The organism is Saccharopolyspora dendranthemae, assembly GCF_007829955.1.
Classification (GTDB): domain Bacteria; phylum Actinomycetota; class Actinomycetes; order Mycobacteriales; family Pseudonocardiaceae; genus Saccharopolyspora; species Saccharopolyspora dendranthemae.
This window is the reverse complement of sequence record NZ_VIWX01000006.1, coordinates 227,919-343,261: the sequence shown is the minus strand read 5'-3', so window position 1 is coordinate 343,261 and position 115,343 is coordinate 227,919. Positions and strand designations below refer to the sequence as shown.

96 protein-coding genes and 1 tRNA gene (2 of these 97 cut by a window edge) are annotated in these 115,343 nt (G+C 71.0%); 49 read left to right on the top strand and 48 right to left on the bottom strand.

What is annotated here, in order from left to right:
* Window positions 1-75 carry the beginning of a SanA/YdcF family protein gene (locus FHU35_RS26040; RefSeq protein WP_145744413.1) on the bottom strand. Its footprint begins 498 nt before the window's first position, so only the first 75 of its 573 coding nucleotides appear in the window; the start codon lies at window positions 73-75; the stop codon falls past the left edge of the window.
* A gap of 114 nt (window positions 76-189) precedes the next feature.
* On the bottom strand, window positions 190-1,764 hold the full coding sequence (locus tag FHU35_RS26035) for an alkaline phosphatase D family protein (RefSeq protein ID WP_145744411.1): 1,575 nt from the start codon (window positions 1,762-1,764) through the stop codon (window positions 190-192).
* Between the two features lie 719 nt (window positions 1,765-2,483).
* On the opposite strand from FHU35_RS26035, the gene groES reads away from it, so the two are divergent.
* A complete protein-coding gene (gene groES / locus FHU35_RS26030; RefSeq protein ID WP_145744409.1) occupies window positions 2,484-2,774 on the top strand; it encodes a co-chaperone GroES in 291 nt (96 codons plus the stop codon).
* A 120-nt stretch (window positions 2,775-2,894) separates the two neighbouring features.
* Window positions 2,895-4,514 carry a chaperonin GroEL gene (gene groL, locus FHU35_RS26025; RefSeq protein ID WP_145744408.1) on the top strand — a complete coding sequence of 540 codons (1,620 nt, stop codon included), beginning with the start codon at window positions 2,895-2,897 and terminating at the stop codon, window positions 4,512-4,514.
* A gap of 238 nt (window positions 4,515-4,752) precedes the next feature.
* On the opposite strand, the gene FHU35_RS26020 is transcribed toward groL, so the two are convergent.
* The gene (locus FHU35_RS26020) at window positions 4,753-5,058 is read right to left on the bottom strand and encodes a WhiB family transcriptional regulator (protein ID WP_093414062.1); all 306 of its coding nucleotides are present in this window, start codon (window positions 5,056-5,058) and stop codon (window positions 4,753-4,755) included.
* Window positions 5,059-5,257: 199 nt separating this feature from the next.
* Here FHU35_RS26020 and FHU35_RS26015 point away from each other — a divergent pair, with 199 nt between their 5' ends.
* From FHU35_RS26015 to FHU35_RS26000, 4 genes are all read left to right on the top strand, one after another.
* Window positions 5,258-6,391 (top strand): MerR family transcriptional regulator, encoded by a 1,134-nt coding sequence (locus tag FHU35_RS26015; protein WP_145744406.1) that lies wholly within the window; start codon window positions 5,258-5,260, stop codon window positions 6,389-6,391.
* 296 nt (window positions 6,392-6,687) lie between these two features.
* Window positions 6,688-7,284, top strand: a complete 597-nt coding sequence (locus tag FHU35_RS26010; protein WP_029536209.1) for a response regulator transcription factor — start codon at window positions 6,688-6,690, stop codon at window positions 7,282-7,284.
* Window positions 7,285-7,780: 496 nt separating this feature from the next.
* Window positions 7,781-8,353: a sigma-70 family RNA polymerase sigma factor gene (locus tag FHU35_RS26005; RefSeq protein ID WP_145744404.1), complete on the top strand. Its 573-nt coding sequence runs from the start codon at window positions 7,781-7,783 to the stop codon at window positions 8,351-8,353.
* Complete coding sequence (locus tag FHU35_RS26000; RefSeq protein ID WP_145744402.1) at window positions 8,354-9,424, top strand: anti-sigma-D factor RsdA; 1,071 nt, start codon at window positions 8,354-8,356, stop codon at window positions 9,422-9,424. It abuts the gene before it with no gap.
* A 240-nt stretch (window positions 9,425-9,664) separates the two neighbouring features.
* Here the strand turns inward: FHU35_RS26000 and FHU35_RS25995 are convergent, their stop codons facing one another.
* On the bottom strand, window positions 9,665-10,036 hold the full coding sequence (locus tag FHU35_RS25995) for a DUF5319 domain-containing protein (protein WP_132682682.1): 372 nt from the start codon (window positions 10,034-10,036) through the stop codon (window positions 9,665-9,667).
* A 288-nt stretch (window positions 10,037-10,324) separates the two neighbouring features.
* Here FHU35_RS25995 and guaB point away from each other — a divergent pair, with 288 nt between their 5' ends.
* The 4 genes from guaB to guaA all read left to right on the top strand — a co-directional run bounded on the left by guaB (window position 10,325) and on the right by guaA (window position 16,816).
* A complete protein-coding gene (gene guaB, locus FHU35_RS25990; protein ID WP_145744400.1) occupies window positions 10,325-11,836 on the top strand; it encodes an IMP dehydrogenase in 1,512 nt (503 codons plus the stop codon).
* Window positions 11,837-12,145: 309 nt separating this feature from the next.
* Window positions 12,146-13,276: a GuaB3 family IMP dehydrogenase-related protein gene (locus FHU35_RS25985; protein WP_145744398.1), complete on the top strand. Its 1,131-nt coding sequence runs from the start codon at window positions 12,146-12,148 to the stop codon at window positions 13,274-13,276.
* A gap of 101 nt (window positions 13,277-13,377) precedes the next feature.
* A complete protein-coding gene (locus tag FHU35_RS25980; RefSeq protein ID WP_145744396.1) occupies window positions 13,378-15,078 on the top strand; it encodes an FAD-dependent oxidoreductase in 1,701 nt (566 codons plus the stop codon).
* A gap of 151 nt (window positions 15,079-15,229) precedes the next feature.
* Complete coding sequence (guaA, locus tag FHU35_RS25975) at window positions 15,230-16,816, top strand: glutamine-hydrolyzing GMP synthase (protein WP_246110581.1); 1,587 nt, start codon at window positions 15,230-15,232, stop codon at window positions 16,814-16,816.
* A gap of 339 nt (window positions 16,817-17,155) precedes the next feature.
* On the opposite strand, the gene FHU35_RS25970 is transcribed toward guaA, so the two are convergent.
* From FHU35_RS25970 to FHU35_RS25960, 3 genes are all read right to left on the bottom strand, one after another.
* Entirely contained in the window at window positions 17,156-18,070 is a 915-nt protein-coding gene (locus tag FHU35_RS25970; protein ID WP_145744392.1) for a glycoside hydrolase family 16 protein, read from the bottom strand.
* Between the two features lie 193 nt (window positions 18,071-18,263).
* A complete protein-coding gene (locus tag FHU35_RS25965) occupies window positions 18,264-18,452 on the bottom strand; it encodes a hypothetical protein (protein WP_145744389.1) in 189 nt (62 codons plus the stop codon).
* On the bottom strand, window positions 18,445-19,632 hold the full coding sequence (locus FHU35_RS25960) for a PspC domain-containing protein (protein ID WP_145744387.1): 1,188 nt from the start codon (window positions 19,630-19,632) through the stop codon (window positions 18,445-18,447). The genes FHU35_RS25965 and FHU35_RS25960 overlap by 8 nt, the downstream gene beginning before the upstream one ends.
* 122 nt (window positions 19,633-19,754) lie before the next feature.
* Here FHU35_RS25960 and FHU35_RS25955 point away from each other — a divergent pair, with 122 nt between their 5' ends.
* Window positions 19,755-21,086, top strand: a complete 1,332-nt coding sequence (locus FHU35_RS25955; RefSeq protein ID WP_246110580.1) for an ATP-binding protein — start codon at window positions 19,755-19,757, stop codon at window positions 21,084-21,086.
* 41 nt (window positions 21,087-21,127) lie between these two features.
* Entirely contained in the window at window positions 21,128-21,814 is a 687-nt protein-coding gene (locus FHU35_RS25950; protein ID WP_145744385.1) for a response regulator, read from the top strand.
* Window positions 21,815-21,934: 120 nt separating this feature from the next.
* Here FHU35_RS25950 and FHU35_RS25945 read toward each other — a convergent pair whose 3' ends face one another.
* Window positions 21,935-22,894, bottom strand: a complete 960-nt coding sequence (locus FHU35_RS25945; protein ID WP_145744384.1) for a DMT family transporter — start codon at window positions 22,892-22,894, stop codon at window positions 21,935-21,937.
* Window positions 22,895-23,006: 112 nt separating this feature from the next.
* Here FHU35_RS25945 and FHU35_RS25940 point away from each other — a divergent pair, with 112 nt between their 5' ends.
* Complete coding sequence (locus FHU35_RS25940) at window positions 23,007-23,906, top strand: LysR family transcriptional regulator (protein ID WP_186459617.1); 900 nt, start codon at window positions 23,007-23,009, stop codon at window positions 23,904-23,906.
* Here the strand turns inward: FHU35_RS25940 and FHU35_RS25935 are convergent, their stop codons facing one another.
* The 5 genes from FHU35_RS25935 to FHU35_RS25915 all read right to left on the bottom strand — a co-directional run bounded on the left by FHU35_RS25935 (window position 23,907) and on the right by FHU35_RS25915 (window position 29,835).
* The gene (locus FHU35_RS25935; RefSeq protein WP_145744382.1) at window positions 23,907-25,460 is read right to left on the bottom strand and encodes a serine/threonine-protein kinase; all 1,554 of its coding nucleotides are present in this window, start codon (window positions 25,458-25,460) and stop codon (window positions 23,907-23,909) included.
* A gap of 243 nt (window positions 25,461-25,703) precedes the next feature.
* Window positions 25,704-27,098, bottom strand: coding sequence for a serine/threonine-protein kinase (locus tag FHU35_RS25930; protein ID WP_145744380.1), 1,395 nt, complete (start codon window positions 27,096-27,098; stop codon window positions 25,704-25,706).
* A 423-nt stretch (window positions 27,099-27,521) separates the two neighbouring features.
* Window positions 27,522-28,247 carry a hypothetical protein gene (locus tag FHU35_RS25925; protein ID WP_145744378.1) on the bottom strand — a complete coding sequence of 242 codons (726 nt, stop codon included), beginning with the start codon at window positions 28,245-28,247 and terminating at the stop codon, window positions 27,522-27,524.
* A gap of 109 nt (window positions 28,248-28,356) precedes the next feature.
* Window positions 28,357-29,355: a hypothetical protein gene (locus tag FHU35_RS25920; protein ID WP_145744376.1), complete on the bottom strand. Its 999-nt coding sequence runs from the start codon at window positions 29,353-29,355 to the stop codon at window positions 28,357-28,359.
* A gap of 159 nt (window positions 29,356-29,514) precedes the next feature.
* Window positions 29,515-29,835 (bottom strand): hypothetical protein, encoded by a 321-nt coding sequence (locus tag FHU35_RS25915; RefSeq protein ID WP_246110579.1) that lies wholly within the window; start codon window positions 29,833-29,835, stop codon window positions 29,515-29,517.
* Window positions 29,836-29,960: 125 nt separating this feature from the next.
* Between FHU35_RS25915 and FHU35_RS25910 the strand changes: the two genes are divergently transcribed.
* Together FHU35_RS25910 and FHU35_RS25905 are read left to right on the top strand one after the other, a co-directional pair.
* Window positions 29,961-30,722: a 3-hydroxybutyrate dehydrogenase gene (locus tag FHU35_RS25910; protein ID WP_145744374.1), complete on the top strand. Its 762-nt coding sequence runs from the start codon at window positions 29,961-29,963 to the stop codon at window positions 30,720-30,722.
* A 49-nt stretch (window positions 30,723-30,771) separates the two neighbouring features.
* Window positions 30,772-32,088 carry an MFS transporter gene (locus tag FHU35_RS25905; RefSeq protein ID WP_145744372.1) on the top strand — a complete coding sequence of 439 codons (1,317 nt, stop codon included), beginning with the start codon at window positions 30,772-30,774 and terminating at the stop codon, window positions 32,086-32,088.
* 43 nt (window positions 32,089-32,131) lie between these two features.
* On the opposite strand, the gene FHU35_RS25900 is transcribed toward FHU35_RS25905, so the two are convergent.
* Window positions 32,132-32,440: a chorismate mutase gene (locus FHU35_RS25900; protein ID WP_145744369.1), complete on the bottom strand. Its 309-nt coding sequence runs from the start codon at window positions 32,438-32,440 to the stop codon at window positions 32,132-32,134.
* A gap of 446 nt (window positions 32,441-32,886) precedes the next feature.
* Between FHU35_RS25900 and pcrA the strand changes: the two genes are divergently transcribed.
* Complete coding sequence (pcrA, locus tag FHU35_RS25895; RefSeq protein WP_145744366.1) at window positions 32,887-35,349, top strand: DNA helicase PcrA; 2,463 nt, start codon at window positions 32,887-32,889, stop codon at window positions 35,347-35,349.
* A gap of 40 nt (window positions 35,350-35,389) precedes the next feature.
* Here pcrA and kynU read toward each other — a convergent pair whose 3' ends face one another.
* From kynU to paaA, 9 genes are all read right to left on the bottom strand, one after another.
* Window positions 35,390-36,628, bottom strand: a complete 1,239-nt coding sequence (gene kynU / locus FHU35_RS25890) for a kynureninase (RefSeq protein ID WP_145744363.1) — start codon at window positions 36,626-36,628, stop codon at window positions 35,390-35,392.
* Complete coding sequence (locus tag FHU35_RS25885) at window positions 36,628-37,443, bottom strand: alpha/beta fold hydrolase (RefSeq protein WP_145744361.1); 816 nt, start codon at window positions 37,441-37,443, stop codon at window positions 36,628-36,630. Before FHU35_RS25885 ends, kynU begins: the two co-directional genes overlap by 1 nt.
* Window positions 37,433-38,281: a tryptophan 2,3-dioxygenase gene (locus FHU35_RS25880; protein WP_145744359.1), complete on the bottom strand. Its 849-nt coding sequence runs from the start codon at window positions 38,279-38,281 to the stop codon at window positions 37,433-37,435. The genes FHU35_RS25885 and FHU35_RS25880 overlap by 11 nt, the downstream gene beginning before the upstream one ends.
* Before the next feature lie 77 nt (window positions 38,282-38,358).
* On the bottom strand, window positions 38,359-39,126 hold the full coding sequence (locus tag FHU35_RS25875; RefSeq protein ID WP_145744357.1) for an SDR family oxidoreductase: 768 nt from the start codon (window positions 39,124-39,126) through the stop codon (window positions 38,359-38,361).
* A 10-nt stretch (window positions 39,127-39,136) separates the two neighbouring features.
* Window positions 39,137-40,189, bottom strand: coding sequence for a 2Fe-2S iron-sulfur cluster-binding protein (locus FHU35_RS25870; protein ID WP_145744354.1), 1,053 nt, complete (start codon window positions 40,187-40,189; stop codon window positions 39,137-39,139).
* Between the two features lies 1 nt (window position 40,190).
* Window positions 40,191-40,730: a 1,2-phenylacetyl-CoA epoxidase subunit PaaD gene (gene paaD, locus FHU35_RS25865; protein WP_222429499.1), complete on the bottom strand. Its 540-nt coding sequence runs from the start codon at window positions 40,728-40,730 to the stop codon at window positions 40,191-40,193.
* Window positions 40,727-41,512, bottom strand: coding sequence for a 1,2-phenylacetyl-CoA epoxidase subunit PaaC (gene paaC / locus FHU35_RS25860; protein WP_145744349.1), 786 nt, complete (start codon window positions 41,510-41,512; stop codon window positions 40,727-40,729). The genes paaD and paaC overlap by 4 nt, the downstream gene beginning before the upstream one ends.
* Complete coding sequence (gene paaB, locus FHU35_RS25855) at window positions 41,505-41,792, bottom strand: 1,2-phenylacetyl-CoA epoxidase subunit PaaB (protein WP_145744347.1); 288 nt, start codon at window positions 41,790-41,792, stop codon at window positions 41,505-41,507. The genes paaC and paaB overlap by 8 nt, the downstream gene beginning before the upstream one ends.
* Window positions 41,789-42,778, bottom strand: a complete 990-nt coding sequence (paaA, locus tag FHU35_RS25850) for a 1,2-phenylacetyl-CoA epoxidase subunit PaaA (RefSeq protein WP_145744345.1) — start codon at window positions 42,776-42,778, stop codon at window positions 41,789-41,791. Before paaA ends, paaB begins: the two co-directional genes overlap by 4 nt.
* A gap of 236 nt (window positions 42,779-43,014) precedes the next feature.
* Between paaA and FHU35_RS25845 the strand changes: the two genes are divergently transcribed.
* Window positions 43,015-43,257, top strand: a complete 243-nt coding sequence (locus tag FHU35_RS25845; protein ID WP_145744342.1) for an acyl carrier protein — start codon at window positions 43,015-43,017, stop codon at window positions 43,255-43,257.
* Window positions 43,257-44,729, top strand: coding sequence for a class I adenylate-forming enzyme family protein (locus FHU35_RS25840; RefSeq protein ID WP_145744340.1), 1,473 nt, complete (start codon window positions 43,257-43,259; stop codon window positions 44,727-44,729). Before FHU35_RS25845 ends, FHU35_RS25840 begins: the two co-directional genes overlap by 1 nt.
* Window positions 44,730-44,870: 141 nt before the next feature.
* Here FHU35_RS25840 and FHU35_RS25835 read toward each other — a convergent pair whose 3' ends face one another.
* Together FHU35_RS25835 and FHU35_RS25830 are read right to left on the bottom strand one after the other, a co-directional pair.
* A complete protein-coding gene (locus FHU35_RS25835; protein WP_145744338.1) occupies window positions 44,871-48,587 on the bottom strand; it encodes a type I polyketide synthase in 3,717 nt (1,238 codons plus the stop codon).
* The gene (locus FHU35_RS25830; protein ID WP_145744336.1) at window positions 48,580-57,153 is read right to left on the bottom strand and encodes a non-ribosomal peptide synthetase; all 8,574 of its coding nucleotides are present in this window, start codon (window positions 57,151-57,153) and stop codon (window positions 48,580-48,582) included. The genes FHU35_RS25835 and FHU35_RS25830 overlap by 8 nt, the downstream gene beginning before the upstream one ends.
* Before the next feature lie 670 nt (window positions 57,154-57,823).
* On the opposite strand from FHU35_RS25830, the gene FHU35_RS25825 reads away from it, so the two are divergent.
* Together FHU35_RS25825 and FHU35_RS25820 are read left to right on the top strand one after the other, a co-directional pair.
* Window positions 57,824-59,098 (top strand): phthiocerol/phthiodiolone dimycocerosyl transferase family protein, encoded by a 1,275-nt coding sequence (locus FHU35_RS25825; RefSeq protein ID WP_145744334.1) that lies wholly within the window; start codon window positions 57,824-57,826, stop codon window positions 59,096-59,098.
* Between the two features lie 40 nt (window positions 59,099-59,138).
* Window positions 59,139-59,657, top strand: coding sequence for an RNA polymerase sigma factor (locus FHU35_RS25820; RefSeq protein ID WP_145744331.1), 519 nt, complete (start codon window positions 59,139-59,141; stop codon window positions 59,655-59,657).
* Window positions 59,658-59,734: 77 nt separating this feature from the next.
* Here FHU35_RS25820 and FHU35_RS30055 read toward each other — a convergent pair whose 3' ends face one another.
* On the bottom strand, window positions 59,735-61,360 hold the full coding sequence (locus FHU35_RS30055) for a class I SAM-dependent methyltransferase (RefSeq protein ID WP_246110578.1): 1,626 nt from the start codon (window positions 61,358-61,360) through the stop codon (window positions 59,735-59,737).
* A gap of 155 nt (window positions 61,361-61,515) precedes the next feature.
* Window positions 61,516-62,289, bottom strand: a complete 774-nt coding sequence (locus tag FHU35_RS25810) for a M23 family metallopeptidase (RefSeq protein ID WP_145744329.1) — start codon at window positions 62,287-62,289, stop codon at window positions 61,516-61,518.
* Window positions 62,290-62,845: 556 nt separating this feature from the next.
* On the opposite strand from FHU35_RS25810, the gene FHU35_RS25805 reads away from it, so the two are divergent.
* The 7 genes from FHU35_RS25805 to purH all read left to right on the top strand — a co-directional run bounded on the left by FHU35_RS25805 (window position 62,846) and on the right by purH (window position 72,166).
* Window positions 62,846-64,567, top strand: a complete 1,722-nt coding sequence (locus FHU35_RS25805; RefSeq protein WP_186459615.1) for a hypothetical protein — start codon at window positions 62,846-62,848, stop codon at window positions 64,565-64,567.
* A gap of 256 nt (window positions 64,568-64,823) precedes the next feature.
* Entirely contained in the window at window positions 64,824-65,990 is a 1,167-nt protein-coding gene (gene sucC / locus FHU35_RS25800; RefSeq protein WP_145744327.1) for an ADP-forming succinate--CoA ligase subunit beta, read from the top strand.
* 6 nt (window positions 65,991-65,996) lie between these two features.
* Entirely contained in the window at window positions 65,997-66,881 is an 885-nt protein-coding gene (gene sucD / locus FHU35_RS25795; protein ID WP_145744325.1) for a succinate--CoA ligase subunit alpha, read from the top strand.
* A 187-nt stretch (window positions 66,882-67,068) separates the two neighbouring features.
* Entirely contained in the window at window positions 67,069-68,118 is a 1,050-nt protein-coding gene (locus FHU35_RS25790; protein WP_145744322.1) for a DUF5336 domain-containing protein, read from the top strand.
* 317 nt (window positions 68,119-68,435) lie between these two features.
* Entirely contained in the window at window positions 68,436-69,839 is a 1,404-nt protein-coding gene (locus FHU35_RS25785) for a cell division protein PerM (protein WP_145744320.1), read from the top strand.
* Window positions 69,840-70,010: 171 nt separating this feature from the next.
* Complete coding sequence (gene purN / locus FHU35_RS25780; protein ID WP_246110577.1) at window positions 70,011-70,604, top strand: phosphoribosylglycinamide formyltransferase; 594 nt, start codon at window positions 70,011-70,013, stop codon at window positions 70,602-70,604.
* Window positions 70,601-72,166 carry a bifunctional phosphoribosylaminoimidazolecarboxamide formyltransferase/IMP cyclohydrolase gene (gene purH / locus FHU35_RS25775; protein WP_145744315.1) on the top strand — a complete coding sequence of 522 codons (1,566 nt, stop codon included), beginning with the start codon at window positions 70,601-70,603 and terminating at the stop codon, window positions 72,164-72,166. The genes purN and purH overlap by 4 nt, the downstream gene beginning before the upstream one ends.
* A 70-nt stretch (window positions 72,167-72,236) precedes the next feature.
* On the opposite strand, the gene FHU35_RS25770 is transcribed toward purH, so the two are convergent.
* A complete protein-coding gene (locus FHU35_RS25770) occupies window positions 72,237-72,980 on the bottom strand; it encodes a hypothetical protein (protein WP_222429498.1) in 744 nt (247 codons plus the stop codon).
* 38 nt (window positions 72,981-73,018) lie between these two features.
* A complete protein-coding gene (locus tag FHU35_RS25765; protein ID WP_222429497.1) occupies window positions 73,019-74,071 on the bottom strand; it encodes a helix-turn-helix domain-containing protein in 1,053 nt (350 codons plus the stop codon).
* A gap of 398 nt (window positions 74,072-74,469) precedes the next feature.
* Here FHU35_RS25765 and FHU35_RS25760 point away from each other — a divergent pair, with 398 nt between their 5' ends.
* The 3 genes from FHU35_RS25760 (at window position 74,470) to FHU35_RS25750 (ending at window position 80,186) form a co-directional block, all read left to right on the top strand.
* Complete coding sequence (locus tag FHU35_RS25760; RefSeq protein ID WP_145744309.1) at window positions 74,470-75,177, top strand: SAM-dependent methyltransferase; 708 nt, start codon at window positions 74,470-74,472, stop codon at window positions 75,175-75,177.
* A 5-nt stretch (window positions 75,178-75,182) separates the two neighbouring features.
* Complete coding sequence (locus FHU35_RS25755) at window positions 75,183-76,838, top strand: DNA polymerase Y family protein (RefSeq protein WP_186459614.1); 1,656 nt, start codon at window positions 75,183-75,185, stop codon at window positions 76,836-76,838.
* 75 nt (window positions 76,839-76,913) lie between these two features.
* Window positions 76,914-80,186, top strand: a complete 3,273-nt coding sequence (locus FHU35_RS25750; protein WP_145744306.1) for an error-prone DNA polymerase — start codon at window positions 76,914-76,916, stop codon at window positions 80,184-80,186.
* A 266-nt stretch (window positions 80,187-80,452) separates the two neighbouring features.
* Here the strand turns inward: FHU35_RS25750 and FHU35_RS25745 are convergent, their stop codons facing one another.
* Entirely contained in the window at window positions 80,453-81,745 is a 1,293-nt protein-coding gene (locus FHU35_RS25745; RefSeq protein ID WP_145744304.1) for an ArgE/DapE family deacylase, read from the bottom strand.
* A gap of 107 nt (window positions 81,746-81,852) precedes the next feature.
* Between FHU35_RS25745 and FHU35_RS25740 the strand changes: the two genes are divergently transcribed.
* Window positions 81,853-82,314, top strand: coding sequence for a universal stress protein (locus FHU35_RS25740; protein WP_246110576.1), 462 nt, complete (start codon window positions 81,853-81,855; stop codon window positions 82,312-82,314).
* 53 nt (window positions 82,315-82,367) lie between these two features.
* On the opposite strand, the gene FHU35_RS25735 is transcribed toward FHU35_RS25740, so the two are convergent.
* Window positions 82,368-82,718, bottom strand: coding sequence for a VOC family protein (locus FHU35_RS25735; protein WP_145744300.1), 351 nt, complete (start codon window positions 82,716-82,718; stop codon window positions 82,368-82,370).
* A gap of 42 nt (window positions 82,719-82,760) precedes the next feature.
* On the opposite strand from FHU35_RS25735, the gene FHU35_RS25730 reads away from it, so the two are divergent.
* Window positions 82,761-83,351 carry a pentapeptide repeat-containing protein gene (locus FHU35_RS25730; protein ID WP_145744298.1) on the top strand — a complete coding sequence of 197 codons (591 nt, stop codon included), beginning with the start codon at window positions 82,761-82,763 and terminating at the stop codon, window positions 83,349-83,351.
* A gap of 78 nt (window positions 83,352-83,429) precedes the next feature.
* On the opposite strand, the gene FHU35_RS30240 is transcribed toward FHU35_RS25730, so the two are convergent.
* A complete protein-coding gene (locus FHU35_RS30240) occupies window positions 83,430-85,943 on the bottom strand; it encodes a TNT domain-containing protein (protein WP_145744296.1) in 2,514 nt (837 codons plus the stop codon).
* Between the two features lie 328 nt (window positions 85,944-86,271).
* Between FHU35_RS30240 and FHU35_RS25720 the strand changes: the two genes are divergently transcribed.
* The 3 genes from FHU35_RS25720 to FHU35_RS25710 are packed head-to-tail and all read left to right on the top strand — an operon-like array spanning window position 86,272 to window position 88,659.
* Entirely contained in the window at window positions 86,272-87,486 is a 1,215-nt protein-coding gene (locus FHU35_RS25720) for an MFS transporter (RefSeq protein ID WP_186459613.1), read from the top strand.
* Between the two features lie 6 nt (window positions 87,487-87,492).
* Window positions 87,493-88,344 carry a bifunctional methylenetetrahydrofolate dehydrogenase/methenyltetrahydrofolate cyclohydrolase gene (locus FHU35_RS25715; protein WP_145744293.1) on the top strand — a complete coding sequence of 284 codons (852 nt, stop codon included), beginning with the start codon at window positions 87,493-87,495 and terminating at the stop codon, window positions 88,342-88,344.
* A gap of 24 nt (window positions 88,345-88,368) precedes the next feature.
* A complete protein-coding gene (locus FHU35_RS25710) occupies window positions 88,369-88,659 on the top strand; it encodes a DUF3017 domain-containing protein (RefSeq protein WP_145744291.1) in 291 nt (96 codons plus the stop codon).
* A 19-nt stretch (window positions 88,660-88,678) separates the two neighbouring features.
* Here FHU35_RS25710 and FHU35_RS25705 read toward each other — a convergent pair whose 3' ends face one another.
* Window positions 88,679-89,515 (bottom strand): DUF4253 domain-containing protein, encoded by an 837-nt coding sequence (locus tag FHU35_RS25705; protein ID WP_246110575.1) that lies wholly within the window; start codon window positions 89,513-89,515, stop codon window positions 88,679-88,681.
* 97 nt (window positions 89,516-89,612) lie between these two features.
* The gene (locus tag FHU35_RS25700) at window positions 89,613-90,623 is read right to left on the bottom strand and encodes a zinc-binding dehydrogenase (protein WP_145744289.1); all 1,011 of its coding nucleotides are present in this window, start codon (window positions 90,621-90,623) and stop codon (window positions 89,613-89,615) included.
* A 91-nt stretch (window positions 90,624-90,714) separates the two neighbouring features.
* Between FHU35_RS25700 and FHU35_RS25695 the strand changes: the two genes are divergently transcribed.
* A complete protein-coding gene (locus tag FHU35_RS25695) occupies window positions 90,715-91,389 on the top strand; it encodes a TetR/AcrR family transcriptional regulator (protein WP_145744287.1) in 675 nt (224 codons plus the stop codon).
* Between the two features lie 31 nt (window positions 91,390-91,420).
* On the opposite strand, the gene FHU35_RS25690 is transcribed toward FHU35_RS25695, so the two are convergent.
* The 3 genes from FHU35_RS25690 to FHU35_RS25680 form a co-directional block, all read right to left on the bottom strand.
* Entirely contained in the window at window positions 91,421-91,621 is a 201-nt protein-coding gene (locus FHU35_RS25690; protein WP_145744285.1) for a DUF1918 domain-containing protein, read from the bottom strand.
* A gap of 83 nt (window positions 91,622-91,704) precedes the next feature.
* On the bottom strand, window positions 91,705-92,133 hold the full coding sequence (locus FHU35_RS25685; protein WP_246110574.1) for a hypothetical protein: 429 nt from the start codon (window positions 92,131-92,133) through the stop codon (window positions 91,705-91,707).
* Window positions 92,134-92,259: 126 nt separating this feature from the next.
* On the bottom strand, window positions 92,260-93,093 hold the full coding sequence (locus tag FHU35_RS25680) for a metal-dependent hydrolase (protein WP_145744283.1): 834 nt from the start codon (window positions 93,091-93,093) through the stop codon (window positions 92,260-92,262).
* A gap of 238 nt (window positions 93,094-93,331) precedes the next feature.
* Between FHU35_RS25680 and FHU35_RS25675 the strand changes: the two genes are divergently transcribed.
* Entirely contained in the window at window positions 93,332-94,552 is a 1,221-nt protein-coding gene (locus FHU35_RS25675) for an NADP-dependent isocitrate dehydrogenase (RefSeq protein WP_145744281.1), read from the top strand.
* Between the two features lie 233 nt (window positions 94,553-94,785).
* A tRNA-Val gene (locus tag FHU35_RS25670) sits at window positions 94,786-94,860 on the top strand.
* Between the two features lie 264 nt (window positions 94,861-95,124).
* Here the strand turns inward: FHU35_RS25670 and FHU35_RS25665 are convergent.
* The 4 genes from FHU35_RS25665 to FHU35_RS25650 all read right to left on the bottom strand — a co-directional run bounded on the left by FHU35_RS25665 (window position 95,125) and on the right by FHU35_RS25650 (window position 98,998).
* Window positions 95,125-96,306, bottom strand: coding sequence for a Cmx/CmrA family chloramphenicol efflux MFS transporter (locus FHU35_RS25665; protein WP_145744279.1), 1,182 nt, complete (start codon window positions 96,304-96,306; stop codon window positions 95,125-95,127).
* Window positions 96,307-96,363: 57 nt separating this feature from the next.
* Window positions 96,364-96,786, bottom strand: coding sequence for a GlcG/HbpS family heme-binding protein (locus FHU35_RS25660; RefSeq protein ID WP_145744277.1), 423 nt, complete (start codon window positions 96,784-96,786; stop codon window positions 96,364-96,366).
* Window positions 96,787-97,292: 506 nt separating this feature from the next.
* Window positions 97,293-97,781 (bottom strand): MarR family winged helix-turn-helix transcriptional regulator, encoded by a 489-nt coding sequence (locus FHU35_RS25655; RefSeq protein WP_145744275.1) that lies wholly within the window; start codon window positions 97,779-97,781, stop codon window positions 97,293-97,295.
* Window positions 97,782-97,999: 218 nt separating this feature from the next.
* On the bottom strand, window positions 98,000-98,998 hold the full coding sequence (locus FHU35_RS25650; protein ID WP_145744274.1) for a TerC/Alx family metal homeostasis membrane protein: 999 nt from the start codon (window positions 98,996-98,998) through the stop codon (window positions 98,000-98,002).
* Between the two features lie 225 nt (window positions 98,999-99,223).
* Here FHU35_RS25650 and FHU35_RS25645 point away from each other — a divergent pair, with 225 nt between their 5' ends.
* Window positions 99,224-99,826, top strand: coding sequence for a class I SAM-dependent methyltransferase (locus FHU35_RS25645; RefSeq protein WP_145744272.1), 603 nt, complete (start codon window positions 99,224-99,226; stop codon window positions 99,824-99,826).
* A 7-nt stretch (window positions 99,827-99,833) separates the two neighbouring features.
* Here FHU35_RS25645 and FHU35_RS25640 read toward each other — a convergent pair whose 3' ends face one another.
* From FHU35_RS25640 to FHU35_RS25610, 7 genes are all read right to left on the bottom strand, one after another.
* Entirely contained in the window at window positions 99,834-100,742 is a 909-nt protein-coding gene (locus FHU35_RS25640) for an oxidoreductase (RefSeq protein ID WP_145744270.1), read from the bottom strand.
* A gap of 224 nt (window positions 100,743-100,966) precedes the next feature.
* Entirely contained in the window at window positions 100,967-101,725 is a 759-nt protein-coding gene (locus tag FHU35_RS25635; RefSeq protein ID WP_145744268.1) for an anti-sigma factor, read from the bottom strand.
* Window positions 101,722-102,315 (bottom strand): ECF RNA polymerase sigma factor SigK, encoded by a 594-nt coding sequence (gene sigK, locus FHU35_RS25630; RefSeq protein ID WP_145744267.1) that lies wholly within the window; start codon window positions 102,313-102,315, stop codon window positions 101,722-101,724. Before sigK ends, FHU35_RS25635 begins: the two co-directional genes overlap by 4 nt.
* A 39-nt stretch (window positions 102,316-102,354) precedes the next feature.
* Complete coding sequence (locus tag FHU35_RS25625) at window positions 102,355-103,608, bottom strand: SAM-dependent methyltransferase (protein WP_145744265.1); 1,254 nt, start codon at window positions 103,606-103,608, stop codon at window positions 102,355-102,357.
* Window positions 103,605-104,333, bottom strand: coding sequence for a DUF1365 domain-containing protein (locus FHU35_RS25620; protein ID WP_222429496.1), 729 nt, complete (start codon window positions 104,331-104,333; stop codon window positions 103,605-103,607). The genes FHU35_RS25625 and FHU35_RS25620 overlap by 4 nt, the downstream gene beginning before the upstream one ends.
* Complete coding sequence (locus tag FHU35_RS25615; RefSeq protein WP_145744263.1) at window positions 104,327-105,589, bottom strand: NAD(P)/FAD-dependent oxidoreductase; 1,263 nt, start codon at window positions 105,587-105,589, stop codon at window positions 104,327-104,329. The genes FHU35_RS25620 and FHU35_RS25615 overlap by 7 nt, the downstream gene beginning before the upstream one ends.
* The gene (locus FHU35_RS25610; protein ID WP_145744261.1) at window positions 105,586-106,209 is read right to left on the bottom strand and encodes an alpha/beta hydrolase; all 624 of its coding nucleotides are present in this window, start codon (window positions 106,207-106,209) and stop codon (window positions 105,586-105,588) included. Before FHU35_RS25610 ends, FHU35_RS25615 begins: the two co-directional genes overlap by 4 nt.
* A gap of 162 nt (window positions 106,210-106,371) precedes the next feature.
* On the opposite strand from FHU35_RS25610, the gene FHU35_RS25605 reads away from it, so the two are divergent.
* The 10 genes from FHU35_RS25605 to FHU35_RS25560 form a co-directional block, all read left to right on the top strand.
* Window positions 106,372-107,622, top strand: coding sequence for an SAM-dependent methyltransferase (locus FHU35_RS25605; RefSeq protein ID WP_145744680.1), 1,251 nt, complete (start codon window positions 106,372-106,374; stop codon window positions 107,620-107,622).
* A complete protein-coding gene (locus FHU35_RS25600) occupies window positions 107,619-108,374 on the top strand; it encodes a DUF1295 domain-containing protein (RefSeq protein WP_145744259.1) in 756 nt (251 codons plus the stop codon). Before FHU35_RS25605 ends, FHU35_RS25600 begins: the two co-directional genes overlap by 4 nt.
* A 40-nt stretch (window positions 108,375-108,414) precedes the next feature.
* Window positions 108,415-109,908 carry a molybdopterin-dependent oxidoreductase gene (locus tag FHU35_RS25595; protein WP_145744257.1) on the top strand — a complete coding sequence of 498 codons (1,494 nt, stop codon included), beginning with the start codon at window positions 108,415-108,417 and terminating at the stop codon, window positions 109,906-109,908.
* An 83-nt stretch (window positions 109,909-109,991) separates the two neighbouring features.
* Window positions 109,992-110,654 carry a fasciclin domain-containing protein gene (locus FHU35_RS25590; protein ID WP_145744255.1) on the top strand — a complete coding sequence of 221 codons (663 nt, stop codon included), beginning with the start codon at window positions 109,992-109,994 and terminating at the stop codon, window positions 110,652-110,654.
* Window positions 110,655-110,854: 200 nt separating this feature from the next.
* A complete protein-coding gene (gene gdhA, locus FHU35_RS25585; RefSeq protein WP_145744677.1) occupies window positions 110,855-112,189 on the top strand; it encodes an NADP-specific glutamate dehydrogenase in 1,335 nt (444 codons plus the stop codon).
* A gap of 159 nt (window positions 112,190-112,348) precedes the next feature.
* The gene (locus tag FHU35_RS25580; RefSeq protein ID WP_186459612.1) at window positions 112,349-113,281 is read left to right on the top strand and encodes a YihY/virulence factor BrkB family protein; all 933 of its coding nucleotides are present in this window, start codon (window positions 112,349-112,351) and stop codon (window positions 113,279-113,281) included.
* 102 nt (window positions 113,282-113,383) lie between these two features.
* Complete coding sequence (locus FHU35_RS25575) at window positions 113,384-113,950, top strand: RNA polymerase sigma factor (RefSeq protein ID WP_145744251.1); 567 nt, start codon at window positions 113,384-113,386, stop codon at window positions 113,948-113,950.
* Entirely contained in the window at window positions 113,943-114,509 is a 567-nt protein-coding gene (locus tag FHU35_RS25570; RefSeq protein ID WP_145744250.1) for a hypothetical protein, read from the top strand. The genes FHU35_RS25575 and FHU35_RS25570 overlap by 8 nt, the downstream gene beginning before the upstream one ends.
* 143 nt (window positions 114,510-114,652) lie before the next feature.
* Window positions 114,653-115,162: an Asp23/Gls24 family envelope stress response protein gene (locus tag FHU35_RS25565; RefSeq protein WP_145744248.1), complete on the top strand. Its 510-nt coding sequence runs from the start codon at window positions 114,653-114,655 to the stop codon at window positions 115,160-115,162.
* 14 nt (window positions 115,163-115,176) lie between these two features.
* Window positions 115,177-115,343: the 5' portion of a hypothetical protein gene (locus tag FHU35_RS25560; protein WP_145744246.1), read on the top strand. It continues 163 nt past the right edge of the window; 167 of the gene's 330 nt are visible here — the first part of the coding sequence; it begins with the start codon at window positions 115,177-115,179; its stop codon lies beyond the right edge, outside the window.

Here is a 115,343-nt window from a genome sequence, read left to right as displayed (position 1 = left end):
GCGCCCTTGCGCCCACAACAACGGGATCACCAGGAATCCGGCCAGCACGCCGAGGAACACCCACACCACACGCACGCCGCCAGTCTGCCACTGCCCCTCACCCGGCCGCACACGACGACCGCGTTCCGGCACGCGCGAAACCGCAGGAATCGCACCTGCGATTCCTGCGGTTCTCCGGCGGGGTCCGGCTCAGGCGGGGTTGAGGGCGGGGTTGCCGTCCTCGATGACGAAGGACTTCGCGGTCGAGGCGGCGGCGTCCTTTTCGGACACCTTCGACAGGACCCGGTAGTCGGCCGTCAGCTGCGTGCCGGTGAACTTCGTCCGCACGTAGCCCCTGCGGTCGGCGTAGAACTTCACGTGCGGGTTCTCCGACAGGACGTCGTCGTTGGTGTCGTCGCTGCCGTCGCCACCGCTGGTGACCGACGTGGTGACCAGCTCGGTCCCGACCGCGCGCGAGTCGGGGTCGTCGTGGGTGCGCTTGATCTCCGCGGCCCAGTGCCGGTGGACGTCACCGGTCAGCACGACGCCGTTGCGGACCTTGCTGTCGGCCATGGCGTCGGCGATGCGGTCGCGGTTGGCGACGTAGCCGTCCCAGGCGTCCATGTTGTAGCCCTCCTCCGAACCCGGAGTCAGGTCCAGCTTGGAGAAGACCACCTGCTGGCCGAGCACGTCCCAGCGCGCGGAGGTGTTGTTGAAGCCGTCGATGATCCACTGCTCCTGCTCGGCACCGGTCAGCGAGCGCTTCGGGTCCTCGCGGTCGTCGCAGCCGGACTGCACGCCGTCGCCGCACACCTGGTTGCTGCGGTACTGCCGGGTGTCGAGCATGTGGAAGTTCACCAGCGAGCCCCACGAGAGCCGCCGGTAGAGCTGCAGGTCGATCCCGTCGGGCTTGGATCCCGACCGCAGCGGCATGTTCTCGTAGTACGCCTGGAACGCCGCCTTGCGCCGGTCGAGGAAGTCGTCGTCGGGCTTCTCCGGGGTCTCGTCCGCCCAGTTGTTCTCGGTCTCGTGGTCGTCCCAGACCACGACCCACGGCGCCGTCGCGTGCGCGAGCTGCAGGTCGGGGTCGGTCTTGTACTGCGCGTGCCGCTGCCGGTAGTTGGCCAGCGTGCGGGTTTCCGGTCCGAGGACCTTCCGGACGTCGTCGTCGGCCGCTGCGTACTCGTACTGGTAGTCGCCGAGGTGCAGGATCAGGTGCGGTTCGTCCTCGGCCATCCGCTTGTAGGCGGTGAAGTAGCCCGTGCCGTAGTGCGCGCACGAGGCGAAGCACATGGTCAGCTCGCTGAGCGAGCCGGCCGCGGGTGCGGTGCGGGTCCGGCCGACCGGGGAGATCGCGTCCTGCGCCTTGAAGCGGTAGAAGTACTCGGCGCCGGGCCGGAGCCCTTCGAGCTCGACGTGGACGCTGTGCCCCAGATCAGGTGCGGCCTGCGCTTCGCCGGACTGCACGACGTCGCTGAACTTCTCGTCCGTGGCGACCTCCCACTGCACCGGGACGACCTTGTCGGGCATGCCGCCCAGGCCGTCGTCGTTGGAGGGGTCGGTGGCCAGGCGGGTCCAGAGCACCACGCCGTCCGGCAGCGGGTCGCCCGAGGCGACGCCGAGGGTGAAGGGGTCGGCCAGCTTGCGGAGGCCTGCGCCGGGCATCGCCAGCGCGTTGGCCACGGCTGATCCACCCAGCGCGGTCGCGCCGAGGGCAGCGGCGCCGCCCAGCAGCACGGCGCGCCGGGTGAACCGGCCGGGTAACGGAACGTGGGAATCGGACATCTCAAGCCCTCCAGGTCTCCTGCGGACGCATCCGCAGATCGACGGTGTCGTCCGTGGAGGGCGGAAACTACCCAGATACCTGAAGGATTTGGTGAATTCTCGGCAAAATCAGGCGGCCGCACCATCGCGGCCTGGTCTCGACGGAGGCGTCCGCTACTTCGGACGCCAGCCGGATCGGGTCGGGGGACCGGACGGCCCAGGCGGGCGAGCGGGTCGGGGACGTCGTTCCCACGGCCGGTTCGCGGGCTTGGATCGGGCTGGCATGCCGTGCAACCTAGGACACCGAACACCGCTGGTGTGAACCTCCTGGGGCCATTGGTGAGATTCCCCGCATGCCGATCTACCAGGGATGATCACACTGCGCACAGCGGAGGTGACGACGTCGCAGGTGGGCCGCGGTGCGGTGATCGACACCGAGTGCCACCACTTTCAGTGATGCGGTCGACCCGTTGGGTGAATCGACTCCGATCGGCGGTTGCGCGGAGCTCCGCTCGGGTTCAATGAACCCCGCCCTTCGAGCGACCTCGGCGTTGCCGTTGAATGCAGCGAGTCGCGTTCCGGCACTCCGGTGGACGGGTGGTTGTTGAGCGTTGGCACTCTCCTAGGTAGAGTGCCAGCAGCACGGCGCCACCGCGCCCCGGCACCCGCGACGACGGGGAGCAACGGAGCCGTCATTCCCAGCCAACGCTTCGAAGGCCCCAGAAGGTGGAGGTCACACCGTGGCGAGCATCAAGCCGCTAGAGGACAAGATCGTCGTCCAGGCGAGCGAAGCCGAGACGACGACTGCGTCCGGCATCGTGATCCCGGACACCGCCAAGGAGAAGCCCCAGGAGGGCAAGGTCTTGGCCGTCGGTCCGGGTCGCATCGACGACAAGGGCAACCGCATCCCCGTGGATGTGAATGAAGGCGACGTCGTCATCTACTCGAAGTACGGCGGAACCGAGGTCAAGTACAACGGCGAGGAGTACCTGATCCTCTCCGCCCGCGACGTGCTGGCCGTCGTCAACTGACGCCAGATCATCGTGCGCCCACCGAGCGTGGGCACAACCGCCCCGGCGGTCCCGACCGCGGGACCGCCGGGGCGGTTGCATGTCGAGGATCAGGCACTCTTCTGAAGGGCTGTAGCAAACATGGCTAAGCAGATCACCTTCGACGAGCAGGCGCGCCGTGCGCTGGAAAGCGGCGTCAACCAGCTCGCCGACGCGGTGAAGGTCACGCTCGGGCCGCGTGGCCGGCACGTCGTGCTGGACAAGCAGTTCGGCGGACCGCAGATCACCAACGACGGCGTCACCATCGCTCGCGAGATCGAGCTCGAGGACGCCTTCGAGAACCTGGGCGCGCAGCTCGCCAAGAGCGTCGCGACCAAGACCAACGACGTCGCCGGTGACGGAACCACCACCGCCACCGTGCTGGCTCAGTCGCTGGTCAGCGAGGGCCTGCGCAACCTGGCTGCGGGCGCGAACCCGGCGGCGCTGAACAAGGGCGTCACGCTGGCCGCGGACGCCGTGGTCGAGGCGCTGAAGGCCAAGGCGACCCCGGTCAAGGGCCGCGACAACATCGCCCAGATCGCCACCGTCTCCTCGCGCGACGAGACCATCGGCGACCTGGTCGGCGAGGCCATGGAGAAGGTCGGCGAGGACGGCGTGATCAGCATCGAGGAGTCCTCGACGCTGGCCACCGAGCTCGACCTCACCGAGGGCGTCCAGTTCGACAAGGGCTTCGTCTCCCCGCACTTCGTCACCGACGCCGAGCGTCAGGAAGCCGTCCTGGAGGACGTGCAGATCCTGCTGCACCGGGAGAAGATCTCCAACATCCAGGAGCTGCTCCCGCTGCTGGAGAAGGTCGTCGAGGCCGGCAAGCCGCTGCTGATCGTGGCCGAGGACGTCGAGGGCGAGGCGCTGTCGACCCTGGCCGTCAACGCCGTGCGCAAGACCCTCAAGGTCGTCGCGGTCAAGGCGCCGTTCTTCGGCGACCGCCGCAAGGCCTTCATGGACGACCTGGCCATCGTCACCGGCGCTGAGGTCATCGCCCCCGAGGTCGGCCTGAAGCTGTCCGAGGTCGGCCCCGAGGTGCTGGGCTCGGCTCGCCGGGTCACCGTCACCAAGGACGAGACCACGCTGGTCGACGGCCACGGCTCCGCCGACGACGTCAAGGAGCGCGCCTCCCAGCTCCGCAAGGAGATCGAGGCGACCGACTCCGACTGGGACCGCGAGAAGCTGCAGGAGCGGCTGGCCAAGCTGGCCGGCGGCGTCGCGGTGATCAAGGTCGGCGCGGCCACCGAGACCGAGCTCAAGGAGCGCAAGTCCCGGATCGAGGACGCCGTCGCGGCCGCCAAGGCAGCCGCGGAGGAGGGCAGCGTGCCCGGTGGTGGGTCCGCGCTGATCCACGCCGCCAAGTCGCTCGAGGGCAACCTCGGGCTCACCGGTGACGAGGCGACCGGCGTGCAGCTGGTCCGCCGCGCCCTGGACGCTCCGCTGTACTGGATCGCCGCCAACGCCGGGCAGGAGGGCGCCGTCGTGGTGTCCAAGGTCCGCGACCTGGAGTGGGGTTCCGGCTACGACGCCGCCTCCGGCCAGTACGGCGACCTGGTGCAGGCCGGCATCGTCGACCCGCTGAAGGTGACCCGCTCCGCGGTCGCCAACGCGGCCTCCATCGCCCGCATGGTGCTCACCACCGAGAGTGCCGTCGTGGACCAGCCGGAGGAGACCGAGGACGCGGGCCACGGACACGGCCACGGCCACGGTCACTGACCTGCTGAAGAACTGAAGAGCTGAACCTCTCCCCGCCCGGCGCCGCTAGCGCGTCGGTCGGGGAGAGGTCGGCTTCGCCGCTCGAGCGGCACGAAGATCGGGGCGGTACCCAAGCCTGGGTACCGCCCCGATCTCTTTCCTCGTCCTCGCCGGAAGCGAATGACGCCCCTCGTGTCATTCGATCCCGGCCCACCTGACCCGCGGTGCTTTCCCCCACCACCGGGTCATGGGATTCGAGTCAGCTGGCTGCGACGGCCAGCTGCTGGCGCTTGCGCGCCTTGATGATCACTTCGCGTTCGGACTCGGACAGGCCTCCCCAGATGCCGTACGGCTCCTGAACCGCCAGTGCGTGCGTTCTGCACTGGGCTAGCACAGGGCAGTGCTGGCACACCTCCTTCGCCTTCGCCTCACGCCTGGCTCGCGCCGGACCTCGCTCTCCGTCTGGATGAAAGAAGTACGCGCTGTCCATCCCCCTGCACGAGCCCCGTATCTGCCAATCCCAGATATCAGCGTTCGGTCCTGGAAGACGTCGAGTGTCTGCCATTGCGACAACCACCTCCCACCGGTGGATCCCCTCCCTTGCTGCGACGGGACCGCCGCAGCCTCGCATGATCCGACCGTAGAACCGAGTCAAAACTTGTTCAACCCCTTTCGCGCCAAAAGCTGTTCATCATTGGTGTGATCCTTGGAAATGGGGTGATCGAAGTCCGACCGGCTTGCCCTCAGCGGGCGAGAACCGGAATATGTCCCGCGTGACGACGCGGCCTGAACCAATTTCCGGGGTGGACACCTCGGACCCGCTCGGCGACGCGGCCGCGGGTGAGACTGAGGTCACGCCGGAGATGTCAGCGCACGGGCCGGAGGGGATCGCTCTGGACGACGAGCCGAGGCTCAGCGTCGCCGCGGTCGCTCGCAGGCTCGGCGTCGCACCGGCCACGTTGCGAACCTGGGACCGCCGCTACGGGCTCGGTCCCAGCGATCACACCAGCGGCAGGCACCGGCGCTACGGGCCGGACGACGTGGCCCGCTTGGAGCAGATGCAGCGGGCGCTGCTGCGCGGCGCTTCGCCGATGGAGGCCGCCCGCTACGCCCGCACGGTCACCGCGCCGCCCCCGCAGCGCGCCGTGGACGGCTCCTCGCCGGAGGGGTCGGGCGCTGGGGCGCCCGAGGGGCCGCTGCTGCTGTCCGGCGTTCTGGACGGCGATGACGAACAACTCGCGTTGGCCGGGGCCGGCACCGGCGGCGGCGGGCTCAAGCTCTCCGGGGCCGGCCCGCGCGTCCGCGGTCTGGGCCGGGCCGCGCTGTCGCTGGACTCGTGGTCGGTGCAGCAGCTGCTGATCGAGTCGATGGACGGCGACGGCGTCGTCCGCACCTGGCAGGAGATGTTGCTGCCGGTGCTGCGCGCGGTGGGCGAGCGCAGGCAGCGCTCCGGGAGCGGCGTCGAGGTCCTGCAGCTGCTCAACGACTGCGCCTCGACCGCTCTGCGCTCGGTGATCGCGCGGGCCCCGAAGCCGGAGAACCCGCGACCGGTGGTGCTCGCTCCCGTCCCCGGCGAGGTCCAGGAGCTGGAGCTGGTGGCACTGGCCGCGGCGCTGGCCGCGAACCGGGTGGGGCACCGGCTGTTCGGGGCCGCGCTGCCGCGCGAGGGGCTGGCCGCCGCCGTGAAGCGCTCCGCGCCCTCCGCCGTCGTCCTGTGGGCGGATCAGCCGCACTACGCGGCTCCGCGGGTCCTCGACGACATCCCGATCACCCGCCAGCGGGCTCGCGCGTTCGTCGCGGGAGCGGGCTGGTCGCCCGAAGCGCTGCCCGGGCACGTGGAGCTGCTCGGGTCGTTGGAGGCCGCCGTTTCGCGCGTCTCCGAGACCGTGCTGGGCTGAGTTGAGCCCGGTGTGACCCAAATCACAGAACCATTTGCGGGGCCGGAGACGATGTTCGTTCGGACGGGCGAAGTGATCGTCACATTCTCAGCGATCGGGTGAACATCGCAGGTATGGCGCGTGGACGAGATCATTCAAGGGGTGACGGGAAGCGCTTGCTCCGTTCCGGTGAACGTCCCCCGCGAGTGTCAGCCACACGAACTCTGGACGGATTAAGCACCGGATCGTGTCAAGGTTTCGCCGCATGCGTCCGATAGGTGTTGTGGAACGTCACTCGCCTGCAGGAAGGAGTTCCCGTGACGACGGTCTTGATCTGCGATGACCGACGTAGCGTCCGGGAAGGGCTCACTCGTGTGATGTCAGCTGTCCCCGGAGTGAGCCGGATCGATTGCGTCGCGCATGGCGACGAGCTGTTGGCCCGTTTCTCGCGGCAGGCCGTGGACGTCGTGCTGGTGGGAACCCAGCGCGCCGTGCCCAACGGTGTCGAGGCCACGCGCCGGCTCGTTTCCGCGCACCCCCAAGCGAATGTGATCGTCTTCGGTGCCCCCGACGACGCGGCGAGCATCGCCGCGGCCATCGCCGGTGGTGCCCGCGGTTACCTCCGCTGGGACGCCTCCCGGCCCGAGCTCGTCGCGGCGTTGGCCCACACGCTGGCCAGCACCTCGGTGCCCGCACCCCGCCAACCGTCCGACCCCGGCGTGCAGCTCACGGAGCGCGAGCTCCAGGTGCTGCGCGGCATGAGTCAGGGCAAGAGCAACGGCCAGATCGGCCGCGAGCTCTACCTCTCCGAGGACACGGTCAAAACCCACGCTCGCCGGCTGTTCCGCAAGCTCGGCGTCCGCGACCGCGCTCAAGCGGTGGCGCACGGGTTCCGCCGCGGCCTCGTCGCTTGAGTCGATGATCAGACGCCACCGGTACGGAGTTGGGGGACGCCGGTGGCCGTCCGACGAGAGTGCCTTCCGGTGAGCTGACGCTTCGGAAGTGGCTGTGGCTCGCATCGCGCCGCACTCGCCGTGTTTCGCGGCGAACCGCGGAGTTTCGTGATGTGGGCCATAGCCACCTCCGATCGGCCGGGCTTCCAGGTGCCGGCGGCGAGAACCCTCTCCACTCGGCCGTCGCCGCCGCCGCGCACCTTCGGCAGACGTTGTGAAGATCGTCTCCGAACCCCTTCCCATGCACCACAAAGATGTCGGTGGCCTCGGCAAACGTCACCGACCCCAGCTTCTGGTAGATGTGGATGTGTGACGACGACGGCCCCCGATCCCCGGTCCCTGTTCTGCGAACGCCTCCTGCCCGGTACGGTGACCACGGCGCAGCGTGCGGTGCACGCGAAACTCGCCGGGCAAATCCGAATCGCTTGAACGCGTAACACCAGGGCTGCTGTCTGCGATGACCAATGTGGGGGACGGGCTGGACGCTCTTGTAAGCGCCGCCGTCGACGGCGATCGTCAGTCGATAGAGCGCTTGCTGGCTGAAATCCGTCCTTTGGTGGTGCGGTACTGCCGCGCCAGGGTCGGACGAAACGAGAGGTCGTTCGCTTCGGCGGACGACGTTGCCCAGGAAGTGTGCCTGGCGGTACTCACCGCGCTGCCCACTTACAAGGACCAGGGTCGTCCCTTCTTGGCGTTCGTGTACGGCATCGCCGCGCACAAGGTGGCTGATGCCCACCGTGCGTCAGCTCGCAACCGTTCTGAACCGGTCGCGGACATGCCGGACACCCCGGAGTCCGACGCCGGTCCAGAGCAGCGGGCGATGCAGGGTGAGCTCTCGGGCAGGATGGCGCAGTTGCTCCAAATCCTTCCGGCCAAGCAGCGGGAGATCTTGCTGCTCCGGGTGGTAGTCGGGCTGTCGGCAGAGGAAACCGCCGAAGCGGTCGGCTCGACACCGGGTGCTGTGCGCGTGGCACAACATCGCGCACTAGCCCGGTTGCGGAAGACGCTGTCCGCGGAGGAGGTGGTCTGAATGGCTGAGCGGAAAGGGCCCGGAGGGGAGCTGGGAGGCGACCCCGCCGAGGAATCCGCCGTGGAGCAGGACCGTTCGACCCATGCTGACGAGCGGGACTCGGCTCCCCTTGAGGGATCCGCAGGCGAAGGAACGGAACTGAGCGACAACCACCGGGACTCCGGCTCGGACGAGCCCGAGGACTCCCGCGAAGAGGCCGGTGCCGAGGTGCTGACCTTCCGCCCGCGCGGAGACGCGGACGAGGAGCTCGGTGATCTCGACGACTTCAGCGACGAACCGATCGACCTGGCCGCGTTGCAAGAGGACGACGTCCTCCTCGACGCGCTGGGCGGGACGAATCCCGACGTGCCCGCAACGGGCGGCGACGGCCCCAGCCTGGAACAACTGCTGGTGGCCTGGCGTCAGGACGTCGATTCGGCTCCGATCGGTGACCTGGTGGACACGGACACCGCCGTTGCGGCGATCGCCGAGGCCGGCAGGCCGCGCAGCTTCCTGCGGCGCAGGCACCTCGTCCCGGTGGCCACCGCGGCAGCGGTTCTGATGATCACCTTCACCGGTGTCGGCGTGGCCGCCCGGGACGCGCAGCCCGGCGACATGCTGTGGGGCGTCGCCCAGGTGTTCTTCAACGATCACACCACCGCCGTGCAGGCAGCGGCTTCGGCTCGGTTGGACCTCGCCACCGCGGAGAGCGCGGTGAACGACGGCCACTACGCCGATGCCGAGGAGAAGATGCGGTCGGCGAAGGAGTCGATGGAGCACGTCGACGCCGAGCACGGCCTGTCCGAGCTCACGGCCGCGCACGAGTCGCTGACCAAGCGCATCGGTGAGGGCGACGGCGAGTCCTCGCAGTCCTCGACGCCGACCACGACGCTGCCCCCGACGACTCAGCCGTCCCCGTCGCAGCCGCTCCCGCCCGACCCGGGCATCCCGCCGACGGACAGCACGACCCCGCCGTCGAGCACCACCGGTCCGACCTCGCCGACCACGTCGCCGAGCGAGACCAGCAGTTCGGAGACCACGTCGGGCGGATGGTTCTGGCCCCCCAACCAACCGCAAACCTCAACACCCTGATCACAGCGAAGGACCCCTTTTCCCTGAAGAAGGGGTCCTTCTGCTCAGCGGTGCGGGTGGCGGAACCTCAGACGCCGTCTGGCTCCGGGATCCGCGACTTGAGTATGAACGGATACGCGGCGCTGCGGCTGTCCTCGCCAGACGACGTCTGAGAACCCGCGGCGGTGCCGGTTGCGTGCGTGGAATGAGGAGAAAGCGCCTTCGGCGCTTGCCTGACGTGAACAGCTTGGCAGAGCGTGATCAGAGAGCGCTTTCGCTCTCCGTCATGCCGTCCGCGTAGCCGCGGCAGTACTCCCAGGTGACGTACTGGCCGGGGTCCGGGTCGAAGGCCGGTTCGTGCGGGCGCATGCGACCGTCGTGCAGGAGCTGGGAAAGACTGGAACGCAGCAACTCCCAGTCGTGGTAGTGGCACTCGCCGCAGTCCGCGCAGTCCACCACGATGCCCCGCACGCCCCTCGGTTCGAGCAGTGCCTGGTAGACGGCCAGATCGGTCAGATCGGCGAGCAGCTCGGCGCGCTCCTCGTCGCCGAGCGGCGGGCCGTCCTCGGCGTCGTGATCACCGAGTGCCATGCTCGGATCTTCCGGGTCACCCGCGAACGGGTCTGGTGGCATCGGATCGTGCGGCACGGCCCGCACGGTACCGGGCGCATCGCCCGCGCGGGGCTCTCGGGGCTGGTTTCACACGCCTGCGGACGCGGTCCGTGGTCTGGGGCACCTCTGCCGGGACGGGGCAATCGCGTTCTGACCTGTGGTCTCTATCATCTGGGGAATCCCGTATCCCGTCACCGCGTTGCTCATCAGCACAAGCTGACTCCCACGACGCGATCGCCGTGGTAATCCCAGCAAGCCGCACGTTGAAGGTTTGTGGGCCATATCGTGAAGGAAGGCACATCCCTCGCCATGACCAGCGAACTCTCCGCACCCGGCCTCCCCTCGAAGTTCGCGACGCTCGGTCTGACCTTCGATGACGTGCTCCTGCTCCCCGACGAATCGGACGTCATCCCGAGCTCGGTGGACACCTCGACGCAGCTCTCGCGCAACATCCGCCTGCGGGTCCCGCTGCTGTCGGCGGCGATGGACACCGTGACCGAGGCCCGCATGGCGATCGCGATGGCGCGCCAGGGCGGCGTCGGCATCCTGCAGCGCAACCTGTCCGTCGAGGAGCAGGCCTCCCAGGTCGAGGTCGTGAAGCGCTCCGAGGCGGGCATGGTGACCGACCCGGTGACCTGTTCGCCGGAGGACACCCTCGCCGAGGTCGACGCGCTGTGCGCCCGGTTCCGGATCTCCGGTGTCCCGGTGACCGACCCGGACGGCACGCTGGTCGGCATCATCACCAACCGCGACATGCGCTTCGAGGTCGACTACACGCGCAAGGTCCGCGAGGTGATGACCACCGCGCCGCTGATCACGGCCCAGGTCGGGGTCACCGCCGACGCCGCGCTCGGCCTGCTGCGCCGGAACAAGATCGAGAAGCTGCCGATCGTTGATGGCGCGGGCAAGCTGCGCGGCCTGATCACCGTCAAGGACTTCGTCAAGACCGAGCAGTACCCGAGCGCCACCAAGGACCCCGACGGCCGGCTGCTGTGCGGTGCCGCCGTCGGTGTCGGCGCCGACTCGCACGAGCGCGCGATGGCCCTGGTCGACGCCGGTGTGGACGTGCTGATCGTGGACACCGCGCACGGGCACTCCCGCGCGGTGCTGGACACCGTCTCCACGCTGAAGAAGGAACTGGGCAACTCCGTCGACGTCATCGGCGGCAACGTCGCCTCCCGCGCCGGCGCGCAGGCGCTGGTGGACGCGGGCGCGGACGCCGTCAAGGTCGGCGTCGGACCGGGCTCGATCTGCACCACCCGAGTGGTCGCCGGCGTCGGCGTCCCGCAGATCAGCGCGATCTACGAGGCCAGCATGGCCTGCACCCCCGCGGGTGTTCCGATCATCGGCGACGGCGGCATCCAGTACTCCGGTGACATCGGCAAGGCCATCGCCGCCGGTGCCAGCAGCGTCATGCTCGGCAGCCTCCTGGCCGGAACCGCCGAATCGCCCGGCGACCTGGTGCTCGTCAACGGCAAGCAGTTCAAGGTCTACCGGGGCATGGGTTCGCTCGGCGCGATGCAGACGCGCGGGCAGGCCAAGTCCTACTCCAAGGACCGCTACTTCCAGGACGACGTGCTCTCCGAGGACAAGCTGGTCCCCGAAGGCATCGAAGGCCGGGTGCCGTTCCGGGGCCCGCTGTCCCAGGTCGTCGACCAGCTCGTGGGCGGTCTCCGCTCCGGTATGGGCTACACCGGGGCCACCACGATCCCGGAGCTGCAGGACGCGAAGCTCGTGCGGATCACGGCGGCGGGGCTGAAGGAGTCGCACCCCCACGACATCACCATGACGGTCGAAGCTCCTAACTACACGACTCGGTGATCTTTCAGGCTCAGTGTTCCTGTGCGTGGCGGTGCGGGTAGCGGAACCTGACACGCCTTCTGGGGCCGGGATCCGCGACTTGAGTATTTGACGGATACGCGGCGCTGCGGCTGTCCTCCCCAGAAGACGTGTCAGAACCCGCGGCGGTGCCGGTTGCTCGGGTGGGGCAGTGAGAAAGCACCTTCGGCCCGTGCCTGACGGTGCGGGTTCTCTCGGGTGCGGTGCGTGATCGTGGGACCCGCGCGGCGGGGGTGTGGTGGTTGCGGAGAGAATGTCTCGCTGGACATCCGCCGCTAGGAGGGACTCACGGTGCGGGATCAGGTTGAGATCGGCATGGGCCGGACGGCCATGCGCGGCTACGACTTGGAGGACGTCGAGATCGTGCCCTCGCGGCGCACGCGTTCGTCCAAGGACGTGTCGCTGGCCTGGCAGATCGATGCCTACCGCTTCGACATCCCGGCGATCATGCACCCCACCGACGCGGTTGTCTCGCCCGCGTCGGCTGTGCGCATGGGCGAGCTCGGCGGGCTGGGCGTGCTCAACGCCGAAGGCCTGTGGGCCCGGCACAGCGACGTCGAGGACAAGATCGCCGACGTGATCCGCCTCGCCGAGGAGACCAGCGACCTGGAGGCGCCGATCGCGCGGCTGCAGGAGCTGCACGCCGCCCCGATCCGGCTCGACCTGCTCACCGAAGCCCTCAAGCAGGTCAAGGACTCCGGGGTCACGGTCGCCGCTCGGGTCAGCCCGCAGCACGCCGAGGAGCTGACGCCGGACCTGCTGGCCGCGGGCGTCGAGATGCTGTTCGTGCAGGGCACGATCATCTCCGCCGAGCACGTGGCCCGCGACGGCGAGCCGCTGAACCTCAAGCGCTTCATCAACGAGCTCGACGTGCCGGTGGTGGCCGGTGGGGTCGGCGACTACCGGACCGCGATGCACCTGATGCGCACCGGCGCGGCCGGTGTGATCGTCGGATTCGGCCAGTCCCGTGCCGCCACGACCACCCAGGTCCTGGGCATCGGCGTGCCGATGGCCACGGCGATCTCCGACGCGGCCGCGGCCCGCCGCGACTACCTCGACGAGACCGGCGGCCGCTACGTGCACGTCATCGCCGACGGCGCGCTGTCCTACTCCGGTGACATGGCCAAGGCCATCGCCTGCGGCGCCGACGCCGTGATGCTGGGCGAGGCGCTGAGCGAATCCACCGAGTCGCCCGCCCAGGGCTACTACTGGACGTCCGCCGCCGCGCACCCGAACCTGCCGCGCAGCGAGATCGTCGGCTTCGCGGGCACCGACGCGGACCTCGAAACGCTGCTCTTCGGCCCCAGCAGCGACCCGTACGGGACGCTGAACCTCATGGGCGGCCTGCGCCGGGCCATGGCCAAGACCGGCTACCGCGACCTCAAGGAATTCCAGAAGGTCGGCCTGATGCTGCGCGGCTGAGGCCCGACCTCCGGGTGCGGGAGGGCAGCGGTGAACCTGCCCTCCCACCACCCGGAACAGGGGCTAGCTACTGCCGAGTAGCTTCATCTAGTCTGTCGCGCATGGCACAACGTGGTGGTAGTGGTACCGATTTCGACGTGGTGGTCATCGGTTCGGGATTCGGCGGCAGCGTCGCCGCCCTGCGCCTGACCGAGAAGGGCTACCGGGTCGCGGTGCTCGAGGCGGGGCGCCGGTTCTCCGACGAGGAGCTCCCGAAGACCTCCTGGGACCTGCGCAAGTTCCTGTGGGCCCCGCAACTGGGCTGCTACGGCGTGCAGCGGATCCACATGCTCCGCGACGTGCTCATCCTGGCCGGTGCCGGCGTCGGCGGTGGATCGCTCAACTACGCCAACACCCTCTACCGGCCGCTCAAGCCCTTCTACGAGGACTCGCAGTGGGCGCACATCACCGACTGGGAGTCGGAGCTGGCGCCCTACTACGACCAGGCCACCAAGATGCTCGGTGTGATCGAGCAGCCCTCGGAAACCCCGCACGACGTGGTCATGAAGCAGGTCGCCTCGGACATGGGCGTGGCCGACACCTTCCACCGCACCCCGGTCGGCGTGTACTTCAACGAACCGGGCCGCACCGACGCCGACCCCTACTTCGGCGGAGCGGGACCGGCGCGCACCGGCTGCACCGAATGCGGCGCCTGCATGACCGGCTGTCGGGTCGGAGCGAAGAACACGCTGGTCAAGAACTACCTCCACCTCGCGGAGAAGGCGGGCGCCGAGATCTTCCCGCTCACCACGGTCAACCGGCTCGGCAAGGGCCGCGACGGGCGCTGGCGCATCGCCACCTCCCGGACCGGCGCGAAGCTCAACCGCAAGCCGAAGATCTTCAGCGCCGACCAGGTCGTGGTCGCCGCCGGGACCTGGGGCACCCAGAACCTGCTGCACGGCAGCGTCGACAGCGGTGACCTGCCCAAGCTCTCCCCGCGGCTCGGGAAGCTCACCCGCACCAACTCCGAGGCGATCATCGGATCGCAGGTGGCCAAGCTGAACCCCGAGACGGACTTCTCGACCGGTGTCGCGATCACCTCCTCGTTCCACCCCGACCAGGACACCCACATCGAGCCGGTCCGCTACACCAAGGGCGCCAACGCGATGGGACTGCTGCAGATCCCGGCGACCAAGGGCAGCCAGGGCTCGCGGTGGAAGCAGCTGGGGAAGTTCCTCCGGGAGAACCCGCTGCTGTCGCTGCGGATGCTCTCGGTCCGCAACTGGAGCGAGCGCACGGTGATCCTGCTGGTCATGCAGAGCCTCGACAACTCGCTGACCACCAGCGTGAAGCGGTTGTTCGGCAAGCGCTTCCTGACCTCCGCGCAGGGGCACGGCTCGCCGAACCCGAGCTACATCGAGGCCGGTGAGCAGGCCAACGACATGGTCGCCGAGAAGATCGGCGGCATCGCCGGAGGAACCTGGGGCGAGATGTTCGACATCCCGCTGACCGCGCACTTCCTCGGCGGCTGCGCCATCGGCGACAGCCCCGAGACCGGCGTCATCGACCCGTACCACCGCGCGTGGTCCTACCCGACCCTGTCGGTCGTGGACGGCTCGGCGGTCAGCGCCAACCTGGGCGTCAACCCGTCGCTGACCATCACCGCGCAGGCGGAGCGCGCGTTCTCCCTGTGGCCGAACAAGGGCGATGCCGACACCCGGCCGGACCAGTCCGAGGGCTACCGCAAGGTCGTCCCGGTCGAGCCGAAGTCCCCGGCGGTCCCGCCGACGGCCCCCGCCGCCCTCCAGCTCCCCCTCGTCTAAGAGCTGCTGGAGCACCACCGTCCCCCGCGACCGCGGGGGACGGTGGTGGGTGGCGCCGGGCGAGCCATCGCTGGGGCGATGCGGTTGTGGCCCCGGTTACCTGCGACAATGACCGGACCGCACTGCGATGGCCAAGGAGGTCGGCGACCACGTGTCCGGTTCCGCAAGCAACAGCGCCAACGGGCCTGTTCTCGTTGTCGACTACGGCGCCCAGTACGCGCAGCTGATCGCTCGCCGCGTGCGCGAGGCGCAGGTCTACTCCGAGGTCGTTCCGCACGACACCCCGGTGGCCGAGATCGCGGCCCGCAACCCCGCTGCGATCGTGCTGTCCGGCGGCCCCTCCAGCGTCTACGCCGACGGTGCGCCGCAGGTCGACCCGGAGCTGTTCAACGCCGGGATCCCGGTGTTCGGCATCTGCTACGGCTTCCAGGCCATGACGGCCGCGCTCGGCGGAACCGTCGAGCACACCGGCACCCGCGAGTACGGCCGCACCGAGGTCTCCATCAGCGGTGACGGCGGCCGGCTGCACAACGACCTGCCCGGCCACCACCCGGTGTGGATGAGCCACGGCGACTCCGTCAGCAAGGCGCCCGAGGGCTTCCAGGTCACCGCGGGCACCAAGGACACCCCGGTCGCCGCGTTCGAGAGCGTCGAGCGCCGGTTCGCGGGCGTGCAGTACCACCCCGAGGTCGTGCACTCCCCGCACGGCCAGGAGGTGCTGCGCCGGTTCCTGCACGAGATCGCCGGAATCCGCCCGCAGTGGACCACCTCGTCCATCGTGGACGACACCATCACCGCGCTCCGCGAGCAGATCGGCGACCGCCGCGCCATCTGCGGCCTGTCCGGAGGCGTGGACTCCGCCGTCGCCGCCGCGCTCGTGCAGCGCGCCGTCGGTGAGCAGCTGACCTGCGTCTTCGTCGACCACGGACTGCTGCGCGCAGGCGAGCGCGCGCAGGTCGAACGGGACTTCGTCGCCGCCACCGGCGTCCGGCTGGTCACCATCGATGCCGTCGACCGCTTCCTCGCCGCCCTCGCGGGGGTCACCGACCCCGAGGAGAAGCGCAAGATCATCGGCCGCGAGTTCATCCGCGTCTTCGAGCAGGCCGCCCGCGACCTGCAGGCCGAAGCCGGAGCCGCAGGCGAGCAGATCGACTTCCTCGTCCAAGGCACCCTCTACCCCGACGTGGTCGAATCCGGCGGAGGCTCCGGCGCCGCCAACATCAAGAGCCACCACAACGTCGGCGGCCTGCCCGACGACCTCCAGTTCTCGCTCGTCGAACCGCTGCGCGCGCTGTTCAAGGACGAGGTCCGCCGAGTCGGCCTCGAACTCGGCCTCCCCGAAACCATCGTGCACCGGCAGCCGTTCCCCGGCCCCGGCCTCGGCATCCGCATCATCGGCGAAGTCACCGCCGGCCGCCTCGAAACCCTGCGCGCGGCCGACGCCATCGCCCGCGAAGAGCTCACCGCCGCCGGCCTCGACCGCGACATCTGGCAGTGCCCCGTCGTGCTGCTGGCCGACGTCCGCTCAGTCGGCGTGCAAGGCGACGGCCGCACCTACGGGCATCCCGTCGTGCTGCGGCCCGTTTCCAGCGAAGACGCGATGACCGCCGACTGGACCCGGCTGCCCTACGACGTGCTAGAGCAGATCTCGACTCGGATCACCAACGAGGTTTCCGACGTGAACCGGGTGACTCTCGACGTGACGTCCAAGCCGCCGGGGACCATCGAGTGGGAGTGAGGCTTTCGCTTCTCTCTTGTGCGGGTTCACTGACAACTACTCAGTGGTCTTGTTGCTTTGCGGTGCCAGATGCGGAACCTCAGACGCTTTCTGGGTCCGGGATCCGAGACTTGAGTATGAGTGAATACGCGGCGCTACGGCTGTCCTCCCCAGAAGGCGTCTGAGAACCCGCGGCGGTGCCGGTTGCTCAGGTGGGGCAGTGCGAAAGCACCTGCGGTGCTTGCCTGACGTTGGTTGCTCAGGTGGGGCACTGAAAGCACCTTCGGTGCTTGCCTGACGCTCGAGGGCCCTTCTGACCAGGTCAGAAGGGCCCTCTTCGCATCGATTCCTGCTACTGCCTCACTGCTCGACCTTGACCCAGTCGACGAGGTAGCGGGCCGTGCCTGCCTTGACCTTGTCGACGCTCTCCTGCGGGAGGCCCGGGTAGGGCTCGGTGACGCCGTTGACGCCCTGCGGGTACTGGCCGCCGAGGGCGAAGTTCAGGATCATGTACTGCGGGTCGTCGAACACCCAGGTCCAGCCGTTGTCGGAGAACTCCTGCTTGGAGACCGTGTAGGTCTGCGTGTCGTCGACGAAGAAGGTGAAGCCCTCCGGTGTCCAGTCCACCCGGTAGGTGTGCCAGTCGGCCGGGTCCTTGCCCTCGAAGTTCTGCTGGGTGTTGATCGGCGTGTCGCCGTTGTACTCGGGTCCGTGGATGGCCGAGCTCGTCCACGGCTCGCCGACGTGCTCCATCACGTCGACCTCGCCGCACTCCGGCCACGGCTTGCCCTCGTTGATGCTGGTGCCCAGCGACCACCAGGCCGGCCACAGACCGGAAGCCGTGGCGTTCTCCGGCAGCTTGATGCGCGCCGAGTAGGAGCCGTAGGTGAACTCGAACTTGTCCTCGGTCTTGATGCGCCCCGAGACGAAGTCGTAGGTGCCTCCGTCGGGAGCCTGGAAGCCCTCCTTGTAGCGCGGGTGCACCGCCAGGGCGCCGTTCTCGGCGCCGGTGCCGCCGTCGTGGTCGATGTAGAGCGTCTCGGGCGAGTCGACGTAGGCCTGCTGCTCGTTGTTGACGGTGCCGAAGTTCTCGCCGGTCACCTCGACCTGCCACTTCGAGCGGTCGATCTCGTCGCCGGAGAAGTCGTCGAAGAAGACCTCGGCGCGCGGTGTGGCGTCCCTCGGCGTCTCGCCCGGGACCGCCGCCGCGGCGGACGGGAGCGAGAAGAACAGTGCGAGCACGGCACCGCCTGCGAGCACGCGGTTCCTGGTCATAGCAGCTCCTTGCGGGATTGTGGGAGCAACGCTGTTCGGATCGATCAAGACCGCAGTATCGGCAGATCGGTGCCGCGCTCGGGAGGAGTTGGCGAGTTTTGGAAGAGGACAGATGGGCGGACGGGTGAGTGACGGGAAAAATTCCCGGAAAACCTCACGCCGGACCGCGAATTCCCAGGTACAACTGGGAATCTCAGTCGCTGCGCCTGCGCAGCGAGATCACCAGCAGGACGACGCCCACGAGCACCGCGACACCCGCCAGGATCCACTGCAGCTGGCTCTCCAGATCCAGCGCGACGGCCGCCGCGATGATCGCCGAGATGGTGCCCGCGATCAGCAGGATCGGGTCGGGACCGTCGTAGGGCTTGCTCTCGTCAGTCACGGATGACCTCCACGTTTCCGGTGCCCGCAGTAGCGTTGAGCACGATTTCGCCGCCGCCGGGACCGTCCGGGCCCAGATCGGTGATCGACTGATGCACGTCCTGACCGTTGGAGTGGCGGTTCAGGCAGATGCTCTCGCCCATCTCCACCTCGCACTCCGCGCTAACATCCACTGTGGAGGGAACTCGGATCTGGACTCTGCCCGCACCGACGCTGGCGGTGGTGCGCACGACATCGCCGGTGCTGATCCGCAGCGCCGACAGGTCGAGGTCCAAGGTTCCGGCGTCGCGGTCGTAGACCGGCTGGACGTCGGTGATCTCGACCGGGGCGACCTGCACGTCGCCGAGGTCCAGGTCGTCCCCGATCCGGTACTGGTGCGCGACCGAGGACAGCAGGGCGACCAACGCCAGCGGCACCGCGAGCACGATGGGCCACCGGCCCACGCGCAGGAACGCTCCGATCATCATCGCCACGCCCAGCAGGCCGAGCGCGGTCGCCGTGGCGAAGTAGCCGGGCGCGCCCAGCGACGCGACGGCCGTGGCGCCGACGAAGGCGACGAGCAGCGCCAGCGGGTTGTACCAGCGGAAGCGGCGGGCCCGGGGCTCCGGCGGCTCCGGCTCCTGCGGTTCCGGCAGGTCCCAGGCGAACGGAGCGGCGCCCAGCGGGTCCCACGACGGCGGGGTCTGCTGCGCGGTGGTGCCCGGGTACACCCAGGTGTTCTCGCCGGTCGGCGTCGCCTGCGCCGGCGGGTCCGACGTCCCGGTGACCTGGCGATCGCCCTGGTTGCGGTGCAGGAAGTACAAGGAGATCGGTCCCGCGGCCAGTCCCAGCACCGCAATCGAGTTGATCATCCACAGCATCGCGGGGACCAGCAGGAGCACCAGCGTGACGGCCACCCAGGTCCGGGTGGGCTCGCGTCGCGGTGTCGTCTGTCCGGGCAGCGGTGCGGCTTCCTTCGGGAACAGCAGCCAGCCCAGCATGTACAGGACGAGCCCGGCGCCGCCGTAGCAGAAGAGCACCACGAAGCCGACGCGCACGAGGATCGAGTCGACGCCGTAGCGCCGTGCGATCGCCGCCGACACCCCGGCGGCCTTGCTGCCCGTGCTCGGGCGGACGGGCCGGGTGGCCCAGAAGTCGCGCACGGTGGCCTCGAAACCACCGGTCTGCTGCGTGCTGTTCATGACGACCACTATCCGTTCCACCGCCGGTCGCGGGAATCGGGGACGCCCCTGAGTCCGTCCCGGAACCGGGTCGATTCCGGGTTTGTCAGGGCGGTCCCTGATGCCTCTCGGTCCTCGACCGTGTGACCATCGAAAACGTGATGGCCCCCGACGACCAGACCCAGCGCCCGCAGAACAAGGTGGACCCGCTGCGGGAGACCGACCGGCTGGAGCCGACCGGCTCCTCCACCGGCGAGCTGCGCCCGGCCTACCCGCCGCTGCGCCGGACCCGCGACGGGCGGCTGCTGGCCGGTGTGAGCGCCGGCGTGGCCGAACACCTGGGCGTGCGGGTGCTGTGGGTGCGGATGGTCTTCGCGATCCTCTCCGCGATCGGTGGCGCCGGGATCCTCGCGTACGCGCTGCTGTGGGTGTTCGTGCCGCAGGGAGGCGGCTCGCGCCCGGCGACGAAGCAGGAGTGGCAGCAGGGGTTCGGGATCCTGCTGCTGGGCGTCGGCGCGCTGGTCGCTTTCGGTGCCGTGCTGTCGATGCCGACCTGGTTGACCGTTCCGCTGGTGGTGGCCCTGGTGGGCGCGGCGGTCGTGTGGCGGGAGGCCGACGACTCACAACGCCGCAGGTGGCGGCAGGGCGCTCGCTCCGGGGTCGCGGGCGCTCTGCTGGGAACGGGAGCGCGCAGCGCCTGGATCCGGGTCCTCTCCGGCGCGGTGCTGGTCGTGCTCGGCATGGCGCTGCTGGTGGGCAGCACGACGTCGCTGGAATCGCTGCCGACCGGGTTGCTCGCCTCCGGTGCCACGCTGGTCGGCGTCGCCGTGCTGACCGTGCCCTGGTGGGTGCGGATGGTGCGCGACCTCAACGTGGAGCGCGCCAGCCGCATCCGCTCGCAGGAGCGGGCCGAGATCGCCGCGCACCTGCACGATTCGGTGCTGCAGACGCTGGCGCTGATCCAGAAGCAGGCCGATTCCGGGCGCGAGGTCCGCAGGCTGGCGCGCGGGCAGGAGCGCGAGCTGCGCGGGTGGCTCTACGGGCCCGACGGTTACGGCGCCGACGCGAACCCGATCGAGGACAAGCGGACCTTCGCCGCCGAGGTGGCGCGGATCTGCGGTGAGGTGGAGGACCACTTCGCGATCACCGTCCAGCAGGTCGTCGTCGGTGACTGCGAGGTCGACGACCGGCTCACCGCCGCCCTCAACGCGGCGCGGGAAGCACTGGTCAACGCGGCCAAGCACGCCGGGGTCAGCGAGGTCAGCGCCTACGCGGAGATCGAACCGGAACTGGTCTCGGTGTTCGTGCGCGACCGGGGAGCCGGGTTCGACCCGGCGGAGGTCCCCGACGACCGCCACGGGCTGGCCGACTCGATCCGCGGCCGCGTGCAGCGGCACGGCGGAACGGTCAAGGTGCGCACCTCGCCCGGGCAGGGCACCGAGGTGGCGATGGAAATGCCCAGGTCGGCCGCGTGAAGCGTAGTCTGCCAGGGGAAACGACGTGTGCGGAGGATGTTGTGACCGGAGAAGCCAGCGAGGGGAACAGCCCGGTCCGGGTGTTCCTCGTCGACGACCACGCGCTGTTCCGCGCCGGCGTCCGTGCCGAGCTCGCCGCTGACGACGGCGTCGAGGTGGTGGGTGAGGCGGGATCGGTCGGTGAGGCCGTGACCGGCATCGGTCACTTCCAGCCCGAGGTGGTGCTGCTCGACGTCCACATGCCCGACGGAGGTGGCGCCGAGGTCCTCCGCCAGGTGCGGGCCCGGTCCGGTGACGACAAGGGCGAGATCGTCTTCCTCGCGCTGTCGGTCTCCGACGCGGCCGAAGACGTCATCGCGGTGATCCGGGGCGGTGCCCGCGGTTACGTCACCAAGACCATCTCCGGGCGCGAGCTGGTGGACGCGATCACCCGGGTCAAGGCGGGCGACGCGGTGTTCTCGCCGCGCCTGGCGGGCTTCGTGCTGGACGCGTTCTCGGAGGGGCCGAACGCGGCACCGGTCGGGGACCCCGAGCTGGACCTGCTGACCCGGCGGGAGCGGGAGGTCCTGCGGTTGCTGGCGCGCGGCTACGCCTACAAGGAGATCGCCTCCGAGCTGTTCATCTCGGTCAAGACGGTGGAAACCCACGTCTCCAGCGTGCTGCGCAAGACCCAGCTGTCGAACCGCTACGAGCTCTCCCGCTGGGCATCGGACCGCCGCCTGGTCTGACCCCTCGATCTCGCACAAGTCTCAGGTCGGATGTCTGAAGAGGTGGTGAGGGGGAAGTTTTCATGAAAACTCCCTCTGGTCCCCCGGAGTGGGGAGGTTTTCATGAAAACTTCCCTGGGATCACTTCATCGGGTGGTTCGTCGCGAGTTCGGCGTAGAGCTGCGAACCCCGCATGAAGGCTCCGCGGACCCGTCCCCGGAGCATCCCCTGGCCGGAGCCCTTGCGGTGGGTCATCGCGACGCCGACCAGGACCACGGCCATGCCCAGCAGGACCCGGAAGGGGAGCTGCTCGCCGAGCAGGATCCAGCCGAGCAGCACCGAGAAGGCCGGCATGATGTAGGTGACGGTGGAAGCGGTGGTCGCTCCCTCATCGCCGATCAGCCGGTAGTTCAGGGCGAACCCGATGCCCGTGCCGACCACGCCGAGGGCGAGGATCGCCAGCAGCGCCACCGGGTTCCAGTGCACCAGCCGCAGGCCGCCGATGGGCAGCGCGAGCAGCGAGAAGCCGATCGCGGCGGTGAGCTGCATGCCCGCCAGGGCCAGCGGTGGCGTGCCGCGGCCGGTGATGAACCGTCCTGTGTAGACGAACCCGATGCCGTAGCTCGCGGCCGCCGCCACGCAGGAGAGCACGCCCCAGCTGAGCAGCCCGCCGCCTTGCCACGGGGCGAAGATGACCAGCACGCCCAGGAATCCGAGCAGCAGCCCGGCCGCGCGACGCGGTGGCAGCGCCTCGCGCCCCGCGAGCAGCCCGAACAGCACCGTCCACAGTGGCGTGGTGGCGTTGAGCACGCCGGCCAGCCCGGACTCGACGCTCTGCTCGCCCGCGGCCAGCAGCACCCACGGCAGCGCGTTGGAGAGCAGCGCGGCGACCGCCACGTGCTTCCACAGGTTCCGGTCGCCCGGGATGCGCAGGCCCCGCACCGCGCAGATCGCCAGCAAGGTCAGCGCGCCGAGCACGATGCGAGCGAACGCGATCTGCGTCGGTGACATCGCTTCGAGGCCGAGCTTGATCAGCAAGAAGCTCGCTCCCCAGAACAGCGCGAGCGCGCCGAGCCGGAGGTAGCTGGCCGGATTGTTCATCTCCGCTCCCCAGTGTCGTCGTGTGTCCTGGATTCAGACTGCAAGAGCGGAGAAGTAAGGACAAGCGAATTAATCTCAACGAACCTTTAAGCGATCCTGTATCGTCGCGGGCATGCTCGACGTCAGACGGATGCAGGTGCTGCGCGCGGTGGTCACCAGCGGGTCGGTGAGCGCCGCCGCGTCCAACCTCGGTTTCACGCCCTCGGCCATCAGCCAGCAGCTCGCCACGCTGGAGAAGGAAGCGGGAACGCCGCTGCTGGAGAGGGCCGGTCGCGGACTGCGGCCCACCCCGGCGGGCACGCTGCTGGCCGAGCGCGCCGGGCGGATCTCCGAACTGCTCAACGAGACCGAGACCGACCTCGCCGACATCCGGGCGGGCCGCACCGGTGTGCTGCGCGTGCGGTTCTTCACCACCGCGGCCGTCGGGCTGATCCCGCGCGCGGTCGCCAAGTTCCGCGCCGAGCACCCGGAGGTCACCCTGGACCTGCAGCTCCAGGAGGAGGGCCTGCTCGACGAGGTGGTCGCCGGTGACGCGGACCTGGCGGTCATCGTGGTCGGCGACTCGCTGCCCGAGCGGCGCGGTGTGCGGCTGGTGCACCTGGCCGACGACCCGTACCGGGTGGTGCTGCCCCGCTCTCACCCGCAGGTCGAGCAGGAGAGCGTCGACATGGCGAAGCTGGCCGACGATTCCTGGATCAACAGCGCGGTGACCAGCGGCGGGATCTGCTCGCGGCTGCTGCGCGATGCCTACGCCAGCGCCGGTTTCACGCCGCGGGTCGCGCTGGAGACCGACAGCACCTACTCCGCGCAGGGGTTCGTCGCGGCGGGTCTGGGCATCGCCCTCGTGCCGCACCTCGGACTCGACGTGGTGCACCCGGGCGTGGAGATCCGCGCGGTCACCAACCCCGCGCCGACCCGCCACCTCTACGCCGCGGTCCGCGAGTCCGTCGCCGACCTGCCCGCCACCCGGTCCCTGATCGACTGCCTGGCGGAAACGGCGAAGAACGTCTGATCAGCTGCGGTTGTCGGTGTTGATCAGCGCGTCGCCGTCGCTGTTGGCGACCATGCCGAGGACGTGCATCTCCGTGCTCTTCTTGCCGTCCTTGGTGAACTGGAGCGTGACCACCACGGTGGCGCCGGACTGCACCGGTTCGCCGATGACCTTCACGTCGTCGATCTGCTTCCAGAACGCCTGGTAGCGCTCCTTGCCCTGCGACTGCAGGCTCGGGCCGAGCAGCTCCCAGGCGTCGTCGAGGTCCTTGGGCACCAGGGTGTAGTACTTCTTGACCGTGGAGACCAGCTTCTCCTTGGTCACCTGCTTGTTGCTGCTCGTCGCGCTGGACGTCGGCGCCTGGCTGCTGGTGGGCGCCGCGGACGTGGTCTTCGGCGCCGAGGTGGTCGTGGGGGCGGGCGCGGGGGCCGGCTTGGGCGCGGGGGCGGGCGCAGGAGCGCCCTGGTTCTGCGAGCCGGATCCGAACGCGTTCGCGGCCAGCACTCCGACCAGGATCGCCACCGCGATCGCGACGATCCACAGCGCGACCTGCTTGCCGCCGCGGCGCCGTGGTGCGGCGGTTCCCGGACCGACCGAGACCGGGCCCGCGCCACCGACGCGGGTGGGCGGGTTCGCGCCGCCCATGCCGCCCTGGTGGGCCATCATCTGCCCGCCGTGGGGCGGCGTCGGCGCGGGAGGCTGCTGCTGGCGCTGCCAGCCGGCACCGGCCCCCGGCGCCGCGTTGGGCACCGGACGACCGTCGAGCACGGCCTGCAGCAGGTCGCGGGTGTGCGCCATCGTCGGCCGGTCGACCGGGTCCGGGCACAGCATCTGCAGCAGCACCGGCGTCATCGGTCCGGCCTGGCGCGGCGGTTCGAACTGCCCGCGCGCCACCCGGTGCAGCAGGCTGATCGCGTTCTCATCGGTGCCGAACGGCGGACCGCCCTCGATGGCCGCGTACAACGTCGAGCCCAGCGAGAACACGTCCGAAGCCGGCGCGGGGTCGCGGCCCAGCGCGACCTCCGGCGCCAGGTAGGCGGGAGTGCCCGCGAGGATGCCGCTCTTGGTGACCGCGACGTCGCCGATCGCGCGCGAGATGCCGAAGTCGGTGATCTTGGCGAGGTCGTTCTCGCCGAGCAGGATGTTGCCCGGCTTGAGGTCGCGGTGGACGATGCCGGCCATGTGGGCCGCGGCCAGCGCTCCGGCCACCTGCACGCCCATGCGGGCCACCCGCATCGGCGGTTGCACGCCCTGCTCGTCGATGACCGCGGCGAGGCTCGTCGAGGGCAGGTACTCCATGACCAGCACGGGCTGGCCCTCGTCCTCCGCCACGTCGAACACGACGATGGCGTTCTGGTGCTGGAGGCGGGCGGCGATGCGACCTTCGCGCATCGACCGCTGTCGCGCTTCCTCGGTTTCCTCGGGGGTGAAGCCGGGCTGCAGCAGCAGTTGCTTGACGGCGATCGTGCGGTGGAGGCGCTCGTCCACGGCCTTCCACACCACGCCCATGGCGCCGCTGCCGATCTTTTGCTGCAAGCGGTACCGGCCCGCGATCAAACGACCTTCGGCGCTCACCGGTGTCTCCTGGTACTGGCTCACCCCGACGGGGGCTCGCCTGTCTGAGGACTGCCTGTTGTTGTTAGCACTTGAGGGCGGACCGACTCCCCGCTGTCGTCTTCACCCGACGGTGTCACGCCCGCAGCCACGTTACTGGGCCCCGCCTCCCGGGTAGCACCCCGGGGCCGAAATGCGCCTGCGGCCGGGGCGCTCACCTGTCGATGAGCACCCCCGCAGGACTGGAGCTGGATCCGGACTACCTCACTGAGTGGTGAAGCTGCCGCTCGGCTGGGTCGTCTTCGTCGGCTGGCTCGTCGTCGGCTCTTCCTCGGACGTCGTCGGCTCGTCGGACGTCGTCGGCTGCTGCTGGGACGTCGTCGGCTCCTCCGAGGAGGTCTCCGTCTCCCGCGTGGAGGTGCGGGTCTGCTTGGTGGTCGTTTCCTCTTCGCTGCTGGTCTCCGGCGGCGGGGCGGGAGGCAGCTGCTGCTCCGTCTGCTGGTTCGCAGGCTGCGGCGGCGGGGGCTGCTGCCCCCGAAGAGCGGAGGTGACCAGGACCGCGATCACCGCGACCGCGACCAGCGCGATCGCCGAGATGATCACCGGGCGCTTGCTGCGCCGGGGCTCCTCGTAGACCGCTTCGTCGGCGCGGTGGTCGGCGCCCATGTACGACGTCGCGTCCTCGTAGGGCCGCTCCGAGTACGGGTCGTCCTCGTAGTAGGCGACCGTGGTGCCCGCGGCGTCGCCCGCGCCCACCACGCTCGTCGCCTGGTCCGGGGGCTCCGGTGCCAGCGCGGGCGGGATCGGTGCGGCCATCGTGGGGATGGAGCTCACCGAGCCGCCGTCGGCGACGGACTGCAGCATCTCGCGGACCTGCGGCATGTCCGGCCGGTCCTGCACCCGCGCGGTCATCATCGCCATCAGCGGCTGGGCCATCGGGCCGGCCTGCTGCGGCGGCTCGATCTTGCCCGCGGCGACGGCGTGCAGCAGCGCCAGGGTGTTCTCGTTGAGACCGAACGGCGGGTGCCCCTCGATCGCCGCGTAGAGCGTGGCGCCGAGCGAGAACACGTCGGACGCCGGAGTCGGCTCCTGACCCATCGCCACGTCCGGCGACAGGTAGGCGGGCGTCCCGGCGAGCATCCCGGTCTTGGTGACCTGGACGTCGCCCTGAGCCCGGGAGATGCCGAAGTCGGTGATCTTCACCTGGCCGTTGTCGCCGAGCAGGATGTTGCCCGGCTTGATGTCGCGGTGCACGACACCCGCCGCGTGCGCGGCGCCCAGAGCCGACGCGACCTCCGCGCCGATCCGCGCGACCTCGCGCGGTGGCAGCGGGCCGTGATCGGACATCATCGCGGCAAGGCTCGTCGACGGCAGGTACTCCATGACGAGCACCGGCTGGCCCTCGTCCTCTGCCACGTCGTACACCGAGATCGCGTTCGAGTGCTGGAGCCGGGCCGCGATCCGGCCCTCCCGCATTGCCCGTTGCCGCGCTTCCTCGGCTTCACCCGGATCAAGACCGGGCTGCAACAGCAACTGCTTGACCGCAACGGTGCGGTGCAGGCGCTCGTCAACACACTCCCACACCACGCCCATCGCGCCACTGCCGATGCGTCGCTGCACCCGGTAGCGTCCGGCGACCAGGCGACCTTCGTCGCTCACCGACGTCTCCCCGTACTGCTATCGATGCCCAGCGGCGCCGCTGCCCAGGGATCCCGGACTTGGCCCACCGAACATCGGCGGATTAGGGCGGACCGGCTTTGGCCCCCCACAAGTACACGTTCAAAGCACGACTCGGGTTGCTACCGAACCGCGATACGGCAGCCTAGCCGACGCCCGTTGTGCGTAGGTCCGAAGTCGAAAAGATCGGTAAGACCCGCTTCGAGCTTACGCCGCGCACGTCGGAGACCGGGCTGACCGGGTCCCGTCTCGACGCTGTTTTCGCTGGTGATCGGGGTCCGGCTCGGTCGGTCGCCGCGAGCGTGTGACTCTCGGCACCGGTCGGCTCACGCCACGGTACCGGCGGTGCTCCTCGCGATCGGATCGGGTGCGGTGCTGCGGGTCGTTGCCGCATCGTTGTGCACCTCAGCCGGGCGGGAGCTGCCGCGCGGTGCGCAGCTCGGCGCCGCTGATGCGCGGCAGCGGGCCGGGCGAGACGTGCAGGTGCTGGTCCAGCATCACCCGCCGGCCGTCCGGGTACTCCGCCTCGACCTGCGCGCGCACCGATCCGTCGCGTTCCCTCCGCAGCTCGGTGAGCCACACGTGGTCGACCGCCTCCCACGCCCGGCGGAGCTCGTCGGCGTGCCCGAGCTCGGGGGCGAGCAGTTCGCCGAGCCGATCGGGGGAGTCTTGCGCGCGGCGGTAGAACTCCTCGACGAGGCCCAGGGTCGTGCTCTCGCTGCCCGCCTCGGGATTCGCCAGGTGCGCGTCGTCCGGATCGGCGTCGAGGACCGCGGCATCGGTGCCGGTGGTGTCGGCGAAGCCGCCGTTGCCGGTGAACGGCCACGCGGCGTTGAGCACGAGGTCGGGGCGCAGCGCGAGCGCTCCGCTGATCGGGGCGGCCGAGTGGGCGGGACGGGTGAGCTGGGCGGGTTTGGCCATGATCAGCGCGCCCGCTCCGGCCGCGGAGATCAGCAGCAGCACGCCGAGGACCGTCAGGACGACCAGCCCGCCCAGCGGCTGCTTCGTCGCCCCGGGGTCGCAGGGCTCGGCCGCCGGCGGGCTCGCGTCGGGGTCCTGCGGGCCGCGCCGGATCAGCTCGGCGACCGTGACGGTCTCGTCGAGGGCCGTGCGATCCCTGGTGTGCTCCACGGCGTGAAGACGTACTCGCCTTCCGTCCAGTTAGGAAGGATTCTCGGATAGATCACCGGAAGGGATGGCACCGAAGATCACGAACGGAGCAGTGCTTCACGATCGGTGATCAGGAGACCGGGTCGTCGGCCGCGATCATCGGGCTGTCGGCCATCTCGTACCGGAGCACGCGGCGCTCGGTGATCACCGAACCGTCCGGCAGGGTCAGCCGCAGCGTGTGCGCGGTGCTGGTCGGCGTCACGTACACCTGCACGACCTCGACCCGCGTCGCGTGCGAGTAGCGGGAGGCGAAGGACTCGTAGCCCTCGGCGCGCAACGGACCGGTGGTCATCGCGTACGCACCCGGCAGATCACCGGCGGAGATCGCCGCGTAGTACTGCTCGCCGCGCTGCTGCATCGCGTCGGTGTCGGTCAGCTGCAGCAGCTGCGGGGCCTCCGTGGTGGGCGGCTTGCTCGGCTGAGGAGGCGGGTTCGTCCCGGGAGCTCCGCTGCCCGGCGTGCCGGGGTCCGCGTCGTCATCGGAATCCTCGTCCGGCGCGACCGGTTCGGGTGTCCGGGTCGGCATCGGGCCCGCGACGAGCTGGTTCGGGCTGACCGCGGACGTGGGCGCGCTCGTGCTGCCGTCGGCGGCGGAGGGCCGGGTCGGGTCCCCGGTCAGGAAGTAGGGGTCGCGCAGCAGCGGCGGGTACTGGCCGCCGCGCGGCATGCTCGGCAGCTCCAAGCCCTCGATGCTGGTCGTGTGGTTGGCCAGCAAGGTCGTGGCGAACATCAGGCCGCCCAGCGCGGCCGCGGACGAGCCGATCGCGAACCACGCCGCACGACGCCAGCTCGGCGGCGGGGTGACCGAGGCGGGCACCATCCCGAGGTCGAACTTGTGCAGCCCGCCCACCGGAGCGGTGTCGGTCATCGGGTCGATCACCATCCGGGGCGAGGAGTCCTCGGGGCCCACGCGCTGCGCGGGTACCGGGATCCCGGCAGCGCCGGTGTCCGTCTTGCGGTGCCGGCCCGGTGGAGGTGCGTGGGCCGGTGACGGTGCAGGTGCGTGGGCCGGTGACGGCGGCGGCCAATCGAGTCGGCCGCTCCAGCCGGTGGTTCTGCCGGTGTGCATCGGAGGTCTCGACTTTCTCAACCCGCATGGGTTCACGGCGAGCTTCGCGTGGAGAAGATCGGTGCTCCGATCAGCACACTTGATCCACCGAACGGGTGGTATTCCCGTTCGGCCACTCGAACGAACGTCACCGAAAGGCGGACCGAGGATGCGGCAGGCTCAGAACTCTCCCTTGCGGAAGCGGCTCTGCGAGGTCTGCAGCGCCTTCAGCGAACCGGCGCCGCCACCGAGGCCGAGCAGGGTTGCGAAGACGTCCGCCCCCACCGAGTCACCGGTGTTGATCAGCAGCGCCAGCAGAGTCACGCCGAGGCCGACCCCGGCGACCGGGTAGCGCTTCTTGGCGAAGTCGGCGGCAGGCTGTCCGCCGGGGCGTTTCTTCGCGGCGGAGGTCAGCATCGCCAGGTAGCCCGCGTGCCCGCCCGCCGCGATCACGGCGCCCAGCGTCACCAGGAGTGCGACCAGACCGATAACCATGCTCATGGCTCCAGTCTGCTCCTCGGCGGGGCATGTCCGATATGGGGGATCCCCCTGATTCACGAATCGGTTCGAAAACTTTGTGAATCAAGTCTGGTTCGTGAACGTCGGCACGCTTAGGTTCTGTCGCTATGAGCGAGCGAACCGGTCTCGACCTCAACGGCGCACGGGTTCTGGTCACGGGGGCGGCTAGCGGCATCGGAGCCGCCGTCACCAGGCGATTCGCCGCGGCGGGAGCCGAGGTGGTCGCTGCCGACAAGGACGCCGATGCCGTCACCGCGCTCGCCGCCGAGCTGGGCGACACGGCCCGGGTCGTCGACCTCGGCGACCCCGACAACGCCGACGACCTGGGCGACGGCGCCGACGTGGTCGTCAACAACGCCGGGTTGCAGCACGTCGCGCCGCTGCAGGAGTTCCCGCCGGAGGTGTTCGGCACGATCCTGCGCGTCATGGTCGAGTCGCCGTTCCGCATCGTGCGGTCCGCGCTGCCGGGCATGTACCAGCGCGGCTGGGGACGGATCATCAACATCTCGTCGGTGCACGGGCTGCGCGCCTCGCCGTTCAAGAGCGCCTACGTCACCGCCAAGCACGCCATCGAGGGGCTGTCCAAGACGATCGCGCTGGAGGGCGCCCCCTACGGGGTCACGTCGAACTGCCTGTGCCCGGGCTTCGTGCGCACACCGCTGGTCGAGCGCCAGGTCGCCGAGCAGGCCCGGCTGCACCGCGTGCCCGAGGACCAGGTCATCGAGGACGTGCTGCTGGCCCGGACACCGGTCAAGCGGCTGGTCGAACCTGACGAGGTCGCCGAGTTCGCCGCGTGGCTGTGCGGGCCGGGGACGACGTCGATCACCGGAGCGTCGCTGTCCATGGACGGGGGCTGGACGGCGAACTGACCCAGGTTTTCCCGAGGTGCACACCGGCTCGTCAAGGAGGACGCCAGCCATGACCACCGAGTCCGCTCCTGCCAGATCGTCGACCGCCAGGGTGGTGCTGGCGAGCCTCGTCGGCACGACCGTCGAGTGGTACGACTTCTTCCTCTACGGTTCGGCCGCCGCGCTGGTGTTCAACCAGCTGTTCTTCCCGGCGGGCGATCCGCTCATGGGCACCCTGCTCGCGTTCATCACCTACGCGGTCGGCTTCATCGCCCGCCCGCTCGGCGGTCTGGTCTTCGGTCACTACGGCGACCGGATCGGCCGGAAGAAGCTGCTGGTGGTGAGCCTGGTGATGATGGGCGGCGCCACGTTCGCGATCGGCCTGCTGCCCACCTACCAGTCGGTGGGCGTGCTGGCTCCGCTGCTGCTCACGGCATTGCGGCTGATCCAGGGATTCGCGATCGGCGGCGAGTGGGGCGGTGCCGTGCTGATCGTCTCCGAGCACGGTTCCAGCGAACGGCGCGGCTTCTGGGCGTCGTGGCCGCAGGCCGGGGTCCCGCTGGGCAACGTCTTCGGCACGGCGGTGCTGGCGGTGCTCGCGGCGGTGCAGTCCGACGAGGCGTTCCTGGCCTGGGGCTGGCGGGTCGCGTTCCTGCTCTCCGGGGTGCTGGTGCTGATCGGCCTGTGGGTGCGGCTGGCGGTCGCCGAGTCGCCGGTGTTCCTGGAAGCCCAGCGCAAGGCCGAGGAGGCGGGAACCGAGCAGAAGCCCCCGATCCTGGAGGTGCTGCGCCGCTACCGGGGCGAGGTGCTCACCGCGATGGGCGCCCGGTTCGCGGAGAACGTCGTCTACTACGTGCTGACCTCGTTCGTGCTGACCTACGTCGTCACGTTCCTGGACCTGCCGCGCGGCGTCGCGCTCAACGCGGCCCTGATCGCGTCGGTGCTGCACTTCATCAGCATCCCGATCTGGGGCGCGTTGTCGGACCGGTTCGGGCGGCGGCCGATCTACCTGCTGGGCACCTTGGGCACGGGCGTGTGGGCGTTCTTCTTCTTCACGATGCTCGACACCAAGTCGTTCTGGGTGATCACCTTCGCGACCACGGTCGGGCTGGTGTTCCACGGCGCGATGTACGGGCCGCAGGCCGCGTTCTTCGCCGAGCTGTTCGGCACCAGGGTTCGCTACTCGGGCGCGTCGATCGGCTACCAGCTGGCGTCGATCGTGGCGGGGTCGCTGGCACCGATCATCGCGACCGCCCTGCTGGCGGCGTTCGACTCGTCGCTGCCGATCTCGATCTACGTCGCGCTGTGCTCGGTGGTCACCCTCTACGCGGTGTTCCGGGCCCCGGAGACGCGCGAGCGCGACTTGGCCGCCGACCACGCGGTGTGACGTCGAAGGGCGCCTTCGACCTGGTCGAAGGCGCCCTCGTGGCTCAGGACTGACCGAGCCGGCCCCTGCCGAGGCGCAGCAGGATCATGGCGATCTCGCGGCCTTCCGGACCGAGCTCCCGGTACCGGGCGAGCACGTCCATCTCGCGGTTGTAGACGATGCGCGGGCCTCCCGCGGCCATGCGCGCCTGGCCGACCTGCTGGGAGATCTCCGCCCGTCGCTTGATCAGGCGGAGGATCTCGGCGTCGAGGTGGTCGATCTCCTCGCGGAAGTTGGTGATGGCCTCCGCGGCGGCCTGCTCAGTCGAGGGCTTCCCGGACTGCGGTTGGTCACCGTCCACAGTGGCGTTCATCGGACGTCATCCTCCGGCTCCGGCCCCGTTCCCGTCCCGGAACGCGAAACGCCCCGAGTCCGAGGACTCCGGGGCGTCGTAGTGGTTTGAGCGCTCACACAGCTACGGACACCGGAGTCCCGGGCCCGTAGTAAAACTCGTACTGCTGCGTTCGCACATTCCCAGTCTGCCACAACCGCCGATGCCGATCCACTGCCTGGGCAGTTGGTCCCATCACGTGGACGTCAACGGCGAAGCCGTTTCTCTTTGCCCCACGCAAGCAATTCGCACCGCCGCGGGTTCTGACACGTCGCCTGGTGAGGACAGCCGTGACGCCGTGTATTGGCATACACAAGGAGCGGCTCCCGGAGCCAGGCGGCGTGTCAGGTTCCGCTACCCGCACCGCTACGCAAAGTGAGCTCACGCAGAAGAGCTCTGTCCGGGGGGTTCGGTAACGTGGACCAGCGATGAGCACCCCCCTCGATCTCGAATGGCACGGCGACGATCCCTCGGTCGCGCAGTCCTCCGCGCCCAGCTCCCGGTCCGGTCCGGATCCGGAGGCGCTGCTGGCCGGTCTCAACCCGCAGCAGCGCGATGCCGTGACGCACTTCGGGTCGCCGCTGCTGGTGGTGGCCGGTGCCGGATCGGGCAAGACCCGGGTGCTGACCAACCGCATCGCCTACCTGCTGGCGGGCGGGGCGCACCCCGGTCAGATCATGGCCATCACCTTCACCAACAAGGCCGCGGCCGAGATGAAGGAGCGCGTCGCCGACCTGGTGGGTCGCCGCGCCAACGTGATGTGGGTGTCGACGTTCCACTCGATGTGCGTGCGGGTGCTGCGCCGCGAGGCCAAGACGCTCGGCATGTCGTCGAACTTCTCGATCTACGACTCCGACGACTCCAAGCGGTTGGTCACCGTGATCGCCCGCGAGCAGGACCTGGACTCCAAGCGCTACCCGGCGCGGACGCTCGCCATCAACATCTCGAACCTGAAGAACGAGCTGCTCACGCCGGAGGACGCGGCCGAGCAGGCAGGCAACGACGTGGAGCGCAAGGTCGCCCAGGTCTACGCCGCCTACCAGCGCAGGCTGGGCGAGTCCAACGCGATGGACTTCGACGACCTGATCATGCGCACGGTCGAGCTGCTGCAGCAGCACCCGGCGGTCGCCGAGCACTACCGCCGCCGCTTCCGCCACGTGCTCGTCGACGAGTACCAGGACACCAACCACGCGCAGTACGCGCTGGTCAGGGAGCTGGTCGGTACCGGTCCCACCGAGAGCGGCGTGGAACCGGCGGAGCTGTGCGTGGTCGGTGACGCCGATCAGTCGATCTACGCCTTCCGGGGCGCCACGATCCGCAACATCGAGGAGTTCGAGCGCGACTACCCGCAGGCGCGCAGCATCCTGCTGGAGCAGAACTACCGCTCCACGCAGACGATCCTGTCGGCCGCGAACGCGGTGATCAAGCGCAACCCGAACCGCCGCGAGAAGCGGTTGTGGAGCGACGCCGGTGACGGCGAGCAGATCGTGGGCTACGTCGCCGACAACGAGCACGACGAGGCCGCCTTCGTGGCCGGCGAGATCGACCGGCTGGTCGACCAGGGCGAAGCCACCTTCAACGACATCGCGGTCTTCTACCGCACCAACAACCAGTCGCGCGTGTTCGAGGAGGTGTTCATCCGCCTCGGCCTGCCGTACCGGGTCGTCGGCGGGGTTCGCTTCTACGAGCGCCGCGAGGTCCGCGATGCCCTCGCCTACCTGCGGGTTCTCGACAACCCGGACGACACGGTGAGCCTGCGGCGCATCCTCAACGTGCCCAAGCGCGGCATCGGTGACCGGGCCGAGGCCGTGGTCGCGGTGCACGCCGAGCAGGAGCGGGTCTCCTTCGCGGCAGCGCTGCGCAAGGCCGCTGCCGGTGAGGTTCCGCTGCTCAACACCCGCGCGCGCAACGCGATCTCCGGTTTCGTCGAGCTGCTCGACGAGCTGCACCAGGTCGCCGCGGAGAACGACGTCGCCGAGACCCTCGACACGCTCCTGGAGCGCACCGGGTACCGGGGCGAGCTGGACGCCAGCGACGACCCGCAGGACGCCACCAGGCTGGAGAACCTGACCGAGCTGATCACCGTCGCGCGCGAGTTCACCGAGGCCCGAGCCGGAGCACCGCTGCCGGAGGACGCCGAGGCCTCGCCGTCCGCGGAGGCCGTGGTGTCGGATGTGGGACCGGCGACCGAGGACGAGGACCCGCTGGCCGACGACTCGCTGGCGGCGTTCCTGGAGCGCGTCTCGCTCGTGGCCGACGCCGACTCGCTGCCCGAGACCGGCGACGGCCTGGTCACCCTGATGACCCTGCACACCGCCAAGGGCCTGGAGTTCCCGGTGGTGTTCTCCGGCGGTTGGGAGGACGGCGTCTTCCCGCACAACCGCGCTCTGGGCGATCCGACCGAGCTCGCCGAGGAGCGGCGACTGGCCTACGTCGGCATCACCCGTGCTCGCCAGCGGCTCTACCTGTCGCGCGCCATGATGCGCTCGGCGTGGGGTCAGCCGATGACGAACCCGGCCTCGCGGTTCCTCACCGAGATCCCCGAGGAGCTGATGCACTGGCGGCGCATCGAGCCCGAGCGCGCCGCTCCGCAGGTCCGCAGCACGTGGGGCAGCCGGGGTGGTGGCGGCGGTTTCGACCGCACCGGCGGCGATTCCGCGCAGGCGGGCGTGGCAGAGCGCGGCATGCGCAGCACGGGGATGAAGGGCTGGAAGGACACCGTCGCCCTCAAGCTCGACGCCGGCGACAAGGTCACCCACGACAAGTACGGCCTGGGCACGGTCGTCTCCACCGACGGCGAAGGCCCGCGCGCCACGGCCACCATCGATTTCGGCACAGCGGGCACGGTCAAGCTCATGCTCATCGGAAGCGTCCCCCTCACCAAGCTCTGATCACGCCTCCGCCGGTCGAATTCCTGGGCTCCGGCCCGGATCAGGTCACGGTGCCCGGTTGTTGCGGTGCGGAGTCGTACTCGCCTGCGGCAGTGGTGCGCTGGAGGCGGGTGGCGGCGGCGAGGACGTCGTGGTGCGAGGTGTAGAGGGCGTTGACGCCGAAGCGGAGGATGTCCGGCGCCCGCATGTCGGCGATGATTCCTCGCGCTGCCAGGGCCTGGATCAGGCCGTAGGCGTGCGGGTGCCGCAGCGAGACCTGGCTGGCGCGGATCTCGGGTTCCGCCGGGGTGACCGGTTCGAAACCCTCTGCGGCCAGCAGGTCTTCGGCGCAGCGGAGGAAGAAGCCGGTCAGGGAGAGGCTCTTGGCCCGGACCTGCTCCAAGTCGACGCCGTCGAACGCCGAGAGCGCTGCTTCGAGGGCCAGCAGCGAGAGGATCGGCGGGGTGCCGATGCGGGCTCGGGCGATCCCCGGTGCGGGGGTGTAGTCGGCGTGCAGGCCGAACGGCTCGGCGTGGCCGGTCCAGCCGTTGAGCGGCGTGCGCCACGAATCGTGGTGCCGCTCGGCGGCGTACAGGAAGGCCGGGGCGCCGGGACCGCCGGAGAGGAACTTGTAACCGCAGCCGACCGCGAAGTCCACCCCGAGGTCGTCGAGGCCCACCGGCATCGCCCCGGCCGCGTGGCACAGGTCCCACAACACCAGCGCGCCCACCCGGTGCGCGGCGGCGGTCAGCGCGGCCATGTCGTGGAGTTCGCCGGTGCGGAAGTCGACCGGCGAGTAGCTGATCACCGCGACCTGGTCGCCGTGCTCGTCGAGGAACTCCGGCAGGTCGGCGGGCGCCACCCGGCGGACCTGCCGCCCGTGCAGCCGGCCGACCGAGTCGGCCAGGTAGCGGTCGGTGGGGAAGTGCTCCGGGTCGGTGACCAGCAGCGGGCGGTCCGGGCGCAGTTCCGCCGCCGCGCTCAGCGCGGTGAACAGCTGCACGCTGGTGGAATCACCGGCGACCGTCTGGCCCGGCGCGGCGCCGATCAGCGCGCCGACGGCGTCGCCTACCCGCAGCGGGGCCTGCCACCAGTCGTTGTCGTTCCAGGAGCGGATCAGGTCGGTGCCCCACTGGCGGTGCACCGCGTCCTCCAGCGCCGGCGGCACTGCGGCGGGCAGCGGGCCGAGCGAGTTCCCGTCGAGGTAGACCACGTCCTCCGGCAGCAGGAAGCGGTCCCGGACGTGCGCGAGCGGGTCGGTGGCGTCGAGGTGGTCGGCGAGTTCGGCGAGTTCGGTCATCAGGAGCACTCTCCCGGATCGTCGTCGCGTTCACGGGACAACCGCCACAACACGTCGGCCACCGCTGCGGCGGCCGGGCCGTCCGGTTCGATCGGCGTGTAGTGGCCGGTGCCGGGCAGCACCACGGTCTCCAGATCCCGGTGCACCGCCGCGTAGTCGGTGAACTGCTCGTGCGGCACCTCCTCGTCGACCTCGCCGCGCAGCAGCACGGTGCGCACCCCCGTCGTTCCGGCCTCGGACAGCAGCGTCACCGGATCCACCAGCGGCAGCCGCTCGGTGAACTCCTCGGCGCCCATGAGCTGCACCGCGGCGCCGTCGCTGAGGTCGTCGCGGCGCGTCGCGGCCAGGTCGGTGATCGGCGCCAGCGCCAGCACCGCGTCCGGCAGCCTCGTGGAGTGCCAGCGCGACCCGGCGGGCAGCAGCCCGCGAGCCGCGCACCACAGCGCCAGGTGCCCGCCCGAGCAGTGCCCGGCCAGCACGTACGGCCGCCCGGCGGGGAGCTCGTCCACGATCCGCGCCACGTCGTCGAACGTCTCCGGGTACCCGCCCGCGCCGCCGGAGCGGCGGAAGCCGGGCAGCAGCACCGAGAAGCCCTGCCGCGCCAGGTAGGCGGCGAACGGGGTCAGGTGCATCCGGTCGTAGCGCCAGTAGCCGCCGTGCAGCAGCACCACCAGCGGCCCGTCACCGGGCCACTCGTCGTAGCCGTGGTGCGGGTGCTCGCCGTACTTGCCGTGCCGCGGGGCCAGCACCGGCTTGAGGCTCAGCACCCGCTTCTCCTCCTCCGCGGCGCGCGAGGAGATCTCCCTAGACGGCACCGCGGGCCTCCCACAGCTCCGGGAACACCGCGATCGCGGCGCGCTTCTCCAGGTACTTCACGCCCGCCGAGCCCGCGCTGCCGGGCTTGGCGCCCATCGCCCGGCGCACGACCATCACGTGGTCCAGCCGCCAGCGGGTGATCGCCTCGGCCACGTCGGTGAGCTGTTCGCCCAGCCGCAGCAGCGGGTGGTGCTGCGGCCCGGAGTAGATGCGCCGCCACACCTCGACGACACCGGGGTCGGATTCGTAGGGCGCGGTGACGTCGCGCCTGCGGATGTGCTCGGGCACCGGGAGCCCGCGCCGGTGCAGGAAGTTCAGCACCTCGTCGTAGAGCGACGGCTCCTCGTAGGCCTCGCTGAGTCCCTTGTGGACATCCGGGTCGCCGGAGTGCGCGCGCAGCAGCGCCGCCGACTTCTGCCCGACGAGGAACTCCATGTGCCGGTGCATGGCCGACTGGAACCCGGAGGCCTTGCCGAACGCGGCGCGGAAACCGTTGAACTGCACCGGGGTCAGCGCCGCGATCGGCGCCCACGACTCGTTGAGGGCCTTGAGCCCGCGGCGGCTGCGCAGCAGCGCGTCCATCGCGGTGTCGAGGTCGTCGGAGCGGAAGGCCTCCCGCGCGGCGCGCCACTCGTACACGATCAGCGTGAACCAGAGCTCCATCACCTGCGTGGTGACCAGGAATCCCATCTCGTCGGCGGCCTCGGTCAGCGGTTCCTGCAGGGTGTTGAGCAGCGTCGCGCGGACGTACTCGTCGTAGGGGCTGGCGCCCCCGAACGGCTGGGTCAGGGGGTCGTCGGTGGACAGTTCCGCGAGGGCGGAGGCGCGGTCGGTCATCACAACTCCTGGGGGACCGCCTCCAGGATCGGAGGCAGCGGTTTTCGGGGAGCTTTCGGGCTCGGAGCGCAACGCGGTCAGATCCGGACACCGCCGCTGGCGTCGATCCACTGACCGGTGGTCCACCCGGCGTCGCGGCCGGCCGCGAACGACACCACCGCGGCGATGTCCTCGGGCTGCCCGAGCCGGTCGAACACCGACTCCGCCGAGTAGTTCCGGCGGATCTCCGGGTTGCGCAACGTCGGGTTGATCTCGGTCTCGGTGAAGCCGGGAGCGACCGCGTTGACCGTGATGCCACGCGGTCCGAGTTCCTTGGCCAGGGCGAGGGTGAAGGTGTCCAGGGCCCCCTTGCTCATCGTGTAGGCGATGATCGCGGGATAGGCGAAGCGGGTCGTCACCGACGAGACGTTGACGATGGCGCCGCCGTCCCGGATCCGCTCCAGTCCACGTTGGACGATGAAGAACGGGGCCCGGGTGTTGATGGCGAACAGTCGGTCGTAGTCCTGCTCGGTCACGTTCGCGATGGTGCGCGGCAGGGTGATGCCGGCGTTGTTGACCAGCACGTCCAGCCCGGATTCGGCGTCCTGGGCGGCCAGTTGGCGGTCGAACTCCGCCCACAGCGCGTCGGCGTCGCCGGGGACCCCGAGCTCGGCATGCACCGCGAACGCGCGGCCGCCGTCGGCGATGATCTCCTTCACCGTCCGCTCGGCGGCGTCGTGGTCGTGGCCGTAGTGCACGGCGACCAGGGCGCCTTCGGCGGCGAGGCGCCGGCTGATGGCCCGGCCGATGCCGCGGCTTCCGCCGGTGACCAGGGCGGTGCGGCCCTCGTGCGGGGTGGTGGTCACGGTCGTCTCCTCAGACGTCGAAGTCGAGCGCGAGCTCGTCGGTGCGCGGGCGGGCGCGGCAGGCGAGCGTGTAGCCGCCTGCCAGGTCGTCGGCGTCCAGCGCGTGCTGCGGTCCGAGCGCGACCTCACCGGAGAGGACCTTCGCCCGGCAGCTGCCGCACACGCCGTCGCGGCAGGAGTAGGGGACCTCGGGGCGGTGCCGCAGCACCGCGTCGAGCACCACCCGGTCCTGCGAGAGCATGGTCACGCTGCTGGTGCGACCGCCGAGGGTCGCGCTGATCCGGCCGCCCCGGGATTCGGGCTCCGGCGCCGGTCCGGGCGCGGTGGAGGCGAACAGCTCGGTGCGGACGTCCTCCGGCGGAATACCGTCCAGCGCCTCGCGCGCGGTGGCCAGCAGGCCGGGCGGACCGCACAGCGCGAACTGCGCGCCGGGCCGGACGTCCAGCAGCTCCAGCAGCCGCCGCAGCTTCGGTGGGTCGATCCGGCCGGTGCACAGCTCGCTGCCGCCGCGCTCGCGGGAGAGCACGTGCAGCACGTCGAAGCGCTGCACGAACTCGTCCTTGAGCAGCGCGATCTCGTCGGCCAGCAGCGCGTCGGCGGCGGTGCGCGCGGAGTGCACCAGCGACACCCGGCAGTCCGGGTCACCGCGCAGCGCGGCGGCGGCCATCGGCGCCAGCGGGGTGATCCCGCAGCCACCGGCGATCAGCACGTGGTGCGCGCCCCGCAGCTCCGGGAGCCCGAACTTCCCGGCGGGCGGCGACAGCTCGACCACGTCGCCCGCCGCCAGCTCGCTGCGCGCGTAGGTGCCGAAACCGCCCGGCGTGACCGGCTTGAGGACCAGCCGCAGCGCGGCCGGGTCGTCGGGAGGCGGGCACACCGAATAGCTGCGCCGCAGCTCGCCGTGCCGGACCACGACGTGCTGGCCCGGCCGGTGCGCGAACGTCCCCGCCAGCTCCGGCGGCACGTGCAGCGACAGGGCCACGGCTTCGGCGGTGAGGTGCTCGACGCGGGTGACTTCCAGCGGGTACCAGCCCGCGGTGGTGGTCGTGCTCAGGGGAGTCACCTCACATCGCCGTGATGCACGGGAAGATCTCCCGGCACTCCGCGCAGCGCAGCATCGACTGGCAGCGCGTCGGACCGAAGGAGCTGTGCGGTCGGGTGTCCTGCGAACCGCAGTGCGGGCAGGGAGTCCCCAGACCCAACCCGAGCGAGGTCGGCGTCCCGGACGAGCCGATGTCCGCTGACGTTCCGGGCCGGGGTCCAGTGGCATTCCGGTCGACGGGTGGCGCGATGCCGTGGGCGGCGAGCGCGTCGCGTCCGGTCGGGGTGATCAGGTCGGGTGTCCAGGCGGGGGTGAGCTCGTGCCGGACCCGGCCGTCCGGGTAGCCGCAGTCGCGCAGCACTCCCTCGATGGCCTCGGTGATCGCCGGGATCGCCGGGCAGCCCAGGAAGGTCGGCGTGAACCCGACCTCCACGCACCCGTCGCCCGCGGCCTCCGCGGAGCGGATCACCCCGAGCTCGCCGAGCGTGATCATCGGCAGTTCGGGGTCGGGCAGCGCTTCGACCCGGGACCGCACCCGGTCGAGGTCCTCGCGCGCGATCACCACGTGCCTCCCGGGAACTGGCGGTGCACCGACTGCATCTCGGCGACCAGCGGGCCGAACGCCTCGGTGTGCAGACCGGCCCGGCCGCCGGTGGCGTGCCAGTCCGGTGCGGGCTCGGTGAGCTCGGCGCGGGCGAGCACGTCGGCGACGCCCTCGTGCCAGGCCGCGCGCACCTCGTCCGGGCGCGGGTGCAGCCCGGCGTCGACCAGCCGCTCGGTCACCGGGTCCGATTCGAAGAGCTCGGCCGCGTGGGGCCAGATCCGGTCCAGCCCGGCCTGCATCCGGCGCGCGCTCTCGGCGGTGCCGAGGCCGAGCCGCAGCGTCCAGCCGGAGGCATGCCTGCGGTGCGAACCGACCTCCGCGGCCGCCCGCGCGGCGAACGCGGCCAGCTCGGCGTCGCCGCACCCGGCCAGCCGCTCGTAGAACGGGACCGCGTAGTGGGAGAACACCAGGTGCCGGGCGATGGTCACCGCGAAGTCGCCGTTCGGCAGCTCCACCAGCAGCGCGTTGCGGAACTCCCGCTCCGTGCGGCCGAAAGCCAGGTCGTCCTCGTCGCGACCGCTGCCGTCCAGCGCGCCGCTGCGGGACAGCAGGACCCGGGCGTGGCCGATGAGGTCGAGGGCGATGTTGGACAGCGCCAGGTCCTCCTCGATCATCGGCGCGCGGGTGATCCACCGGCACAAACGCTGTCCGAGCACCAGTGCGTCGTCGCCGAGCCGCAGCGCCAGCTCGGCGAGGTCGGCGTCCTGGGCGCGGGTCGTCGTGGTCACCGGCTCACGCATCGCGGCCCTCCTCGGCCGTCATCGGGTACTGCTCGGGATACCGGTAGGGCTTGTGGCGGGCGTTGCTGAAGAACGCGTCGTGCTCGTCGGGCGAGGAGGCGTGCACCGACGCCGAGGCCACCACCCACAGCGACAGCGGGTCGCCGCGCCGCGTGTAGAGGTCGCGGGCGCGCGTGAGCGCCATGTCCGGGTCGGCCGCGCGCACCGATCCGACGTGCTGGTGCGCCAAACCCCTTCGCGGGCGCAGGAAGACCTCCCACGAGGGTGCTCCGCCGGTCATACCGCGGCCTCCGCGGTCTCGCGGGCGGCGTAGGCGGCGGCCGCTTCCCGCACCCACGCGCCGTCCGAGTGCGCGGCGACGCGGTGGGCGATCCGCTGCCGCGCCGAGTGCGTGTCGTCGCCCAGCGCGTCCCGGTACACCTCCCAGGTGATCGGGGTGAAGTCGTAGTGCTCGCGCTCGGCGTTCCAGCGCAGGTTCGGATCCGGCAGCTCCAGGCCCAGCGAGGAGGCCTGCGGCACCACCTGGTCGACGAACCGCTGCCGCAGCTCGTCGTTGGTGTGCCGCTTGATGCCCCACGCCATCGCCCGCCGGGAGACCACCGCGCCCATCGCGGCGGTGCGCTCGTCGGCGCCCCCGGCGACCGTGTCGGGCGGGCCGAACATCAGCGCCACCGCGGGCAGCCACCAGCGGTTCACCGCGTCCTGGGCCATCTCGCGCTGCTCGGGAGTCCCGGAGCACAAGGCGCGCAGCTGGTCGTAGCCCTGCCGCACGTGGAACGTCTCCTCCTGGCAGACCCGCCGCATCGCCCGCGCGTACGGCCCGTACGAGGTGTGGCACAGCGGGGCCTGGTTGAGCACCGCCGCGCCGTCGGTGAGCCACGCGATCGCCCCGGTGTCGGCCCAGGTCAGCGCCGGGTGGTTGAAGGTCGCGGCGAACCGCTGCCTGCCGTTGTGCAGCGCGTCGAGCAGCTCGTCGCGGTCGGTTCCCAGCGTCTCGGCGGCCGAGTACAGGTACATGCCGTGGCCGGCCTCGTCCTGGACCTTGGCCAGCAGCACGGATTTGCGGTGCAACGACGGCGCGCGGGTCAGCCACGCGCCCTCCGGCTGCATCCCGATGATCTCGGAGTGGGCGTGCTGGGCGATCTGCCGCAGCACCATCCGCCGGTAGCCGTCCGGCACCCAGTCGCGCGGTTCCACCGCGGAGCCGTCCCGCAGCAGCGCCTCGAAGCGCTCGTTGAGCTCGTCCTCGGACTGCGGCGCGCTCATGGCTTCCCGCCCGCACCGGTCCGCTCGCCTCGCCTGCGCACCCCGCATCACTCCCTCAAGCGATCACCCGACGGCCGGTGCCGCGGGATTCCACCGGAGAAGAAGAGTGCCGGGGAAGCGCCGGCTATCCCGCTCGGCCGCGTGAACAAGATCACCGGGGTCGCGGGGAATGAGAGCGCCCGCGCGCGCCTCTTGTGGGACGACACACCGTTGTCGAAGAAGCGAAAGAGGTTGCCATGAGCACCATCCGGACGTTGCTGGTCGAACTCACCGGCACCGCCGAGTTCGCCGATTCCGTCGGCGACGACGTTGACCTCGCCGCCAGCGGCATCGACTCCGGCGACCTCGTGCGCCTCGTGCTGCTCGTCGAACAGCGCACGGGCGTCGAGATCACCGCCGAGGACGTGGAGGAGCTGCGCACCATCGCCGACTACGAGCGCTTCGTCGCCGAGCGCGCGGCCACCACCGGCGGTGCGTGATGTGGCTGACGCAGCTGGCGGAGCGCAACCGCCAGTGCTTCCCGGACCGCACCGCGCTCGTCGACGAGCACCGCAGCACCACCTGGGCGCAGTTCCACGACCGCACCACCGAGCTGGCCCGCGGGCTGGTCGAGCGGGGCGTGCGGCGCGGGGATCGGGTGGTGGTGCTGTCCCAGGACCGCATCGAGGTGCTGGAGAGCTACTTCGCGATCGCGCGCATCGGCGCGCTGTTCGTGCCGCTCAACCACAGCGTCGCCGCCCCGGAAGCCGCCGAGATGATCGAGCGGGTCGGAGCGGTCGCGATGCTCGGCGAGTCCGAGCTGCTGGACCGGCACACCGAGCTGCCGTCGGTGCGCGTCCGGATCGCCTTCGACAAGCCGGAGTTTGCCGAGCTGGGCAGCACCGCTGAGCCGGTCGAGCTGCCCGAGGTGCTCGACACCGACCCGGTGGCCGTGCTGCACACCTCGGCCACCACGGGCCGCGCGAAGGGCGTGACCGTGGACGGCGGCTCGTTCCGCGCCATCGCCCTCGGGTGGCTGGTGCAGGCGCGGCCGACCGACGACATCGTGCTGGTCAACTGCTGCCCGCTGTACCACGGCAGCATGGTGGTCTCGCTGACCTACATGGCGGCGGGCGCGACGCTGGTGCTGATGCCCGGTTTCACGCCGCAGCGCGCCCTGGCCGCGGTCGAGGAGCGCCGCGCCACGCACATGTGGCTGGTCCCGCAGATGCTGCGGTTCATGTTCCAGGCGAAGGCGGCCGAGACCGCCGACCTCTCCTCGCTGCGGGAGATCCTCTACGGCGCGGCGCCCATGCCGATCGACGTCTACACCGACGCGGTGCGCCGGCTCGGCTGCGGGTTCCGCCAGGTGTACGGCATGACCGAGGTCGGCGGCCCGTTCGTGACCCTCGGCCCCGACGAGCACCCCGAACCCGGCGACGCCACCGTCCGCATCCCCTGCGGCCGGGTCATCCCGGGCATGTCCGCGCGTGCCGTGGACAAGCGGGGCGCGGAGCTCTCACCGGGCGAGATCGGCGAGATCGTGGTGCGCGGTCCCGGTGTCATGCAGGGCTACTGGAACGACCCGGAGGCCACTCGCGAGGTCACCCTGGACGGCTGGATCGTCACCGGCGACCTCGGATTCCTCGACGAGCACGGGCGGATCCACCTGGTCGACCGCAGCAAGGACGTGATCATCCGGGCGGGGCAGAACGTCTACCCGTCGGAGATCGAGCGGGTGCTGATGGACCACCCGGCGGTCCGGGACGCCGCGGTCGTGGGCGTGCCGGACGACGACTACGGCGAGGTCCCGCTGGCCCACGTCGTCGCCGAGGGCGCCACCGCGGCGGAACTCCTGGGCCACCTCAAGGAGAACCTCGCCCCCTACAAGCGCCCCCGCCGCATCGAGTTCACCGACGCGGTTCCGCGCAACCCGGCGGGCAAGATCCTCAAGAAGCAGCTCCGATCCTGATCCCGCGAGGGGAGGGAGGTTTCAACGGGAACCTCCCTCCCCTCGCGCGTCCGGAGCGCTTTCCGAGCGGTCGTCACCTCGGGTACGTGGTGGGGGAAGTTTTCATGAGAACTTCCCCCACCACCCACGGAAGCCGGGGTGTCAGTCGAAGGTCGTGAGAAGGGTTTTCGCGACCTGCGCGATCGGGTTGGGTTCGGTCATCTCGTAGTGGTTGCAGTCGATCGGGTGGTCGTGGAGGGTGCCGGTGACGTGGCGGCGCCAGTGGACCGCCTTGTCGGGGGCGAGGGCGAAATCGTCCGCGGCGCCCGGGACGTCCTCGATGGCGGTGAAGAAGACGACGTCGCCGTCGAAGGTGCCCGGGGTGAACTGCGGGGCGATGCGGAGGCTGTTGCGCATCACCTCGGCGATCGACGTCGCCTCCTCGCGAGTCACCGGAGAATCCCCTGCGGGCAGGTGCGAGATCCGGTCCAGGACCTCGGCCACGTCCTCGGCGCCGGTGAGGCCGGCGACTCGGCCGAGCAGGCCCGCGACCTGGCGCTCGATGCCCTCCGGCGTGTAGGGCAGGCCCTCCGGTAGCGGGGCGTCGAGCATCGCCAGCAGCTCGACCTCCTCGCCGTCGGCTTGCAGGGCGCAGGCCATCGCGTGGGCGACGAAACCGCCGTAGGACCAGCCGAGCAGGCGGTACGGGCCGTGCGGCTGGACCTCCCGGATCAGGTCCACGTAGGACCGCGTCATCTCGGCGGCGTCGGCGGCGGGCGGCCGGGTGCCGTCGAGGCCGAACGCCTGGATGCCGTGAACCGGCCGGTCAGCGCCCAGGTGCGGCAGCAATCCGGTGTAGCGCCACGCCACGCCCGCGCCCGGGTGGAGGCAGAACAGCGGGGTCTCGGCACCCTCGGCGCGCAGCGTCAGCAGCGGGGAGAGCGCGTTCGGGCTCGGACCGTCGGCTGCCAGCGCCCCGGCGATCGTGGGCGCGGCCAGCAGCGCCGCCGCGGGCACGTCCAGCAGCCCGGCCTGCCGCAGCCGTCCGGCCAGCAGCACCGCGCGCATGGAGTCGCCACCGAGGTCGAAGAGGTTGTCGTCCAACCCGATCCCGCCGATGCCCAGCGTCGCCTGCCACACCTCGGCCACCGCCCGCTCGCGATCCGTGCTCGGCGCGCGGTGCGGAGTGGTCAGGTGCGGGCGCGGGGTGAGCTCGGGCTCGACCGGTTCCGCCCGCTGCGGGGAGTCGGTGCGGGCGCCGGGGGCGTCGATCCAGTGCCGGTGCCGCTCGAAGGCGTAGCCGGGCAGCCGCACGCGCCGCGGCTCTCCCGCCACCTCGGGCAACGCCGAGTCGACACCCGCGCTCCAGAGCCGTCCCAGCGCGTCGGAGAGCACCAGCCCGTCGGGCCGCTCCGCCTTGGCGTGCCGCATCGTGGTGACCGCGCGCGCGTCCGGGAACCGGGCCTGGGCGAGCTTGGTGAGGCTGTCGCCCGGACCGATCTCCACCAGGACCGGCTGATCCCCGTCGCACAGGGACGCGATGCCATCGGCGAAGCGGACCGTGCGGCGGAAGTGGTCGATCCAGTGCTGCACGTCGGTGACCTCGTCTCCGGCCCAGGTGCCGGTGACGTTGGTGACGTACGGGATCCGCGGCGGACGCGGCGTCATCGCGCGCAGGTGACCGGCGAAGGTGTCCACCACCGGGTCGAGCACGTGCGAGTGCGCGGCGGCGGCGACCCGCAGTCGCCGGAACGGCAGCTCCCGGCGGGTCAGCTCGTCCTCCAGCCGCGCCACGGCGTCCACCTGCCCGGCGACCGCGCAGGCGTCCGGGCCGTTGATCGCGGCCAGCGACAGCCGGTCGTCCAGCAGCGGGCGCACCACCTCGGCCGAGGCGGCGACCCCGACCGTCGCGCCGCCGGAGGAGACGATCAGCCGCATCCGCTCGGCGACCACCGGCAGCATCTCGGCCAGGTCCAGCGTTCCAGCCAGGCACGCCGCGGTGTACTCGCCGAGCGAGTGCCCGATCAGCGCGTCCGGCACCACCCCGGCCTCGATCAGAGTGGTGGCCAGCGCGTACTCGGTGACGACCAGGGCCAGCAGCGCCGCCTGGCTGCCCGGCTCGGCGTGCTCGAACAGCGCGGTGCGGATGTCCTCGCCGGTCACCGGGCGCAGGATCGCCGCGCAGCGGTCGATCGCGTCCCGGTAGACGTCGTCGTCGCGGTAGAGCTCGGCGCCCATGCCGACGTACTGGGTGCCGCCGCCGGGCAGCAGGAACGCGACCCGCGGTGGTTGCTCACCGACCGCCGGACCGGCCGGGCCGGTGGCCCGCAGCGCGGCGACGGCCTCCTGGGTGCTGGAGGCGCTGACCGCGAGCCGGTGCGGCCACGCGGGGCGGTCGACGCGCAGCGAGTGCGCCACGTCGTCGAGCCGCAGGTCCGGGTTGTTCTCCAGGTGCCGGGCCAGCGTCTCGGCCTGGCCGCGCGCCGCCCCGGCGGTGCGCGCCGACAGCGGCAGCACCTGGCGCCGGTCTTCCTCGGCTGCGCGCGGGACCTCGGGCTGCGGCGGTGCTTCTTCGAGGATCACGTGCGCGTTGGTGCCACCGATGCCGAAGGCGCTGACCGCCGCGCGCCGGGGGTGCTCGGCCTCCGGCCAGGGCTCCAGCGCGGTCGGCACCCGGAACGGGCCGGACGGGAAGTCGATCAGCGGGTTGGGCTCGTCGAAGTGCAGGTTCGGCGGGATCTCCCGGTGTTCCAGGGCGAGCACGGCCTTGATGAACCCGGCGATCCCCGCGGCGGCGCCCAGGTGCCCGATGTTGGTCTTGACCGAGCCCAGCGCGCAGAACCCGGTCTCGGCGGTGGATTCCCGGAACGCGTCGGTGAGCGCGGAGACCTCGATGGGATCGCCCATGCGGGTCGCGGTGCCGTGCGATTCGACGAGGCCGATGGTGCCCGCGCCGACGTCGGCCTGGGCTTGGGCGGCGAGGACGACCTCGGTCTGCCCGGCGGTGCTGGGCGCGGTGAAGCCGACCTTGCGGCGCCCGTCGTTGTTGATGGCCGTGCCCCGGATGACCGCGCGGATGCGGTCGCCGTCCTCCAGCGCGTCCTCCAGCCGCTTGAGCACCACCACGCCCACCCCGTCACCGGAGGAGGTGCCCGCCGCGTCGGCGGCGAACGCGCGGCAGTGCCCGTCGGGCGAGAACGGCCCGTCGGGGACGTGCCGGTAGCCCAGCAGCGCCGACGGGTTCAGCGACACCGCCCCGGCCAGCGCCGTGTCGCAGCGGAATTCGAGCAGGTCCTGGCAGGCGGTGTGCAGGGCGACCAGCGCGGTGGAGCAGGCCGTCTGCATCGACACGCTCGGCCCGGTCAGCCCCAGCTCGTAGGAGATCCGGGTCGCGAGCGTGCCCAGCGAGTTCGCGGTGGCCGAGTGCACCAGCTCCACGCTGCCCGGCTGACCGGCGAAGCGCGGGTGCACGTGCGCGGGGTAGTAGCGGCTGTCGCCCGCCCCCGCGTACACGCCGGTGGCCGACGCCGCCGCCGAGTCCGGGTGGCCCGCGTCTTCGAGCGCGTGGTGGGCGGTCTCCAGCAGCAGCCGCTGCTGCGGGTCGACGACAGCGGCCTCCGCGGGGCTGTAGCCGAAGAACCCCGAGTCGAACCGGTCCATTCCGTCCACCGTGGACGCCATGCGGACCAGCGCGGGATCGTCCAGGTCGTGCGGGTCACCGCCCGCCGCCAGGAACTCCTCGTCGCTGATGGCCCGCACCGATTCCCGCCCGGCAGCGAGGTTCGCCCAGAACTCGTCCACATCGGACGCTCCGGGGAAGCGTCCGGCCATGCCGATCACGGCGACGGCCGGGAGCTCCTCCGGCGTGGTGTCATCCATTCCCGCGGTCCTTCCGCTCCCGGCGGCGGGCGCTGCGCGCGTCCCGCTGCCGCTGTGCACGTTGCTTGGCCCGGTCCAGGCCGCTCGGCTCGGCCCGCTGGTCGGGTTCGGGCGCGGCGGCCGCGGTGCCCCGCTCGGCCAGGTGCCGGGCCAGCGCCCGCACCGTGGGGTGGGCGAACAGGTCGACCACGCCGAGCTCGCAGCCGAGCGCCTTGTTGATGGCGGTCTGCGCGGTGACCAGCAGCAGCGAGTTGCCGCCGAGGTCGAAGAAGTTCTCGTCGCGACCCACCACGTCGCGTCCGAGCACGCCGCTCCAGATCCCGGCGAGCTCGCCCTCCAGCCGTCGCAGGTCGTCGCCGCCGGTCTGCTCCTTCCGGGCCGACGTCCCGGCCGAGCGCAGCACCCACGTGCCCGGTTCGGCTCCGGCCGACGCGGCGGCGTGCAGCTCGCCGAGGTCCGCGCCGTCCTCCAGCCCGACCCGGCCGGCCAGCCGCCGCAGCTGCCGCACGGGCGCGCGCACGTGGCTGCGCACCCATGGCGCGGTGCGATCGGCGCCGATGAGCACGTGCGGTTCGGCGAGCCCGCGGGCGAAGTCGAACGACCGCAGCGCCATCGCCGCGTCCAGCACCCGGTAGCCGCGGACCTCGGTGAGCGCCGTGTGCTGGTAGCCGCGGCTCATGCCGCGCTCCCGCCACATGCTCCAGGCCAGGCTCTGGCCGGGCAGGCCGCTGCGCCGCCGGTGCACGGCCAGGGCGTCGAGGAAGGCGTTGGACGCCGAGTAGGCGGCGTTCATCGCGCCGCCGAAGTGCCCGTTCACCGAGGAGAACGCGATGAACGAGGTCACCGGGTGCTCGGCGGCGATCTGGTGCAGCGTCCAGGCGCCGAGCACCTTCGCCGCGAGCGCGTCCTGCCAGTCGGAGGCGGCGAGCTCCTGCACGGGTCGCTGGTCGAAGCCGCCCGCCAGGTGCAGCACTCCGGTCAGCGGCAGCCGCCACTGCGCCGCGGCACCGTCCACAGCGGACCGGACCTGCTCGGGGTCGGTGACGTCGGCGGTCGCGTAGCGCACCTCGCCGAGCTGCTGGAGCCGTTGCAGCGCCGCGATCCGGTCCGCGACGGCGCCGCCCTCGTCGAGGTGCCGCTGCCAGGCGTCCTCCTCCGGCAGCGGCGTGCGGCCGAGGACCAGCAGGCGGGTGCCCGGGGTCTTGAGCAGGTGCGCGGCCAGGTCGACGCCGACGCCGCCCAGGCCGCCGCTGAGCAGCTGGAAACCGTCCCGCTGCGCGGGTTCGGCCGGCTCGGGGTGCTCCGGCAGCGGGGCGAGCCTGCGCGCGTACCGCTGTCCACTTCGGACCGCGATCTCGGTGTCGGCGGGGTGCCCGGCGGCCTCGACGAGGATCGCCTCCAGCGGGTCCTCGCCGGCGGCGAGGTCGAGGTGCACGCCCCGCAGCCACGGCAGTTCCTCCCGCAGCGACTTCAGCAGCGCACCGGCCGCGGCGTGCGCGGGCGAGGGCAGCTCGTCGTCGGCGACGGCCTGCGCGCCGGACGTGACGAACAGCAGGTCCAGCGGTCGCGGTCGGCCGGGCCGATCCGCCAGCGCGCGGGCCAGGACCAGCAGCGATTCCGCGCCGCCTTCCCACGGCTGCTCACCGGGTTCCCTCGCCGCCAGGTGCAGGACGAGGTCGGGTTCCCGCCCGTCGTCGGCCAGTGCTGCCAGCAGCGCGGCGTGGTCCTGCTCGTCGGGCGTGATCCGGTAGGTCGCCGCGTCCACGCGCTCGAACTCCGCGCCCGGGGTGACGACCGTGCACAGGCCCCCGTCGGCGCGCAGCCGCCCCGCGATGCGCTCGGCCAGGTCCGCGTCCGCACCCGCGAGCACGAGCGCGTGCCGGGCGGTTCCGGTGCGGTGGGAGGACTCGGCCCGCTGCCACACCGGCCGCAGGAACCAGTCCGGCACCGTGGCCGCCGTGCCCAGCAGCAGCTGGGACTCGCGCACCGCGGCGTCGAACTCACCGGCCTCGAAGCTCTTGCGCAGCTTCGTGCGCTGGATCTTGCCGATCTCGGTCTTCGGGATCTCCTCCGGGACCACCGGGATCAGGAACGTCGGGCTCACCCCGATCTCGCGGGTGACCTTGCCGCCGATCTCGCGCAGCGCGGTGGCCGGGTCCTGCCCGTCGGCCAGGTGCACGAACAGCGCGAGCTCGTCGGTGCTCACCGAGGGGTCCGAGCGCACCGCGCAGGCGGCGGTGAAGCTCCGCACCACGCTGGGGAGCTCCTCGACGCACGCCTCGATCTCGTGGCTGTAGTGGTTGACGCCGTTGACGATGATGACGTCCTTGGCGCGGCCGGTGATGAACAGCTCGCCGTCGCGCAGGAACGCCAGGTCGCCGGTGTCGAACCAGCCGTCGGCGGTGAACGATTCGGCGTTGGCCTTCGCGTTGTCGTGGTAGCCCTCGGTCACCGAGGTGCCGCGCACCTGCAACCGGCCCGCTTCGCCCGCGACGAGCAGCCGGTCCTGCTCGTCGACGACCCGCATGTCGAAACCGGGGTAGGGCAGGCCGCAGCTGACGAACGACTCGTCGTGGTCCGGGACCTCGCCGGGCAGCTCGACATCGGTGACCACGGAGCAGGTCTCGGACATGCCCCAACCCGGGTGCATCACGTGCTGCGGCAGCCCGAACGGCCGCAGCGCGTGCAGGAACCGGCGGGCAGCGGAGGCCACCACCACCTCGCCCGCGTTCATCACCAGCCGCACCGGCGAGAGGTCCCAGTCCCGGCCGGTGAACTCCTGGGCGTGCTCGGCCAGCAGCCCGAACGCGAAGTTCGGCGCCCAGGTGACCGTGACGCGGTGCCGGTCCAGCAGTTCCGGCCAGCGCACCGGTTCCTCCAGGATCCAGGAGGTCTGCGCGTGCACCTGGCGGCAGCCGAGGTAGACGTCGCGGAGGTGGAACATCACCACGCCGGTGACGTGGTCCAGCGGGATCCAGTTCAGGGAGACGTCGTCGGGGCCCAGCGCGTTCATCGCCTCGGTCGCCGCCGAGCGGGTCAGCACCGCTCGATGGGTCTGCCGCACGGCCTTGGGCAGCCCGGTGCTGCCGGAGGTCATCAGCAGCAGGAGCAGGTCGTCCGGCGCGGCCTCGTACCAGTCGCGGTCCTCGGGGCCCGCGCGCAGCTCATCGGCGGTGGTCAGCTCCAGGTCCGGCCACTGGTCGCGGGCGGCGAGGTCGCGGATCCCGGCCTCGTTGCCCGGTGAGGCCACGATCAGCGGGCGGCCCAGCATCCGCCAGATGCCCGCGAGCTTGGCCAGCGCCGCCGAACCGGTGGCGTACGAGCCGGGCACGGTCAGCGGCACCGCCACGAACCCGCCCAGGACGCAGCCCCACAGCACGGCCACGAAGTCCTCGGTGTCGTCGCACTGGAGGATCACCTGGTCGCCCGGCCGCAGACCGGCGCCGCGCAGACCCGACAGCACCCGGGAGGCCTCGACGACGAGGTCGGCGTAGCGGGTGCGGGTCTCGGTGCCGTCCGGGCGGACGTGCACGATCTCGCCGTCCGGGTTGGCTGCCGCGCGGGTGAGAGCCGAGGCCCAGTCCGGCACCGACGGTTCGGGCAGGGTGCGCCCCTCGGACAGCGCCGGGACGGTGCTCGGCCGGGACGCGGGGCCGGTTTCGGCGATCTGCGGGGAGCTCTCGCGCGGGATGCCGACGTGGCGGCGTTCCAGCTCGGCCGGGACGTCCTCCAGCCGCACCTCGGCGTCGCGGACCCCGTGGACGGCGGCCAGCCGCCGCTGCCACTCCTGCGCCGCCCGGTCGTCGACCGGCGAAAGAGCGTGCAGCGCATCGGTGTCCACCGCGCCGTCGGGGAGGCGGGGTAGGTCGCTGACGGCGACGACCCGGGCCGCACCGGCGAGGGCGCGCTCCACCTGGTCGACCGCGCCCGCCCGGTCCGGCACCACGTGCACCGCGAGCTCCTCGCCGGTGAGCACCACCGCGTCGCGGATGCCGGGGACCGCCCGGGCGGCGCGCTCCACGGCGGCCGCGGTGGCGGAGTGCCCGGCCGGGGTCACGGCCGGTCGGTCGCGAGTGGTGAGCGCGCTGATCGGCGAGTCCGGGGCGGCGCAGGCGGATTCCAGGACCTCCCGCAGCGCGCGGGCGAACTCCTCCGCCGTGGCGGGTTCGTAGAGGTCGGTGGCGTACTCGACGTGCAGCTCCAGCCCGTCCGGCACCTGCCGGTCGTCGTAGCGCTCCAGCACGTCGACGAACAGGTCGAACTTGGCGGTGCCGGTCGCGGTGGGCCGCAGCGCCGCGCGGTCCGCGCCGAGCTCCAGCACCGCGCTGTCGTTGTTCTGCAGCGCCAGCATCACCTGGAACGCCGGGTGCCGGGACGGGTGCCGGGCGGGGTTGAGCTCCTCCACCAGGCGGTCGAACGGCATGTCCTGGTGGTCCAGGGCCTTCAGGTCGAACTCCCGCGCCCGCGCCAGCAGCGCGCGGAACGCCGGGTCGCCGCCGGTGTTCGCCCGCAGCACCAGAGTGTTGGTGAGCAGTCCGATCACGTCGTCGAGCGCCGGGTCGGCGCGACCGGCGACCGGGGTCCCCAGCACCACGTCCTCGCCGGCTCCCCAGCGGGTCAGCAGGGCGCTCACCGCCGCGTGCAGCACCATGAACAGGCTGGTGTCGGTGGATTCGGCCAGCTCCAGCAACCGGCCGTGCAGCTCGGAGTCCACCGTCGAGGTCGTGCTCGCGCCCTCGCCCGCGCTGGTGTCGGGACGGGGCCGGTCGGTGGGCGGGGAGCTCTCGGCGGGCAGCCCGGCCAGCGCGGTGCCCCAGAACTCGGTGAGCTGCTCGATCCGGCCCGCGCCGGGGGCGAGCAGCTGCCGCTGCCAGATCGCGTGGTCGGCGTGCTGCACCGGAAGCGTCGCGAACTCCGGCGCCGCGCCCGCCGCCCGAGCCCGGTAGGCCGTGCTCAGGTCGTCGGCCAGCGGCCGCAGCGACCAGCCGTCGGCGGCGCTGTGGTGCAGCAGGATCAGCAGCGTCCGCTCGCTCCCGGCGCCGAACACCCCTGCCCGCAGCGGACTCTCGCGGGTCAGGTCGAAGCGGTGCCGGGCCGCGGCGGAGACCTGGGCGTCGACCTCGTCGGCCGGGCAGTCCACCACCCGCAGTTCGGGCCGCAGCCCGCCGGGCGCCAGCACCCGCTGGTGCACCCCGGACTCGTCGGGGGCGAAGACGGTGCGCAGGCTCTCGTGCCGGTCGGCGAGGTCGCCGAGCGCGGTCCGCAGGGCGTCGACGTCGACCTCGTGGCGCAGCCGCACCACGAGCGGGATGTTGTAGGTCGCGGCGTCGCCGAGCCGGTCGAGGAACCACATGCGCTCCTGCGCGAACGACAGCGGGATCCGCTCGGGGCGCTCGACGGCCGTCAGCGCGGGCAGCCGTGTCCCGGTCGCTTCGCCGACGCGCGCGGCCAGGGCCGCCGGTCGCGGCGCGTCGAACAGCTCGGAGATCGGCACGTCCGCGCCCGCCTCCGCGCGCAGCCGCGCCAGCAACCGGGTCGCCAGCAGCGAATGCCCGCCCAGGGCGAAGAAGTCGTCCTCCACGCCGACCTCGGGAAGGCCCAGCACCTCCGCGAACAGCCGGCACACCAGTGCCTGCTCGGGAGTGCTCGGCGGGATTCCGCCTGCGGCGGCGGCGAAATCGGGCTCCGGCAGAGCGGCGGGGTCGAGCTTCCCGTTGGCGGTCAACGGGAACTCGTCCACGAGCACGCACGCCGGCGGAACCATGTGCTCGGGAAGCCGGGCTGCCAGGTGTGCCCGCAGCTCGCCCGGCTCAGGACGCTTCCGGGCGGGAACCGCGTAGCCGACCAGTTGCGGCTGACCGTCGCCGCCGCGCCGGACCACCACGGCCGCCTGCGCCACCGCCGGATGCTCGGCGAGCACCGCCTCGACCTCGCCGGGCTCGATGCGGAAACCGCGGATCTTGACCTGCTGGTCGGCGCGCCCGACGTACTCCAGCACGCCGTCACGGCGTCGCCGCGCCAGATCGCCGGTGCGGTACATGCGGGTTCCCGGCCGCCCGAACGGGTCGGGCACGAACCGCTCCTCGGTCAGCTCCGGCCTGTTCAGGTAGCCCGGAGCCACCCCGGGACCGGACACGTGCATCTCGCCGACCACGCCCGGCGGCACCGGCCGCCCCTCGGCGTCGAGCACGTGCACCCGCAGGTCGGCCAGCGGGCGGCCGATGACGCTGGCCCGCCGCGGGTCGTCCAGCTCGGCCCAGGTAGTGCGGTGGTGCGTGACGTGCACCGTCGTCTCGGTGATGCCGTACATGTTGACCAGCTCGGGCGAGTCGAGACCGCGGCGCTCGGCCCACGGGCGCAACCGGTCCGGCTGCAGCGCCTCGCCGCCGAAGACCACGTACCGCAGCGCCAGCGGACGCCCGTCGTCGGCCTGCACCAGCTGCTCGAACGCCGACGGCGTCTGGTTGAGCACGGTCACGCCCTCGGTGGCCAGCAGGTCCAGGAACTCCCGCGGCGAGCGGCTCACCGCGTGCGGGACCACGACCAGACGCCCGCCGTGCAGCAGCGGACCCCACAGCTCCCAGACGGCGAAGTCGAAGGCGGAGGAGTGGAACAGCGTCCACACGTCGTCGGTGCCGAAGTCGAAGTGCTCGGCGGCGGACTCGAACAGCCGCAGCACGTTGGCGTGCGGCACCGGCACGCCCTTGGGGCGTCCGGTGGAGCCGGAGGTGTGGATGACGTAGGCGATGTCCTCGGGTCCGGTCGGACCGGTCCGCTCGGCGTCGGTAAGCGCACCGGTCGCGCGCCCGGCGAGGTCGCGTGCGGTGGCGGAGTCGTCGAGCACCACGACCTCGGCCGCGGAGTCCGGCAGTGAACCGGCGTGCGCGGAGTCGGTGATCAGCGCGATCGGCTCCACGTCGTCGATGACCAGCCGCAGCCGTTCGGCGGGATGCGCCACGTCGAGCGGGAGGTAGGCCGCGCCCGTCTTGAGCACCGCCAGCAGCGCCGCGACCAGCCGAACCCCGCGCGGCAGCGCCAGCGCCACCGCGCCGCCGGGTCCGGCGCCGCGCTCGACCAGCAGCCTGGCCAGCCGGTTGGCCTCGGCGTCGAGCTCGGCGTAGGTCACCGATTCGTCCACGAAGGACACGGCGGTGCGGTCCGGCACCCGCGTCGCCTGCTCCTCGAAGCGGCGAGCCAGCGTCGTGGTCACCGAGTGCTCCGGCGCGACGACGTCCTGCGGTTCCTCGCCGGGCAGCAGCAGGTTCGCCGCGCCGACCGGCAGTTCCGCATCGGCCTCGGTCAACTGCCGCAGCACCAGCAGGAACCGCTCCAGGTGCGCGCCGAGCTCGACTTCGTCGTAGAGCCCGGGGTTGGCGTCGAAGGCGATCCACAGCCCGTCTGGATCGCCTCCGGGCCGGATCGAGATCTGCAGGTCCTCGACCGCCCCGCCGGACAGGTGGTGCGAGGTGGACGGGCTGCCCGCGAACACCAGGTCCTCGCTGAACGGCACGACGTTGACCACGGGCCCGTGCAGCCGCCGCCCGCCGCCGAGCATCCCGAGGTCGCGGCGCAGCGATTCGCCGCGGTACTGCTGGTGCCGCCGCAGCGCCCGCAGCTCGTCGGCGACCGCGCCGGCGAGCTTGCCGACCGGCGTCTCCGGTGCGGCCGCGATCCGCAGCGGCAGGATGTCGGAGGCGGTGCCCGGGGTGCGCAGCGCCGCGCTGCCCAGCCGGCTCATCGTGGCCAGCCCGAGCACGAGGTCGTCCGCACCGGTCATCCGGTGCAGGTAGGCGGCGATCGCCGTGACCAGCAGGTCCGTGCGCGCGACCCCGAGACGGGCAGCGGCCGTGGACAGCACCTCGGCCTCGGCCGGGGACAGGTCGGTGGTGCGACGCAGGAACGGCGCGACCGGTGCGGCGGTGCGGTCGGTCAGGCGGGTCGGCTCGGGGAGGCCGGCCAGCTGCTCGGCCCAGTGCGCGCGGTCGCGCGCGCAGCGCTCGGAGACCAGGTAGGCGGCCTCGTCCTCCTGCAACTGCAGCACGGACTCGAAGCGCCCCGGCGCCGGTTGCTCACCCGCGGCCAGCGCGGTGTAGGTGTCGGCCAGCCGCCGCGCGACCATCTTGTAGCTGTAGCCGTCCAGCAGGACGTGGTGCGCGCGCAGGAACCAGATGTGGTGCTCGGCGCCCAGCGTCAGCAGCGCGTGCGAGAACAGCGGCCCCGCCTCGAAGTTCACCGGAGTGGCCAGGTCGCGGTGGATCCACTCCTCGGCCGCGGCCTTCGGATCGGCGGCGTCGCGGAAGTCCAGCCTGTGCAGGGGCCAGTCGTCCCCGGCGCCCAGGTCGCACCGCGGCCCGTCTGGGGTGTCGAGGAAGCGCAGCGCGAAGGTGTCGATCTCGGCGACGGTCCGGCGCAGCGCGGTCTCGAAGAGCTCGGCGTCGACCGGCCCGTGGATCTCCACGTGCTCACCGGTGTTGTAGGCGGCGCTGCCCGGCGCGAGGCGTTGGGCGAACCAGAGGCCTTCCTGCGCCCCGGACAGCGGTCGACGATCGTCGCGACGGACTGACATGGCACCAACCTTCAGCGGCGAGCGGTATTCACACGGACCACGGCGCCCGTTCCCGCGCCCGGTCGACCGGTCGTGGGCGCACTGTTTGCGCGCGCCCGACCACCCCGGACCTGCGACGCGGGAAGCGACGGGAAATCCGGGGTGAATGATCGGGGAAGAGTGCGTTCGCGCGTTCGGCGGGAATCGCGTTGGCATTCGCGGGATCCCGTTGCGTCGTGAACCTTGCCCGAGCGCTGCTCGACGGGTCAAGACCGGATATACCGGGAGGATTATCCGTTCTAGAGAAACACCTAGAATGTGGCCGAGCGGTCGCCGGGGTGCAGTGATCAGGCCCATTCGAGTCCCCGTCGGAACCGCCGGAACGCGGAGCGGCCGGAGGCTGCACGGGTGAACGTCACGGGCCGGAAATCGCTGTGCGCAGCCGTGATGGCGACCTCGACGTGCGGCCGGAGTGGTCTTCGTCATGCTTCGCGGAGCTGCGGTGCGAGCGTGAACCTGGGGAAATCCCTAGCTTCTTCGGTCCGTGTCTTGATTTCTCCTCGGTGTCCCGACTTTTCTGGTTTCGGCCCTGCCGGATTTCGGTCGAAGTGCGGGGAAAGCGCGTGTTGAGGAACGTTGTTCGTTCTCCCGGAACCTTCGGGGGCGACGGCGTCCGGAAAGGGCGGTAGCGATGCGACGCGCACTGTGCCCGGTGGAAACCCTCTACGTCGGCCAGCGCAGCAGAGCCGTGCTCTCCTGCTCGGTGCGCGGACGCGTCTACGCGGCGCTGCTGGCGCGTGCGTTCGACGAGGTGATCGCCGAGCACCCGACGCTGCGCGCGCGGATCGTGCCGGACGGTTCCGGCCACGCCTTCGAACTCCTCGGTTCGCGGGAGCGGCCGCGGCTCACCGTGCGGACCGGGGTGGATGCCGCCCACGACGACGAGCTCAACGATCCGCTGCCGGTCGGCGGCCCACTGGTGCGCGCGACCCTGGCCAGTGACCCGGAGGATTCCGCGGAACAGCGCCACATCCTCGTGATCTCGGTCGACCACGCGGTCATCGACGGCCACAGCGCGATCGCGCTGCAGAACGCCGTCTGGGACCGCTACCGCGCGCTCGTCGACGGCGAACCGACCCGCGCGCCCGCGCGCGAACCCGGCTGGCCCGCCCCGATCAGCAGCCTGCTGCCGCCCGCCGACGAGGCCGCCACCGCCGAGTACCTGCGCTCGCGGCTGGCCGAGGCCCGGCGGAACCCGGTCGAACTCCTCCCGTACGACGGACCGGGCAGCGGCGGCCGCATCGAGATCCGCAGGCTGCTGCTGGACGCCGAGAGCACCACCGCCCTGCGCGACTCCGCCCGCGCGGCGGGGATTTCGGCGCACGGGCTGATCAGCGCGGCGCTGCTGTCCGTCGCGCGCGCCCGCTTCGGCGGCGACGCCCCGCGCGTGCTCGGCTGCCTGTCGCCGGTCGACCTGCGTTCCCGGCTCGTCCCGTCGGTGCCGCCCACCGAGATGGTCGCCGCGGTGGCCACCCACCTGCATGCGCTGCCGGTCGCAGCGGACCCGGAACCCGTTGCGATGGCCCGGGAACTCACCGCGCACCTGCGCGCCGCGATCGCCCGCGGCGAGCACTTCCACGACATGCGGATCACACCGGAGGTCCCGCGCAACCCCGCGCTGCAGATGGCCACGGTGATCGCGACGAACATGGGTGCGGTGCCCTGCCCCCGCTTGCCCGCCGGGCTGGAGCTGACCGACGTGCGCCTCGTGCCCGGCCGGGAGCACTACTTCCCGCAGGCCGGACGCAGCCCGCTGATGGCGTGCGTCGTGACCTTCGGCGGGCGACTGGCCGTCGAGCTGCCGCACCACACCGCCTGCTTCAGCGCGGAGTTCATGCGCGCGTTCCGCGACGACCTCCGCTCCGCGCTGCTCTCGCTGTCCGCACCGCACGAGCTCCCCGCCTGAGCGCACCCGACCGGTTTCCCCCGAGGAGCGAGCCTCCGAGATGAAGACCGCGCACGAACCGAATCCCGTCCTCGCACTGCTGCCGCGCGCCCAAGCCGGCGAGTCGCAGGCGATGAACGAGCTGCTCATGCACATCACGCCCTACGTGGCCCGGGTGTGCACCTCGGTCGCCCCGCACCACAGCTCCGATGCGATGCAGGAGGCGCTGCTGGCGATCTACCGGGGCTTGAGGACGCTGCGCGAACCCGCGGCGTTCTTCGGCTGGGTCCGCTCGGTGACGGTCCGCGAGGCCGTCCGCACCGTCAAGCGCCTCAACGACAGCACGACGTACTCGCCGGTGGAAGCCCGCCACGACTCGAACCCGCTCGACCGGGTGCACATCAACGACGTCCTGGAACGGCTGTCGACACCGCACCGGGAGGTGCTGACCCTGCGGGCGTGGGGCCTCAACGAGGAGGAGATGGCCGAAACCCTGCACCTGCCCCTCGGCACGGTCCGCTCCCGCCTCCACCGGGCCCGCCGCTGCTTCCAGGAGGCCTGGTACCCCTCAGCGGCCTGACGCACCGCCCTCCGCAGCCGGCGCGTTCGAATGTCGCGCGAAGTTCGAAAAACCCTGCTCAGGGCGTGCCTCGGGGGTCAGAAGCGGAAGCGCAGGAGGCGGCCCAGGCGGTTGAAGGTGGGGATCTTGGCGGCCGCGCGGAAGGCCAGTCTGGCGGGCAGCGGGTAGCTCGCCAGTTCCGGTGCCTCCAGGAACGAGATCTCCGAGACCAGCCGCAGGGCGGGGATTCCCAGGCCGTTCGGGTCGTCGATGCCCCAGTGCAGGCGGGAGCCCGAGCGCGTCACCGCGGGGTTGGCGACGTTGTTGAGGTGGATGCTCGGCGTGTTGAACGCGTCGAACAGCACCTCACCGCTGGGGAAGTGCGCCACGATCCGGCGCAGCAACGACAGGCCGTCCGATTCCGTCAGGTACATGGTCAGGCCCTCGGCGACCACGAGAACGGGCCGGTCGGAGGGGATTCCGTCCAGCAGGTCCGGGTCCGCGACGGAGCGGCCGACGGTGTGCCGGTTGCTCGACGACGGGAACAGCTGCTCGCGCAGTGCGATGACCTCGGGCTGGTCCACGTCGTACCACTGGACGTCCGCGGGCGGGTTCACCCGCTCGAAGCGGCTGTCCAGGCCGCAACCCAGGTGCAGCACGGTCATGCCCGGGCGCAGCGCGTCGCGGACCTGGTCATCGATGGCGTTGGCACGGATCGCCACCGAGAGCGCGTTGCGCGCGAGCATCCCGAACCGGGTGAAGTCGTAGTCGACGCGGCTCACGGCGTCGTCAGCCCACCGGTCGTGCAGCGTCGGTTCCGGCGAGCGGTTGTCCAGGGCGCGCAGGTACAGCGTGGCGAGCATCGTCGCGGCCGGCCCGGTCAGCTCGATCGGGATCCGCTTCTCCCGCTCGAAACCGAAGCGCACCACTCGCATCGCGTCGCGCAGCGGTGCGACGGCGTTCATCGCCTTCGCGATGAACCGCTCGCGCGGCGCGACCTTCGCGACCCCGGGGAGCGTCGTGACCGCGACCGCCTTGCGCAGGTGCAGGCCGGGGACCTTGATCTCCAGGTCCTGCGGATCGCGCACTCCCCAGTGGAAGCCGGCGCCGGTGCTGCGGAGGAAACCCGAGTACTTCGCCGCTCGGACGGTCCACGGCGCGACCACGTCGAAGAGCATCTCGCCGCGACCGAACCGCTCGACCAGCCGCCGCAGAAGCGCGACTCCGTCCTGCTCGGTGAGGTACGGCGTGAGGCCTTCGGCGATGACCAGCGTGGGACGCCCGGCCGGGATCTCGTCCAGCCACCCGGTTTCGGTCACCGAGGACGCGATCGTGCGGTGGTTGTCCCGAACGTGCGGGTACAGCCGGTCGCGCAGCTCGACGACGTCGGGCATGTCCACGTCGAACCACTGCGCTTCCGCGGGCAGGTCGAGGCGGAACGGCCGGGAGTCGAGGCCGCACGCCAGGTGCAGCACGACCGCGTCCGGGTGTTCGGCGAGGAACTCGCGCGCCCTGTCGTCGATCTCCTTGGCGCGCAGGACCACTGCCATCATGTCGCCGGAATCGAGTCGCAGGCGGGAGAAGTCGAAGTCGATGCGTGCCACCAGCTCGTCGGCTGCTCGGTCGCCGAGCACCGGATCGTCGCGGCGGCTGTCGAGGGCGCGTGCGTGGAGAGGACCGAGGAGCGTCTGCTGCGCTCCGGTCAAGCGGATCTGTTCGGCCACGGCGCAACGCTACTGGGATCCCGGCGGGAGGGGCGTCAGCGGCGCGTAAAAAAAGGTTCGGCGACCGCGGGATGGTCGCCGAACCTCGGGAAAGTGGTGTGGGTGGGGAAGTTTTCATGAAAACTTCCCCACCCACACCACTTCAAAGCTCGTGATCAGGTCGGGGAGATGCCCCGCTCGCGCATCCACGGCAGCGGGTTGATCTTCTTGCCGCCCGCGTTCCACACCTCGAAGTGGAGGTGGGTACCGGTGGAGAAGCCGCGGTTTCCCATGGTCGCGATCTGGTCGCCCGCCTTGACCTTGTCGCCTTCGTCGGCGGTGATGGTGTTGACGTGGCCGTAGACGGTGATGGTGCCGTCCTCGTGCTGGACCCGGACCCAGAGGCCGAAGCCGCTCGCCGGTCCGGCCTCGATCACCACGCCGTCGGCGACCGACATGATCGGCGTGCCCTTGGCGTTGGCGATGTCGAGTCCGTAGTGGGTGGTGCCCCAGCGGCCGCCGAACCCGGAGGTGAAGTTGCCCTCCGCGGGAACGTGGAACTTCGGCTGCTTGGCGGCTTCCTCAGCGGCGCGCTGAGCCGCCTCGCGCGCCTCGGTGATCCGCTCGCTCTTGGTCAGCTTCTCCATCTCGGAGCTGACGTCGGAGCTCTTGGCGACCGGAAGCATGGCGGGCGCGGGAGCGCTGCCGCCCATCCCGTTGTAAGCGGGGGAGTCCCCGGCCATCGCGGTGTTGAACGAACCCGCGGCATCCGAGGGGTTGAAGTCGTCGTTGTCGGCGGAGGCGCTGCCTTCGCCGGCTGCAAGCGACTGGCCCGCTGCTGCGAATGCGCCCGCCGCTACTGCGGCGACGACGACGCGACCGCGCCAGGCCGATGCTGTTGAAGCACCCCGGCTCCGATCCCGCTTGCTGGAGGAGTCGTCGGGGGACACCTCCGGATAGCCGGGAACGGGTCGTACGCCGCCGGGGGAGCGGTGGTGAGCCAATGCCTGCCCTTCCGTCTCGGGGAGCCTGATCTCAGCGGGCCCGGGAACGGGGATTTCCGGGTGCCGGTCGGGGAACCGGCCGAAGGTTGTCCTTCGTGATCAGACCGTGACAACGGACCGGGGGACAGTAACCAAGCTGATCCCCTAGGGGCAAATCCCGATCTGTTACGCGTCGGCGACCGCGCGTGGTCGAGAGGTCCGGCGCAGGGCGGATCTCCGTCCCTCCGCGAATACTGCGCGTGGTCGTCGCACAGCGGAGCCACCTGCGGGTTCGTGATCGCCACCGGTGATGCCGAACGGCCCAGCGGGACCGAATTTCGGAACCGATCCGGTCACCCGGGGTGGGCTATATGTGTCGCAAGTCACACCTCAAGAGCGTCTTGTCGGCGTGTCGAAGATGCTCCGTTCGGGCGCTGATCGGATGTGCGGGACCGTCCGAAACCCGCGTCGCGACTGCGGGTGCTGTCCAGAAACCCTCACCCGGTTGCTAGCGTCTGCGCGTGTGACTGCGCGGTATGACCTTCCGTCCGGTTCGTCTGCATCGGCGGCCCCCGCCGGAGCCGCGGACCCGCAGCCGGCGCTGGGCACCCCCGGCCGCCTGCGGACCGCGATCGCCCTCGCCTTCCTCGGTGCCGCGCTCACCGGTCTCGGACCGCTGATCGGCCTGACGTCTCCGCCGGTCGCCGCCGCCTACCCGGCCTGGCCGCTGCTGCTGGTGCTCGCGCTGCTCGCTCCGGCCCTGGCCGCTGCGTTCGCGCGGACCGGCACGCCGGTGGCCGCCGCCGCGGTGCTCGTCGGACCGGCCGCCTTCGCACCCGGCCGGCTCGCGCAGGACGTCCAGTTCGCGACGGAAGCCGGCATGGCGGCCCGCCCGGAGCTGCTCCGCGCCACGTCGCTGCTCAACTTCGAACCCGCGATCGGCTGGTGGCTGCTGGCCGCCGGGCACGTGATCGTGCTCGTCGCGGGCGTCCTCGCCGCCTGGGGCACCCGCGAGTCCGGCGCTGGAACGCAGCGGCAGGGCCTGCTGACCACGGCCCTGTGCGCCGGTGTCCTCGGTGCGGTCGCGGTGCTCATGGCGCCGTTCTCCTCCGACGACCCCTACCTGCCCGCCGAAACCGCGCTCGACGGCCCGCTTCCGGTCCTCATCGGCAGCGCCCTGCTGGCCGTCGCCGTCCCCTGCGCGGCCGGGCTGCTCGCCGGATCGACCGACCTGGACTTCGCTCGCGGCGGACTGCTGGGCGTCGCCGTCTCGCTCTTCGCGGCGGTCCTGCCGCCGCTGGTGTCGGTGTTGGTGCTCGACGAGGTGACCTTCGCCTGGGGACCGCTGCTCGGGCTGGTGGCCACCGCGGCCCTGCTGCTGCTCGGGTTGCGGGCCGGTCGTGGCGAGAATTCCGAAGACGTCGACGACCTGCGGCTTCCCGCGCTGACCCGGCTGCTCGCCCTCGCCGGGGTGTTCGCGCTGCTGGCCGGGGCGGTCGCGGTGCTCGCCGCGCTCACCCCGCACGTCTCGATGCCCTATGGGCTCCGCGACCCCTCGGAGTACCCGGCGCGGCTGCTGCTGCCCGCCGGGATCCTGCTGGGACTGGCCGGTGCCGGCATGCTGCTGCCGAAGTTCGCGCTGCTGCTCCGCCCGGTGCTGACCGTGCTGTGGGCCGCGGTTCCGCTGGCCGCGGCCGGATCGCTGGACGCGGTGTTCACCGCCGTCCAGGCCGCCGGTGCCGCAGCGGGTCTCGGAGCCTGGGCCGCCGGTGCGTCGGTGCTGTTCGCCGCCGTCGCGGCGGTGCTCGCGGCGATCGCCGGAGCGGTGGAGCGCGACGACGTCGACCTCACCGAGATGGCGATGCGCCGCTCGGTGCTCGCCCCGTCGCTGGTCGCGCTGGTCCTCGGCGCCGGGGCGTTCAGCCTGCCGGTGCTGACCGCGCCCGGTTACAGCGCGCCCGGCGTGTTCACCGACTTCGGCACCACCTCGTGGGGGCTCGTGCTGGCGCTCGCCGCGGTCGTCGGCGCGACCGCGCTCGCCCCGATGTGCCGTCCCGGCCAGGCCGCCGCGCTGCTGTGCGGGGCGGCGCTGCTGGTGGCGGTGCGGGTGCTGGAACACCCGCTGACCGCCGAGCGCCTGCCGGGATCCGCTCCCGGGCTCGGCCTGTGGCTCGGGCTGGGGTGCGTCGTGGTGCTGCTCGGCACGGCGTTCGCCGCTCGCGCCACAGCCGGACGGACCGCCTGAGTTCACCCGGCCGGCCGTCTTGTGGCCGGCGCCGCGGAGGCCGAACATGGGCTCGAGCGCCGTTACGGCGCCTGTTCCGTTCGTCACGCGAACGGAGATATCGCGCCTGACCAGAAGGCGATTCCCCGCGTTGGACGGGTCGATCCAGGCTTGACGCCCTACCTCAGGTGAGGCAGTTCACCAGGTGCGCCGCCCCATGCGTCATCGCAGGTCGATATCGTCATCGAGTCCGACACCGACGTCGCAGGAGAGTCGCGTGGACCTGTACGAGTACCAGGCGAAGGAGCTCTTCGCCTCCCACGACGTGCCGACGCTGCCCGGCACCGTGGCGACCGACCCGCAAGGGGCCAAGGCAGCAGCCGAAGAACTCGGTGGGCCCGTAGTCATCAAGGCCCAGGTCATGACCGGTGGCCGGGGCAAGGCCGGCGGTGTGAAGCTGGCCGAGAACCCGGATGAGGCTCAGGCTAAGGCCGAGAAGATCCTCGGTCTGGACATCAAGGGCCACATCACCAACAAGGTGCTGGTCACGACCGCCTCCGACATCGCGGAGGAGTACTACTTCTCCTTCCTCCTCGACCGCGCGAATCGCAACTTCCTCGCGATGGCCTCGGTCGAGGGCGGCATGGAGATCGAAGAGGTCGCGGCCACCAAGCCAGAAGCTCTGGCGAGGATCGCGATCGACCCGATCGAGGGCGTCGACCTGGACAAGGCGAAGGACATCGTGTCCGCCGCCAAGTTCCCGGCCGAGGTCGCCGACCAGGTCGCCGACGTGATCGTCAAGCTGTGGGAGACCTTCGTCGCTGAAGACGCCACTCTGGTGGAGGTCAACCCGCTGGTGAAGGACCCCGAGGGCAAGGTCATCGCCCTCGACGGCAAGGTCACCCTCGACGAGAACGCCGCGTTCCGCCAGGCCAAGCAGGCCGATCTGGTGGACAAGGACGCGGAGAACCCGCTCGAGGCGAAGGCCAAGGCCAAGGGCCTCAACTACGTCAAGCTGGACGGCGAGGTCGGCATCATCGGTAACGGTGCCGGTCTGGTCATGTCCACGCTGGACGTCGTCGCCTACGCCGGCGAGAAGCACAGCAACGTCAAGCCGGCGAACTTCCTCGACATCGGCGGTGGCGCCTCCGCCGAGGTCATGGCCGCCGGTCTGGACGTCATCCTGGGCGACTCGGACGTCAAGTCGGTGTTCGTCAACGTCTTCGGTGGAATCACCGCCTGCGACGCCGTGGCCAACGGCATCGTGCAGGCGCTGGAGATCCTCGGTGACGAGGCCACCAAGCCGCTGATCGTCCGCCTCGACGGCAACAACGTCGACGAGGGCCGCCGCATCCTGGCCGAGGCCAACCACCCGGTCGTCACCGTGGTGGACACGATGGACGGTGCGGCCGACAAGGCCGCCGAGCTCGCAGCGGGGGCGTGAGGCGATATGGCTATCTTCCTCAACGAAAACAGCAAGGTGATCGTTCAGGGCATCACCGGCTCTGAGGGCACCAAGCACACCGCTCGCATGCTGCGCTCCGGCACCAACATCGTCGGCGGTGTCAACGCCCGCAAGGCCGGGCAGACCGTCGAGATCGAGGGCAAGGAGCTCACGGTCTACGGCAGCGTTCAGGAGGCGATGAAGGAGACCGGCGCCGACGTGTCGGTCGTCTTCGTGCCGCCGAAGTTCGCCAAGGACGCCGTCGTCGAGGCGGTCGACGCCGAGATCGGCCTGGCCGTGGTCATCACCGAGGGCATCCCGGTGCACGACGCGGCCTACTTCTGGGCGCACGCCAACGCCACGGGCAACAAGACCCGGATCATCGGGCCGAACTGCCCCGGCATCATCTCCCCCGGCAAGTCCAACGCCGGCATCATCCCGGCCGACATCACCGGCCCGGGCAAGATCGGTCTCGTGTCGAAGTCGGGCACGCTGACCTACCAGATGATGTACGAGCTGCGGGACATCGGTTTCTCCAGCGCCGTCGGCATCGGTGGTGACCCGATCATCGGCACCACCCACATCGACGCGCTGCAGGCCTTCGAAGAAGACCCGGAGACCGCTGCCATCGTGATGATCGGTGAGATCGGTGGCGACGCCGAAGAGCGCGCGGCCGACTACATCAAGGCCAACATCACCAAGCCGGTGGTCGGCTACGTCGCGGGCTTCACCGCGCCGGAGGGCAAGACCATGGGTCACGCGGGCGCCATCGTCTCCGGCTCGTCGGGCACCGCCTCGGCGAAGAAGGAGGCCCTGGAGGCCGCGGGCGTCAAGGTCGGCAAGACGCCGAGCGAGACCGCCAACCTGATGCGCGAGATCGTCAAGGGCTGAGACCCGCAACGACCTCGTGCGTCCTTCGGGGCCGGGCTCCCTCCGGGGACCCGGCCCCGACGGCTTTCCCGGGGACTTTCGCCCATCGGCGCGGAGCAAGACAGCCGGGCCGCCCTGCGGACCGCCGGTATTCGGTACCGTCGATCAGCACGCCCGATCGAGTGCCTTCGAGGAGTCGGATCCAGCCATGTCCGCGCCATATCCGCAACAGTCGAACGCAGACGGGCGTCGTGGGTCGTTCGAGCTGAGAGAAATCCTGGCGCTGGTCGCCGCCGGGGCCGGTGCCGTCGGTTACCTGCTCGGGTTCTTCGACGACGGCGTCGGCGCCCTGATGGGCAGCATGGCCGGCTTCGGCCTGATCGCGTCCGCGGTGCTCGCGGGCCTGCGGTTCGTGCCCAAGACGCCGGACGCGCTGTTCGTGGCCGTGCCGCTGTCGGCCTACGCCTCGCTGGCGCTGCTGCAGGACGTCATCCGCAACACCGCGTCGGGTCTGGTCTCGGTCCTGATGGTGCTGGCGCTCGCGCAGCTGGGCTCGGTGCTCGCCGTGCTGCTGATCGCGGGTGGTGTGATCAAGTCGGGCTCGTCGGGTCCGGCGGGCGGTTCGAGCCCCCATCCGCAGGGTCAGCGGTTCCCGCAGGGCCAGCCCGGCCCTCGCGGCCCCGGAGGTCCTGGTGGGCCCGGTGGTGCGCGCCCCGCCCCGGGCTGGAGCCCGCAGGGGCAACCCGCTCCCGGTGCGAAGTTCGGCGGACCGCCGCCGTGGAACCCGGCCAGCGGTGGCCAGCCCGCTCAGCAGCCCCCGGCCCCGCAGCAGTCGGCTCCCGCCTCCCCTCCCGGCGGCTGGAACCCCTCGTCCGACGGCTTCTCAGCGGTCAACCCCGACACCCCCAGGCCCGCGAGCCAGTCCGGTCCACTCCCGCAACCCGGCCAGCAGGCGGGCCAGCCCCAGCAGCACAACGGCGCCCAGCCCCAGCACAACGCGCAGTCCGGCCAGCCCCAGCCGGCGGGTCAGCAGTCGGGCCAGCCGCAGCACAACGGCGCGCAGCAGTCCGGCCAACCGCAGCAGTCCGGCGCGCAGCAGCACAACGGCCAGCCCCAGCAGCCGGCCGCGCAGGGCACCCCGCAACCGCTGAGCGGTCAGCCGTCGCGGCAGCAACCGAACCCGGATCAGGACAAGAGCGGCGGCCCGCAGGGAACCCGCCAGATGCCCCACCCAGGCGCCAACCCACCCACCTTCTGACCCCACGAACCCCTGCCCGGCCTGACCTCGGCTGGGGGCCGTGACGTCGCCAGGTCCCAGTTTTAGTCCAAACCGAGCCATGATCATGTCCGAAATGTCGGCTCAGTTTGGACTAAAACTGGGCGATGGCCCGGGGCGTCCCGAGCGGTGGCGCTCGTGATGGAGCAGCTCTGGTCCGACTCGGCCGTGATCGTTGTCGGGTATGTCCGGTCGGTTCGGACCACAACTGGCGCAGGGGCCAGGGCCGTCGCCCGATGGGCGGAGCCGCTGGCGTGTTCGGGGCCGTTCGGAGCAGTGGTGGTGCGACATTCGGTCGCGTGTCTGCGCTGGATCCGATTCCCCACGTCGTGGCCGCCGGAAGTGCCGATCGGAGGGCGGGTCTGCGCCGGTGGTTGTTCATCGCCGTCGTCGGCGCGGTGCCGCTGATCGGGTTCTTCGCCGTGGCCGCGCTGCTCGCCCTGGTGGTCGGAATCGCCAGCGAGGCGAGCTTCGACCCGCTGCTGATCCTGATGGCCGCGATGCCCGGCTGGCTGATGCTGTACCAGTCGCCGCTGGTGATCTCGGGCGCGCCGCTGAGCGTGCTGCCGATGCTGCCCACCATCGGGGTGGTGCTGCTGGTAGCCGTCGCCTCGGCGCACGTCGCCCGCCGGTGCCGGCTGCGCCGCCCGGACCAGGCGTGGCCGGTCATCGCGACCATGGCCCTGGTGCACGCGTGCGTCGGCGCGCTGTTCGCGCTGCTGCTGGTCGATCCCTTCAGCGCGGTCCCGGTCGAGGCGTTCCTGAGCTGCGGCTTGACCGCCGCTGTCGCCGCGACCGCCGGGGTCGCCAACCGGTGCGGCCTGTTCTACCTGCTGTGGGAGCTCACCGACGCCTACGTGTGGACGGGCCTGCGGATCGGGTTGCTGACCATCGCCATCGTGGTCGCGGTCGGCGCGAGCGTGCTGCTCGCCGCGATCGTGGTGTCCGCTCCCGAGATGGTCGATTCGATGGCGCGGATGGGCGGAGCGGGCGACGCCGTCGGTGCCACCGTGCTCTCGCTGCTGTACCTGCCGAACGCGGTGCTGGCCGGCTGGTCCTTCGTCACGGGCAGCGGGTTCTCCCTCGGTCCCCAGGTCGTTCAGCCGTGGCAGCACACGCCGGGAAAGCTGCCGGACCTGCCGTTGCTGGCGGTGCTGCCCAGCGCGGGTGCGGCCGTGTGGTGGTCAGCGGTGCTCCTCCTCCCGCTGCTGGTGGGAATGGCGATGGGGCTGGTCGCCAGGCGCGTTCCCGGTCCGCTGGGCCGCCGGCTGGTGGTCGTGCTGGTCGCGGCCGCGGTGGCCGCCCTGGCGGTGCTGGTGCTGGCGGTGATCGCCGGTGGCCGGCTCGGCAACGGCCCGATCGGGGACGTCTCGTTCCACCCGCTGAGGCTGGGCCTGACGACGCTGTGCTGGCTCGTGGTCCCGGCGGTGGCGATGACCTGGCTGGGCGGCGCGGAGGAGCCGGACGACCCGGCGCTGAGCGCCTTCGCCACCGACGTGTTCGACGAGGACATCGATCCAGAACCGGAGCAGGCCGAGCAGGACGAGGACTTCGACTACACCGACCTCGACGATCTGATCGCCGAAATCCCGTCCGCCCGACAGGAATCCGACGCTGGAGCGGACTCCGCTTCCGAGGTCGCCGCCGCCGAGTTCGACGCCGAGCCCGACGACGAGGAGTCCGCCTCTCGCGACGGGCGGTGAGCGCTGCGCCACACGCTCGGCCCCTGCCGGAGCCGACCCCGCAACCAGGTCTTACGCTGCGGGGGAGATCGTGCCGAGGCATGTCAGGAGCGAACGCTGAACCCGAGTACGCCCGACCAGCCGAGCACCGCCGCACATCCGAACCGGATCACGACCGCTGCCCCGGCGCGGGTGGTCGTCCTCGTCTCCGGTTCCGGCACCTTGTTGCAGGCCCTGCTCGACGCCACCAGCGAATCCGACTACCCGGTCGAGGTGGTCGCGGTCGGCGCTGACCGCGACGGGATCGAGGGGCTGGCCCGCGCAGAGCGCGCCGGCATCCCGACCTTCGTCCGCAAGGTCGGCGACCACTCCTCCCGCGAGGAGTGGGACAGCGCGTTGACGGAGGCCTGCGCCGAGCACGAGCCGGACCTGGTGGTCTCCGCCGGGTTCATGAAGCTCGTCGGGGCCGATTTCCTGGCCCGCTTCGACGGCCGGTACCTCAACAGCCATCCCGCGCTGCTTCCCTCGTTCCCCGGTATGCACGGGGTGCGGGACGCGCTGGAGTATGGAGTCCGCGTCACCGGCTGCACCCTGTTCGTGGTGGACGCCGGTGTGGACACCGGGCCGATCCTGGCCCAGGAAGCCGTCGAGGTGCTGCCCGATGACGACGAGGCGAGCCTCCACGAGCGGATCAAGGCCGTCGAGCGACGGCTGCTGGTCGGCACTCTTCAAAAGCTGGCGTTGCACGGGTGGACCGTGCAGGGACGGAAGGTGAGTATCCCGTGACCGCGAACTCCCACGAGCGGCGTCCGGTTCGCCGCGCGCTGATCGGCGTGTCGGACAAGTCGGGCCTGCTGGAGCTGGCCACCGGGCTGCACGGGGCCGGGGTGGAGATCGTCTCCACCGGTGGCACTGCGCGCGCGATCGCTGATGCGGGTGTGCCGGTGACGCCCGTCGAGGAGCTCACCGGGTTCCCGGAGGCGCTGGACGGCCGGGTCAAGACCCTGCACCCGCGGGTGCACGCCGGTCTGCTGGCCGACCTGCGCCGCGAGGAGCACGCCCAGCAGCTCTCCGACCTCGACATCGCCCCGTTCGACCTGCTGGTGGTCAACCTCTACCCGTTCGTGCAGACGGTGGCTTCGGGCGCGACGCAGGACGAGGTGATCGAGCAGATCGACATCGGTGGTCCGGCGATGGTGCGCGCGTCGGCGAAGAACCACGCCAACCTGGCCGTCGTGGTCGACCCGAGCCGCTACGAGTGGGTCCTCGAGGAGGTCCGCCAGGGCGGCTTCAGCATGACCGACCGGGTCGAGCTCGCCGCGGAGGCGTTCCGGCACACCGCGTCCTACGACGTGGCGGTGGCGTCCTGGATGAGCAAGGTCCCGACCGGTGACGACTCCGCGTTCCCGGGCTGGATCGGTGAGACCTGGCAGCGCCGCTCGGCGCTGCGCTACGGCGAGAACCCGCATCAGCCGGCCGCGCTGTACGTCTCGGGCGGGGAGGCCACCGGTCTCGCCGCTGCCGCGCAGCTGCACGGCAAGGAGATGTCCTACAACAACTACGTCGACGCCGATGCCGCGTGGCGTTCCGCCCACGACCACGACGAGCCGTGCGTGGCGATCATCAAGCACGCCAACCCGTGCGGCATCGCGGTCGGCGACGACATCGCCGCCGCGCACCGCAAGGCGCACGAGTGCGATCCGGTGAGCGCCTTCGGCGGCGTGATCGCCACCAACCGCGAGGTGTCGGTGGCGATGGCCGAGCAGGTCGCGGAGATCTTCACCGAGGTCGTGGTGGCACCCGGTTATGCCGACGGCGCGGTGGACGTGCTGAACAAGAAGAAGAACATCCGCATCCTGACGGCCCAGCCGCCGCAGACCGGCCGGGTCGAGATGCGCGCGATCTCCGGCGGCGTGCTGGTGCAGGGTTCGGACGCCATCGACGCCGAGGGCGATGCTCCGGAGAACTGGACGCTGGCGACGGGTTCGCCGGTGGACGAGGCGACGCTGGCGGACCTGAAGTTCGCCTGGCGGGCCTGCCGCGCGGTGAAGTCCAACGCGATCCTGCTCGCCGACGGTGGTGCCACCGTGGGTGTGGGCATGGGCCAGGTGAACCGGGTCGACTCGGCTCGCCTGGCGGTGTCCCGCGCCGCTGACCGGGCCAAGGGCTCGGTGGCCGCTTCGGACGCCTTCTTCCCGTTCCCGGACGGCCTGCAGGTCCTGCTGGACGCCGGTGTGCGCGCCGTGGTCCAGCCGGGCGGTTCGGTCCGCGACAACGAGGTCATCGCGGCTGCCGAGGCCGCGGGCGTCCCGGTCTACCTGACGGGCACCCGGCACTTCGCCCACTGACGCGAGTCCCCGAACGGGCCCCCGGACTTCCGAGTCCGGGGGCCCGTCGCGCTTCTCCCGGGTGCCCGGGCTACCTGGGGCTGAACGAATTCACAGCGGTGAGCAGGTCGTTCACGAGGGCGGCGAAGGATGGGGCGACGACTGGATCGCCCTGAGACGCAGAGGCAGCGAGCTGCGCGAGCAGTCCTTGCGGAGTCGTCCCGCACTCGTGGAAGAGGGCGAGTGCCTGGTCGGTCGAGGAGGCCGCGTGTTCGTCTTCCCGGTGCTTCGCGAATCCACGCACGAGGTCCGGGACCTCAACGGCCTGGAGCACTCGGAAGACATCGAGGGCGTCCTTTTCCTTGAGGCGATCAGGCTGCCGACCGGCTTGGCCCAGCCGCTCCCCGATCTTGATGGCTTTCGCCGTCAGCAGCGCCGCCGGTCCAGCCACCCGGAGATCGCACGTCCTGGCCTCGCCGGGTTCGAGCCCAGGAGCGATTCGGGCTGTGAGCTTCTCGTGCGGAGCGATCCGCGCCGCCCGGGCCGAGGCTTTGGTCGTGCCTGCTTGGCACGGCACCACCATCAGATCGACGGAAACGCCGTTCATCGCCAACCAATGTCCAGGATTCGGCCCGGGATTGAATCCTGCGGCCCGCATGAGCCCGCCGATCTCCGGCACGTCAGCGAGCTCGTGGGTGTTGACGGCCAGATCCGCGTCCGTGGTCATCAACGGCACGTTGAGATCAGCTGATCCACTGTGGTGGTAGACCGCTTGGGCACCGACGAGCACGAGATTGTCGAGGTGGCCGTCGAGCGCGGTGAGGGCGTCGAGCAACACTCTCCGCGCGACCACGTACTCGGGAGCGAGGTCGTTCACCGCCGCTCCTCCGCGTGCTTCTCGTCGGCCGTCAGGAACGCGTCCATGAGCTGCTCCGCTTCGGCATCGGATCGGCCTGCCAAGGTGAGCAAGTCCGCCATCACGAGCGGGAGGGGTGCTGTTGCGAGGTCGTCTTCATCGGGTGGGGCCAAGATCTCGGGGTCCAACGGCCTTGCGATGACGACGTTCGCAGTCGTCGGGTCTGCCTCGATCAGTCCGAGAGCGCTGACCAGTTCCGCTGGACGTGCGGCGTAGATCGCCAGCAGGCGCATCGGAACCACGGAGGTCAACGACTCCGGCAGCAGCCTGCGCGCAGCAGCTGAACCGGTGATGGCCACGTCGTCCTGATCCGCCAGCCGAGCGAGGGTCCGGTCCAGACCTCGTGGCGCGATGAAGTAGCCCACGGAGGAATTGGCGGTCGCGAAGGAGTAGTCACTCGTCCAACGCCGCAGCAGCGCTCGTCGGCGCACTGCGTCAACGGTGCCGTTCTCGCCCCGGTCGATGATGCCTTCTGAGGCCAAGGTGATCAGGAGCTTGGAAACCGAACCGGGTGAAACCCCCGCGAGGCCTGCCAAGCCGCGGACACCCACTGGGAGGTCCGCAGTTGCCAAGGCGCGGATGATCCGGTTCCCGGCGATCCCGTTGAGCCTGGTGACCGCGCTGGTCCGCGGGGTGCGCGGTGAACGTGCGGCACCTTGTCCGGTGAGGAGGACGAGTGGCTCGGCAGAGGTCAACCGCACCCAGCCGGTGGCGTCGGCGAAGCTGAAGCCTTCGGAAGTCAGCGCATCGCGCAGCGCCGGTCCGATGTAGTCCGACAGGTGCAGCACGGGCAGGCCGCTCACGCGGTTCAGCTCACGGAGGGCCGAGATGAGCAGGGATGTCGATACCGTCCCGGAACGCCTGACCTCCGCGACGAACGGAACCCTCGTCTCGTTCGGGCCGACGAGTTCGACGAACGCGTCGAAGCGGCGGTCGTGCTTGCCCGGGCGCTCGTCGAGACGCCATGAGGCGGGCAGCAGCTCGGCGATGCGCTCGAGTGCATCGCTCACCATGGCTGTTTCTCGATATGTTGTGTTTCCCATGTCGGGAAACAAGGTAATTGGAGAAACGGCTCCTCGGCAAGCTGTGAGCTCCGGCGGGCCGCTACGGCAACATCAAGTGTAGTGATGACCAGCGCAAACACCCTGATTTCGAACGAATGTTCACTCAATCTGGCTATGCCTCTTGACGGGGTGTCCCGACGGGGGTTGAATAAGGTTATTCGAACTGAGGTTCGAGATCGGAAACGGCCGGTGTCGGGGTCGGCCGCTCCGATGGAGTTCGGCGCTGTGGTCCGGGTGCAGGCGCAGCGCTGACTCCACCGCTGCCTTCCCCGCAGCGGCTGTGTTCGTGGGTGCCCGCGCCGGGGTCGGGCACCCACCGCGGTCACGTATGTGGGGAGGCGGCGATGTCCGCGACGGTGTCTTCGGCGACGCTGAGCGCGCCCACGGCTGACGGGGTGTCCGTGGGTGTGCCGCGCGTCGAGGCGGGCGGCGTCCCGGGTGCGGGCCGGGTGCTGCCGACGCGGGCGGAACTCGCCGCCGTGCTGCCATGGCCAGGTTTGCGCCGTGGCAGCACGGTGGCGGTGCACGGTTCGGTGTCGCTGCTCTTCGCGCTGCTGGCGGAAGCGACGGCGAACGGTTCCTGGGCGGCCGTGGTGGGCTTGCCCGGCATCAACCTGGTGGCCGCCGCTGAGACCGGTGTGTCGCTGGACCGGCTCGCGGTGGTGCCGCAGCCGGGTTCCGACCCGGCGGGCGTGATCGCCGCGCTGCTGGACGGTGTCGACCTGGTCGTGGTCGGCAAGACCGGTCAGGTGCTCGACGCTGATGCCCGCAGGCTCTCCGCGCGGGCGCGCAACCGTGGTTCTGTGCTGCTGCCGTTCGGCCGCTGGCCCGGCGCGGAGGTGCAGCTGCGCTGCTCCGGCGCGCGCTGGCGCGGGCTCGGTCATGGGCACGGGCATCTGCGGGAACGCGACGTCACGGTGCACTCCGAAGGGCGTGGTGCGGCGTCGAGGCCGCGCTCCTGCCAGTTGCTGCTGCCGTCTCACGACGGGTCGATCGCGGCGGTCGAGGAGCGTCCTGCTGCGCGGGCTCACCTGCGGGCGGTGACGGGGTGAATGACGTGTCCGCCCGCAGGATCGTCGTGTGGTGCCCGGATTGGCCGGTGGTGGCCGCTGCGCGCGCTGCCGAACTCGAACCGCTCGTCCCCGCAGCGGTTTTCGCCGCCAACCGGGTCGTCGCCTGCTCGGCGACAGCCCGGGAGAGCGGTGTGCGCCGGGGGATGCGCCGCCGCGAAGCGCAGGGCCGGTGTCCGGAACTCGTTGTCTGCGACCACGATCCGTCGCGAGACGTGCGGCTCTTCGAGCCGGTCGTGACCGCGGTCGAGGAGCTGGTCCCCGGAGTGGAGGTCGTCCGGCCGGGGTTGGTCGCCGTGCCGGCGCGGGGGCCTGCCCGCTACTTCGGCGGTGAGGAGGTCGCCGCGGAGAAGCTCGTCGACGAGATCGACGCGCAGACCGGCGTCGAGTGCCGGATCGGCGTGGCCGACGGGCTGTTCGCCGCGATCCTCGCCGCCCGGCACGCACGGCACGTCGAACCCGGTGGCAGCCGGGAGTTCCTCGCTCCGCTGCCGATCGAGGAGGTCGAGCAGCTCGCCGACCGGCTCGGTCAGAAGCAGGCGGCCCAGCAGCCGGAGCTCGTGGACCTGCTGCGCAGGCTGGGGATCCGCACCCTGGGTGAGTTCGCCGGGCTCGGTCGCGCGGACGTGGCGACCAGGTTCGGCCCCGCCGCGCTGCTGGCCCACCGGGCGGCGGCGGGGCAGGAGGAGCGTCCGGTGAAGCGGCGGCGACCGCCGCCCGAGCTGGTCGTCACCGAAGAGCTCGACCCGCCGGTGGACCGGGTGGACCGGGCCGCGTTCGTGGCCAAGGCGCTCGCCGACGAACTGCACGCCAAGCTGGGCGATCTCGGGCTGGCCTGCACCCGGCTGGGCATCTCGGCCCGCACCGGCAACGGCGAGGAGCTGCACCGGATCTGGCGCTGCGCGGAGCCGCTGACACCGGCCGCCACCGCCGACCGGGTCCGCTGGCAGCTCGACGGATGGCTCAACGGCCGCAACCGCAAGGGCCGCCCCACCGCCGGCCTCGACGAGCTGAGCCTGCGCCCCGAAGAGGTCGTCGGCGCGGGAGGGCTGCAGCTGGACCTGCTCAGCGCTGCCACCGGCGAGGCCGCTGCGCGAGCGGGCAGAGCGTTCGCGCGGGTGCAGGGCATGCTCGGCCCGGAGTCGGTGCTGACCGGTGTCCTCGGCGGCGGCCGGGACCCGCGCGACCAGGTGAGATTCGTGCCGTGGGGCGATGAGCGGCGCGCCGGGCTCCCCGCCGAGCCGCCTTGGCCGGGACGGATCCCGGCTCCCTCGCCGACGGTGGTGCCGGGTGCGCCGTGGCCGGCTCGGGTGCTCGACGAGTCGGGCGAATCGGTGTGGATCACCGGCCGGATGGGGCTCTCCGCCGCGCCGCACCGGGTCGAGGTCGGTGGTGGCAGGTCTCGCGCGGTGGCCGGGTGGGCCGGCCCGTGGCCGGTGACCGAGCGCTGGTGGGTGGACCTGCTGGCCGGTGGTTCCGGTCAGACCGCTCCGGAGTCGCACGCCCCGCCGCGTGCCCTGGTCCGGCTCCAGGTCGTGCTGGTGCAGGACGAAGCGGGTTCCGCCGACGAGGATTCCGGTGAAGTGGCGCTGCTCCTGGTGCACGAGCGCGGCGACTGGTGGGTGCAGGGCACCTACCGGTAATTGACGAACACTCGTTCGAGTGCACATCCGGCAGTTCAGTAGCGCTGACCTTTCGAACAGGAGTTCACTAGTCCCATGAGCTGGTTCAACCCGCCCCAGAGCTGGTCGGAGCTGGAGAAGGCGCTCTCCGGCAGGATGACGCCGCGCCGTGACGACGGACCGTCGTCACGCCCGCGCGTCGAGCAGCGCGCGGGCGGAAGGGCTCCGGCCCCGACCGGCGACCGGGTGCCCTACGCCGAGTTGCACGCGCACTCCAACTTCAGCTTCCTCGACGGTGCCGCGCACCCCGAGGAGCTGATCGCGGAGGCCGCGCAACTCGGCCTGGAAGCGATCGCTCTCACCGACCACGACGGGCTCTACGGCGTCGTGCGATTCGCCGAGGCGGCCAAGGAACACGACGTGCGGACGGCGTTCGGCGCCGAGCTGAGCCTGGGGCTCACCCAGCCGCAGAACGGCATCCCCGACCCCGAGGGCGGGCACCTGCTGGTGCTGGCCCGCGACCTCGACGGCTACGCCTCGCTGTGCCGGGCGATCAGCACGGCCCAGCTGCGCGGCGAGGAGAAGGGCCGTCCGGAGTACCGGCTGGAGGAGCTGGCCGCCGACTCGGCCGGGCACTGGCAGGTGCTCACCGGCTGCCGCAAGGGCGCTGTGCAGGCGGCGCTGGCGGCCGGGGGGACGGACGCGGCGGCAGCCGAACTCGACCGGCTGGTCGGGCTCTTCGGCCGCGACCACGTCACCGTCGAGCTCACCGACCACGGGTTGCCCACCGATTCGGCGCGCAACGACGCCCTCGCCGAGCTCGCCGACCGCGCCGGGCTGTCCACGGTTGCCTCCACCGGCGCGCACCTGGCGCGGCCGGAGAGCGCCCGGCTGGCGAGCGTCGTCGCGGCCGTCCGGGCGCGGCGCAGCCTGGACGACATGGACGGGTGGCTGCCGGCCTGGGCGGGCAACCACCTGCGTTCCGGTGTCGAGATGGCCGAGCGCTTCGCCCGCTACCCGGGTGCGGTGCAGCGGGCCGCCGAGCTGGGCAAGTCCTTCGCCTTCGACCTGAGCCTGGTCGTCCCGCAGCTGCCGCCGTTCGACGTGCCGCCCGGCCACACCGAGGCCAGCCACCTGCGCGAGCTGTCCTACCTCGGCGCGCTCGAGCGCTACGGGCCGCCGCAAGCGGCGCCGGATGCCTACCGGCAGATCGAGCACGAGCTGGCGGTGATCGAGGAGCTCGAATTCCCCGGCTACTTCCTGGTGGTGCACGACATCGTCGACTTCTGCCGGAAGGAGCGGATCCTGTGCCAGGGCAGGGGATCGGCCGCGAACTCCGCCGTGTGCTTCGCGCTGCGCATCACCAACGCCGATCCGGTGCGCTACCAGCTGCTGTTCGAGCGGTTCCTCGCCCCGGAACGGGACGGGCCGCCGGACATCGACATCGACATCGAGTCGGACCGCCGCGAGGAAGTCATCCAGTACGTCTACGCCAAGTACGGCCGCACGCACGCCGCGCAGGTCGCCAACATCATCGGCTACCGGCCGAAGTCGGCGGTGCGCGACGTCGCCCGCGCGCTCGGCTACTCGCCCGGTCAGCAGGACGCCTGGAGCAAGGAGATCGAGCACTGGGGCCCGTTGCCCGCGGACTCCGACATCCCCTCCGCGGTGCGCGAACTCGCCGACGATCTGATGGGCTTCCCCCGGCACCTGGGGATTCACTCCGGCGGCATGGTGATCTGCCACCAGCCGGTCAGCGAGGTGTGCCCGGTGGAGTGGGCGCGGATGCCCGGTCGGACCGTGCTGCAGTGGGACAAGGACGACTGCGCCACCGTCGGGCTGGTCAAGTTCGACCTGCTCGGTCTGGGAATGCTCTCCGCGCTGCACTACGCCATCGACATGACCAGCGAGCACCACGGCCTCGACGTCGACCTCGGTGAGCTGGACCTCTCCGACCCGGAGGTCTACGCGATGCTCTGCAGAGCCGACGCGATCGGGGTGTTCCAGGTGGAGAGCCGCGCGCAGCTGGCCACGCTGCCCCGGCTCAAACCCCGCGAGTTCTACGACCTGGTCGTCGAGGTCGCGCTGATCAGGCCCGGCCCCATCCAGGGCGGATCGGTGCACCCCTACATCCGGCGCCGCAACGACGAGGAGGACTGGGACTACGACCACCCCCTGATGAAGGGCGCGCTGCAGAAGACCCTGGGGGTCCCGCTGTTCCAGGAGCAGCTGATGCAGCTTGCCGTCGACGTCGCAGGGTTCAGCCCGTCCGAAGCCGACCAGCTGCGCCGGGCCATGGGCGCCAAGCGCTCCGCGGAACGCATGGAACGACTGCGCGACAGGCTCTTCCAGGGCATGGCCGCCAACGGCATCGGCGAAGACCTGGCCGAGCACATCTACCAGCGGATGCTGGCCTTCGCCAACTACGGGTTCCCGGAGAGCCACGCGTTGAGCTTCGCGCTGCTGGTGTTCGCCAGCGCCTGGTTCAAGCGCTACTACCCGGCGGCGTTCTGCGCGGCACTGCTCAAAGCGCAACCGATGGGCTTCTACTCGCCGCAATCACTGGTCGCTGACGCGCGCAGGCACGGCGTGGTGGTGCGCGGTCCGGACATCAACGCCAGCCGCGTGCACGCCGACCTGGAACCGGAGCCGGCCAGCACCGGCGGTCAGGCCGTCCGGCTCGGCCTGTCGTCGGTGCGCAAGCTCGGTGAAGACCTCGCGGAGGAGCTGACCGCCGAGCGCGCGGCGCGGGGGCCGTTCGCCGACATGGCAGACGTGGCGCGGCGAGTGCGGCTGAACGCACCGCAGATGGAGGCGCTGGCCACCGGCGGGGTCTTCGACTGCTTCGGCCTGACCCGGCGCGAAGCGCTGTGGAACGCCGCGGCGGCGGCTCGCGAACGACCAGACCGGCTGCCCGGCACCACCGTTTCGCCGGGCGCCCCGGCCCTGCCCGGGATGGACGGAGTCGAGAAGGCGGCGGCTGACGTGTGGGCGACAGGGGTGTCGCCGGACAGCTTCCCGCTGCAGTTCGTCCGAGCCCGGCTCGACGAGCTCGGCGCACTTCCGGCCGCACGTCTGTCCGAAGTGGAGCACGGGACCCGAGTGCTGGTGGGTGGGGCCGTGACGCACCGGCAGCGGCCGTCCACCGCCGGCGGGATCACGTTCCTGAACCTGGAGGACGAAACCGGAACGGTCAACGTCGTCTGCTCGCCCGGGTTGTGGGCCCGGTATCGGAAGGTCGGGCGGACCAGCGCGGCGTTGTTGGTGCGCGGGGTGGTGGAGCGGACGGAGTCGGTGGTGAATCTGCGGGCGGATCGGTTGCAGAAGCTCGACATTCGAGTTCCGTCAGAATCTCGTGACTTCCACTGACAACTACCGCGACTTTCACTGACACTGCTCTGTGGTCTTGTTGCGTGGCGGTGCGGGTAGCGGAACCTGAGCGGCTCTCTGGCTCCGGGATCCGAGACTTGAGTATGAGTGGATACGCGGCGCTTCGGCTGTCCTCACCAGAGAGCCGCTCAGAACCCGCGGCGGTGCCGGTTGCTCGGGTGGGGCAGTGAGAAAGCTGCTTCGCCGCTTGCCTGACGTGGGTTGGTCGGGTGGTGTGGTGAGAAAGCACCTTCGGTGCTTGGGGCTTATGCGATTCCGCATCTGCGGATGGCGAGTAGGGCGAAGGTGCGGGTGCACTGCTCCAGGTCGGCGATGCTGACGTGCTCGTCGTCGGCGTGCGCGTAGCGGACGTCGCCCGGGCCGTACTGCAGCGTCGGCATGCCGGTCGCTGCGTACTGGCGCAGGTCCGAGCCGTAGGGGGCGCCCACGACCTCCGGGGCGGGGCCGCCGGCGGCGATGATCGCCTCGCCCGTCTCGTCGAGCAGCGGGTGCCCTTCGGGGAACCGGCCGCTGGCGAAGATGCCACCCGGCCACGTGACCCGGACCGGGTGCTCGGCCAGCCACGGATCGGCGGCGCAGGCTTCGGCGACGGCGGCGGCGAACTCGGTCTTGGCCTGCTCGACGGACTCGCCCAGCCGCACGCCGTAGCGGCCCTCGGCGACCGCGAGATCCGGGACGGTGCTGGCCCAGTCGCCGACGCGGGCCGTGCCGACCGACAACGGGTACGGGATCTCCAGGTGCTCCACCAGCGGATCGGGATCGACGTTGCGCCGGGTCTCCAGCTCGCGCAGCACCGGCAGCAACCCGGCCAGCTTGTCGAGCGCGTTGACGCCCCGGTAGCGGGTGGACCCGTGCGTGCTCTGCCCGGGGATCTCCAGCCGGAACGTCAGCGAACCGCCGTTGGCCGCCACGATGGTGTTCTGGGTCGGTTCGGCGATCACGCACGCCTCGCCCCGGTGCCCGCGCTGCAGCGTCGCGAACGCGCCGAGCCCGCCGTCCTCCTCGCCGGCGACGGCGTGCACCGCGACCGGACGGGCCAGCTCGACGCCCGCGCTGCGCAGCGCGCGCAGGGCGCCGAGGAACGCCACCACGCCGCCCTTCATGTCGCAGGTGCCGCGGCCCGCGGCGATGCCGTCGGAGACGCGCAGCGCGTACGGATCGCGGTCCGGCCAGCGGTTCAGGTCGCCGGGCGGCACCACGTCGGTGTGCCCGCAGAACACCAGCGCCGGGTCGCCCTCGCCGCTGGTGCCCACGCAGCCGTACGCCTCGTCCCGGTCGGCCTCCTGGCCGGGGAAACCGGGTTGCTCGGACAGTTCTCGGACGTCGATGCGCCAGTGGTCGACGCGGTGGCCGAGTGCGGCGAGCCGATCGGCGCACCACTGCTGGGCGTCGTGCTCGGCGGTGCTGCCACCGACGCTGGGGATCGCCACCAGCTCGCGGAGCTCGTCGACGAGGCCGTCGACGTCCACGGCGTCCAGCGCGCGGTGCTCGGCCTCGGTGCGGGGGCGGGCCTCGGTGAGGGGCCGGGTTTCGGTCACGCGATCGAACCTAACGCGCCGTCCCGCAGCGGTGAAGACGCGCGCACGAATCGCCTCGCACCCCGGTGAAGGGTTCGCAGCGGCCGGGCACTGAGTACCATTCCCGCGTGGCCGAAGCCGACAGCACCAAGCGTGAATTCGAGATCGGCAAGGACGGTCTGGGCGGCATCGTCGTCGGCATGGACGGCAGCCCGGCCAGCTTCCACGCCGCAGCCTGGGCGGCGGGTCTCGCCCGGCGTGAGCGCGCGCGCCTCGTGCTCGTCTACGTCGAGGCGGTGGGCGGCGTCGCCTACTGGTCGCCGATGGGCGTCGCGGTCGCCAGCGAAGCCGCCGAATCCCTGGTCGAAGAGCTCAAGCAGGAGGTCGTGTCGCACCTCAAGTGGGTGGACATCGACTGGGACTTCGTGCACCACCGGGGCGACCCCGCGGTGGGCCTGGAGCAGGTCGCCGAGCAGTACCGCGCCGACCTGATCGTCGTCGGCCGCTCGCGCAGGCGAGGCGGTCTGCTCGGCACGGTCCCCGCGACGCTGGTCGTGGAGGCGGTCCGCCCGGTCGTCGTCGTCCCGTAGGCCGTCGCGTCCCCGGGGCGGAACCGCTGCGCGAAGCCACCCGCTACTAGTACTCAGTGGTGCGACAGGGTGTTCACGACGGTGCCGCTCGGATCGCGGTGGAAGAACCGCCGCACGCCCCACGGTTCGTCGGTCAGCGGGTGCACGATCTCCACCCCCTGCTGCAACGCCACCTCGTAGGCCGCGTCGACGTCGTCCACCTCGACGGAGATGTCCGGGTGCTCGGGGGCCGTGGCGTCCTCCGTGAACAGGCTGATCTGGTGCATCCGCTCGTCCGGGGCGCAGAGCGTGACGATCCAGTCCATGTCCATCACCACTTCGAAACCGAGCACCCGCACGTAGTGATCGCGCGTGGCCGCGATGTCGGCGGTCTTGATGTTGGGGACCACTCGGCGGATCTGCATGGCGCCTCCGGCGTTGTCGGGCGCTCGTGCCAGGGTGGGTTCATGACGAGCGCGCTCGGTGAGGACTTCCAGGACGCGATCCTGACGGATCAGGAGTGGTCCGGCAGGGCTTTCGAGCAATGCGTGTTCACCGATGCGGACCTGACCGGCCTGAGCACCCGCAACTGCGTGTTCACCGACTGCGACTTCACCGGAACCGACCTCAACGGGTCGAAGCACGTCGCCACCGCGTTCCGGTCCTGCAAGTTCGACCGCACGGTGTTCGGCAAGAGCAGCTTCGACGGCTGCAGCCTGCTCGGCTCCAGCTTCACCGACTGCAGGCTGCGCTCGTTGAAGTTCCGGGAAACGGACCTGACCCTGGTCGCCATGGGGCGTTGCGACCTGCGCGACGTCGACCTGCACGGGGCGCGCTTCCGGGAAGCCAACCTCACCGAGTGCGACTTCCGAGGCTGCGACCTCGGCGAGGTCGACTTCACCGGCGCGCGGATGCTGGGCGCCCGCCTGAACAACGCGGATCTCCGGGACGCCCGCCTCGACGCGGATGCGCTCGTCCAGGCCCACCTGCGCGGCGCCCGGGTCGACACCACGCTCGCGCTCTCCTTCGCCGCGGCTCACGGCCTGCACCTCGACTGAGCCACCGCGCAGGCTCAAGCCGGGAAACGAAAGAGGGCCCCTTCCCGAAGCGGGAAAGGGGCCCTCTCACGTGGGTTCTCACTCCATGGGCGGGCGCTCGTTCGACGGCATCTCCGCGAGCGTGCCGTCGGCGAGGAGATCGCTGACGGCCGCGGGGAGCACGAACGCCGTGCCGCCACCGGGCTGCTCGAACCACGCGACCGCAGTTCCGCGCAGCGCCTGGATCGGGCGCTGCACCCGGTAGGCCGCGTAGGCCCGGTTGGACCACTGCGGCGGCAGCGAGCGGTGCGTGTACGGGGTGCGCACGGTGTACATCACGTTGCCGTTGGGCTCACCGAAGCGGTCCAGCTCGGTGCCCGGCTGCAGCATGACGATTCGGCGGTCCCGGTACAGCGTCAGCGGCGGTTCGCCGTTGAGCGGCTGGATCTGCTGACCCTGCTGGCCCTGCGGGGGCTGACCGTTGGCCGGTTGGCCGTTCGGCGCACCCTGCGGCTGACCCTGCGGGGGCTGACCCTGCTGAGGACGCGGCGGCCCGGGCGGCGGACCCTGCCGCTGCGGACCGGCCATGCCGGGCCCGCTCGGACCGGGACGGCGCTCAGCACCTCCGGCCGGACCCTGCGCGGGGCCTGCGGACGGGGGAACCGGGGCATTGCTGTCCCGGCGCGGCTGGCGCTTGGGCAGCGGGTTCGAGCCCGGAGCGCCACCGGCCTGCGGCTGCGCCGGGGTCCCCGCGGGCGGGGACGGCGGAGCCTGGGGAGCCTGCGGCGGACGCTCCATCGACGGCGCCGGCTGGAACCGGGTCGGCTCCTCGGCGGGCGGCGACGGCGGGGCCTGCGGTGCGGGCTCCTGTGCAGCCGGTGCGGATTCCTGGTTCGCCGTGAACAGCGGGTTGCCACCCGTGCTCGGTCCGGACTGCTCCGGCTCGCGCGCGGCGCGCTGGGGCAGTTCCGACGCCTGAGGCGTGCGCTGCGGCAGCTCCGACGAGGGTTCCGGGCTGCGCTTGGGCAGCTCAGCGGCCGGTTCCGGGGAGCGCTGCGGGAGGTCAGCGGGTTCCTGCTGACCGCGCTGCGGGAGGTCGGCCGATTCCGGCGTGCGCTGCGGGAGCTCGCTGGCGGGCTCCGGGGTGCGCTGCGGGAGGTCGGCCGGTTCCTGCTGACCGCGTTGCGGGAGATCGGTTTCCGGTGCGCCGCGCTGCGGCAGGTCCGGGATCTCCGGCACGACCGGAGCGGCAGCGGCGGCCGGAGCCGACGCGGCCGGACGCTCCATCAGCAGCTGGCCGAGCAGGTACGCGGCAGCGTGGTCGACGCGGGCGAACCGGACGTCCTCGGCACCCGTGACGACCCAGTCCTCGCCGTCCTGCACCAGGCAGTGGGCGTCCGCGCTGCGGCTGCCCAGCCGGTAGGAATCGCTGTCGATCTGGAAGTCGGTCAGCCGGTCGTGCAGCTGTGCCAGCACTTCCTGAGCGTCGGGAGCGTCGTCCTCCTCGTCGAGCACGTGCCGGGAACCCGAGGCCGCAGAAGCGGTCTCGTCTTCGAACGGCTCGTAGAAGTCGTCGTCCTCCGGTTCGTCCGACAAGAACCCGGACGTGGCGGCCCCGACTGCGGCGGCACCCGCAGCGACGCCGGCACCGGCACCAGCGGCGAGCACTGCACCGTTGGATTCGGGTTCGGGCTCCTCGGCGGGCAGGTCGTCGGGCTGGTCGACCAGTTCGCTGACGGCCGCCTCGCGGGTCTCGTCGTCGACGTCGCCGACGGTGAAACCGCGGCTGCGGACGTGCTCGACCAGTGCGGTCTCCGGCGGCATGCCGTACTGGGCCAGGTAGTAGGCCACCGAACCCGGCCACAACCAGGTCCCGTCGGTGTGCCAGGTGCCCGGGACGGACTGGGCGCGCTCGGGGTCGAAGTGGTCTTCCTCGTTCTCCCGCGAGGCCAGCACGACCGGAGCGTTCTCCAGGTACTGCCGCAGCGCGCCGATCTCGTCGGCGGGCACCGGGCGCCGGTCGGACACGACCGGGCGGCCCTCGTCGTCGACGTCGTCGAAGACGCTGGTGATCCGGAAGCGACCGGAGCCGATGGTGTCGGAGGAGAAGCCGGCTTCTTCCTCGAGACCGGCGACCGTGTCTGGCACCACGGGTGCGTCCTCGGCCTGCGGGTTCGAGGTGCCGTCGACCCGTTCCTGCATCCAGTCCGGGATGTTGTCCTCGGACCGCGGGTAGCGGCGGAGCTCGTCGACGTAGGCCGCGCGGGGCAGCGGCCGCTGCCACTGAGGCTCGGTGTCGAAGTTGATATCGATTCGGTAACTGGACGGGCGCTCGACCACGTAGAGCGCGCTCAACCAGGTGCCCACGTCGGGGCGGTACATGCCCTCACGCAGGCGCTCGAAGATCTCGCGCAGCTCTGTCGGCGGCTCGAGCGAGCGTGAACTGCCGTCCTGCGCGGTGAGCTCACCCAGCAGGTCGGTGTATTCGCCGGTGGCGCGGTACTCCACCGTGATCTCCTGCCAGTCCTCAGGAGCGCCTTGTAAGAGCAGAACACCGATCTTGCGGGCGATCTGCTCCTGCTCTTCTGGACTGATCGCTGTCGGACGCGACATGGGTGACATCCTCCCCCTCTCGACGAGGCAACCCGACTCCACCCCGCCGAAACGCTACTCGACGCGGGCCCGGCGTTGTGCGCTGTGTGTGACATCCGCGCCGCCGGTGATCGTCTTGTGGCGGTTTTCAAGATCACCCCGGGTGAGGTCGGTGATCTCGCCCCAGAGCTTGCCTGCTGAAACCGCCGATGAACATCACACCACCAGGTGTATTGGATCAACGAAGGGCCCGGAAAACCAGTAGCGGTACGTCAGTGCCGAACGACACAGTTATCACGTGCTGCGTCCCTACCGGCTGCTGGCTGCCGTCCCACACGCTCCGTCACTGATGAGTTCCGGTCTGCTCGCGCGCCTCTACATCCCGGCGCAGGTGATGGTGCTGACGTTCCTGATCGCCGAGTGGACCGGCTCGTACGCGATCGGTGGCGCGGTGTGCACCTCGATGACCATCGGTCAGGCGATCGCCGGGCCCGTGCGCGGCCGCGCGGCCGACCGCACCTCGGTCGCGAAAGTGCTGGTGGTGAGCGGTTTCTTCCAGGCAGCGGGGTTCGCGGCGATGATCGCGATCGCGCACTGGGTCGACGGGGCGCGCTGGTGGCTGATGCTGTTCGCTGCGTTGGCCACGGGTCTCGCGTCGCCGCCGCTGGGGCAGGTGGCGCGGTCGATGTGGCCGCGGATCGCCCACGGCGAGGCCCGCGAGGCGGCCTACGCGGTCGAGGCCACGCTGCAGGAACTGCTCTTCGTCGTGGCGCCGATGCTGGCCACGTTCGTCGTGGCGGCGTGGAGCCCCTCGGCGGCGCTGGTCGTCCTGGCGACCTGGGCGCTGATCGGGCCGGGCCTGTTCGCGGCGGCGTTGTGGCGTGCGGGGATCCGCGGTGGCCTGGGCTCGGGTGATCCGGGGTCGTCGGGCGGTGTGGTGCGGGTGCGCGGGTTCGTGTCGATGCTGTGCTTCTTCAGCTTGAGCGTCGGCGCGCTGGTCTCGATGGACCTGGTCCTCGTCGGCTGGGCGCGGGAACGGGGCGAACCGGGACTGGCCGGGGTGATGGCGATGGCCTGGGCCGTGGGCTCGCTGGCAGGGGGTCTGGTGATGGGCGGATTCCCCCGGTCCCGGCTGTGGGTTCGCTCCGGTTTCTGCGCGCTCGGGCTGTGCGCGGTGGTCCCGGTGCTGCCGCCGGTGTCGGCCGGTTCGCCGTGGGCGATCGGGGCAGTGCTGGCGCTCGGCGGCACGGCGATCGCACCGCTGCTGGCCGCTGCCAACGGCAGGCTGGCGGACCTGGCGCCACCGGAGCGGCGCGGCGAGGCGTTCGGCTGGGCGTCCACCGCGGGCACGACGGGCATCGCGGTGGCAGGTCCGCTGGCCGGTTCGATGCTGGATCTCGGCGGGCCGGCGGCCGCGGGAGCGACCTGCGCTGCGCTGTTGGTGACCGCCTTCGGCGTGGTGCTGCTGCACCTGAGGCGGACCGGGACGCTGACGCCGGCGGCAGAAGTGGTGGAGGCAACTGCGGACCGGCGAGGTCGAGCGGTGGACGATCTGCCACGATGAGCAGCTGTGAGCGCGACGATTCTCGACGGCAAGGCCACCAAGGACGCGATCTTCGACGAGCTGCGACCCCGCGTCGCCCGGCTCGCCGAGCAGGGCAAGACCCCGGGTCTGGCAACGGTGCTGGTCGGAGACGACCCCGGTTCGCAGTCCTACGTGCGCGCCAAGCACAACGACTGCGCGAAGGTCGGCATCAAGTCGATCCGCAAGGACCTGCCCGCCGACGTCAGCCAGGCTGAGGTGGAGGCGGTGATCGACGAGCTCAACGCCGATCCCGAGTGCACCGGCTACATCGTGCAGCTCCCGCTGCCCAAGCACCTCGACGCAGGCCCGCTGCTGGAGCGGATGGCTCCCGCGAAGGACGCCGACGGTCTGCACCCGATCAGCCTCGGTCGCCTGGTGCTGGGCGAGGAAGCTCCGCTGCCGTGCACCCCGCGCGGCATCATCGAGCTCCTGCGCCGCCACGACGTCGAGCTCAACGGCGCGCGCGTCGCGGTCGTCGGCCGCGGCATCACCGTGGGCCGCCCGATCGGCCTGCTGCTGACCCGCCGCAGCGAGAACTCCACGGTGACCCTGTGCCACACCGGCACGAAGGACCTCGGCTCGGAGATCTCGCGCGCGGACGTGGTGGTCGCCGCCGCGGGCGTGCCGAACCTGATCACCGCGGACATGGTCAAGCCGGGCGCAGCGGTGCTCGACGTGGGCGTCACCCGCACCGACGACGGGCTGGCCGGTGACGTGCACCCGGACGTCTCGGAGGTCGCCGGTTTCCGGTCGCCGAACCCCGGTGGTGTGGGCCCGATGACGCGGGCGATGCTGCTGACCAACGTGGTCGAGGCGGCCGAGCGCAACCTGGGCTGAGCCCGGCCCCGGGACTGGAGGAACGTGAGCGACTGGATCCCGGACAGGTCCCGCCTGTCCATCCACGTGCCGTTCGGCCTGGTGTGCGGCATCGGGCTGATCGGATTCCTGATGGTGGCCCTGCAGCACTGGCGTCGCGGCACGGTCGTGCTCGGCCTGGCGCTGCTGGTCGCGGCCGGTCTGCGCGCGGTGATCCCGGAAGAGCGGGCGGGCCTGCTGGCCATCCGCAGCCGCGTGGTGGACATCCTGCTCTACAGCGGTTTCGGCGTGGTCATCATCTCCGTCGCCATGACCATCACAGGCCTCTTCGGCTGACGGACCGCCCCTGCTGCGGTCAGTCCCACCAGAAGGACCACGTGCGGCGGCCGCGGATCTCGGCGGCGTACGCCGAGATCGAGCCGGTCTCCTGCAGGATCCGGTCGGGGCAGAAGGTCCAGTGCTCAGCGGCCACTCCGGCCGCGTGCTGGGCCGTCTGCGGCGGGGCGGCGACGCTCATGTCCAGGCGGTCCGGGCCGAGCCGGAGGATGCGGGCGCCGAAGCGCTCCTCCCAGCTGCGCACCATCGCCGAGAGCCCGGCGGTGCGCGAGACGTGGTTGGCGGCCCCGGACCAGCCGAGCACCGTCAGCACGTCGGCGCCGCGCTTGACGGGCACCAGCGCCAGCCGGGTGTCGGCGTTGACCATCTTCGGGAGTTGCTGGTTGGCCAGCACGTCCGGGTCGGCCAGCAGGTTCCCCGCCGGGGCCGGGCCGGGGCAGGAGTAGTCGAAGGGCGCCAGGACGTCCAGGTCGTACGCGGGCCCGAGCTCGTCGTCGGCCTGCACCAGCCCGTCCCAGATCCGCACCATGACGTCGTAGACGCGCCAGCGGTCGATGTGCTCCAGCGGTTCGGGTGCGGTCACGCCGACGGTGCAGCGCTCGCCGAAGGTCTCGTCGCTGTCGCACAGCAGGAGCGGCCACAAGCCGCTGCGCCGGTGCTCGGAGCGCAGCGCAGCGGCCAGTTGCGGTCCCGGTGTGTCGAGGCTGATCCAGCACAGCGGTGTCGGGTACGCGGCCATCGACATCCGCTCGGTGAGGATCTCGCCGGGTGGCAGCTCCGTGGAAAGCCCTGAACCGATGCCGAAAATCGCAGGAAGATCGGCCGGCGCCCCCGCGTCCCGGTCGTCTTGCAACACTTCACAGCCTCCTAGCGATTCCCGTTTGAACCACCTTAAGGACGCGGGGCCTCTCGTGGGAGCCCGGGATGGTGCAAACCAGCTAACATTTCGGGCTTCACGTGCTCGGCGAGCCGGGCCGCAGAACGATGCGGCCGGTCTTCTTGCCGGACAGGTGCAGGTCCAGCGCTTGTTCGGCGTTCTCCAGCGGCAGGCGTTCGGCGACCAGCGGGCGCAACCGTCCACTGGCGACGGCCCGGAACAGCTCGGCCAGGTCGGCGCGGAACTGCTCGCCCGGTCGCACGTAGTACAGCCGCGCGCGACGACCGCGGGTCCTGCCGAGCAGCCGGCCGATCTCCCACCCGGCCAGCAGACGCGTGATCCCCAGGTAGGGCCGCCACCACGGGCCTGAGTCGTTGAGCGTCGCCGAACTCCCGTAGCTGACCAGCGTTCCGCCGGGGGCGAGGAGTCGCCAGGACGCCGGGAGGCTGGACGGCCCCAGCGGGTCGAAGACGGCATCGACTCCGTTCGGGGCGAGTTCGGTCACCTTCGCCGCGACGTCCTGCGCGCGGTGGTCGATCAACTCCACTCCGACGTCGGCGAGGTCGGCGTGCCGGTGCGCGGAAGCCGTTCCCAGCACGCGGATTCCGTCGGCCACGGCCAGCTGCGCGAGCAGCGTCCCCACTCCGCCACCGATCCCGTGCACCAGCACCGTTCGTCCTCTTCGGACTCCGGAGGCGCGCAGCAGCTGTCGTGCGGTGACGCCGTTGAGCACCAGCGCCACCGCCTCGGCGGCGTCGATGTCCGAGGGGACCTCGACGAGTTCCCGGTCGGGTAGGGCGACGTGCTCCGCCCAGGCACCGGTGCGCGGCATGGCGGCGACCCGTTGCCCCACCCGCCAGGAGCTTTCGGCGCCGGTGGCGACGATCTCACCGACCAGGTCGTAGCCGGGGACGAACGGGAACGCGGGCTGGGCGGGGTAGCGGCCGAGCCGCATCTGCACCTCCGCGAACGCGACCCCGGCCGCTTCGGTGCGAACCACGACACCGCTCGGTTCCGGCTCGGGCGTCCGGGCCTGCCGGACGGCGACCTCGCCGAGGCCCGTGAGCACGATCTCGGTTCCTGACATGACGACTCCTTCGTGACAGAGTGAAACGAAAGTAAGAAGCTCTAACTCAAATATGAGCCTGTTACTCTGCTGGTGTCAAGGGAGGCGGAACATGTCAGCAGTGCCGCGCAGTCCTCGCGAGCGGTTCCGGGAGCAGACCCGCAACGAGGCGAAGCAGGTCGCGATGGAGCAGCTCGCCGAATCAGGCCCGTCGGGGATCTCGGTCAACGCCATCGCCAAGCGGATGGGCGTCACCGGCCCGGCGCTCTACCGCTACTTCGCCAACCGCGACGCGCTGCTCACCGAGCTGGTGGCCGATGGCTACCGCGACCTCGCCGAAGCGCTGGAGGGCATCGCGCACGAGCATCGCCGGAAGGCGCCGGAGAACCGGTTCCGCGAGATCGCGATGGGGTTCCGGCGATGGGCGCTCGACGCGCCGCAGCGCTTCCTGCTGCTCTTCGGCACCCCGGTGCCGGGCTACGAAGCGCCCGCGGAGACGTTCGAGCTCGCCGACCGCGTGTTCCGGCCGATCCTGGACGTCCTCGCCGAGCTCGCGCCGGAGGGCGAGCCGAGCAGCGCGCTGGACCGGCAGCTGGTGGCCTGGCGCGAGCGGCGCGGCGGTGCGCCGCTGCCGGTGCCCGCGCTGCGCAAGGCGGTGCGCGCCTGGTCGCGCCTGCACGGCGCGGTCAGCCTCGAAGTGATCGGTCACTTCGAGGGGATGGCGGTCGACCCGGAACCGCTGTTCCGGGCCGAGGTGGATTCGACGCTGGCCGAACCCTGGGAGTGAGGCCGGTCGCTTCAGATGCGACCGGCCCGTCCTAGTCGCCTCGACGAGGCGAGGGGGTTTCGACGACGCAATCGGAACCCGGGAACACCAGGCCCTCGTGCCCGTCGGTGTAGCGGACCTTGTACGGCGGCTCGCCGTCGGGTCCGAGGACCTCCAGGATCTCCGCGTACTTCTCGGCCTCGTCCACGTGCTTGCTGTGCACGTGCAGCTGGTCGCCCACGACTGCTCTCATCAGCCATCACCTCCGCCCGAACCAGGCTAAGGAGTTGCCCCGGAGTTGGCTCGGTCAGCGGACCGGGTGAACCCCGGAGCGGATCAGCCGGCCAGGCGCGAGCAGGTCGTGGTGACGGTCTGGTACTTCTCCAGCTGCGCCGAGGTCCACTCCGCGCTGGCTTCGATGTCGACCTTGCCGTCGGCCACCTGCTGCACCGAGTCCTGCACGTCGAGCAGGTTCTGCCGGAGCGTCTGGTCCGCGGTGCTGTTCGCGAGCTCCTGCAGCTCGGTGACCTTGGCCTGCGCGTCGGTCTGGGCCTTCTGCGGGTCGGCGAAGTTGGGCACGAAGTTCGCCGCGTTGATCGCCTGCAGGCAGGCCTGGGCGGAGTCCAGGTTCTGCTGCGCGCCCTGGAGCTGCTGGTTGGCGTTCTGCAGGCCCTCCTGGGCCTCCTGGATCTCGCCGCACGCGGCGAGGCCGGCCAGCAGCGGCAGCGACAGAACGGCCGCCGCGATACGCACTCGAGCTCGCATCTTCCCTCCGGGGACAAGGCGCAGGGCCCAAGTGGCGCTGCAGGTGCACCTTATCGGTCAGACCAGAGGGATTGTGCCGTTTGTCTTGTTTTGCGTGCTAATGGTCTAAACCCTACTCCGGGTGGCTCAAGGCCTTGCCTCGATCCAGGTCATCACCGCGGGCGGCAGCTCTAGGCCGGTCAGCCAGGGGGCCGCGCCGAGGCGGTAGAGGACCACGCAGGTCAGCGCCGCCGCCACGAGGGTCAGGCCAGGGCCGATGATGACCAGCTCGACGGCGCCTCCGGTGCGCATGCGCAGCAGCTTCGGCGGCGCGACGGGGAACCACGTCTTGCCGCCCAGCGGCACCGGCCACAGCATCGGGCAGCCCTGCTCGGTGATCGCGTCGCCGATGAAGTGGGCGACGCAGCCGATCATCACCGCGAGGCCGAACGCGGCGGCATCGGTCGGTTGGTTGCCCGCCCAGGCCCAGCAGGCGACTGTGAGCAGCAACGACGTGACCGCGATCAGGAGCGCGTCCTGCCGCGAGCTCCAGGTGTGCAGCAGTCCGCGGACCGCGAGGCCGGCGAAGAAGAACATCAGCACGCCCAGCGCGCTGCCCTCGCTGCTCTGCACGATCGCGGTGGTGATCAGCCCGGCGAGGATGGCGAAGACGACGGTGTGGGTGAATCCCCGGTGCGTTCCCTCGCGGTCGCTGTCCTTCTTGGTCCGCGTGAGCCGGTACAGGAACCCGCTGAACCCGCTCATACCTGCGGAGAAGCCCTTGGAGATGGCGCCGAAGGTGGCCGCGACGGTGGAGGACGGGTGATCGATGTCGGGCAGCAGCGCGGCGCCCGCGGCGAGCGTGGCCCCGACCACCCAGGTCTTGGGGGATAATTGGCCTAGCGCGTGCGTGTCGGCCAGGGCTGTTACCGCTGCCCAGGCGGCCAACCCGCTCATCGCGTGCGTCGGTCCTGTCGCCATGTCTCTCCTGCATCGCCTGCCGCGCCGAACGAACCGCTCGACAAGATCACTCGTATGTGAGTTCGAGAATAGAAGAAGATCACGGCTCGGCCCCGCATTGCCCGGGGAGTGGCTGCCTGTGAATCTGGCGTCGGATGTGCCGTGACCCTGGTGGCGGGCGACGGGGGCAAGGCACAATCGAAGGCGCTAGCAGTACGCTTGTACCGCTTGCATTCTCGCGAGAGGAGCACCCCGCCACATGAGCAAGATCAAGGTCCAGGGCACTGTCGCCGAACTCGACGGTGACGAGATGACCCGGATCATCTGGTCCTTCATCAAGGACAAGCTGATCCACCCCTACCTGGACATCAACCTCGATTACTACGACCTCGGCATCGAACAGCGAGATGCCACCGACGACCAGGTAACCGTCGACGCCGCGAACGCCATCGCGAAGCACGGCGTAGGCGTCAAGTGCGCCACCATCACGCCTGATGAGGCGCGCGTGGAGGAGTTCGGCCTGAAGAAGATGTGGCGGAGCCCGAACGGGACCGTCCGCAACATCCTCGGTGGCGTCATCTTCCGCGAGCCGATCGTCATCTCCAACATCCCGCGGTACGTGCCGACGTGGACCAAGCCGATCGTCATCGGCCGTCACGCCCACGGCGACCAGTACAAGGCCAGCGACTTCAAGGTCCCGGGCCCGGGCACCGTCACCATCACCTACACCCCCGAAGACGGCTCCGAGCCGATCGAGATGGAGGTGGCCAAGTTCGGTGAAGACGGTGGCGTGGCCATGGCCATGTACAACTACCGCAAGTCGATCGAGGAGTTCGCGCACGCGTCCTTCCGGTACGGCTTGGAGCGCGGCTACCCGGTCTACATGTCGACCAAGAACACGATCCTGAAGTCCTACGACGGCATGTTCAAGGACGTGTTCGAGGAGATCTTCGAGAACGAGTACAAGGCCGCCTTCGAGGCCAAGGGCATCACCTACGAGCACCGGCTGATCGACGACATGGTCGCCACCGCCCTGAAGTGGGAGGGCGGCTACGTCTGGGCCTGCAAGAACTACGACGGTGACGTGCAGTCGGACACCGTCGCGCAGGGCTTCGGCTCGCTGGGTCTGATGACCTCGGTGCTGATGACCGCTGACGGCAAGGTGGAGGCCGAGGCCGCGCATGGCACGGTCACCCGCCACTTCCGCCAGCACCAGCAGGGCAAGCCCACCTCGACCAACCCGATCGCGTCGATCTACGCCTGGACGCGCGGCCTGCAGGCCCGCGGAAAGATGGACTCGACCCCGGAGGTCATCGGCTTCGCCAACGCGCTGGAGCAGGTCGTCATCGAGACCGTCGAGAGCGGCAAGATGACCAAGGACCTGGCCCTCCTGGTCGGCAATGACCAGGCGTACCAGACCACCGAGGAGTTCCTCGCGAGCCTGGACGAGAACCTGCAGAAGAAGATGGCCGACCGCTGATCTTCCTTTGACGCGAAGCGCCGCTACCACCGACGTGGAGCGGCGTTTTTGCGTTCCCGAGGTCACCAACTCCCAGTTTTAGTCATAACTGAGCAGACATTTCGGACATGATCATGGCTCGGTTTGGACTAAAACTGGGACGTGGCGAGGTGCGCCCCGGCGACACGGGGTGGGTGCGAACGGCCGAAAGCCGCTGGGCTAAACTCTTCACCGCTGGCGGAGAGATCCGCCTAGCGCGATTAGCTCAGTGGGAGAGCGCTACCTTGACACGGTAGAGGTCACTGGTTCAATCCCAGTATCGCGCACCATTTCTCGATGCGGGAGTGCAGCGAGGTCGTCGAAATCGGCCCGTGGCCGGATGAATCCCCGCGATGTCATGGCGCCGGATTCGGATCGCGTCGGAACTCCTGACAGCGCACTAGTTCCCGGACGGTGCTGCGCTCTCCGTCGGCGTCCACGAGATGCGGTGTGGTGACGCAGTATTCAGATCGTCCATCGTGGGCAGTGGCTCTGCTGGCGCTCTGCCGAACGTCCCGCACGCCGCGGCTGCTTCCTCACTGCTCGGGTTGGTGTCACGCGGAGACCGTCGCCACGTGCGTGCGCGTGCTGTTCCTGCGTCGGTCGGCTGCGATCGAGGCCAGCGCGGTGGCGATCGAGCCGACGGCCAGCGCGGCACCGACCCAGCTCGGTGCCAGGAATCCGGCGCCGGAGCTGATGGCCAGGCCGGCCAGCCACGGGCCCAGGGCGTTGCCGACGTTGAACGCCGAGATGTTCACGGCGCTGGCCAAGGTGGGCGCGTCGGGGGAGATGTTCATGACGCGGGTCTGCAGTGCGGGGTTGATCACGAAGCTGGCCACGCCGAAGACCGCCAGCGTGATCACCATCGCGATCGTCGAGTGAGCGGTGAGCGTGAACAGCGCGAGTATCCCGCCGAGCACGACCAGCCCGATCGCCAGAGTTCGCATCAGGTTCCGGTCGGCGAGCCGGCCGCCGAGCCAGCTGCCCAGCACGGTGCCGACGCCGTAGAGCATCAGCAGCGGTGCCACCGCCGTGGCGGTGAAGCCGGTGATCTCGGTGACCAGCGGTGCGAGGTAGGTGTAGGCGGAGTACAGCGCAGCCTGGCTGAGCGTCGTGGTCGCCAGCGCGAGCCACAGCCTGGGTCGGCGAAAGGCGGCGAGCTCGCGGCCGAACCGCTGGACCTCGTCCCGCGGTTGCCGGGGCACCAGGGCGATCACGCCGATCAGGCCGATGGCACCGATGATCGCCACGGCCCAGAACGTGGCGCGCCAGCCCAGCTGCTGGCCGATGAAGGTGCCCATCGGCACACCGGCGACGGTGGCGATGGTCAACCCGCCGAACATGATGGCGATGGCGCGCGCCTTCTTGTCTTGGGAGACCAGATCGGCGGCCACGACGGCACCGATGCCGAAGAAGGCGCCGTGGGCGACGGCGGTGACCACGCGGGCGGTCATCAGGACGCCGAAGGTCGGTGCCAGCGCGGCGAGAACCTCCCCGGCGAGGAAGATCACGAGCGGGGTCACCAGCGTGAGCTTGCGGGGCACGCGGGAGGTCAGGACGGTCATGGTCGGAGCGCCGATGACCACGCCCACCGCGAACAGCGAGATGAGCAGTCCGGCGTCGGGTACCGAAACGCCGAACGCGGTGGCCAGTTCGGGCAGCAGACCGGCGATCATGAATTCGGTGGTGCCGAGACCGAAGATGGTCAGTCCCAGCACGAAGAGCGCTAGTGGCATTGCGGAGGGGCTCCAGTCGAGGACGTTCCCGGGCCTGCGGGCCCCGGGGTGGAACGGTCAGTTCAGCGCTGCCAGCCCGGCTTCGGCGATCGTGACGTCGTCGGACCAGTGCGCGCCCGACACGCCGATGGCGCCCACGGTCTGGCCGTCGACGACGATCGGGAGACCACCGCCCATCGGCGCGAGCCGCTCGATCGTGGTGGGCGCGGCCGCTCCCAGGACCGCGTCGGCGGCGAGCTTCTCCGCCCAGACCTCGGTGGACATCGTCGAGGACGCTGCGGTGTAGGCCTTGTCCTGGGCGATCTGCACGGCGTTGAGCTTGGCGCCGTCCTGTCGCACGAAAGCCTTGAGCTGCCCGGACTCGTCGACCACCGCGATGGCGAACCGCAGGTTGGTGGCCGCGGCCGCATCGGCGGCGGCCCGGACGATCGACAGAGCTGCGGCGTCGCTGATGCTGCTGCGCTGCTGGGTGATGCTCATCGGATCTCCTTCTGCTCCTGTTCCGGACGCCGTCTCCACGTGCACTGCTCCGCCGGACTCGAACGCACGCTGCTGCGGCGGCGGGCACCACGAGCGAAAGTGTTCAACAGAGAAATGTTCGACGTCGAAAAGTACGATATAGCAAGGTCGCGTGGTCGGCAATCCTGTTCGCGGCTCTTCGTGGAACGCCCGGTCGAGTTCCGGCGCGCGCCTCCTGGTCACCAACGCCGTCGTGCGAGGCGGCGGCGTCACCACGGTCGTGAAGTCGTGCCGGTCGACGGGACGTCGTGCGCGTGTTCAGCGGGAGGAAGCGGACCTGCTCACCGCGATCGCAGCCGGCGGACTGCGCCGAGTGCCTTCGAAATCAGGACGGTCGGCGTGGGAACCGCGCGTTCGACCAGGAATGACCTGTTGACGGGGTTCCAGGCTGGATGTGATGACCACCGCGGGCAGCGTCGCTCCCGCGGCATCGTGCCGACCCTGCCGTGCGCAGGCTGACCGACGCGTCAGGACGCGTCGAGAGCTGTGCCCAGTTCGCCGAGCAGATGACCGAGGGAAGCGGCGTCTTCGGCGGGAATCCGGTCGAGGACGTGCCGTGCGGCCTCGTGGTGGGCGCTCAGCGCACGATCGACGAGGTCGAGTCCGGTGTCGGTGAGGCGGATGATCACGATGCGCCGGTTGGTCGGACTGAGGTGTCGCCCGACCAGGCCGGACTTCTCCAACCGCGTGATCCGGTTGGTCATCGCGCTGTTGGAGACGCCGAGGCGGCCACCGATGGTGCCCGGGCACATCTCGTAGGGCTCGCCGTCGTGCCGCAGCGCGGCGAGCACGTCGTACTCCCAGGTGTGCAAGCCGAACTCCGCCAGCACCGATTCGAGGTGTCGATCGGCCTGGCGGGAGACCTGCGTCAGCTGTGCGAGCAGGTCGGTCGGGGACGGCGTCGTCTCGGCCGAGCTGTCCGGAGCACGCCGCTTCTCGGCTGCTGCACCCGTCATGGCACCGAATTTACACCGACGAACAGTTCAACGAGAAAGCATCCCGGTGAACAGCGGTGCCAACTCGGAGGGCGCGGTCGAAACGGATCTGCCGGAGCGTCGAGGGCGTCATCGGTGTGGACCGTGTGGTGGTCGGGCGTCTCGGAGCACGGCGCAGGTGATGAGCAGGGCCACCACGATGAGCGCGGAGAGGGCGAGTTCGACGAGGATTTCGGTGGTCATGATCGGCTCCCGGGGTGGGTGTCGCCGGCGCCGCTGCGGGCTCGCAGGCTGGTCGCGGTGACGGTCGCCAGGACCAGCACGATGACCAGCAGCGAGAGCGGTGTCGGGATCTGCGGCACTGCCGGCCAGACCGTGTGGGCCCAGTGCAGCACCAGCTTCACGCCGATGAAGGCGAGGATGATGGCCAGCCCGTGGTTGAGGTGGATGAGCTTGGCCAGTGCTGTGACCAGCACGAAGTACAGGGCGCGCAGGCCCAGCAGGGCGAAGGCGTTGGTGGCGAACACCAGGTAGGGGTCCTCGGTGATGCCGTAGACCGCCGGTACCGAGTCGACCGCGAAGACCACGTCGGTGGCGAACACGGCCACCACCACGATCATCAGCGGGGTCAGCGCGCGGCGGCCGCCCTCGCGGACCGAGAGGCGGGTGCCGCGGTAGTCGTCGGTGACCGGCATCAGCCTGCGCAGCAGGCGGACCGATCGCATCTGCGACACGTCGCGATCGAATCCCGAACCGCTGATCGCCTCGCGCAGGATCTTCACGGCCGTGGCGAACAGGATCGCGCCGAACACCAGGAACGCCCAGGTCCCTGCCTGCAGCAGCGCGGCACCGGCGGCGATGAAGATGCCGCGCAGCACCAGCGCGCCGACGATGCCGTAGAGCAGCACCCGCTGCTGGAGCTGGGCCGGGACGGCGAAACCGGCCAGCAGCAGCATGAACACGAAGAGGTTGTCGACCGACAGGGACTTCTCCACCACGAACCCGGTGATGAACTCCATCGCCTGGGGCCCGCCGAAGATCCCCCACAGAGCCGCGCCGAAGATCAGCGGTAACGCCAGGTAGAAGATCGACCAGCCCACGGCCTCGCGCATCGAGACCTCGTGCGGGCGGTGGGTCACGACGAAGTCGGCGATCAGCAGGACGATCAGCACGCCGATGCTCGCCGCCCACAGCAAGGGCGTGCCGATCGTGGTGGACGAGGCTGCTGGGGCGATCATGGGAGTCTCCTCGCGCGTCAGCGATCGAGGTCTCCTTCGCCCTTCGGGGCGACTGCTCCGGGGACACCAGCGGGATGTCCGTCCTGACCGGGAACAGGCCTTCGGAAGTACTCCCCTCGCCCGCAGTATCGGGTACCACCCGAGGCCGTGCAGGAGGATCACGCCGCCTTCGAGCGGAGACGCGATGTCGCTCCGCCGCGGCGCGGGTTCTGCGAAGATCCGTGCGTGACGAGCGCAGAAGCGAGCGCGGCCTACGGGCGGCGTTCCTCGGAGTACATCGACCTACTCGGCACGATCGACGCGACGGCGTCGCGCGATCGCGATCTGATCGGATCCTGGGCGGCCGCGCAGACCGGTCCGATCCTCGACGTCGGCTGCGGGCCGGGGCACTGGACGAACTGGCTGCGCGAGCGGGGCTGCGACGTCGAGGGTGTTGACCCGACGCCGGAATTCCTCGATCACGCCCGGAAGGCCTTTCCGGACAGCCGGTTCCGCGCAGCCGCTGCTGAAGACCTCGGCGTCGGCGACTCCGGCCTGGCCGGGGCTCTCGCCTGGTACTCGCTGATCCACACGCCGCCCGAGCGGATCCACCGCGCGTTCGCCGAGCTCGCCCGGACCGTCCGGCCCGGTGGTGGACTCCTGGTCGGCTTCTTCGAAGGACCCGCGGTCGAGCCCTTCGACCACGCGGTCACGACCGGCTACTTCTGGCCGGTCGACGTGCTCGGCGGCACGATCGAAGACGCCGGTTTCACCGTCGTCTCCAGCGAAACCCGCACCGACCCGGGAGTCCGGGCCCACGGCGCCATCGCGGCCACCCGGACCGGCTGACCGCCGGTCAGTTCCCGGTGCCGGTGAGCGTGGTGTCGCTGATTCCGGTGAGCTGGGTGGAGAGGTCCCAGAGGCGCTTCGCGGCTTCGGGGTCGCTGGCCTGGGCGCTGCGGCCGACGAGGGTCGGGTGGCCGTGCATCTCGTGGCGGCCGTCGGGCCCGACGTAGCTGCCGCCGGGCAGGTCCTGCGTCGCCGCGTACAGGCTCGGCAGCGCGCCCATGCCGGGCTGCTGCGCGAGCAGGGCGCCGGCGAGCCGGGCCGGGGTGGTCAGCAGCCGGCTTCGCCCGTGGGTTCCGAGGTTGGAGGCGGTGTAGCCCGGGTGGGCGGCCAGAGCGCGCACGGGTGAGCCGCGTCGTTCGAGCCTGCGCTGGAGCTCCAGGACGAACAGCAGGTTCGCCAGCTTGGACTGGCCGTAGGCGGCGATCGGGTTGTACTGGCGGTGCTCGAAGTGCGGGTCCTCGAAGTCGATCACGCCGGTGCCGAACCGGTGCGCTCCGGAGGCCAGCGCGACCACGCGGTCGGTGATGTGCGGCAGCAGCAGGTTGGTCAGCGCGAAGTGACCCAGGTGGTTGGTCCCGAACTGCATCTCGAAGCCGTCGGCCGTGCGGGAGGGCGGGACCATCGCCACGCCGGCGTTGTTGACCAGCACGTCGATCGTCCCGTGCCACGACTCCGCGAACTCGCGGACCGAGGCGAGATCGGCGAGGTCGAGCCGGCGCACCTCGTTGCTGCCGCGCACGGCGCGCGCCGCTTCGCGTCCGCGTTCGAGGCTGCGGACGGCGAGCACCACGTGCGCTCCGGCGCGGGCGAACCCGCGCGCCGTGGCCATCCCGACGCCGCTGCTGGCGCCGGTCACGATCACCGTGCGCCCGTCGAGCCGCGGCATGTCGTCGAAGTTCCATCGCATCTGCGTCATCCCCACGATTGTCGCTCCTCCCACGACGGCCACCTACCTCCCCCAGCGCCCTCACCCAGCCCTGCCCGGCGCGAGCGAATCCCCCGCGAAGTCCGGCACGAGCCGCAGCGTCCTCACCCGGGCGTGAGGTGCGGGATTCGAATTTCGCGCGAAATTCGAATCCCGCACCTCACGCTCCAGGGGAGCCGAGGGTTCCAGAACCCCTGGGGTTCCCGGTGTTCCGGTCAGGTGGGCACGGCCATCACCATGATCGGATCGGTGGTCGGCTGGGCCGAGCCGCCCCGGGGCTCGACGGTCACGGCGATCTGCCGGGCGTCGGCGGGCATCGTCGTCAGCAGCGGCTCCCCGGTCGACGGCCCCGGCAGGACTCCGGCGGAGCGCGGACCACCGCCGCCGATGAACCAGAGCTGGTAGGTGCGATCCGCAGGGGCCGCCGGCATGTCCGCGGTCAGGAACGCCGCGCTGCCCATCCGGCGGGACACCACGCTGACCGCTCGCGCATCGCCCGCCGAACCGTGCACCAGGCTCGCGTCCGGTGACTGCAGCAGCCGCGCGACCTCCGCGTTGTGCGCGCCCGCCTGCTCGGCGAGCCGGTTCGCCTCCGCCAGCTGCTGCTGGCTGTTCCAGGCCAGACCGCCGAACGCGGCGGCCAGCGCGATGCCGATCACCGCGGCCGCCACGGCGAGCCGGGTCGTCCACCTCCTCGCCTTGGGGAAGGACAGGACGCGACCGTGCGACGGTTCCGCCGACAGCGGTGGGAGCTGGCGGGTGCGGGTGATCTCCTCCAGCACCGCCTGCTTGAGCCGTTCGGGCGGCGGCACCGCGGTGTCCGCGCCGAGCCTCGCGGCGGTCTCCCGCAGCTCCGCGACCTCCTGGACGCAGTCCTCGCAGCTGGCCAGGTGCCGCTCGAACTCCTCCAGCTCCGTCCCGATCAGCGCGTCCACGGCGTAGGCGCCCGTCAGAGAGGCCAGTTCGTTGCTCATCGAGTGGTCACCCCCAGGCAATCGCGCAGCCTGATCAGGCCGTCGCGCAGGCGTGTCTTCACGGTGGCGAGCGGGGCGTCGAGCAGCCCGGCCGCCTCGCGGTAGGTGTAACCGCGGTAGTAGGTCAGCACCACGGATTCGCGCTGCAGGTCGGTGAGCGTGGCGATGCACCGGCGCAGCTGGTGCTGCTCGAACCGCGACAGCACCGCCTCGGCCACCTCGTCGTAGGGCCGCCCGGGTTCCTGGCGACCTGCCTTGGTCTCCCGCTCGGCCGCCGCCTGGGCGGTTCTCACTCGGTCGACCGCCCGGCGGTGGGCGATGGTCATGATCCAGGCCATCGCGCTGCCCCGGTCGCTGCGGTACCGGCTGGCCGAGCGCCAGACCTCGACGAGGACCTCCTGGGTGACCTCCTCGGATTGGGCGGTGTCGCGCACGATCCGCTGCACGAGCCCGTGCACGGGTGCGGCCACGAGGTCGTAGAGCCGCGCGAACGCCTGCTCATCGCCCTTCGCCACTGACAGCAGCAGCTCGTGCGGACCCGGTGATTCCCCGGGTTCCGGCGGTTCAGCCGGTCTGCGAGTGCTCTCCATGTGCGCCTTCCTCGTGCCCGGCACCGGCCGGGCCATTGTTCAGCCCTGAGCGGGTTTGCGATATCCGAGCTGCCAGACGTCGAGGTATCCGGAGCGGAACCCGGCCTCGCTGTAGGCGAGGTAGAAGTCCCACATGCGGCGGAATCGCTCGCTGAATCCCAGGTCGCGCACCTCGTCCCAGCGGGACAGGAAGCGCTGCCGCCAGTGCCGCAGCGTCGTCGCGTAGCTCGGGCCGAAGGAGTGCCGCTCGGTTCGCCGAAGACCGGTGTGCGTGTCGAAAGCCGTCTCCAGCGCTTCGATCGAGGGCAGCTGGCCTCCGGGGAAGATGTACTTGTGGATCCAGGTGTAGCTGCTGCTGGTGGCCAGCATCCGGTCGTGCGGCATGGTGATCGCCTGCAAGCCGATCCGGCCTCCCGGCGCCACCAGCCGGTCCAGCGCGGTGACGTACTCCGACCAGTACTCGCGTCCGACGGCCTCGATCATCTCCACGCTCACCACCGCGTCGAACTGGCCGGTGACCTCGCGGTAGTCGGCCAGCCGCACCTCCACGCGGTCGGCGAGGCCTTCCTCGGCCAGCAGCTCCTGAGCGAGCCGCTGCTGCTCGGCGGACAGGGTCAGGGTGGTCACGCGGGCGCCTCGCCGTGCGGCGCGCCCGGCCAGCGACCCCCACCCGGTGCCGATCTCCAGCAGCTCGGTCCCCTCGCCGACCGCGGCGAGGTCCAGGATCCGGTCGATCTTGCGGGCCTGGGCGGCGGCGAGGTCGTCGCCGGACGGCGGGAACAGGGCCGCCGAGTACGTCATCGTCTCGTCCAGGAACGTCGCGAAGACGTCGTTGGACAGGTCGTAGTGCCGGTGGATGTTCTCCCGGGCACCTACGAGCGTGCCCCGCTCCGCGCTGGGCTGGCGGGCGTCGACCCAGCGCCGGGCCCGTTGCAGCGGTGCGGGCACGAGCGTCGCGATCCGCGCGGCGAACGGGGTCAGCAGCTCCGCCGGCTCCGGGCTGGTCCACTCACCGGCCATGTAGGACTCGCCGAAGCCCACCTTGGCGTCCGCACCGAGCCGGTGGAAGAACGCCGCCGGGTCCTCGACGCGCATGAGCGGCGATTCGGGGCCGCCCGCGCCGAGGACTTCGCCGTCGGCGAGCGCGACGCGCACCGGCAAGGTGCGCACCGCGTGCCGGAACAGCCGCTCGGCGATGGCGGCGCGGACCGGCGATCGCGGCGGCCCGCCCAGCAGGTCCCACGGTGGGGTGGCGCTCGCGCTGTGCTGCGCGGCGGTGGTCGTGGTGGTCATCGGACTCCTTCCTGGTGGATGTGGGGAGTGCGGCGGTAGCGGGGAGCCCGCCGCAGCCACAGGGAGATGCCGTGGCGGCGGATCAGCGCGGCGACGCGCCGCGGTGCGAGCGGATGGCGCAGGGCCGCGCGCACCAGCCCTGCCGCGTTCGCCGGGCGGCGGCGACCCGTCATCGCGGCGCGGAACGCGACCCGGTCGTCCTGGATGAGCTCGACGCGCACCCGCAACCGGTCGCCGGGCGGTTCCAGCTGCATCCGGTAGTGGCCCTCGGTCGGCAGGAAGGGAGAGACGTAGAACCGCTTCCCGACCTCACCCACACCGTCGGCGTCGGGTCGCAGCAGGTAGCAGTGCCTCTCGCCGTAGGTGTTGTGGACCTCGGCGACCACGCACTCCGGTGAGCCGTCCGGCCGGTGGCACCAGAAGACCGTGATCGGGTTGAACGCGTGGCCCAGCACCCGGGCGCCCGCGAGCATCAGGACCCGGCCGCCGCGGAGGTCGACGCCTTGCAGCGCGAGCCAGCGGTCGAGGTTCTCGCGGATGCTGCGCTGCGGGTCGCCGAGGTGGTCTCGGGCGTCGAAGCGGATCAGCGGGCGGAGCGGCCGGGGCAACCGGGGCAGGTCGTCGAGGTCGACCAGCCAGGTGTGCGCCCGGTGCAGGAAGCGGTTCCGGGGCGCGACCTCGCGGGAGTGGGTGATCACGACGTCGTAGAGGTGCACGATCACCACCCCGATCCCAGCGCCGCGGCAGCCCGCACACCGGAGAGGCAGCCGTCCTCGTGGAAGCCCCACCCGTGGTAGGCGCCGGCGAACCGCAACCGGTCGTCGCCGATGGACGGCAGGTCCGCTTGCGCGGCAACGGATTCCGGCGTGTAGATCGGGTGCCGGTAGGACATCTTCGCGAGCACGCTGCCCGGGTCCACCTCGGCGTCGCCGTTGAGCGTCACCACGTGGTCGTCGGGCTCGGCGAGACCCATCAGCCGGTTCATGTCGTAGCTGATCCGGGCACCGCCGGAATCGCCCGCGCATTCGTTCTTGAGGTAGTTCCAGGACGCTCGCGCTCCCCGGCGGGACGGGAGCACGGATCCGTCGGTGTGCAGCAGCGTCGCGTTCTCCGAGTAGGCGAAGGCCCCCAGCGCTCGTCGCTGCGCGGCGGTCGGCTCGGCCAGCAGGCGCAACGCCTGGTCGGCGTGGGTGGCCACGACCACGCGGTCGAACTCGTGCACCTCGTCGTCGGCGGAGCGGACCTCCACCCGGTCATCGAGCCTGCGCACCGAGCGGACCGGCGTCGCGGTGCGCACCGCGTGCAGGCCGTTGCCGATCCGGCGCACGTACTCGCGGGAGCCGCCGACGACGGTGCGCCAGGTCGGGGAGCCGCTGATCGACAGCATCCCGTGGTGCCGCAGGAACTCGAACAGGTAGCGCGCCGGGTAGCGCCCGCTGGTGTCCGGCCCGGCGGACCAGACCGCGGAGACCAGCGGGATCGCGAAGTGCTCGGTGAAGTGCCGGGAGTACCCGCCGTCGGAGAGGAACTCGGCGAGCGTGCGCTGGTCGTCGCCGGGCCCGTCGAGCAGTTCCGCGGCCTGCCGGTGGAACCGCCGCACCTGCGAGAGCGTCCGCAGGTACCGGAGGTCACCGACGTTGCGCGCGTGCGGGAACAGCCCGCGCAACCGCTTGGCACCGGCGTACTCCAGCCCGCATCCCCGGCACCGCACGCTCAGCGACATCTCGGTGTCCCGGGTCAGCACCCCGAGTTCGCCGAACAGCCGGAGCAGCTGCGGGTAGGTGCGCTCGTTGTGCACGATGAACCCGCTGTCGACGGCGATCGTGCGGCCGTCGCCGGTCTGCACGTCGTGGGTGTGGGCGTGCCCGCCCAACCGGTCCTCGCCCTCGAAGAGCACCACGTCGTTCGCGCGGGACAGCAGGTGCGCGGCGGTCAGACCGGACACCCCGGCGCCGACGACCGCGACGCGTCCCCGGCTCATCGCGAGCTCCGCACCGCGGCGCAGTCGCCCGCGAACGCGGCGACCTGCTCGTTCCACTCGCGGACGTGGCGGAGCATCGCGTGCCCGGAACCGCGGATCACCTGCCGCGAGACGATCGCTCCCGCCCGCCGGGCGCGGAGGGCGTAGACGGCGGAGCTCTGGGGTGAGGTCGTCAGGTCCCGGTCGCCGTGCGCGATCCGCACGATCCGGCCGTTGAGCTGGGAGACCGGGTCCTGCTCGGTCGTCCACGGTGCGAGCGCGCACACTCCGATCACGTCCGCTTCACCGGCCAGCCGCAGCGCGACGCGCCCGCCCATCGAGTGCCCCAGCAGCGCGATCCGGCTGCCCGGGTGCGCGGTGCGGATCAGCTCGACCGCTCGGCGACCGTCGCCGACCGCGTCGAGGGCGGGTTCGTTCCAGCCCCGCACCCGGTTGCGCAGCACCCAGACGGCGGTGTCCGACCGGTGCGCGGCGCGGGCCAGCGGGAACATGCGCCGGTAGGCGAAGTGGGCGGCGCGCACCGGTGCACGGCTGACGGGCCGTCCGCCGTGCAACACCAGCACCACGGTCCGCGGCGGCGTCGTGGGCGACGTCAGAACCCGGAGATTCGGTTCGTGCATGCCCTGGATTCGTGGCCGGACCTCGCGCGGATTGCTCGTGTGACCACGGACACGAACACCAGTCCGCGGCGGTGTCCGCGCCGAATTCGACGCAGGAGGCATCCGACCTGGGAGGCGAGCGTGTCGCTGGTGAGCACGACCCGCAGCGGAGCTGCGAACATCATGGAGGAGATCGTCGATGGCACCTTCGGGATGCCGTTGCCGATCGGGGTGCGCGCGTGGGACGGCAGCCACGCCGGACCTGCGTCCGGACCGCAAGCGGTGCTGCGGAGGCGGGCCGCGCTGCGGCACTTCCTGTGGAGCCCGGGCGAGCTGGGCCTGGCGCGGGCGTTCGTGGCAGGTGATCTCGACGTCGAGGGCGACCTCACGGACGGGCTCCGCCGCTGCTGGGCGGCGGTGCGCAGGAACGGCCTCGACGGCTGGCGGATCGGCGCTCGCGGGTGGCGGGACATCGCCCTCGCGGCGCTGCGCCTGGGAGCGATCGGCCCCCGGCCGCCCATCCCGGCGGCGGAGGCGCGGATGTCCGGTGGGCTGCACACGCGGCGGCGCGACCGCGCCGCGATCGCGCACCACTACGACGTGGGCAACGACTTCTACGCGCTGCTGCTGGATCCCTCGATGGCTTACTCCTGCGGCTACTTCCCGACGGGCGCCGAAGACCTGGCGGCCGCGCAGGAGGCGAAGCTGGAGCTGATCTGCCGCAAGCTCGGGCTGCGCGAGGGCACACGCCTGCTCGACGTCGGCTGCGGGTGGGGTTCGCTGCTGCTGCACGCCGCCCGCTACCACGGCGTCGAGGCGACCGGGATCACCTTGTCGCGCAGCCAGTTCGAGCACATCGAGCGCCGCGTGTCCCAGCTCGGCCTGCAGGGGCGCGTGCACGTGCGGCTGCAGGACTACCGGGAGCTCACCGACGAGCCCTACGACGCGGTTGCCAGCGTCGAGATGGGCGAGCACGTCGGGGAATCCCGGTACGACGAGTACGTCGCGACGCTGCACCGGATGCTGCGCCCGCGCGGACGGCTGCTGCTGCAGCAGATGTCCCGGTCCGGATCCGCGGCGGAGGGCGGCGGCGCGTTCATCTCCTCCTACATCGCCCCGGACATGACGATGGTCCCGGTCGGCCGCACGGTCGACCGGATCGAGGCGGGCGGTTTCGAGGTGCGCGACGTGGAGGCGATGCGGGAGCACTACGCGTCCACGGTGGACGCGTGGGCGCGGGTGCTCGACGAGCAGCAGGAGCGGGCGCTGCAGCTGCTCGGCCCCGAGCAGCTGCGGGTGTGGCGGCTCTACCTGGCGGGCGGTCTGCTGGCGTTCGAGGAGAACCGCATGGGCGTTGACCAGATCGTCGCGGTGCGATCGGACGACCGCGGTGCCAGCGGGATGCCTCCGGTGCTGCGAGAGGCCGTGCGATGAGCCCCTTCGCCCTCCCCGCAGCGCTCGCCGTCGCGGTGCTCGTGGTGACCGCGACGTTCGCGATCGCCCGGTTGCGCGGCCGGTACGACACGATCGACACCGCGTGGGGGGCGGGGTTCGCCGTCATCGCGATCACGTCCTTCGCGGCCGGCTGGACCGGTGCGCTGCCCGCCGCGCTGGTGGTGGTGTGGGGAATCCGGCTGGCGGTGCACCTGCACCGGCGCAACGCCGGGCTCTCCGAGGACCCGCGCTACGTGGAGATGGCGGCACGCGCGCAGCGGTTCCCCGCGCTGCGGATGTACGTGCGCGTCTACCTGGTGCAGGGCCTGGTGATGTGGCTCGTCTCGATGCCCGTGCTGCTCGCCGGCCCCGGCATCGGCGCCTGGAGCGTGGCCGGTGCCGCGGTGTGGGCGGTCGGGATGTTCTTCGAAGTGGTCGGCGACGAGCAGCTGCGGCGCTTCCGGGCCGATCCCGCCAACGCCGGGGAGGTCCTTGACACCGGGCTCTGGCGCTACACCCGCCACCCGAACTACTTCGGTGATGCCTGCGTCTGGTGGGGCGCGTACCTGATGGCCTGCCAGCACTGGCCGGGTCCGCTCACCGCGCTCTCGCCGCTGCTGATGACGTGGCTGCTCGCCAGGGGCTCCGGAAAGCCCCTGCTGGAACGGCGGTTGCGCGAACGGCGACCTGCGTACGCCGACTACGTCGAGCGCACCAGCGGTTTCCTGCCCTTGCCGCCGAAACGGCCGTGATCCGGGCAATCCCGGAGCGAGTCCGCGACGAAGGAAGGGCATGAGATCACCCGCGATCCGCGCCTTCTCCGGGGTGCTGGCCGTCATGTCCGCGCTCGCCGCCGGGCACCTGCTGGCCGGCCTGGTCGAGCAGAACGCCTCCCCGTTCCTCGCGGTCGGCAACAGCGCGATCGACCTGACCCCGCAACCGCTGAAGGCGCTGGCCATCCGGTGGTTCGGCGAATCGGACAAGCTGGTGCTACTGGCGGGGATGGCGGTGGTCATCGGGTTGCTGGCGGTCGTCGCGGGGCTGGTGTCGCGACGCGGCCCGGCACCCGGTGCGGTGCTGATCGCCGCGTTCGGGACGCTCGGCGTCGCCGCGTCGATCGCCCGCCCGGACGCGGGCGCCTTCGGGGCGCTGCCGTCGCTCGTCGCGATCGTCGTCGGGGTCGGCGCGTTCGTCGCGCTGCTGCGCACCGACCCCGGCCCCGCGACGGGACGACGGGCTTTCCTGCTCACCGCAGGCGGTCTCGCGGCGGGTTCGCTGATCGCGGGCTTCGGCGGGACCGCGCTGTCGCGGCGACCCGCGGGCCGCGCGCGCGAAGCCCTCGCGAGCCGCTTGCCCGCGCCGCAACCGCTTCCGGGAGGCGCGGACTTCGCCCGCGTCGGCACGCCGACCTTCCGCACGGCGAACGCGGACTTCTACCGGGTGGACACGGCGCTGGTGGTGCCCCAGGTCGATCCGGACGCGTGGCGGCTGCGGGTGAGCGGGATGGTCGGGCGTGAGCTCGAACTGTCCCTCGACGACCTGCTCCGCCGCGGCCAGGAGACGCGGACGGTCACCCTCACCTGCGTGTCCAACGAGGTCGGCGGCCCGTACACCTCGACCGCCGACTTCACCGGGGTCCCGATCCGCGACCTCCTGCGCGAAGCCGGGGTGCTCCCCGGGGCCGAGCAGGTCTTCAGCACCAGCGAGGACGGCTACACCGCCGGGACGCCGATCGAGGCGCTGACCGATCCGGACCGACCGGCCCTGCTCGCCTACGGCATGAACGGGCAGCCGCTGCCCGCCGAGCACGGGTTCCCGGTCCGGATGGTCGTCTCGGGCCTCTACGGGTTCGTGTCGGCCACCAAGTGGCTGACCGACCTGGAGCTGACCACCTTCGACCGGCAGACCTACTGGGAGCAGCGGGGTTGGGCGCAGCAGGCGCCGATCAAGGTGCAGTCCCGCATCGACCGGCCGAAGCCGTTCGAAAAGGTTCCGGCCGGGCGCTTCACGGTGGCGGGCACAGCGTGGGCCCAGCCGCACGGCGTCGACCGGGTGGAGGTGCGGGTCGACGATGGTCCGTGGCAGGAGGCGCAACTGTCCACAGAGGTCTCGGGTCACACGTGGCGGATGTGGCGGGCCGAGCTCGACCTGGCGCCCGGCGGGCGCACCGTGGAATGCCGGGCCACCGACAAGACCGGGAAAACCCAGACGCAGCAGCGTGTTCCGACCGTCCCGGACGGCGCCACCGGCTGGCACTCGATCTTCTGCACCGCGAGGGAGCGGTGAAAAACCCTCGCTGCGGACCAATCCCGCGCGGCACCTGGTCCGAATTCCTGGTGACCGACGTTCGACAGAGGAGATGATGGTCGATGACCGCACTTCGCCGCAGCGCCCTCGGCGCCGGTGCCGCGCTGCTCACCTTCGGACTGGCCGCTTGCGGCGGGATGTCCGAGCAGCAACCGGCTGATCAGGGACAGGCACCCCCGCCCCCGCCGCCGTCGCCGGCCGCGCCGATGCAGCAGGGCATGACCACGGCCTCGGACGTGTTCGGTCCGGGCTGTTCCCAGGTCCCCACCGATCCGGCCAACCCCGGCTCGGTGCAGGGCATGATCGACGACCCGGTCGGCACCGCCGCGTCCAACAACCCGCTGCTGACCAAGCTGACCGCCGCGGTCAAGGCCGCCGGTCTGGTCGACACGCTGAACAAGTCCGACGCGCAGTACACCGTGTTCGCCCCCGCGGACCCGGCCTTCGACGCGATCCCGCCGGAGAAGTTGCAGGCGATGCTCTCCGACCCCGCCCAGAAGGAGGCGCTGACCAGCACGCTGACCTACCACGTCGTCCCGCAGCGGATGACCGCCGACGACCTGTCCAAGGCGGGCTCCGTCGACACCGTCCAGGGCGGGAAGGTCAAGGTCGAGGGCTCCGGAGACCAGCTGAAGGTCAACGGTGCGAGCGTGCTGTGCGGCAACGTCCCCACCGCCAACGCCACGGTCTTCGTGGTCGACCAGGTGCTGATGCCCCCGCAGTGACCTGTTCAGGCGGCGCGGGCGGGTCCGGTTCGATCACCGGGCCCGCCCGCGCTGTTGCGCCTGGCGTGGATACGGGTGCGGGTGATGAAATTCGCGGCTCTGTTTCGTCCACGTCATTTTTCTGTTAAAAAACAGTACAAGCGTTCTGCATTTCCCCCGACTGCTGAGGAGATCCGCCCGTGAGCCGAGAGTCGGAGGGCCTGCAGCTGACGGCCGGCGTCTACGAGTCCATCCAGTTCCGCGATGGGCACCAGCCCGAGTTCAGCCAGGCCGTCTACGAGGTCCTGGAGTCGCTCGAGCCCGCCCTCGCCCGCAACCCGGAATACCTGCGGTCGGGTGTGCTGGAGCGGCTGTGCGAGCCGGAGCGGCAGATCATCTTCCGAGTGCCGTGGACCGACGACTCGGGTGAGGTCAAGGTCAACCGCGGTTTCCGCGTCGAGTTCAACTCCGCGCTCGGGCCGTACAAGGGCGGGCTCCGGTTCCACCCGTCGGTGAACATCGGTGTCATCAAGTTCCTCGGGTTCGAGCAGATCTTCAAGAACGCCCTCACCGGGCTGCCGCTGGGCGGCGGCAAGGGCGGCTCCGACTTCGACCCGAAGGGCAAGTCCGACGCCGAGATCATGCGCTTCTGCCAGTCGTTCATGACCGAGCTGCACCGGCACCTCGGCGAGTACACCGACGTGCCCGCGGGTGACATCGGCGTCGGGCGGCGCGAGATCGGCTTCCTGTTCGGCCAGTACAAGCGCATCACCAACCGCTACGAGTCGGGCGTGCTCACCGGCAAGGGCCTCAACTGGGGCGGTTCGCAGGTGCGGACCGAAGCGACCGGCTACGGCACCGTCTACTTCGTCGAGGAGATGCTGCGCGCTCGCGACGACGGCTTCGACGGCCGCCGCGTCGTGGTGTCCGGTTCGGGCAACGTCGCGATCTACGCCGCGCACAAGGCCGAGGAGCTCGGCGGCACCGTCGTGGCGATGTCCGACTCCGGCGGCTACGTCGTGGACGAGAAGGGCATCGACATCGAGGCCGTCCGCGAGCTCAAGGAGGTCCGCGCCGGTCGGCTCAAGGAGTACGCCGACGACCACCAGGGCGCCCGGTTCGTCGAAGGCGGCTCGATCTGGGACGTGCCCTGCGCGATTGCGCTGCCCTGCGCGACCCAGAACGAGCTCGACGACGAGGCCGCGCTCGCCCTGGTGCGCAACGGCGTCGTCGCGGTCGGCGAAGGGGCGAACATGCCCACCACGCCCGGCGCGGTGAAGGTCTTCCTCGACGCGGGGACGTTGTTCGGCCCCGGCAAGGCCGCCAACGCCGGTGGCGTGGCCACCTCCGGCCTGGAGATGCAGCAGAACGCGTCCCGCGACTCGTGGCACTTCGACTACACCGACGCCCGGCTGTCGGAGATCATGGCCGACATCCACCACGGATGCCTGGAGACCGCGGAGCTCTACGGGGTCCCCGGCAACTACGTGCTCGGCGCCAACATCGCCGGGTTCACCAAGGTCGCCGACACGATGCTCGACCTCGGCGTCATCTGACGGTCGATCACCCCGCCACACCGGCCGCGCGCTTCCGCGAGGCGGTCCAGCTCGGCATCGCCGAAAATCACGGAGTTGGACCGTCACGCCGGAGCCCTCCTGCGCATCGGACGGTTCGTGATCGATACGCGAGAACTGCAGCGTTCGGAGGAGGGGGTCGTGCCGCGCAGCGTCTACCAGCGGCTTCGGCACCCGCGCGACCCGAGGCTCCGAGGCCTGATTCGGCTCGCCACCCGCACCGCGGAGAGCAGCGGCCGGTACCGGCTGACGGGCCTGGCCGGTGAGGCCGCGTTCTTCACCCTCACGTCGCTGCCCCCGGTCCTGCTGAGCGTCGTCGCCGCTCTCGGTTACGTCGCGGGCTGGCTGGGCCGCGACGACACCGTGCCCGCCGTGGAGAGCGCCCTCGTGGAGGCAGCCGGGGCGGTGCTCTCGCCGCAAGCGATCGACCAGCTGCTGCGCCCGGTGCTGCACGAGGTGCTCGGCTCCGGTCGGGTGGGGATCATCTCGATCGGTTTCGCGCTCGCGCTGTGGTCCGGTTCGACCGCGCTGAACGTCTACATCGACACGATCTCGGTGGTCTACGGACTCGGTGGCCAGCGCGGCGTGGTGCGCCAGCGGCTGATGTCGGTGCTGGTGTACGTGGTGGGTCTGCTGGTGGCGCTGATCCTGCTGCCGCTGCTTGCGGTCGGCCCGTCGGTGATCGCCGGGTGGGTGCCGCAGGCGACGGGGCTGGTGTACGGGCTGTACTGGCCGCTCATCGTGCTCGGCTCGATCGCTTCGCTGAGCACCCTGTACATGGTCTCGGTCCCGATCCGCTCGCCGTGGCACGAGCACGTCCCCGGTGCCGCGGTCGCCCTGCTGGTGTGGCTGGCAGGCAGCCTCGGGCTGCGCATCTACCTGGACGTGAGCTTGGAGAACTCGCCGGTCTACGGCGCGCTGGCCGCTCCGATGGGCGTGCTGCTGTGGCTGTACGTCACCGCCTTCGCCGTGCTGCTGGGCGGTGCGGTCAACGCCGAGCTCGACACCGTTCAGCCGTCCCGCGCCATCGCCATCGCGCGGCGCGCCATCCGCGAGGAAGGGGAGACGGCGTGACCGCGCGGCCGAATGCGATCATCGGATGCGCCGCTCGCAGGTGCGGCGCTTTGGCCCTCCGGTGGAATCGCCTCCACCGATGAGCTGCGGGAGACTTCCGGCGTGACCGAGCGGGTCGACACCGACCAAGACCTGATGGCCGCCGCCCAGCGGGGCGACGGCGTGGCGTTCGACGAACTCGTCCGCCGGCACACGGCCACCATGTACCGCGTCGCGTTCCGCGTCCTCGGCGACCGGGCCGAGGCGGAGGACGCCGTGCAGGAGGCCTGGGTGTCCGCCTGGCGCTCCCTGAGCCGCTTCCGCGGCGACGCCGCGCCCACCACGTGGCTGTACCGCGTGGTGACCAACTCCGCGCTCAGCCAGGCCCGCAGGCGCTGGGCGGTCCCGATGGACATCAGCGACGAATCGATGAACCACCTCCTCACCGATGACGGGACCGGCAACCCGGAGGGCAAGGCGGTGCGTTCGGAGGAGGCCGACCTGGTGCACCGGGCGATCGCCACCCTCGAACCGTCGCAGCGGGTGCCGCTGGTGCTCCGCGAGTTCGAAGGGATGTCTTACGAGGAGATCGCCGAGGTGCTAGAGGTGAACACCACTGCGCTGCGGTCCCGGTTGCACCGCGCGAGGTTGGCACTGCTGTCGAGGTTGGAGGAGATGCGCCGTGGGTGAATTTCCCCTCGACCCCGATCACGTGCTGGCCTGCGGTCACACCCTCGGTGAACTGGTCGAACACCTGGCCGGGGACTCGACGCCGGAGTTCGCGGCGCACGTCGCGGGGTGCTCGCACTGCCGCGCCGCGCTGGACCGGCTCGGGCCGGGCTGGGCACCGGTGCGCCGCGCGGCCGCGGTCTCGGTCGAGCCGCCGCACGGTCTGGTCGACCGCGTGCTGCTGACCTCACGGCAGGCCCGCGCGGCGAACGCGGGTGCGTCGATCGAGATCGCGCAGGACGGCGGATCGCTCCGGGTGACACCGCACGCCGCGCTGGTGCTGGCGAGGCGGATGACCGCGGACCTCCTCGCCCGCATCGGCGGCGCGCACGTGCTGTCCTGCACCGGTGATTCGCAGGAGATCCGGATCGAGCTCGTGGTGAGCTACGGCTCGGACGCTCCCGAGCTGGCCGTGCGACTCCGGGAGGACATCGAGTCCGCGCTGGCCGACGTGCTCGGCGCGGGCGCGCCCCCTGTGTGGGTGCGCATCGCCGACGTGGTCGTCCCCGAGCAGCCGTGATCCTCTCTCGCATGTGATCCACGTCTCACGGCCGTCACGGGTTCGCGGGGACGCGCATCTGATCTTCCGTCGGCAGCGGTTCGGCCCGGCTCGCGGTTCCCGCGACCGGTCGGCCGCGAAGATCGAGCGGAAGGACGCACCCCATGGCTCAGTCGAGCGGAAACACCACCCAGCGCAGCGAGAACCAGGACATCACGTCGGGTTCGCCGGCCACCGGCTCCGGCCAGGTCCGCGCCGCCGAGGAGACCTCGTACGGCAAGACCACGATCGCGGCTTCGGTGGTGCAGAAGATCGCGGGGATCGCAGCGCGCGAGATCTCCGGTGTGCACGCGATGGGCGGCGGGGTTTCCCGCGCGTTCGGCGCGATCCGCGAGCGCATCCCGGGCGGGAGCGGCACCTCGTCGACCTCCGGCGTGCAGGTCGAGGTCGGGGAGAAGCAGGCGGCCGTCGACCTGGACATCATCGTCGAGTACGGCGCGTCCATCGTCGAGATCGCCCGCGCGGTGCGGCGCAACGTCATCAACGGCGTGGAGCGGATGACCGGTCTCGAGGTCATCGAGGTCAACATCGCGGTCAACGACATCCACCTGCCTTCCGAGGACGGCGAGGCGAGCGACACCGCCTCCACGGGCCAGTCCTCCCGGGTCGAGTGACGGCGCATCGCGGGGTGAGCGCCGTCGAGGCGGTCGACCGGGTCGCGGCAGCCGTGCTCGCGCACCCGGCGGTGGCCGGGCTGCACGGCGGAACGTTCGGGGACATCACCACCTACCTGCCCGGTCGCCGGGTGGCCGGAGTGCGGTTTGCCGACGCCGATGCAGCCGTTGCCGTCGGAGT

Coding starts and splice junctions, on each gene's coding strand:
- FHU35_RS25730 (WP_145744298.1), top strand. CDS start 82,761: ATGACGAGCGCGCTCGGTGAGGACTTCCAGGACGCGATCCTGACGGAT.
- FHU35_RS26020 (WP_093414062.1), bottom strand. CDS start 5,058: ATGGCAGACACTCGACGTCTTCCAGGACCGAACGCTGATATCTGGGAT.
- FHU35_RS25685 (WP_246110574.1), bottom strand. CDS start 92,133: ATGCGAGCTCGAGTGCGTATCGCGGCGGCCGTTCTGTCGCTGCCGCTG.
- FHU35_RS26005 (WP_145744404.1), top strand. CDS start 7,781: ATGACCAATGTGGGGGACGGGCTGGACGCTCTTGTAAGCGCCGCCGTC.
- FHU35_RS25960 (WP_145744387.1), bottom strand. CDS start 19,632: ATGAACAGCACGCAGCAGACCGGTGGTTTCGAGGCCACCGTGCGCGAC.
- FHU35_RS25920 (WP_145744376.1), bottom strand. CDS start 29,355: ATGCACACCGGCAGAACCACCGGCTGGAGCGGCCGACTCGATTGGCCG.
- FHU35_RS25660 (WP_145744277.1), bottom strand. CDS start 96,786: ATGAGCATCACCCAGCAGCGCAGCAGCATCAGCGACGCCGCAGCTCTG.
- FHU35_RS30240 (WP_145744296.1), bottom strand. CDS start 85,943: ATGTCGCGTCCGACAGCGATCAGTCCAGAAGAGCAGGAGCAGATCGCC.
- FHU35_RS25790 (WP_145744322.1), top strand. CDS start 67,069: ATGTCCGCGCCATATCCGCAACAGTCGAACGCAGACGGGCGTCGTGGG.
- FHU35_RS25665 (WP_145744279.1), bottom strand. CDS start 96,306: ATGCCACTAGCGCTCTTCGTGCTGGGACTGACCATCTTCGGTCTCGGC.
- sucD (WP_145744325.1), top strand. CDS start 65,997: ATGGCTATCTTCCTCAACGAAAACAGCAAGGTGATCGTTCAGGGCATC.
- FHU35_RS25835 (WP_145744338.1), bottom strand. CDS start 48,587: ATGGATGACACCACGCCGGAGGAGCTCCCGGCCGTCGCCGTGATCGGC.
- FHU35_RS25900 (WP_145744369.1), bottom strand. CDS start 32,440: ATGAACGCCACTGTGGACGGTGACCAACCGCAGTCCGGGAAGCCCTCG.
- paaA (WP_145744345.1), bottom strand. CDS start 42,778: ATGAGCGCGCCGCAGTCCGAGGACGAGCTCAACGAGCGCTTCGAGGCG.
- FHU35_RS25735 (WP_145744300.1), bottom strand. CDS start 82,718: ATGCAGATCCGCCGAGTGGTCCCCAACATCAAGACCGCCGACATCGCG.
- FHU35_RS25680 (WP_145744283.1), bottom strand. CDS start 93,093: ATGGCGACAGGACCGACGCACGCGATGAGCGGGTTGGCCGCCTGGGCA.
- FHU35_RS25600 (WP_145744259.1), top strand. CDS start 107,619: ATGAGCCCCTTCGCCCTCCCCGCAGCGCTCGCCGTCGCGGTGCTCGTG.
- FHU35_RS25565 (WP_145744248.1), top strand. CDS start 114,653: ATGGCTCAGTCGAGCGGAAACACCACCCAGCGCAGCGAGAACCAGGAC.
- FHU35_RS25625 (WP_145744265.1), bottom strand. CDS start 103,608: ATGACCACCACGACCACCGCCGCGCAGCACAGCGCGAGCGCCACCCCA.
- FHU35_RS25840 (WP_145744340.1), top strand. CDS start 43,257: ATGTGGCTGACGCAGCTGGCGGAGCGCAACCGCCAGTGCTTCCCGGAC.
- FHU35_RS25905 (WP_145744372.1), top strand. CDS start 30,772: ATGACCACCGAGTCCGCTCCTGCCAGATCGTCGACCGCCAGGGTGGTG.
- pcrA (WP_145744366.1), top strand. CDS start 32,887: ATGAGCACCCCCCTCGATCTCGAATGGCACGGCGACGATCCCTCGGTC.
- FHU35_RS25675 (WP_145744281.1), top strand. CDS start 93,332: ATGAGCAAGATCAAGGTCCAGGGCACTGTCGCCGAACTCGACGGTGAC.
- FHU35_RS25595 (WP_145744257.1), top strand. CDS start 108,415: ATGAGATCACCCGCGATCCGCGCCTTCTCCGGGGTGCTGGCCGTCATG.
- FHU35_RS25750 (WP_145744306.1), top strand. CDS start 76,914: ATGAGCTGGTTCAACCCGCCCCAGAGCTGGTCGGAGCTGGAGAAGGCG.
- FHU35_RS25940 (WP_186459617.1), top strand. CDS start 23,007: ATGCTCGACGTCAGACGGATGCAGGTGCTGCGCGCGGTGGTCACCAGC.
- FHU35_RS25605 (WP_145744680.1), top strand. CDS start 106,372: ATGGAGGAGATCGTCGATGGCACCTTCGGGATGCCGTTGCCGATCGGG.
- FHU35_RS25690 (WP_145744285.1), bottom strand. CDS start 91,621: ATGAGAGCAGTCGTGGGCGACCAGCTGCACGTGCACAGCAAGCACGTG.
- FHU35_RS25695 (WP_145744287.1), top strand. CDS start 90,715: ATGTCAGCAGTGCCGCGCAGTCCTCGCGAGCGGTTCCGGGAGCAGACC.
- FHU35_RS26000 (WP_145744402.1), top strand. CDS start 8,354: ATGGCTGAGCGGAAAGGGCCCGGAGGGGAGCTGGGAGGCGACCCCGCC.
- FHU35_RS25970 (WP_145744392.1), bottom strand. CDS start 18,070: ATGACCAGGAACCGCGTGCTCGCAGGCGGTGCCGTGCTCGCACTGTTC.
- FHU35_RS25635 (WP_145744268.1), bottom strand. CDS start 101,725: ATGAGCAACGAACTGGCCTCTCTGACGGGCGCCTACGCCGTGGACGCG.
- FHU35_RS25915 (WP_246110579.1), bottom strand. CDS start 29,835: ATGAGCATGGTTATCGGTCTGGTCGCACTCCTGGTGACGCTGGGCGCC.
- FHU35_RS25880 (WP_145744359.1), bottom strand. CDS start 38,281: ATGACCGACCGCGCCTCCGCCCTCGCGGAACTGTCCACCGACGACCCC.
- FHU35_RS25655 (WP_145744275.1), bottom strand. CDS start 97,781: ATGACGGGTGCAGCAGCCGAGAAGCGGCGTGCTCCGGACAGCTCGGCC.
- FHU35_RS25825 (WP_145744334.1), top strand. CDS start 57,824: ATGCGACGCGCACTGTGCCCGGTGGAAACCCTCTACGTCGGCCAGCGC.
- FHU35_RS25995 (WP_132682682.1), bottom strand. CDS start 10,036: ATGCCACCAGACCCGTTCGCGGGTGACCCGGAAGATCCGAGCATGGCA.
- FHU35_RS25830 (WP_145744336.1), bottom strand. CDS start 57,153: ATGTCAGTCCGTCGCGACGATCGTCGACCGCTGTCCGGGGCGCAGGAA.
- FHU35_RS26015 (WP_145744406.1), top strand. CDS start 5,258: ATGTCCCGCGTGACGACGCGGCCTGAACCAATTTCCGGGGTGGACACC.
- FHU35_RS25650 (WP_145744274.1), bottom strand. CDS start 98,998: ATGATCGCCCCAGCAGCCTCGTCCACCACGATCGGCACGCCCTTGCTG.
- paaC (WP_145744349.1), bottom strand. CDS start 41,512: ATGCGTGAGCCGGTGACCACGACGACCCGCGCCCAGGACGCCGACCTC.
- sigK (WP_145744267.1), bottom strand. CDS start 102,315: ATGGAGAGCACTCGCAGACCGGCTGAACCGCCGGAACCCGGGGAATCA.
- FHU35_RS25760 (WP_145744309.1), top strand. CDS start 74,470: ATGTCCGCGACGGTGTCTTCGGCGACGCTGAGCGCGCCCACGGCTGAC.
- FHU35_RS25720 (WP_186459613.1), top strand. CDS start 86,272: ATGAGTTCCGGTCTGCTCGCGCGCCTCTACATCCCGGCGCAGGTGATG.
- FHU35_RS25845 (WP_145744342.1), top strand. CDS start 43,015: ATGAGCACCATCCGGACGTTGCTGGTCGAACTCACCGGCACCGCCGAG.
- FHU35_RS25910 (WP_145744374.1), top strand. CDS start 29,961: ATGAGCGAGCGAACCGGTCTCGACCTCAACGGCGCACGGGTTCTGGTC.
- FHU35_RS25615 (WP_145744263.1), bottom strand. CDS start 105,589: ATGAGCCGGGGACGCGTCGCGGTCGTCGGCGCCGGGGTGTCCGGTCTG.
- FHU35_RS25820 (WP_145744331.1), top strand. CDS start 59,139: ATGAAGACCGCGCACGAACCGAATCCCGTCCTCGCACTGCTGCCGCGC.
- guaB (WP_145744400.1), top strand. CDS start 10,325: ATGACCAGCGAACTCTCCGCACCCGGCCTCCCCTCGAAGTTCGCGACG.
- groL (WP_145744408.1), top strand. CDS start 2,895: ATGGCTAAGCAGATCACCTTCGACGAGCAGGCGCGCCGTGCGCTGGAA.
- FHU35_RS25610 (WP_145744261.1), bottom strand. CDS start 106,209: ATGCACGAACCGAATCTCCGGGTTCTGACGTCGCCCACGACGCCGCCG.
- FHU35_RS25980 (WP_145744396.1), top strand. CDS start 13,378: ATGGCACAACGTGGTGGTAGTGGTACCGATTTCGACGTGGTGGTCATC.
- FHU35_RS25945 (WP_145744384.1), bottom strand. CDS start 22,894: ATGAACAATCCGGCCAGCTACCTCCGGCTCGGCGCGCTCGCGCTGTTC.
- kynU (WP_145744363.1), bottom strand. CDS start 36,628: ATGACCGAACTCGCCGAACTCGCCGACCACCTCGACGCCACCGACCCG.
- FHU35_RS25700 (WP_145744289.1), bottom strand. CDS start 90,623: ATGTCAGGAACCGAGATCGTGCTCACGGGCCTCGGCGAGGTCGCCGTC.
- FHU35_RS25590 (WP_145744255.1), top strand. CDS start 109,992: ATGACCGCACTTCGCCGCAGCGCCCTCGGCGCCGGTGCCGCGCTGCTC.
- FHU35_RS25640 (WP_145744270.1), bottom strand. CDS start 100,742: ATGACGCAGATGCGATGGAACTTCGACGACATGCCGCGGCTCGACGGG.
- FHU35_RS26035 (WP_145744411.1), bottom strand. CDS start 1,764: ATGTCCGATTCCCACGTTCCGTTACCCGGCCGGTTCACCCGGCGCGCC.
- paaB (WP_145744347.1), bottom strand. CDS start 41,792: ATGACCGGCGGAGCACCCTCGTGGGAGGTCTTCCTGCGCCCGCGAAGG.